This is a genomic window from Sandaracinaceae bacterium, assembly GCA_020633055.1.
GTDB lineage: Bacteria > Myxococcota_A > Polyangia > Polyangiales > Houyiibacteriaceae > JADJJE01.
In genome coordinates, this window is the sequence record JACKEJ010000005.1 from 346,029 (window position 1) to 461,371 (window position 115,343).

General features: G+C 70.6%; 90 protein-coding genes and 1 pseudogene (2 of these 91 cut by a window edge). 51 read left to right on the forward strand and 40 right to left on the reverse strand.

Annotation, left to right across the window (positions count from 1 at the left end; translation table 11 throughout):
* Both H6726_06310 and H6726_06315 read right to left on the reverse strand, forming a co-directional pair.
* On the reverse strand, positions 1-294 hold the 5' end (the start) of the coding sequence (locus tag H6726_06310; protein MCB9657249.1) for a sel1 repeat family protein. It extends 1,506 nt beyond the left edge of the window; 294 of the gene's 1,800 nt are visible here — the first part of the coding sequence; it begins with the start codon at positions 292-294; the stop codon falls past the left edge of the window.
* Between the two features lie 13 nt (positions 295-307).
* Positions 308-1,813: a DUF2083 domain-containing protein gene (locus H6726_06315; protein MCB9657250.1), complete on the reverse strand. Its 1,506-nt coding sequence runs from the start codon at positions 1,811-1,813 to the stop codon at positions 308-310.
* Between the two features lie 238 nt (positions 1,814-2,051).
* Between H6726_06315 and ccrA the strand changes: the two genes are divergently transcribed.
* Positions 2,052-3,272 (forward strand): crotonyl-CoA carboxylase/reductase, encoded by a 1,221-nt coding sequence (gene ccrA / locus H6726_06320; GenBank protein ID MCB9657251.1) that lies wholly within the window; start codon positions 2,052-2,054, stop codon positions 3,270-3,272.
* A 7-nt stretch (positions 3,273-3,279) separates the two neighbouring features.
* Complete coding sequence (locus tag H6726_06325; protein MCB9657252.1) at positions 3,280-4,893, forward strand: acyl-CoA/acyl-ACP dehydrogenase; 1,614 nt, start codon at positions 3,280-3,282, stop codon at positions 4,891-4,893.
* A 381-nt stretch (positions 4,894-5,274) separates the two neighbouring features.
* Here the strand turns inward: H6726_06325 and purE are convergent, their stop codons facing one another.
* Complete coding sequence (gene purE / locus H6726_06330; GenBank protein ID MCB9657253.1) at positions 5,275-5,781, reverse strand: 5-(carboxyamino)imidazole ribonucleotide mutase; 507 nt, start codon at positions 5,779-5,781, stop codon at positions 5,275-5,277.
* A 162-nt stretch (positions 5,782-5,943) separates the two neighbouring features.
* Positions 5,944-6,267: a LysR family transcriptional regulator gene (locus tag H6726_06335; protein MCB9657254.1), complete on the reverse strand. Its 324-nt coding sequence runs from the start codon at positions 6,265-6,267 to the stop codon at positions 5,944-5,946.
* A gap of 48 nt (positions 6,268-6,315) precedes the next feature.
* Between H6726_06335 and map the strand changes: the two genes are divergently transcribed.
* Positions 6,316-7,095 carry a type I methionyl aminopeptidase gene (gene map, locus H6726_06340; GenBank protein ID MCB9657255.1) on the forward strand — a complete coding sequence of 260 codons (780 nt, stop codon included), beginning with the start codon at positions 6,316-6,318 and terminating at the stop codon, positions 7,093-7,095.
* Between the two features lie 86 nt (positions 7,096-7,181).
* Complete coding sequence (locus H6726_06345; GenBank protein MCB9657256.1) at positions 7,182-9,764, forward strand: sulfatase; 2,583 nt, start codon at positions 7,182-7,184, stop codon at positions 9,762-9,764.
* 70 nt (positions 9,765-9,834) lie between these two features.
* Here the strand turns inward: H6726_06345 and H6726_06350 are convergent, their stop codons facing one another.
* Genes H6726_06350 through lnt form a run of 3 tightly spaced genes read right to left on the reverse strand, consistent with a single transcriptional unit; the run spans position 9,835 to position 19,616 of the window.
* Positions 9,835-12,279, reverse strand: a complete 2,445-nt coding sequence (locus H6726_06350; protein ID MCB9657257.1) for a transglycosylase domain-containing protein — start codon at positions 12,277-12,279, stop codon at positions 9,835-9,837.
* Positions 12,276-17,930: a hypothetical protein gene (locus H6726_06355; protein MCB9657258.1), complete on the reverse strand. Its 5,655-nt coding sequence runs from the start codon at positions 17,928-17,930 to the stop codon at positions 12,276-12,278. Before H6726_06355 ends, H6726_06350 begins: the two co-directional genes overlap by 4 nt.
* Positions 17,931-17,972: 42 nt before the next feature.
* Positions 17,973-19,616, reverse strand: a complete 1,644-nt coding sequence (gene lnt / locus H6726_06360) for an apolipoprotein N-acyltransferase (protein MCB9657259.1) — start codon at positions 19,614-19,616, stop codon at positions 17,973-17,975.
* Between the two features lie 132 nt (positions 19,617-19,748).
* On the opposite strand from lnt, the gene H6726_06365 reads away from it, so the two are divergent.
* From H6726_06365 to radC, 4 genes are all read left to right on the forward strand, one after another.
* On the forward strand, positions 19,749-20,453 hold the full coding sequence (locus H6726_06365) for a hypothetical protein (GenBank protein MCB9657260.1): 705 nt from the start codon (positions 19,749-19,751) through the stop codon (positions 20,451-20,453).
* Positions 20,450-21,379, forward strand: coding sequence for an ABC transporter permease (locus H6726_06370; GenBank protein ID MCB9657261.1), 930 nt, complete (start codon positions 20,450-20,452; stop codon positions 21,377-21,379). The genes H6726_06365 and H6726_06370 overlap by 4 nt, the downstream gene beginning before the upstream one ends.
* On the forward strand, positions 21,379-22,047 hold the full coding sequence (locus H6726_06375) for a hypothetical protein (protein MCB9657262.1): 669 nt from the start codon (positions 21,379-21,381) through the stop codon (positions 22,045-22,047). The genes H6726_06370 and H6726_06375 overlap by 1 nt, the downstream gene beginning before the upstream one ends.
* Before the next feature lie 108 nt (positions 22,048-22,155).
* A complete protein-coding gene (radC, locus tag H6726_06380; GenBank protein MCB9657263.1) occupies positions 22,156-22,899 on the forward strand; it encodes a DNA repair protein RadC in 744 nt (247 codons plus the stop codon).
* 33 nt (positions 22,900-22,932) lie between these two features.
* Here radC and H6726_06385 read toward each other — a convergent pair whose 3' ends face one another.
* Entirely contained in the window at positions 22,933-24,399 is a 1,467-nt protein-coding gene (locus H6726_06385; GenBank protein ID MCB9657264.1) for a VWA domain-containing protein, read from the reverse strand.
* Between the two features lie 107 nt (positions 24,400-24,506).
* Between H6726_06385 and H6726_06390 the strand changes: the two genes are divergently transcribed.
* The 3 genes from H6726_06390 (at position 24,507) to H6726_06400 (ending at position 27,316) form a co-directional block, all read left to right on the forward strand.
* On the forward strand, positions 24,507-26,195 hold the full coding sequence (locus H6726_06390; GenBank protein ID MCB9657265.1) for a cation:proton antiporter: 1,689 nt from the start codon (positions 24,507-24,509) through the stop codon (positions 26,193-26,195).
* Between the two features lie 159 nt (positions 26,196-26,354).
* Positions 26,355-26,909, forward strand: coding sequence for an OmpA family protein (locus H6726_06395; GenBank protein ID MCB9657266.1), 555 nt, complete (start codon positions 26,355-26,357; stop codon positions 26,907-26,909).
* The gene (locus tag H6726_06400; protein MCB9657267.1) at positions 26,906-27,316 is read left to right on the forward strand and encodes an AgmX/PglI C-terminal domain-containing protein; all 411 of its coding nucleotides are present in this window, start codon (positions 26,906-26,908) and stop codon (positions 27,314-27,316) included. Before H6726_06395 ends, H6726_06400 begins: the two co-directional genes overlap by 4 nt.
* Before the next feature lie 18 nt (positions 27,317-27,334).
* Here the strand turns inward: H6726_06400 and H6726_06405 are convergent, their stop codons facing one another.
* Entirely contained in the window at positions 27,335-28,111 is a 777-nt protein-coding gene (locus H6726_06405; GenBank protein ID MCB9657268.1) for a hypothetical protein, read from the reverse strand.
* A gap of 729 nt (positions 28,112-28,840) precedes the next feature.
* Between H6726_06405 and rpmH the strand changes: the two genes are divergently transcribed.
* From rpmH to H6726_06430, 5 genes are read left to right on the forward strand one after another with little or no spacing between them, the layout of a single operon-like run.
* Positions 28,841-28,990 (forward strand): 50S ribosomal protein L34, encoded by a 150-nt coding sequence (rpmH, locus tag H6726_06410; GenBank protein ID MCB9657269.1) that lies wholly within the window; start codon positions 28,841-28,843, stop codon positions 28,988-28,990.
* Between the two features lie 43 nt (positions 28,991-29,033).
* Positions 29,034-29,438: a ribonuclease P protein component gene (gene rnpA / locus H6726_06415; GenBank protein MCB9657270.1), complete on the forward strand. Its 405-nt coding sequence runs from the start codon at positions 29,034-29,036 to the stop codon at positions 29,436-29,438.
* Complete coding sequence (yidD, locus tag H6726_06420; GenBank protein MCB9657271.1) at positions 29,435-29,707, forward strand: membrane protein insertion efficiency factor YidD; 273 nt, start codon at positions 29,435-29,437, stop codon at positions 29,705-29,707. The genes rnpA and yidD overlap by 4 nt, the downstream gene beginning before the upstream one ends.
* The gene (gene yidC / locus H6726_06425) at positions 29,700-31,370 is read left to right on the forward strand and encodes a membrane protein insertase YidC (GenBank protein MCB9657272.1); all 1,671 of its coding nucleotides are present in this window, start codon (positions 29,700-29,702) and stop codon (positions 31,368-31,370) included. Before yidD ends, yidC begins: the two co-directional genes overlap by 8 nt.
* Positions 31,371-31,425: 55 nt before the next feature.
* Positions 31,426-31,968, forward strand: a complete 543-nt coding sequence (locus H6726_06430) for a KH domain-containing protein (protein MCB9657273.1) — start codon at positions 31,426-31,428, stop codon at positions 31,966-31,968.
* A gap of 48 nt (positions 31,969-32,016) precedes the next feature.
* Here H6726_06430 and H6726_06435 read toward each other — a convergent pair whose 3' ends face one another.
* The 3 genes from H6726_06435 to H6726_06445 all read right to left on the reverse strand — a co-directional run bounded on the left by H6726_06435 (position 32,017) and on the right by H6726_06445 (position 34,776).
* Positions 32,017-32,628: a class I SAM-dependent methyltransferase gene (locus H6726_06435; protein ID MCB9657274.1), complete on the reverse strand. Its 612-nt coding sequence runs from the start codon at positions 32,626-32,628 to the stop codon at positions 32,017-32,019.
* A 17-nt stretch (positions 32,629-32,645) separates the two neighbouring features.
* On the reverse strand, positions 32,646-34,451 hold the full coding sequence (gene lepA / locus H6726_06440; protein MCB9657275.1) for an elongation factor 4: 1,806 nt from the start codon (positions 34,449-34,451) through the stop codon (positions 32,646-32,648).
* Positions 34,452-34,590: 139 nt separating this feature from the next.
* Complete coding sequence (locus H6726_06445) at positions 34,591-34,776, reverse strand: ribbon-helix-helix domain-containing protein (GenBank protein ID MCB9657276.1); 186 nt, start codon at positions 34,774-34,776, stop codon at positions 34,591-34,593.
* A 196-nt stretch (positions 34,777-34,972) separates the two neighbouring features.
* On the opposite strand from H6726_06445, the gene H6726_06450 reads away from it, so the two are divergent.
* The 11 genes from H6726_06450 (at position 34,973) to H6726_06500 (ending at position 47,773) form a co-directional block, all read left to right on the forward strand.
* Positions 34,973-35,905, forward strand: coding sequence for a hypothetical protein (locus H6726_06450; GenBank protein MCB9657277.1), 933 nt, complete (start codon positions 34,973-34,975; stop codon positions 35,903-35,905).
* A 26-nt stretch (positions 35,906-35,931) separates the two neighbouring features.
* A complete protein-coding gene (locus H6726_06455) occupies positions 35,932-36,579 on the forward strand; it encodes a hypothetical protein (protein ID MCB9657278.1) in 648 nt (215 codons plus the stop codon).
* Between the two features lie 9 nt (positions 36,580-36,588).
* The gene (locus H6726_06460; GenBank protein MCB9657279.1) at positions 36,589-37,413 is read left to right on the forward strand and encodes an rRNA pseudouridine synthase; all 825 of its coding nucleotides are present in this window, start codon (positions 36,589-36,591) and stop codon (positions 37,411-37,413) included.
* Between the two features lie 10 nt (positions 37,414-37,423).
* Positions 37,424-39,214, forward strand: coding sequence for a hypothetical protein (locus H6726_06465; GenBank protein ID MCB9657280.1), 1,791 nt, complete (start codon positions 37,424-37,426; stop codon positions 39,212-39,214).
* Between the two features lie 163 nt (positions 39,215-39,377).
* Entirely contained in the window at positions 39,378-40,724 is a 1,347-nt protein-coding gene (locus H6726_06470) for a hypothetical protein (protein MCB9657281.1), read from the forward strand.
* Positions 40,721-42,829: a hypothetical protein gene (locus H6726_06475; GenBank protein MCB9657282.1), complete on the forward strand. Its 2,109-nt coding sequence runs from the start codon at positions 40,721-40,723 to the stop codon at positions 42,827-42,829. The genes H6726_06470 and H6726_06475 overlap by 4 nt, the downstream gene beginning before the upstream one ends.
* Positions 42,830-42,834: 5 nt before the next feature.
* Positions 42,835-44,025: a pentapeptide repeat-containing protein gene (locus H6726_06480; GenBank protein MCB9657283.1), complete on the forward strand. Its 1,191-nt coding sequence runs from the start codon at positions 42,835-42,837 to the stop codon at positions 44,023-44,025.
* Complete coding sequence (locus tag H6726_06485) at positions 44,022-44,780, forward strand: hypothetical protein (protein ID MCB9657284.1); 759 nt, start codon at positions 44,022-44,024, stop codon at positions 44,778-44,780. Before H6726_06480 ends, H6726_06485 begins: the two co-directional genes overlap by 4 nt.
* Before the next feature lie 155 nt (positions 44,781-44,935).
* The gene (locus H6726_06490) at positions 44,936-46,348 is read left to right on the forward strand and encodes a sigma-54-dependent Fis family transcriptional regulator (protein MCB9657285.1); all 1,413 of its coding nucleotides are present in this window, start codon (positions 44,936-44,938) and stop codon (positions 46,346-46,348) included.
* Between the two features lie 37 nt (positions 46,349-46,385).
* The gene (locus H6726_06495; protein ID MCB9657286.1) at positions 46,386-46,832 is read left to right on the forward strand and encodes a hypothetical protein; all 447 of its coding nucleotides are present in this window, start codon (positions 46,386-46,388) and stop codon (positions 46,830-46,832) included.
* A 38-nt stretch (positions 46,833-46,870) separates the two neighbouring features.
* Complete coding sequence (locus H6726_06500; protein MCB9657287.1) at positions 46,871-47,773, forward strand: hypothetical protein; 903 nt, start codon at positions 46,871-46,873, stop codon at positions 47,771-47,773.
* A gap of 18 nt (positions 47,774-47,791) precedes the next feature.
* Here H6726_06500 and H6726_06505 read toward each other — a convergent pair whose 3' ends face one another.
* The gene (locus H6726_06505; protein ID MCB9657288.1) at positions 47,792-49,060 is read right to left on the reverse strand and encodes a hypothetical protein; all 1,269 of its coding nucleotides are present in this window, start codon (positions 49,058-49,060) and stop codon (positions 47,792-47,794) included.
* Positions 49,061-49,163: 103 nt separating this feature from the next.
* On the opposite strand from H6726_06505, the gene H6726_06510 reads away from it, so the two are divergent.
* Positions 49,164-50,642 carry a sigma 54-interacting transcriptional regulator gene (locus H6726_06510; protein MCB9657289.1) on the forward strand — a complete coding sequence of 493 codons (1,479 nt, stop codon included), beginning with the start codon at positions 49,164-49,166 and terminating at the stop codon, positions 50,640-50,642.
* 30 nt (positions 50,643-50,672) lie between these two features.
* Here the strand turns inward: H6726_06510 and H6726_06515 are convergent, their stop codons facing one another.
* Positions 50,673-51,746, reverse strand: a complete 1,074-nt coding sequence (locus tag H6726_06515) for an MBL fold metallo-hydrolase (GenBank protein MCB9657290.1) — start codon at positions 51,744-51,746, stop codon at positions 50,673-50,675.
* 227 nt (positions 51,747-51,973) lie between these two features.
* Between H6726_06515 and H6726_06520 the strand changes: the two genes are divergently transcribed.
* From H6726_06520 to H6726_06535, 4 genes and pseudogenes are all read left to right on the forward strand, one after another.
* Positions 51,974-52,414, forward strand: coding sequence for a YeeE/YedE family protein (locus tag H6726_06520; GenBank protein ID MCB9657291.1), 441 nt, complete (start codon positions 51,974-51,976; stop codon positions 52,412-52,414).
* Positions 52,411-52,788 (forward strand): annotated as a pseudogene (locus tag H6726_06525) (YeeE/YedE family protein). Before H6726_06520 ends, H6726_06525 begins: the two are co-directional and overlap by 4 nt.
* Before the next feature lie 70 nt (positions 52,789-52,858).
* On the forward strand, positions 52,859-54,694 hold the full coding sequence (sulP, locus tag H6726_06530) for a sulfate permease (GenBank protein ID MCB9657292.1): 1,836 nt from the start codon (positions 52,859-52,861) through the stop codon (positions 54,692-54,694).
* 374 nt (positions 54,695-55,068) lie between these two features.
* Positions 55,069-59,103 carry a hypothetical protein gene (locus H6726_06535; GenBank protein ID MCB9657293.1) on the forward strand — a complete coding sequence of 1,345 codons (4,035 nt, stop codon included), beginning with the start codon at positions 55,069-55,071 and terminating at the stop codon, positions 59,101-59,103.
* Between the two features lie 89 nt (positions 59,104-59,192).
* Here the strand turns inward: H6726_06535 and H6726_06540 are convergent, their stop codons facing one another.
* From H6726_06540 to H6726_06555, 4 genes are read right to left on the reverse strand one after another with little or no spacing between them, the layout of a single operon-like run.
* The gene (locus H6726_06540; GenBank protein ID MCB9657294.1) at positions 59,193-60,959 is read right to left on the reverse strand and encodes a HAMP domain-containing protein; all 1,767 of its coding nucleotides are present in this window, start codon (positions 60,957-60,959) and stop codon (positions 59,193-59,195) included.
* Positions 60,956-62,398 (reverse strand): hypothetical protein, encoded by a 1,443-nt coding sequence (locus H6726_06545; GenBank protein ID MCB9657295.1) that lies wholly within the window; start codon positions 62,396-62,398, stop codon positions 60,956-60,958. The genes H6726_06540 and H6726_06545 overlap by 4 nt, the downstream gene beginning before the upstream one ends.
* Positions 62,398-63,945 (reverse strand): VCBS repeat-containing protein, encoded by a 1,548-nt coding sequence (locus tag H6726_06550; GenBank protein MCB9657296.1) that lies wholly within the window; start codon positions 63,943-63,945, stop codon positions 62,398-62,400. The genes H6726_06545 and H6726_06550 overlap by 1 nt, the downstream gene beginning before the upstream one ends.
* A complete protein-coding gene (locus H6726_06555; protein MCB9657297.1) occupies positions 63,942-66,347 on the reverse strand; it encodes a PBP1A family penicillin-binding protein in 2,406 nt (801 codons plus the stop codon). The genes H6726_06550 and H6726_06555 overlap by 4 nt, the downstream gene beginning before the upstream one ends.
* A 109-nt stretch (positions 66,348-66,456) precedes the next feature.
* Here H6726_06555 and H6726_06560 point away from each other — a divergent pair, with 109 nt between their 5' ends.
* Positions 66,457-67,824, forward strand: coding sequence for a serine/threonine protein kinase (locus tag H6726_06560; GenBank protein MCB9657298.1), 1,368 nt, complete (start codon positions 66,457-66,459; stop codon positions 67,822-67,824).
* Positions 67,825-67,868: 44 nt separating this feature from the next.
* Complete coding sequence (locus tag H6726_06565; GenBank protein ID MCB9657299.1) at positions 67,869-68,573, forward strand: RNA methyltransferase; 705 nt, start codon at positions 67,869-67,871, stop codon at positions 68,571-68,573.
* 173 nt (positions 68,574-68,746) lie between these two features.
* Here the strand turns inward: H6726_06565 and H6726_06570 are convergent, their stop codons facing one another.
* Positions 68,747-70,819: a thioredoxin domain-containing protein gene (locus H6726_06570; GenBank protein MCB9657300.1), complete on the reverse strand. Its 2,073-nt coding sequence runs from the start codon at positions 70,817-70,819 to the stop codon at positions 68,747-68,749.
* 1,015 nt (positions 70,820-71,834) lie between these two features.
* On the opposite strand from H6726_06570, the gene H6726_06575 reads away from it, so the two are divergent.
* Positions 71,835-72,701, forward strand: coding sequence for a serine/threonine protein kinase (locus H6726_06575; GenBank protein MCB9657301.1), 867 nt, complete (start codon positions 71,835-71,837; stop codon positions 72,699-72,701).
* Between the two features lie 81 nt (positions 72,702-72,782).
* On the opposite strand, the gene H6726_06580 is transcribed toward H6726_06575, so the two are convergent.
* From H6726_06580 to H6726_06590, 3 genes are all read right to left on the reverse strand, one after another.
* Entirely contained in the window at positions 72,783-73,214 is a 432-nt protein-coding gene (locus H6726_06580; protein MCB9657302.1) for a VanZ family protein, read from the reverse strand.
* Complete coding sequence (gene miaB / locus H6726_06585; protein MCB9657303.1) at positions 73,211-74,629, reverse strand: tRNA (N6-isopentenyl adenosine(37)-C2)-methylthiotransferase MiaB; 1,419 nt, start codon at positions 74,627-74,629, stop codon at positions 73,211-73,213. Before miaB ends, H6726_06580 begins: the two co-directional genes overlap by 4 nt.
* Before the next feature lie 183 nt (positions 74,630-74,812).
* A complete protein-coding gene (locus H6726_06590) occupies positions 74,813-75,571 on the reverse strand; it encodes a hypothetical protein (GenBank protein MCB9657304.1) in 759 nt (252 codons plus the stop codon).
* A gap of 82 nt (positions 75,572-75,653) precedes the next feature.
* Here H6726_06590 and H6726_06595 point away from each other — a divergent pair, with 82 nt between their 5' ends.
* A complete protein-coding gene (locus H6726_06595; GenBank protein MCB9657305.1) occupies positions 75,654-76,508 on the forward strand; it encodes a class II glutamine amidotransferase in 855 nt (284 codons plus the stop codon).
* A 201-nt stretch (positions 76,509-76,709) separates the two neighbouring features.
* Here the strand turns inward: H6726_06595 and H6726_06600 are convergent, their stop codons facing one another.
* From H6726_06600 to H6726_06610, 3 genes are all read right to left on the reverse strand, one after another.
* A complete protein-coding gene (locus H6726_06600; protein MCB9657306.1) occupies positions 76,710-77,756 on the reverse strand; it encodes an FHA domain-containing protein in 1,047 nt (348 codons plus the stop codon).
* Positions 77,757-77,885: 129 nt separating this feature from the next.
* Complete coding sequence (locus H6726_06605; GenBank protein ID MCB9657307.1) at positions 77,886-78,671, reverse strand: FHA domain-containing protein; 786 nt, start codon at positions 78,669-78,671, stop codon at positions 77,886-77,888.
* A gap of 212 nt (positions 78,672-78,883) precedes the next feature.
* Entirely contained in the window at positions 78,884-82,906 is a 4,023-nt protein-coding gene (locus H6726_06610) for a HEAT repeat domain-containing protein (GenBank protein ID MCB9657308.1), read from the reverse strand.
* Between the two features lie 350 nt (positions 82,907-83,256).
* On the opposite strand from H6726_06610, the gene H6726_06615 reads away from it, so the two are divergent.
* Together H6726_06615 and H6726_06620 are read left to right on the forward strand one after the other, a co-directional pair.
* Positions 83,257-83,916 carry a hypothetical protein gene (locus H6726_06615; GenBank protein MCB9657309.1) on the forward strand — a complete coding sequence of 220 codons (660 nt, stop codon included), beginning with the start codon at positions 83,257-83,259 and terminating at the stop codon, positions 83,914-83,916.
* Positions 83,913-85,316: a DUF814 domain-containing protein gene (locus tag H6726_06620; GenBank protein ID MCB9657310.1), complete on the forward strand. Its 1,404-nt coding sequence runs from the start codon at positions 83,913-83,915 to the stop codon at positions 85,314-85,316. The genes H6726_06615 and H6726_06620 overlap by 4 nt, the downstream gene beginning before the upstream one ends.
* Before the next feature lie 226 nt (positions 85,317-85,542).
* On the opposite strand, the gene H6726_06625 is transcribed toward H6726_06620, so the two are convergent.
* The gene (locus tag H6726_06625) at positions 85,543-85,854 is read right to left on the reverse strand and encodes a hypothetical protein (GenBank protein ID MCB9657311.1); all 312 of its coding nucleotides are present in this window, start codon (positions 85,852-85,854) and stop codon (positions 85,543-85,545) included.
* A gap of 333 nt (positions 85,855-86,187) precedes the next feature.
* Between H6726_06625 and H6726_06630 the strand changes: the two genes are divergently transcribed.
* From H6726_06630 to H6726_06655, 6 genes are all read left to right on the forward strand, one after another.
* Entirely contained in the window at positions 86,188-87,003 is an 816-nt protein-coding gene (locus H6726_06630) for an OmpA family protein (protein MCB9657312.1), read from the forward strand.
* A 222-nt stretch (positions 87,004-87,225) separates the two neighbouring features.
* The gene (locus H6726_06635) at positions 87,226-87,750 is read left to right on the forward strand and encodes a CarD family transcriptional regulator (GenBank protein MCB9657313.1); all 525 of its coding nucleotides are present in this window, start codon (positions 87,226-87,228) and stop codon (positions 87,748-87,750) included.
* Between the two features lie 342 nt (positions 87,751-88,092).
* Positions 88,093-89,661, forward strand: a complete 1,569-nt coding sequence (locus H6726_06640) for an Rne/Rng family ribonuclease (protein ID MCB9657314.1) — start codon at positions 88,093-88,095, stop codon at positions 89,659-89,661.
* A gap of 60 nt (positions 89,662-89,721) precedes the next feature.
* The gene (locus tag H6726_06645) at positions 89,722-90,147 is read left to right on the forward strand and encodes a PilZ domain-containing protein (GenBank protein MCB9657315.1); all 426 of its coding nucleotides are present in this window, start codon (positions 89,722-89,724) and stop codon (positions 90,145-90,147) included.
* Positions 90,144-90,569 carry a hypothetical protein gene (locus H6726_06650; protein ID MCB9657316.1) on the forward strand — a complete coding sequence of 142 codons (426 nt, stop codon included), beginning with the start codon at positions 90,144-90,146 and terminating at the stop codon, positions 90,567-90,569. Before H6726_06645 ends, H6726_06650 begins: the two co-directional genes overlap by 4 nt.
* A gap of 131 nt (positions 90,570-90,700) precedes the next feature.
* Entirely contained in the window at positions 90,701-91,705 is a 1,005-nt protein-coding gene (locus H6726_06655; GenBank protein MCB9657317.1) for a serine/threonine protein kinase, read from the forward strand.
* Here the strand turns inward: H6726_06655 and H6726_06660 are convergent.
* Both H6726_06660 and H6726_06665 read right to left on the reverse strand, forming a co-directional pair.
* Positions 91,695-92,123: a hypothetical protein gene (locus H6726_06660; protein ID MCB9657318.1), complete on the reverse strand. Its 429-nt coding sequence runs from the start codon at positions 92,121-92,123 to the stop codon at positions 91,695-91,697. The two genes, H6726_06655 and H6726_06660, sit on opposite strands and share 11 nt — an antisense overlap.
* 61 nt (positions 92,124-92,184) lie before the next feature.
* On the reverse strand, positions 92,185-92,907 hold the full coding sequence (locus tag H6726_06665; protein MCB9657319.1) for a 4'-phosphopantetheinyl transferase superfamily protein: 723 nt from the start codon (positions 92,905-92,907) through the stop codon (positions 92,185-92,187).
* Between the two features lie 172 nt (positions 92,908-93,079).
* Here H6726_06665 and H6726_06670 point away from each other — a divergent pair, with 172 nt between their 5' ends.
* Positions 93,080-93,754, forward strand: a complete 675-nt coding sequence (locus H6726_06670) for a hypothetical protein (protein MCB9657320.1) — start codon at positions 93,080-93,082, stop codon at positions 93,752-93,754.
* A 25-nt stretch (positions 93,755-93,779) separates the two neighbouring features.
* Here H6726_06670 and H6726_06675 read toward each other — a convergent pair whose 3' ends face one another.
* Entirely contained in the window at positions 93,780-94,487 is a 708-nt protein-coding gene (locus tag H6726_06675; protein MCB9657321.1) for a YdcF family protein, read from the reverse strand.
* A gap of 95 nt (positions 94,488-94,582) precedes the next feature.
* Here H6726_06675 and H6726_06680 point away from each other — a divergent pair, with 95 nt between their 5' ends.
* Positions 94,583-95,266 carry a lytic transglycosylase domain-containing protein gene (locus tag H6726_06680; GenBank protein MCB9657322.1) on the forward strand — a complete coding sequence of 228 codons (684 nt, stop codon included), beginning with the start codon at positions 94,583-94,585 and terminating at the stop codon, positions 95,264-95,266.
* Between the two features lie 22 nt (positions 95,267-95,288).
* On the opposite strand, the gene H6726_06685 is transcribed toward H6726_06680, so the two are convergent.
* Positions 95,289-98,276 carry an AMP-binding protein gene (locus H6726_06685; protein MCB9657323.1) on the reverse strand — a complete coding sequence of 996 codons (2,988 nt, stop codon included), beginning with the start codon at positions 98,274-98,276 and terminating at the stop codon, positions 95,289-95,291.
* Positions 98,277-98,378: 102 nt separating this feature from the next.
* Here H6726_06685 and H6726_06690 point away from each other — a divergent pair, with 102 nt between their 5' ends.
* Complete coding sequence (locus H6726_06690; GenBank protein MCB9657324.1) at positions 98,379-100,538, forward strand: hypothetical protein; 2,160 nt, start codon at positions 98,379-98,381, stop codon at positions 100,536-100,538.
* Here H6726_06690 and H6726_06695 read toward each other — a convergent pair.
* The gene (locus H6726_06695) at positions 100,525-101,043 is read right to left on the reverse strand and encodes an ACT domain-containing protein (GenBank protein MCB9657325.1); all 519 of its coding nucleotides are present in this window, start codon (positions 101,041-101,043) and stop codon (positions 100,525-100,527) included. The two genes, H6726_06690 and H6726_06695, sit on opposite strands and share 14 nt — an antisense overlap.
* A 65-nt stretch (positions 101,044-101,108) precedes the next feature.
* Positions 101,109-101,924, reverse strand: a complete 816-nt coding sequence (locus H6726_06700) for a hypothetical protein (GenBank protein MCB9657326.1) — start codon at positions 101,922-101,924, stop codon at positions 101,109-101,111.
* Between the two features lie 106 nt (positions 101,925-102,030).
* On the opposite strand from H6726_06700, the gene H6726_06705 reads away from it, so the two are divergent.
* Both H6726_06705 and H6726_06710 read left to right on the forward strand, forming a co-directional pair.
* Positions 102,031-103,428, forward strand: a complete 1,398-nt coding sequence (locus tag H6726_06705) for a protein kinase (protein MCB9657327.1) — start codon at positions 102,031-102,033, stop codon at positions 103,426-103,428.
* A gap of 78 nt (positions 103,429-103,506) precedes the next feature.
* Positions 103,507-104,652 (forward strand): site-2 protease family protein, encoded by a 1,146-nt coding sequence (locus H6726_06710; GenBank protein MCB9657328.1) that lies wholly within the window; start codon positions 103,507-103,509, stop codon positions 104,650-104,652.
* Positions 104,653-104,665: 13 nt separating this feature from the next.
* On the opposite strand, the gene H6726_06715 is transcribed toward H6726_06710, so the two are convergent.
* The 7 genes from H6726_06715 to H6726_06745 form a co-directional block, all read right to left on the reverse strand.
* Positions 104,666-105,811, reverse strand: a complete 1,146-nt coding sequence (locus H6726_06715; protein MCB9657329.1) for an acyl-CoA dehydrogenase family protein — start codon at positions 105,809-105,811, stop codon at positions 104,666-104,668.
* Between the two features lie 72 nt (positions 105,812-105,883).
* Positions 105,884-106,357: a hypothetical protein gene (locus H6726_06720; GenBank protein ID MCB9657330.1), complete on the reverse strand. Its 474-nt coding sequence runs from the start codon at positions 106,355-106,357 to the stop codon at positions 105,884-105,886.
* Positions 106,358-106,423: 66 nt separating this feature from the next.
* Positions 106,424-107,116 (reverse strand): DUF4230 domain-containing protein, encoded by a 693-nt coding sequence (locus H6726_06725; GenBank protein ID MCB9657331.1) that lies wholly within the window; start codon positions 107,114-107,116, stop codon positions 106,424-106,426.
* Between the two features lie 161 nt (positions 107,117-107,277).
* A complete protein-coding gene (locus H6726_06730) occupies positions 107,278-108,798 on the reverse strand; it encodes a GMC family oxidoreductase (protein ID MCB9657332.1) in 1,521 nt (506 codons plus the stop codon).
* Positions 108,795-109,187: a hypothetical protein gene (locus H6726_06735; protein ID MCB9657333.1), complete on the reverse strand. Its 393-nt coding sequence runs from the start codon at positions 109,185-109,187 to the stop codon at positions 108,795-108,797. Before H6726_06735 ends, H6726_06730 begins: the two co-directional genes overlap by 4 nt.
* A gap of 103 nt (positions 109,188-109,290) precedes the next feature.
* On the reverse strand, positions 109,291-110,085 hold the full coding sequence (locus H6726_06740; GenBank protein MCB9657334.1) for a crotonase/enoyl-CoA hydratase family protein: 795 nt from the start codon (positions 110,083-110,085) through the stop codon (positions 109,291-109,293).
* Positions 110,086-110,188: 103 nt separating this feature from the next.
* Positions 110,189-111,514: a hypothetical protein gene (locus tag H6726_06745; protein MCB9657335.1), complete on the reverse strand. Its 1,326-nt coding sequence runs from the start codon at positions 111,512-111,514 to the stop codon at positions 110,189-110,191.
* 118 nt (positions 111,515-111,632) lie between these two features.
* Between H6726_06745 and H6726_06750 the strand changes: the two genes are divergently transcribed.
* Together H6726_06750 and H6726_06755 are read left to right on the forward strand one after the other, a co-directional pair.
* Positions 111,633-112,190, forward strand: a complete 558-nt coding sequence (locus H6726_06750; protein ID MCB9657336.1) for a hypothetical protein — start codon at positions 111,633-111,635, stop codon at positions 112,188-112,190.
* Between the two features lie 58 nt (positions 112,191-112,248).
* On the forward strand, positions 112,249-114,648 hold the full coding sequence (locus H6726_06755; GenBank protein MCB9657337.1) for a hypothetical protein: 2,400 nt from the start codon (positions 112,249-112,251) through the stop codon (positions 114,646-114,648).
* Between the two features lie 115 nt (positions 114,649-114,763).
* Here H6726_06755 and H6726_06760 read toward each other — a convergent pair whose 3' ends face one another.
* A protein-coding gene (locus H6726_06760; protein MCB9657338.1) for a propionyl-CoA synthetase crosses the window boundary here: on the reverse strand, positions 114,764-115,343 show its 3' portion. It continues 1,310 nt past the right edge of the window; the window shows 580 of its 1,890 coding nt (coding positions 1,311-1,890); its start codon lies off the right edge, out of view — the gene reads right to left on this strand; it ends in the stop codon at positions 114,764-114,766.

A 115,343-nucleotide genomic window follows, 5' to 3' on the forward strand; every position in this document is an offset into this window, starting at 1 on the left:
CTGGAACGCGTCGCGCGCCTGGCGGAGGTTGTAAGGGCGGCCCTGCGCGCGCAGGTGACGCTGCCCCTCCAGCAACAGGGCATCGCCGTCTTCGACGCTCGTCCCCGCCCCCGCCGGGGACGCACCGCCGCAGCCCGTGAACGTGAGGACGCACAGCACGCCGACGGCGGTGAGCCACGAGCCCGACTCGACCCCGGAGCGGGCCGGACGGATGGTGCGTGCGGGACGTAGCGAGCACGAGGCGCGCACCGGACACAGGCGACGCGTCGACGACTGGGGAGGGACCGAGAGCATGCGCCCCGCGATGCTACCGCGACGTGCGCTTCGCCGCGAGACGGGAGGCGGGCACGGTCGCGTCACCGCTCACCAGCGGCGAGAAGAAGTTGTCTTTCTTCATGTGCTCGTCCACGCGGAACGCGAACTTGTAGCTGGGCGCGGAGCGCATGCTGCAGTCGGTGCGCTCGCAGAAGCGGCAGGTGGTGCCCACGCGCACGGCCAGCTTGCGGTCCACGAGGGGCATGTCGTCCGCGTAGGCCAGGTGCTTGGCGGCGTCGGCGTGCGTGCCGAGGCCGATGCTGTAGGCCGTGCCGCGCGCCATGCTCCCCCGCGACGGCTCGGCCACCACTTTGGCGAAGCAGAAGAAGGTGCTCAGGTCCGGGTACTCGCTGTACTGACGCGTGATCACGCTCGGGTTCAGGAACGCGAGGTGCACCGCCATCTTCGGGCAGCTGCCCGCGTGCTGCGCGAAGCGGATGCCGTCGCCCGAGTAGCGCTTGCTGATGTTGCCCGCCACGTCGACGCGCAGGAAGTGCATCGGCAGGCCGCGGCGCTTGGGGTCGGCCAGGTTGCACATGCGGTGCGCGACAGTCTCGTACGACGACTCGAACATCTGCGTGAGCAGGTCCACGTCGTAGCGCGTGCGCGTCACCGCCTCGAAGAACTCGGCGTAGGGCAAGAGCAGCGCACCCGCGAAGTAGTTCGCGAGGTGGATCTTGATCAGCCGCGCCGTCTCGCTGTGGCGCACGGGAAAGCGGGAGATGACCTCTTGATGCAGGCCCTCGCGGTCGAACAGGCGCAGCGCGATGGTGCTCGCCAGCTGGAAGCGCAGGCGCTGCTCGAAGAGCTCGTCGCTGACGGTGAGCACCTGCGCGGCCGCGTCCCAGCGCCGGATGACCGAGCTGTCTTGATCGGCGCTCGCGGTACGCACCGTCACGTCGAAGTGCTCGCGCAGGACGCGAACGAGATCGGCGCTGCGTGTCCCCTTCGTGAGCCCCGTGTCGCGCCGCAGCTCCTCCGCGCGCTCTTCCAGGTGCGCGAACCAGTTCTCGTGCCGCTCGAGGAAGTCCGTGACCTCGTCGAAGGGGCTGTAGTCGAAGCGCAGCGAGTCCTCTTCGTCGTCATCGGCCTCGCGCCGGGCCAGGCTGGCGAGCACGTTGTCCAGCTGCGTGCGGGTGTTCTTGTAGAGGTTGAAGAGCGCCGTGATGGTGGTCACCACCTTGGGCTCGGCGCCGATGCCCGCCAGGTCGTCCTCGGTGAGGTTGAGCGAGCGCATCAGCGGCTCGTCCAGCAGGCGGGCCAGGCCGTCGTCCACGCGCGGCTCCCCGAGCGACGCCATGAACTCCTCCATGCTGACCTCGAACAGCTCGAGCGCCTTGAACAGCAGGGGCAGCTGCATGGCGCGCTTGCCCTTCTCGATGAGGCTCAGGTAGGCCGGAGAGATGTCGAGACGGCGCGCCACCTCGCCCTGCTGGAGGCCGCGCTGGACCCGCAGCTCGCGCACGCGCGCGCCCATGGTGGCGTGATTGGTCTTCATCCGTGCTCGTTCCGGTAGCCGCTGCTTTACAAGAGCGCCGCCACAGGCGCACTATTTACGTCATCTTTACAACCGCCGCCAGGCTGTCCCGCACTCCGGCTTGACCGAAGGGACACGTATGTTACGCCGTTCGGCAAGGTCTGTCGTCGTGTGAAGCTGTAAAGCACCGCAACGTACGCCATACCAACCCATGACCACCCCGGCCGCTCCCGCGCGGTCTTTGAAGAGGTATCGACCCATGAGCGAGCGCCCCGAGATCGTCCCCGTTGGCAAGGTCCCCGAGCTGGGCACCGTGCCGCAGAAGATGCACGCGTACGTCATCCGCCCCGAGCGCTTCGGCGAGCCGAAGAAGTCCTTCGTGCACGAGGAGATCGAGACGTGGAAGGCCGGCCCGGGCGAGGTCCTGGTGCAGGTCATGGCCGCGGGCGTGAACTTCAACGGCATCTGGGCGGGCCTGGCCGAGCCGGTGAACATCCTCAAGGCGCACGGCCTGGACTTCCACATCGCCGGCTCGGACGCCTCGGGTGTCATCTGGTCCGTCGGTGAGGGCGTGCACAACTGGAAGGTGGGCGACGAGGTGGTGCTGCACTGCAACCACCTGGTGGAGCCGGGCGCCTCCGACCTGCAGACCATCTGGGGCTACGAGACCCCCGACGGGTCGTTCGCGCAGTTCACGAAGGTGCAGGCGCAGCAGGTGCTGAAGAAGCCGCCCCAGCTCACCTGGGAAGAGTCGGCCAGCTACGGCCTCACGTACTACACGGCGCACCGCATGCTGGTGGACCGCGCCAAGCTGCAGCCGGGCGAGACCTGCCTCATCTGGGGCGCGGGTGGTGGCCTCGGCGTGTTTGCGGTGCAGCTCGCCGCCATCATGGGCGCGCGCCCCATCGCGGTCGTGTCGAGCGACGACAAGGCCGAGCTGTGCATGAAGCTGGGCGCCGTGGGCGTGATCAACCGCAAGGAGTTCCCGGCCCTCCAGTACAAGGACAACATGACCCCGGCCGAGGAGGCCGAGCACCAGAAGGCCATGAAGGCCTTCGGCAAGCGCATCTGGGAGATCCTCGGTGAGCGCACGGGCCTCGACGTGGTCTTCGAGCACGTCGGCAAGACCACCTTCCCGGCCAGCGTCTTCTTGGCCAACAAGTACGGCCGCATCGTCATCTGCGGCGCCACCACGGGCTACAACCTCACGTTCGACGTGCGCCACCTGTGGATGCGCCAGAAGCAGATCATCGGCTCGCACTTCGCGGACGCGGACTCGTGCCGCCGCGCGAACGACCTGATGCTGCAGGACAAGATCAAGCCCGTCATGACGCGCCTCTTCACGTGGGACGAGATCCCGCAGGCGCACCAGCTCATGTACGAGAACAAGCTGCACGGCACGGTCTCGTGCCTCGTCGGCGCCCCCCGCCCGGGTCTCAAGAACTACGCCGAGACCCTGGCCGTCATGAACGAAGGCTGAGCAGACCATGCAGAACGTCATCGAAGCGGTCAGCGCCGTCTACAAGAAGGCGCACGACAACCTGAAGGCCAAGGTCGTGGTCGGCGGTCGCCTCAAGGGCAACCTCCTGAACGACGAGCAGCTCGCGGCGCACGCGCTGGCCTACCTGGCCACCGAGCTCGAGGCGTGCCGCCAGCTCTCCGCCTGGGCGGAGACGGTGGGCGGCGAGTTCGAGGGCAAGGTCGCCCGCGCCTACATCGGGGAGCTGGCCCGCAACCTGCGCGGCGGCGTGGACCTGGGTGCCTGCGAGAACATCGCGCTCGCGGACCTGGGCATCACCGACGCGGACCTCGCGGACTCGCTGCTGCACCCCGACGTGCAGGCCTTCAGCGCCCAGCACGCGACCGGCGCCATCTACCTCGAGATCGCGAAGCACGCGCGCGACAACGGCTTCGGCGACCCCGGCCTCGGCGACGAGATGCTGGAGGAGATCCGCGCGCAGTTCGCCAAGTTCACGGACCAGAAGGTGATCCCCATCGCCCAGGACGTGCACCGGCAGGACAAGCTCATCCCGATGGGGATCCTCGAGCAGCTCGCCGAGCTGGGCGTGTTCGGGCTCACCATCCCGGAGGAGTACGGCGGGCTCGGGCTGAGCAAGGTGGCCATGTGCGTGGTCACCGAGGAGCTCTCGCGCGGCTACATCGGCGTTGGCTCGCTCGGCACGCGCAGCGAGATCGCGGCCGAGCTCATCATCGGCGGCGGCACGGAAGCGCAGAAGCAGGAGTGGCTGCCCAAGCTCGCGTCCGGTGAGGTGCTCTCGACGGCCGTCTTCACCGAGCCGAACAACGGCAGCGACCTCGCCAACCTGACCACCCGCGCGGTGAAGCAGGAAGACGGGAGCTACGTGGTGAGCGGCGCCAAGACGTGGATCACGCACGCCGTGCGCGCCGACGTCATGACGCTGCTGGCGCGCACGAACCCAGACGCGCCCGGCTACCAGGGCCTGTCCATGTTCCTGGCGAAGAAGACGCGCCTGAGTGGCGAGCCCGGCGAGCCCGAGTTCGTGGACAAGGGCCTCACCGGCACCGAGATCAAGGTGCTGGGCTACCGCGGCATGAAGGAGTACGAGCTCAGCTTCGACGGCTTCACCGTGCCCGGCGCGAACCTGCTGGGCGGCGAGGAGGGCGCGGGCTTCAAGCAGCTGATGCGCACCTTCGAGAGCGCGCGCATCCAGACGGCCGCGCGCGGCGTGGGCGTGGCGCAGGCGGCGTTGAACGACGCCATCCTGTACGCCACCGAGCGCGAGCAGTTCGGCGGGCCCATCTTCCAGTTCCCGCGCGTGGCGCGGAAGATCGGGCGGATGGTCACGCGCATCCAGGCGGCGCGTCAGCTGACGTACTTCAGCGCCCGCGAGAAGGACCAGGAGAAGCGCTGCGACCTCGAGGCCGGCATGGCCAAGCTGCTCGCCACGCGCGCGGCGTGGGAGTCGGCGGACGCCAATGTGCAGATCCACGGCGGCAACGGCTTCGCGGAGGAGTACACCGCGTCCCGCCTGCTGGTGGACTCGCGCGTGCTCAGCATCTTCGAGGGCGCGAACGAGATCCAGGCGCACGTCGTCGCGCGGCGCCTGCTCGAGGACTGAGCGCCGCGACGGGGGCACGGACCGAGGAGACCGAGCTAGACGCACCCCGGACTGAAGAGGCTGGCTCAGAACGGCAAACCGTCGCGGATTTGGGCACCCCGGACTGAAAGTCCGGGGCAGCGATCTCAGGTGATCGCCAGCTCGAAGTCCGCCCCCTGCGGAGGCGGACTGCGTCTCGTGAACTGCTGTCGGGTGTTGGGCGGGACGGCTGCGTTCTTGGATTTTCGGTGGCGCCGAGCAAGACAGTCCTCCCCCTTGTGGGGAGGACTTTGGAGAGCGCCCGGCGGTAGCCGGGTGCTCGGAAGGATGCTGCCCCGGACTTTAGTCCGGGGTGCCCCCACAGCCCCCAGCTCGCCCAAGTTGCCCCCGAGCTATCGACGACTACTTCTTGGACTTGGCGGCGCGCTTGCCCATGGAGTCGGCCTGCGCGGGGGCGCCCACGACGGGCAGGTCGTAGCGGGTCTTGCCGGCCTCGAGCTGCTTCACCAGCTGAGCGCGGACCTCGGGGCGCGTGCCGGCCACGATGCGGGCCGCGAGGAAGGCGGCGTTCTTGGCGCCGTCGATGGCCACGGTGGCCACGGGGATGCCGGGCGGCATCATCACGGTGGAGAGCAGCGCGTCCATGCCGTCGAGCGCGTTGGACTTGAGGGGCACGCCGATGACCGGGCGCGTGGTGTGCGCGGCCACTACGCCGGCGAGATGCGCGGCCATGCCGGCGCAGGCGATGAAGACCTCCACGCCCGCCTCTTCGGCGGCCTGCACGTAGGCCACGGCCTCGTGCGGCGTGCGGTGGGCGGAGAGCACGCGCGTGTCGCTCGGCACGCCGAGCTCGTCGAGCACGTCACGCGCCTGCACGACCACGGGCAGGTCGCTCGGGCTACCGGTCATGATGGCGACGAGGGGGGCGGGAGCGGCGGCGGCGGACTTGAGGGGCTTCTTCTTGGGCACCAGGGACTCCTTGTGGGGTGGGCGCGCAGCTTAGAGCACGATCCAGAAGCCGCGCAAACCCCACCCGAAACGCCGCGGAGCCCGCGACGGCGGACGGCGCGCTCAGCCCACGCGTGGTGCAGGCCCCGGTGCCACCACGCGCCGCGCGTCCTCCACGGAGGCCAAGATGGCGCGCGCCCGCTCGACGAACAGCCGCCCCGCGGGCGTGGGGGTCATGCCGCTCGCGCGACGTTCGAAGAGCTCTGTGCCCAGCTCTTCTTCGAGCGCGCGCAGCTTGCGGGTGAGCGGCGGCTGGCTGATGTGCAGGCGCCGCGCCGCACGCACGAGCGCGCCCTCTTCCGCGATGGCCACGACGGTCTCGAGCTGCTCCAGCGACACGTCCCGAGTGTAGCCCGTTTCCGACGGCCACGACACGCGCAGCCCCATACCCAGACGGTATGAGGCGACGCGCGGCGTCCGGGCTACGGTCGTCACATGCGTGAGCGCATCCCCCTCCTGAACGAGAAACAGCAGGCCGCCATGCGCCGTGCAGGCCGCGCCGCAGCGCAGACGCTCGCACGGGCCGCCGCGAGCGTCCGCGCCGGCCTGACCACGGGCGAGATCGACGCGCTGGTGGCGCGCGACACCAAGGAGCGCGGCGGGCGCTGCGCCCAGTACCACTACCGCGTGGGCCGCCAGGTCTTCCCCGCCCATGTGTGCACCTCGGTGAACGAGGTCGTGTGCCACGGCATCCCAGGCCCACGTGCTCTACGCGACGGAGACATCGTGAACGTCGACGTGACCACCGAGCTGCGCGGCTGGCACGGGGACACGTCGCGGACGCTCCGCGTGGGCACGCCAGGCCCCGACGCAGCGCACGTGGTGGACGTCGCGGAGCGCGCGCTCGCCGTGGGCATCGCGGCCGTGCGCCCCGGCGCAACGCTGCACGAGCTGGGCGCCGCGATCGAGGCGTTCGTGCAGCGCGAGGGCTGCAGCGTGGTGCGCGACTTCGGCGGGCACGGCATCGGGCGCCAGATGCACATGGCGCCGCACGTGCCACACCACGCGTGCAGCACCCCGGGCCCGCAGCTGGTCCCTGGGATGTGCTTCACGGTGGAGCCCATGGTGTGCCTGGGCGCGCCTCACGTGCGGGTGCTCGCAGACGGCTGGACGGTCGTGACCGCAGACGGGCGCCTCTCGGCTCAGGCGGAGCACACGCTGCTGGTCACCGAGGACGGCGTCGAGGTGCTGACACGTGCGCCAGACGACGCCTGAGCGCACCCGCGGGCACACGGAATACGGCACGCGCCGGTGCGGGTTGTTGGCCGCGTCAATTCGTACGTGGTAGCCGCAGAGTCGTGATGAAGCAGAGCCCCCGCTGGTCCCACCCTTCCAAGAAGCGTGGCGCGCGCGCCGCGCGTGTGCTGACGCCGTCCGTCGCGACCGCGCTGGCGGTACTGCTCGCATGTGGTGGCGAGCCCGACCCCGCGCCTCAGACGACCCCCTCGGGAGGGGCAGGCGAAGGCCCGGAGGCAGGCGAAGGCCCGGGAACGCCACCGCAGGCAGCGCCGCCAACCGCCGGCCCTTCGAGCACGCCCCGCAGGCCGCCACCCGAGCGCGCCCCTGCGCCCGACGGGACCCGCACGTACATGGACCTGATGACGCTCTCGCACCTGGCCGACGTGGACGTCGACGGGCTGTTCATCGACTTCGGCACCGCGGCACGACTCAAGTACACGTCGGGCAACTGGGGCAGCGGCTTCACCGGCGACCACGAGACGGCGGGGGTCACATGGAGCGGTTTCGGCACGGTCGGGCGCGTATGGTTTCCCGCCGAGGACGCGAGCGCGCGGCGCATCCACCTGCGCCTCAAGGCCGTCGGTGGCACGCGGCTGATCGCGTTCGTGAACGGCACGGAGGTGGGCGGTGGGCCCATCGAGGCCGGCGACTACCGCGACGTGCGCCTCGACGTGCCGGCGTCCGCCATGCGCACGGGGGAGAACACGCTCCTGCTGCGCGGGGACGCCACCAGCTCGGTGATGGGCGAGGACGTGTCCTTCGCGCTGGACACCATGAGCATCACGCGCGCCGACCGGGACACGGCGGAGCCTCTCCCCGCGCTCCTGACCTCCGTGAACGCCGCCGTGTCCCGCCGCGCGCTGAGGCTCCCCGGGGCGGGTAGCCTGTCGTATCATCTGCCCATCCCGCGCGACGCCACGTTGGTGGTGGGCGCCGCGCACGCCCCACACGAGGCCGAGGTGGCGTCCCGCGCCCAGGCGGCCGACAGCGCGCCCAGCCCGCGACCGGCCGGCAGCTCTACGCCCCAAGGGGCGAGCGCTGAAGACGCAGCGGGGGAAGCGCGCGCCGAGGTCGTGGTGACGCGGGATGGGGCCGAGCCGCAGACGCTCGCGACCATCCCGCTCGGGGACCGCTTCGAAGACCGCGCCCTCGACCTCGGCGCGTTCGCGGACCAGCACGTGCGCATCACGCTGCGCGGCATCGGCGGGGCGGTCGCGTTCAGTGACGTGCGCCTGGTCGTGCCCGCGCCCGTGGTCGAGCCCATCGCCGAGAGCGCGCACAACGTCATCGTCCTGACCATCGACACGCTGCGCGCCAGCAAGCTGCGCGCCTACAACCGGCGCTCGCGCGTACGCACGCCCGCGCTGGACGGCTTCGCCGAGAGCGCGACGCTGTTCGAGCGGGCGCAGAGCGCGGAGAACTGGACCAAGCCCTCGGTGGCCAGCATCTTGACCTCGCTCTACCCGGCCACCCACAACGCCAAGTACGACAACTCCTCGCTGCCCACGGAGGCGCTGCTGGTGTCGGAGGTGCTCGAGGGCGCGGGCTTCGCGACGGCCCAATTCTCGGCCAACGGCTACGTGTCGGACCGCTTCGGCTTCACGCAGGGCTTCAACCACGCGGTCAACTACATCCGCGAGACGCGCAGCACGGAGGCCGAGACAGTGTTCCGCGAGGCAGGCGACTGGATCGAAGCGCAGGTGGAGCGGCAGCGGACCGCGCGCGAAGCCGGTGAGTCCGCGCCGCGCTTCTTCACGTACATCCAGACCATCGACCCGCACGTGCCCTACGACCCGCCGGGCAACTTCCTCGAGATGTACTTCGAGGGGCCGTACACGGGGCAGATCCGCAACCGCAGCACCGGGGACCTCTTGGGCCGCGCCAAGCAGAACCCGCCGCGCGTGGTGTTCACGGAAGAGGACAAGCTCCGCCTCGCGGCGCTGCACGACGCCGAGATCAGCTACCACGACCACCACCTGGCGCGCTTCCTCGCGCGCATCGAGCGGCTCGGGCTGAACGAGAACACCCTCTTCGTCATCACCTCGGACCACGGCGAGGAGTTCGAAGAGCACGGCAGCTGGGGTCACGGCCACTCCGTGTACCAAGAGCTGCTGCACGTCCCGCTCATGATCCGCTGGCCAGGGGTGGCGCCCGCGGGCACGCGCATCCCCGACGTCGTGACCACGATGGACATCGCGCCGACCATGCTCGAGGCGCTCGGCATGCCTTCGCCGCCGGACTTCGAGGGGCGCTCGCTGCTGGGCTACCTGCGCGGCACGCCCCCCCCGGGGCCGCACGTGGCGTTCAGCGACTACCAGGAGACGCGACGCGTGATCCGCAGCCTCGACTCCAAGCTGATCCTGCGCAACAGCGGAACCTTCGTGCTGTTCGACCTGGCGGCCGATCCGGGCGAACGACGTGAGCTCGACGGCCGCGCGACGCCGATCACGCTGCGCACGCTGCGCACGCTCTCGGGCGTGTTCCTCGGCGCCGCCGACCGCCGCGGCTGGATCCTCGGTCGCCCGGGGCGCGCGCGTTCGCTCCGCGCCAACACGCAGATGACGCGTGAGCTGTGTGAGCAGCTGGCCGCGCTCGGCTACATCGTGGGCGACTGCAGCACCTTCCCGAGCGAGCGCCGCCGCTGAACGCACCCGACCCAGCACGCGCGCCAGCTACGGCCGGTCCGACGCTCGGACAGGCCGTAGACCACGCCGTTCAGTGACGCTCGAGGGCGTGCACCGTCAGCGTGACCTCGGCGCGCTCGGCCCCGCGCAGCGCCACGATGCGATGAGCACCGGCGACCGGCAACCAGCTGGCGGTCCCTTCGGGGAGCGCGCGGCCGTCCACCTCCCAGCGCACCTCGCCGTTGGGCACGTTCGCGCGCAGCTCGGTCGGGATGGGGCGCAGCGGGTCGACCCACCACTCGGCCGCGTCGCTCGGGTGCACCACACGGAGGGGCTCCGCCGAGCGTGTCGCGTCGCCCACCAGCCAGCCCTCGCTCAGCGCCCAGCCCGTGTAGCGCTCGTCGAAGTGTACGTCGCCGCTCGGGCCATGCACCGCGCACGTGGTGTCGGGCACGTGCCCCGGGACGAAGCGCTCGGCCAGGGTGGTCGGACAGCCGGTGTGCGGCAGCTCGCCTGAGAGCGCGCACACCGGCACCGTCTCGGTCAGCAGGGAAGGCGCGAAGGGCTCGAGGGGCGCGCCCGCCGACCGTCGCTGACGCGCCACCGAGAGGATGCGGGCCGCCACGGGAGCCGCGCCCTCGAAGCCGCTGACACGCTCGAGCGGCCCTCCGGCGGGGTCCCCCAGCCAGACCACCACCACCGCGTGGGCGTCGAACGCCACCGCCCACGCGTCGTGATAGCCGCTGGACGTGCCGGTCTTGAGCCCGAACGGCAGCCCCCCGGCTTCGGCCTCGAGGTCCCGCCCGAACGCCAGGCGCCGCGCGTCGCCGTCCGCGAGGATGTCGACGGTGACCGCCACCGCCGCAGGCGCGAACACGCGCGCGACGGGCGTCGGTTCATCGACGACAGCTTCGTCGTCGTGCTGTTCGTCGGCTGGCCCATGCGGTGCCTGCGGTGGCGCGTCAGGCGCGTCGTCGGCGCGGGGGGACGCGTCGTCACTGGCGTCCGTGTCATCGCCCGCCGCGCGTTCCTGTACGGCGTCGCCCTGCGGCTCATGCGCGCGGGACGCCTCCACCGGGTAGCGCTCGAGGGTCACGACGCGGCCGTCGTTGACGAGCGCCGTGTAGGCGCGACCGAGCTCCAGAGGGGAAACGCCCAGCCCGCCGAGCACCACCGCCGCGCCCACCTCCGCCGCGGAGGGCACCTCGTCGAACTGCAGGTCGCGCAGCCGGCTCACCAGCGCGGGCGTCCCGACCCGGCGCACCACGTCCAGCGCCGCGAGGTTCAAGCTGCCCGAGAGCGCCGCACGCGCGCGCACCGGACCGTGCTCGCGGCCGTCGTAGTTCTCCGCCTCGAAGTGCGTGCCCCCCGCGCCCGTCATGCCGCGCGCCGTGTCGTCGAGCAGCGTGGCCGCGTGCCCCCCGGACTCGAACAGCATGCTGTACGCGAAGGGCTTGAGAGTGGAGCCCGGCTGCCGGCGCGCCCGCAGCAGGTCCAGCTGCCCACCCGCGTGCTCGGCCCCTTCGCGCGCGGCGCCCACGTAGGCCAGCAGCTCCCCCGTGTGCGCGTCGATGACCACGCCAGCCGCGTTGCGCACGCCGCGTGGCTCGAGGCGCGTGACCGCCGCACGCAGCAGCTCCTCGCTCTCCTCCTGCAGCGTCGCATCGAGCGAGGTATGAATGACGCGCCCCCGCGAACGCGCCCCCGCCGGGACGTGGTCGTCGCGGTGGTCGGCCATCACGCGGTCCACGAAGCGCGCGGCACGGTAGGCACGCACGTGCTCCGTGAGGATGCGCGGCTGGCTCGCGAGCGCCTCCTCGAGCTCGGCCTCCGTGATGAAGCCACGCCGGTGCATGCGCCGCAGCACCTCGTCGCGTCGGACCAGCGCCGCCGCCAAGTGCCGACGCGGCTCGGTCGCGCTGGGCGCCCTTGGGATACCGGCGATGAGCGCGGCCTCCGCCACGCCGAGGTCGCGGGCCGGCACGCCGAAGTAGGCCTCGCTCGCGCGGGCCACGCCTACGATCTGGTCGCCGTAGGGGAGCCTGTTGACGTACTGCTCCAGGATCTCGTCCTTGCTGAGCATCCTCTCGAGCGCCAGGGCGCGCAGCACCTCGAGCGGCTTGCTCCACAGCCCGTGGGGACGCCCGTGCGTGAGCTTGATGGTCTGCTGCGTGATGGTGCTCGCCCCGCTGCGGTGCCCGACGGGCACCACGGCTTGCCCGAGCGCGCGGACCGTGGCCAGCAGATCGACCCCGACGTGATCACGGAAGCGTCCGTCCTCGGCGGCGATGATCGCATCGAGCAGCCGAGGGGACACGTCGCTCAGGGCCACCCAGCGCCGGTCGACGCCGTCAACGCGGGCCTGACGCAGCGGTACACCTTCACGGTCGAGTACGGTGAGGGCGTCGGGCGGCTGCACCAGGCGACGCTCATCGACGCTCACGAAGAACGACGCGAGGTAGCCGAGCGTCAGCGCGCCCAACGTGAGCCCGAAGGCCCACAGCGCCCCACGCGCGAGGCGGGAGCGCAGGCTCACTCGCGGACCACCTCCAGCACGAAGGCCGCCGAGTCGCCGCCCACGCTGGGGTCGTCCTCGGCCTCGAGCTGCGCGGGAGGCGCCACGAAGCGGCCCACGGACGTGGCGCGTACCGCATACGTGTACTCGCGCAGCCCACGGCCCAGACGCGACAGGCGGAAGTGCGCCCCGTTCGCCTCGAGCGAGCGGTCGTGTACGTCGCCCACCGAGCGCATGGCGTGGTGCCCGCTCGGGCCGACGACGTCGTCCTCGGGTCCCATCCCCAGCAGCGCGCGCAGCGCCGAACGGGGGCTGTCGTCGTTGAGGGTCTCGATGGCCTCCACGCCTGCTGGGAACGGGTCGTAGAGATAGACGCGCCCGTCGGCCTCGCCGTAGGCGAAGAGGCGCACGCGGATCATCTCGCCCAGGGCCACGCGCCCACCGGACTCGATGGTGCGTCCGTCCTCGCGCTCGTAGCGGCGGTGCAGCGTGATGGCGCCGCGCGGCTCCGCGAACTGCCCGTCCTCTACACGGTCCCCGAGGGGCTCGGCCCACTCCGCGTCCACCGCGAAGAAGACGGCCTGCCGCGCAGGCGACACCACGGTGAGCGAGTGCCCCGTGCCGCTCAGCTGCTGGGTGGCGACGCGGTAGCGCGCCCGCCCGCCCTCGGTCGAGCGCGGACGGATGGGCTGCCCATCGACGAGCACCGTCGGGGGCTCGGCGAACTCCGTGCCGAGCAGCGCCGCGTAAGCCGAGAGGGCACGCTGCGCGTCGGCCGCGGCCGCGAGGCTGTACCACCCGTAGCGGGAGCGGGGCTCCACGCGCCGCAGGAGCGACGCGACCGCCTCACCGATGACGGCGTCATCCGGACGAACGCGCAGCGCGAACTCCAGCACCGACGAGAGCGCGTCGATGGCCACCGCGTCGATCTGCTCTGGCAGCGCGGACTTGATCTCGTCCAGCAGCGTCGCGCGCACGTTGTGGTCGTCGGGCAGGGCCAGGCCGATGGACGCACGTCCGCCCACGCTGAGCGTGTCGCGCAGCTCGAGCAGCGCGTCGCGCATGGGGGCGGCCACGGTGGCGCCCGAGAGCACCAACACCCGCAGCGCGTAGGTCAGCTCGTCCGCCGAGCGCCGGCCCTGCGTGGGGCGCTCGAGGGCACGCGTGAGCGCGGTGAGCGCCGAGGCCCGCTGCGCAGCCGGCACCGTGGCGCCAGCCTGCTCGGCCAGCACGAGGGCGTGCAGCACGCGCGTGTGGTCGGCGAGCGAGGGCCGGTAGCCGCCGCCGCGCAGCGCGTCCACCAGGTCTTCGACGCCCTGCTGCAGGCGCGCTGCGCGCACGTCGGGTGCGGCGTCCGACGTGCTGACGCCGGCCGCGAACAGCATCACGCGCGCCGCCTGGTGGGCGAGCCCACCGTACTGCGCGCGCTCGGCCACGCCCATCAGCGCCTCCACGCCGACCATGGGGTGCGGGGCCAGCTCGAGGTCCATCCGCCCACGCAGGTTGGTCGGGAGGTCGAGGGTCACCTGCGAGCGGGCCTCGGCGTCTTCGGTGCCGCGCACGAATCCGCGCGCGTGGCTGCGGCGGTAGACCGCGCGGGGCGCGATGGGCAGGTTGCTGACCGCCTCGGCGCTGGCTCCGCCGCTGACCGTGAAGCGCAGCGCGAGGGTGCCCTCGCCGGCCGGCACGCGGTGCATGTGCGCCACGCGCTCCGAGCGCCCCGGCGCCAGCGACAGGTGCTGACGGGCGAGCTCGGTGTCACCCGCGCGGAGCACCACGTCCAGCTCCTGCGCACGCTCGCCCGTGTTGTGCACGAAGCCCGCCACCTCGAAGCTGTCGCCCTCGGTCACGAAGCGCGGCAGCGTGGGCTGCACCTGCACATCCGTCTTGGTGCGGATGGTGGCCTCGGCCCCCGTCGTACCGAGGCCGGTGTCGATGACCACGGCCATGACCCGATACTCGGTGGCGCGCGCCGGCAGCGTGAGCGTGGCGCGCGCGCGTCCCTGCGCGTCGGTCGTGAGGGTCGGCGCCCACAGCGGGGTCGGGTCGAGGATCTCGTCCTCGGGACGCAGGGTGCGCAGCGCCCCCTCTTCCTCCGCGCCGTCGCCGCCGTCGCGGACCACGTTGGTGGTCACGCGCGACGCGAGGCTGCGGCGCAGGTCCTCCCAAGCGAAGTCGCCGTCCACGGCGCTCGCGAAGTGGAAGTCCAGCTCGGGGCGCTCGTAGTTCGTGAGCCGCAAGCTGCCCTCGTCCACGGCCCACAGCGCCAGCGACACCTGCGCGGGCTGACCGTCGCGCGTGACCGCCACCTCGATGGTGGCCTGCTCGCCGGGGCGTGCGTTCTCGGGCGCGGTCACGTTCACTGCGAAGGCCGAGAGCGCCGGACGCACCTTCAGCTCGATGGCGCCCAGGCGCAGGTCGGGCCCCAGCAGGTCGTGGGTCGCCGTGGGCGCGCCGACACGTCCGCGCACCAGCGTCACCGTCACGAGCGCGCTGGGCACCATCTGACTGCGCAGCGGGACGCTCAGCTCTTGTGCACCGCGCGTGATGTCGCGCACGGCGACCACCTCGGGCACACCGTGCACGTCCACGGTCACCAGCGCGCGGGCCCGCTCGAACGGTGACTCGAACGCGATCTCGGCGTTCTGACCCACCGCGTACTCGCGCTCACGCGACGTGAGGGTGACCGCCGTGCCGGGCGGGTCGCGATCGGGCACCTCGTCCGCCGCCGCCACGTAGGTGCGAACGGCCGACAGGGTACGGCGGCCGGCCTCGTCGGTGACCTCCGCCTCGAGCACGTAGGTGCCACCGCGCGCGGGTCGGTGCTCACACGAAGCGGCCTCGGCGGCCGAGCGGATGCTGCACTCGTGGACGACCTCGCGGCGTAGCTCACGGCGCTCACGTACCTGTCCGCCCGAGCGGTCCCAGAACGTGTGGTAGCCCTCGCGCACGAAGCGTCCGCGTACGGTCTGGCCCGCGACGGCAGCGCCCGTACGGTCGATCACGATGGCGGAGAGGGTCAGTGGCTGCGCGTGCGGTGTCCACCCGGGCACGCGCCGCACACCCACCTCGACCGCGGCGGGGTACAACGTGACCACCTTGTCGGCGCCCACGGTCTGTCCGGCCTGGTCGGTCACGCTGGCCTCGAAGACCACGCGTGTGCGCTGCGACGACTGCGCGTCGCCCGCGATGGTCACCACCGTGCTGCCGTCTTCGCGCAGCACCTCGACACCCTCCTCGAGTGTCCCGCGGCCCGAGGGCGCGTCGCCCACGCCGAACTGGAACCCGTTGTACGCGCGCGGGTAGCTGGCCGTGCCGTGCCGCGCGAGGCTGTAGCGCAGCTCGCCGCCCGTCAGGCGCCCGCCGAACAGGTAGTTCGCGTCCACCTCGAAGCGCAACGCGTCCCCCGCGAACGCGTGCTCCGGCGCCCGCACGTCCACGCGGAACGAGGGCTGCCGGAACGAGGACACGTCGAACGTGACGCTCCCCACCCGCACGTCACGCGCCCCGTCACCCGAGCCACGCGTCACGAACACGTCCACGCGGTGCTCGCCGAGGGCGGCGTCGCGGGGAATGCGGAAGTCCGCCGCGGCAGCCCCATAGCTGTCCAGTTGCGCGTCGCTCGTCTCGATCGGGTGGCTGTCGGTCGGGTCCATGAAGCGCAGCGACACGGCGCCACGGGCTGGCACCGCCTGACCCCCGTCGATGCGCCGCAGCGTGGCGCGCACACGCACGCGCTCTCCGGGTCGGTAGGCGCCGCGGTCGGCGAACACATGCGCGCTGGGCAGGTCTGCCGCGCCGCCGCCCCCACCGAGGTGGAACTGGCCTGCACCGATCGCGCGCCCGCGCTCGACCACGACCACCGCGCGCCCGCCTTCCGTGCGCGCCACGATGGCCACGCGTTGCTCGGCCAGACCCGAAGCCCGCAGGAACGCCACGCCGTTGGCGTCCGTGCGCGCACGCTCGGCCGCGTTGCCCACCGCGTCGGGCGAGGTCGCGTTGCGGGCGACGCGGTAAAGCTCCACCTGCGCGTTGGCCACGGGCGACCCATCCGAGAGCTTGGTGACCCACACCAGCGCGCCCTGGCTGGTGACGCGCACCGTCGGCGACAGATCCGTCTGCTGCACGAAGAGCGCGTGCGACGGGGCGCGTGCGCCCGCAGCGGCGCGGAAGTCGAGCGCGGCCATGTCCCCCCGGCGCCCCGAGCCGTCACGCCAGCGCACGCTTCCATCGCCCCAGCGGTTGGGCCGCGCCTCGGGCGCGAGCGGCTGCAGCGGGATGGAGCTCCCGCCCGACCCCGCCGACGTCTGCGTCGGGAAGAGGGCCGCGCGCGCCTCGCCACCGTTCGAGACGGGCACATAGCGCGCGACAGCCGTGTCCGCGTGCACGACCGAGAAGCGCACGTCCGCGTCGGCGTCCGCCTCCATCGCGACGAGCTGACCCGCCGCGTGGACGCGCACGGCCGGCGCCAGCCCGCGGCTGCGGATGGCGTAGGGCGGCGTTCGCTCCAGCCGCACGCCGTTGGCGGTGTCGACGTCGCCCACACGCACCTCGTAGACCTGGTCGGGCTCCCAGTCGGCCACGATGCCAAAGCGCCGTGGCTGCTCCGGGTCGAAGCGCAGGCTGAGGTTCGGCACCGTCGGCCGCACGCGCACGTCCGTGAGCGCGGGTGCGCGCATGGGCTCCGACGCACGGACGCTGAACTCCTGCTCGATGTCGAGCACCTCACCCGGCTCGCGATCGGCCGAGCAGCGCAGCCCCGAGGTGCGGCAGTTCACGCCGTCGATGCGCGGGCGTGGCAGCACGGAGTACGCGACCATCTGCGGGTAGGAGCTGGTCCCGCCGGCCCAGCGCGGCGTGAGCGCCATGTGGATGCGCGCACCGAGCTGCAGCGGGCGGGTCGGCACCACGTCCACCTGGAAGCCGCGCTCCTGGACGCCCCGCGCGCGCACGGTGACCGGCAGCGTGCGGTGGCCGCCGTCCGCCTCGAACACCAGCAGCTCGCGCGCGAGGTCGTTGGCGGACACGCTCGCGTCGAAGAACAGCGGCATGGGCTCGCCCGCCGTGATGCTCTGGGTGCCGCTGGTGCGCAGGCGCGGGGTTCCATCGAACACCACCAGCCGCTCATCCCCATCCTCGACCAGCACGCCGTCGAGCGAGGCCAACGCGGCGTCCAGAGTCAGCGTGGACTCGGCGACGCTCGAGGCCGGCCAGGCGCGCGCGTCGGGCGTGAACACCAGCGTGCTGCGGTTGGTCCAGGAGGCCGTACCGGCCACGGCCGGGCGGAAGACGAGCGGGATGGCCTCGAGGCGGTCGCCCACGGTGGCGCGCGACACCATCGGGCGGTTGAAACGCAGCGAGATGCTCTGCCCGCGACGTAGGTGAATGGAGTTGCCCCGCGGCGACAGCAGCACCAGCGCGTCGGGGCGGTCCGCCGCGAGCAGGGGCTCGAGGGGCGCCGCTGGGCGCGTGGTCCCCGGTGCGCCCGGGAAGCTCTCGAGCGCCTGCAGGCCCGTGGGGAGCGGCACTGCGTGGGTCGGCTCGGTCGTCGTCGGACCGGTGATGCCGCCACACGAGCTGGCGAACAGCACGCCCAGCGGCGCGAGCACGAGCGAACCGAACCAGAGAGCGCGCGCCCGCAGGCGCCGCGGCGAGTGACTTTCCTGACCCATGCCGACGGGGGTAGCACAGACTGGGCCGGATCCGTGAGCGCCCTAAACGCCCTTGGCTACGGCTTCTTCCGTGGCCCGTCCGCTGTCACTGGACCCGGTCTGTGGGCTCTCCGACACACCCTTGTTGGGCTCGGGACGCGATCGCCGCGCCCAGACCACCAGGCCCAGCAACAGCGCGAGGCACAGCCACTCGAACGCACGCCCGATCCGGACGTACACGGTGCGCCCGATGGTCCCCTCCGCGGCACCCAGCTTGGCGACGGTGGTCACGAAGGTGGCCGGCACGAAGGTCTCGGTCAGCACCAGGTTCTCACCCGTGGCCGCGATGTGCCCGCTGACCCCCGTGTTGACGGCCCGCACCAGATCGCGGCGCGTCTCGATGCTGCGCATGCGCGCCACCATGTGGTGCAACACCGGCTCGCTGCTGTCGCCGAACCACGCGTCGTTGGTGACGTTCACCAGGTAGTCGGGGTGCTCCTGCACCACCGCGCGTCCGTAGTGGTCCAGCACGTCCTCGTAGCAGTTCAGGACGCCGATGTCGGCGCCGCCGAGGTTCAGGACCCCAGGAGCTTCGCCCGGATACACGCCCGGACACTCGAACGCCCACTGCAGCGGGGGCAGGACCTCCCAGAGCGGAACGCGCTCCCCGAAGTAGAGCAGCTCCACCTTGTCGCTCTGCCCCGTGACGCGCCCATCGGCCTGCAGCGCCAGCACCGAGTTCCAGGTCTCGCATCCGTCGCCGTACGTCGCGGTGCCGACCAACACCGGTCCACGCACCCCGTCTCGCAACACGGCGAAGGGTCCGTTGCGGTCGGTGCTCGCCCCGCGCGCGAAGCCGTACGGGTACGCGGTCTCGGGCCAGATCACCACCTCCGCGCCGGCTGCCTCCACCTCCCGCGTCTGACGGCGCAGCACGTCGATCTGCATGCGGAAGTAGCGGCGGTCGTGCTTCTCGAAGATGCCCACGTTGGGCTGCACCACCCCCACTTGCACGGTTGGGGCGGCTGCCCGGGCGGCGCGCACCTCGGGCAGCCGGATCGCTCCGTAGACGGCCGGGAGCCCGAGGCACAGGGCCGCGCCGAGCACCATGCCCATGCGCGCGCGGCGTGTACGGGGGGCCCGCCCCAAGGGAGTGTCGAACACGGCGCACAGCAGCGTCCCGCCCGCGAAGAGCAGCGCATCGAGGAGCGACTGCCCGGCGAGGTCCGCCGCCTGCACCCACGGCAGGAACGGCAACATACCCACGGCCGGGTGCCACGGGAACAGCTGCCACACGAACGCGAAGCCCACTGTGAGAGCCACGGGCACCCCCACGGCGAGCGGCACACCGCGCGCCCGCAACCCGCCCGCGACCGCACCGGCGAACATCATGGGACCGGCCTGCCCGGCCCACAGCAGGACGCCCACCAGCAGCGCCGCGATCCATGGAAAGCGCGCGAAGTCCTGCATGAGACCGACGACCCAGTAGAGCACCAGGGCGTTGCACGCCGCGCCTGCGGCGAGGCCCACGAGCAGCCCGTGACGGACGCCCTGCTTCACCGTGTCGAGCGAGGGCGCGAGGCCCAGCGCCACCCCGAACAGCGGGGCGAAGAGCACCGGGCCAAAGGGGACCTCGTGCGGCGCCGCGGAGAGGCCCAAGAAGATTCCGGCAAAGGCGGCGAGGAGCGTCGAGCGGAGGAGGGGCACCTGCGCGCCACCCTGCGCCGACTGCGCCCGGTGAGCAAGCCTCGGGTGCGCTCGTGCGACCCGTGCGAGGCCCGCGCCGCGCCGCCCGGTTGACGCTCGACACGGCGCCCCGAGATCGCCCACCATGCGCGCGTGGTACACGACCCGAGTCACCGCGCGCTGACGCGGTTGAACGCCGCCACGGGCGCGCCCGCCTTGGTTCTGGGTTGGCTCGTCGCGCTCGCGGCGGGGCTGCGGCTCTCGCCCAGCGCAGCGCCTCCGCTGGACTGGTTGGGCCACCGCCCCGCCCTGCTCGCGTGGTGGGCGCTCGTGGTCCTCGCGTGGGTTGCGCGCGTGACGACCAGCGCGCTGCTCGCCCGCCGTCCCGGAGCCGTTGCCGCGGGTCCCCGACCGAGCGCGGAAGGTGGCCCCTCTGCTGGAGACGTGGGTCCTCCAGGGACCCTGACAGAGGCACGGCGCGATCCCGACCCAGACGACGAAGGCCGCACGTTGCGTGTCGGCGCCGGCGTGCTCTGCTCGGTCGCCACGATCGCCCTGTTGACCGTGGTCGCGCCGGCGGTCTTCGGCGGGGCGAGCGGCGCAGACGTGTACCAGAGGCTGGACGCGTTCCTCGCCGCGCTCCCCGGTGTGGGCGCGGCCTGTGTCCTCGGCGCCGCGAGCGCGCTCTACGTCGCGGAGGAACTTCCTCGGGCCCTCCTCGCCCTGGGCCTGCGCCCGGGCGGGAGCGCCGCGCGTGCAGCGCAGGTGACGTCCATGGCGCTGGGCGCTACCCTCTTCGTCCTCACCATGAGCATCGTGAGCCACTTCTCCTCTGCGGCTGGGCTGGTGTCCCCGTGAGCCGGGTCTATGCCATTGCCTTGAACACGTTCCGCGAGGCGGTCCGTGACCGCGTGCTGTACGGCATGTTGGGCATCGCCATCCTCATGCTCCTGTTCAGCCTCGCGCTGGGCGAGCTGTCGCTGAACCAGAACGATCGTGTCGTCGCGGACGTCGGGATGGCCTCCATCTCGTTCTTCTCGGTCATCATGGCGGTCTTCCTCGGGTCGTCGCTTCTCTACAAGGAGATCGAACGCAAGACGCTGTACGTGATTCTGCCGAAGCCCATCGCGAGGTACGAGTTCCTGCTGGGCAAGTACTTCGGCATCGTCGCGACCGCAGGGGTGTTCGTCCTCATCATGGGCGGCGTGCACCTGTGGGTCACCGCCATCCAGCAGGGCGCTTCTCTCTCCGTAGGCCTCGCCGTGGCTGGCGGCGCGCTGCTCACGCTCGGCGCGTTCACGTTTCGCGCATCGGATCGCACCGCCGTGGTCCTGCCGTGGTCGGCCGCGTTCTTGTCCCTCATGGCGTGGTTCGCCGCGCACCACGGCGCGGACGTCACCTACCTGCTCGCCGCCTTCGCCCTCAACCTCGGGGAGCTGGCCCTGGTCGCCGCCGTGGCGCTGATGTTCTCGTCGTTCTCGACCCCCTTCTTGACTGGGGCGTTCGCGCTGGGCGTGTGGGTCATGGGTCGTTCGGCCGACACGATGGAGTCCATGCGCGGCACGCGGGTCCCCGAAGAGGTGCAAGCCCTGTTGCACACCGTGGTCCAGGTCGTGCCCAACTTTCACCTGTTTGTGCCAGGGCGGCGCGCGTTGACGGTCGGCCTCGTCGCAGGGGGGGGGCTCTGGCCATACGTCGCGCAGACGCTCGCCTACGGGGTCGCGTACGCCGCCCTGCTGCTGATCGCCGCATCGCTCATCTTCCAGCGCCGAGACTTTCTGTAGTGGGCTCCCTGGGCGGCTTCGGGGTGCGGACGCCCGCGCTGTGGCGCGCCCTCGCCGCCGCGCTGGTGCTCTTGGCACTCGTCGCCGCGCGCGTGCATCTCGAGTGCGCGCGTGAGCTCGCGGCCGCAGACGAGGCCGCCGCAGCCTCCGATCTGCGGGAGACTCTGGTGCACCTGAGGCGCGCGGCCCGCTGGAACGCGCCGTTCGATCCGGGCAGCACCGACGCGCTGGAGCGCCTGCGCATGATCGGGGAGCGCGCCGAAGGGGAGGGAGACACCGCAACGGCCTTGTACGCCTTCCGTGCCATCCGGGCAGGGACGGTCGCGTCCGAGAGCCTCTTCTCTCCGCACGCGGCAGAGGGGGCCGCCGCCGAGCAACGCATCGCGGCGCTGATGGCGCGGGTGGATCCCCCGCAGCTGCACGCCGAGGACACCGAGGCGGAGCGTGGGGCGCGCTACCTCGCGGCGCTGCGCGAGCACGGGCGCCCCAACCGGCTCACCCTGGCGGCCGTATGGCTCGGCTTCGCGCTCTTCCTGCTGGGACTCGCGGGCGTGGCCGTCAAGGGCTTCGACTCCGAAGACCGACCGAACAGGGGGGTGCTCGGTCGCGCCGTGGGGCTCAGCGCGCTGGGCTTCGCGCTGCTGACGGCAGGTCTCGCGCTCGCGTGAGCTCCCGGCGGCCGCCGGCGGGCCGAGGTGGGCGTGCGCCGTCTTCCGCCCCTTCGACACGCGTTTCCACACAGGGATGGAGGTGCAGCTCCTGCAACACGCGGGGGCATGACGCTTGACGACCGCACACCCTCGCCATCCACGGGCATCGACGACCCGGAACCACGCGCGACGACCCCGGACGCCCGTCGCGGACCGCGCGAGCGGCTCGTCGAGCTGGGCGCCGAGGTCCTCTCGGCAGAGGAGCTCGTGGCTGTCCTGTTGGGCACGGGCAGCACACGCGAGCCCGTCGCGCTGCTGGCCGCGCGCGTGCTCCACGAACTCGGCGGTCTCGACGGCCTCGAGAGGACCGGCCCACGAGAGCTGCTGCGCATCCGGGGGCTGGGACCCAGCAAGGCGGCGAGGCTAGGCGCAGCCCTCGAGCTCGGACGCCGGGCGGCCACGCGGCGCATCCCGCGAGGCGGTCAGCTCCTCTCCAGCGTCGACGTGGACGCGGCGCTCCGGCCGCGCCTCGCGGCATCCCGGGTGGAGGAGTTCCTCGCGCTACCCCTGGACGCCAAGAACCGGCCGACCGGCGAGCTCCGCATCGCCCTCGGCGGCCGGTCGAGCTGCCCGGTCGACCCCGCCGAGGTGTTCCGACGGCTGCTGCGCGAGGCCGCGTCCGGCGTGATCTTCGTCCACAACCACCCCAGCGGCGAGCCCTCCCCCAGCCCGGAGGACATGGCGCTCACCGCGCGACTCGTGGACGCCGGCGAACTCCTCGGCATCCGCGTCCTCGACCACATCATCATCGCGGCCGAGGGTTACTTCAGCTTCTTGGACAGCGGGCTGATGCCGCGTCCGGGGCAGTGACGCGGCGTCCGCCCGCCGCGTCAACGAGCCTGGTCACCCGAAGATGATCGTGTCGCAGGGGAAGCTCGCGTCCAGCGTCGCGTTGCTTGCCGCCTTCAACGTGAGACACGCCGCGCCCATGATCTCGACGGTGCTCGGACCCACCAGCTGCCAGCCATTGCCCGGAGCGCACTCGAGCATCGTGCGAGAGGCGCCCTCGACGATCTCGATCGTCCCGCCAGAGCAGGGGTCCGTCGACCAGTTGGGCACCATGCCCGCCAACTCCACGGTGCACGAGATCTCGTTGCCGATGATGCCCGTCAACGCCGTGGTGAGCTCCTCGGGGTTGAACACGCGCCAGCTGGTCGCGGCGGGCGTGGTGTCGGGCGCCTGACCGAGTCCGGCGTTCGCGAGATCGTCCACGTGGTCTTGCTGGATCTCGGTCTCGTCGGCGACCGTGAGCACGAAGGTGCGGATGCCAGCCGTGAACGCGCGCTGCACCGCGCTGACGGCCCAGTCACGCGCGTTCGACTCGAAGTTGTCGAGCCCGTTGCAGTCGTTGCTGGACGTCGGCTCACCGTCCGTCGCCAGGATGAGGATGGTCGGGTCGCCGGACGAGAGGATCGCCGGGTCGAGGTTCTGCAACAGGAAGTCGATCGCGGGGCCAGTGGGCGTACCCCCCGTCGGGTCGAGGTCCAGGTAGCGGTTGTCCGTGCCGTCGCCCGCGATGACATCACGCGCCGACGGAGTCGCGCCCGCCTCCACCACGCCGACACGGTTCATCCCGCTCACGTTCACGGGGCTCATGTTGTTGAGCGAGACGCAGGCGTTGTTCGGACCTCGGTAGGTCACGGCGCCGAAGCGCACTTGATCCTGCAGGTCCCCGATCAGGCCTTCCACGGCAGAAGACGTGCTGGTGCCGACCAGCGCAGAACGCAATCCGCGCCATCGGCTGCGGTTGCGCGTCGCGTTGCTGTTGCTGTCGTAGCAGTCGAAGTTGCCGTCGTTGTCCTCAGGACACTGCGCGCCGTCCGACAGGTCCAGCTCCCAGCCCATCGAGCCGGAGCGGTCGATGAGGAAGATGACGTTCGGCGTGACGCGCGTCGCCTCTACCGACACGCGCGCGCAGACACCGTCGCCCTGGTCGGTGGTGCCCATGTCCACTGGCGGCCCGAGATCCACGACCCGCCCCATGTCGACGGTGCCCTGGTCCGCCGTGTCCGGCCCCACGCACACGCCGTCGGTCGAGCACGTGCCATCGCCACACAGTCGGTCGCCGGCGCCAGCGCAGTCCGCGGTACACGTGTCGTCGGCGCCGCAGTAGTAGCCCGTCGGGCAGCCTGCGTTCGAGCAGTCGAGCCCACACGCCGCAGGTGGAGTGTCGCCATCACAGAGCTGTCCGCACGAGTAGCCGCGGCTGCCACATGGGGCGCCGAGACCTCCGTCCGAGCCACACCCGGAGATGATGAGAGACACGAGCATCAGGCCGAGGCCAGCCGAGTTGAGGTTTGCGCGCTGCATCGTTCGAGACTCCACTGCGAGGGGATTCACTCTCACTGTAACAGACTCGAGGCGCTCTTGGCTAGGAACCTTGACGCTCGCGTGAGCCCTGAGCAGGCTGCGCACCCTTGGGTATCGCGACCGACATCATTCTCCTGATCGTTTTCGGATTCGGATGCGGCCTGGTGCTGCACCGGCTCGGCCAGCCACTGGTGCTCGGCTACATCCTGGCGGGCGTCCTCCTGGGCCCCAACACGGCGGGCCTCACCGTCTCGCACACGCACGAGATCGAGCTCCTCGCCGAGATCGGCGTCGCGCTGCTGCTGTTTGCGCTCGGTCTCGAGTTCTCGCTCAAGGACCTGAAGCCCGTGCGCCACGTGGCGCTGATCGGGACACCCATCCAGATGCTGCTCACCATCGGCGTCGGCGTCCTGATCGGACCCTGGCTGGGACTAGACTGGAGGGCGTCCGTCTGGCTCGGCTCGCTCATCTCGCTCTCGAGCACGATGGTCATCCTCAAGACGCTCATGGCCCAGGGGTTGCTCGGGACCTTGTCCAGCAAGGTCATCATCGGGACCCTCATCGTACAAGACCTCGCCGTCATCCCCTTGATGGTGGTCCTGCCTCAGCTGAGCAGCCCTGACGGGGGCCTGCTCCCAATCGCCTTCGCGGCGCTCAAGGCGGCGGTCTTCATCGGGGGCATGGTCCTGCTCGGCACCCGCATCCTGCCCGGCCTGATACGCCACATCGCCAAGCTCGGCTCGCGCGAGCTCTTCCTGCTCGCCATCACGGCCATCGGCCTCGGCATCGGCTACGCCACCCACCTCGTGGGCCTGTCCTTCGCCTTCGGCGCGTTCGTCGCGGGGCTGGTGCTGAGCGAGTCCGACTACGGTCACCAAGCCCTCAGCGACATCATCCCGCTGCGTGACCTGTTCGGGCTGCTGTTCTTCGCCTCGGTCGGGATGCTGCTCGACCTCGAGTTCCTCATGGCACACCTGCGCGAGGTGGCCCTGCTGGTCGTGAGCGTCAGCGTCTCGAAGGGCATCATCTTCGCCCTGCTCGCGCGCGTCTTCCGCTATGGCAATGTGGTCCCCATCGCGATGGGCCTCGGCCTGTTCCAGATCGGCGAGTTCTCCTTCGTGCTGGCGCGGGTGGGCGTCTCGACCGGCTCCATCGACCACAGCCTCTACTCGCTGGTGCTCACGACGGCCATCATCACGATGGCCCTCACGCCGCTGATCTCGGGTCAGACGGCGCGCGTCTATGCGTGGCTCCGCAAGCGCGCTCCCGTCCGTCAGTTCGAGACGAAGAACCTGCCGGACGACGGCCTCCACGACCACGTCGTGCTCGCAGGGGGGGGCCGCGTGGGGTTGCAGGTGGCCCAGGTGCTGCACCGGCTCGGCTTCTCCATCGTCATCGTCGAGCTCGACCATCGGCGGGTGGAGCAGGCGCAAGAGGCGGGCATGCCGGTCATCTACGGGGACGCCAGCCACGAGGTGGTGCTCGACGCCGCGCACATCTCCGCGGCGCGCTTGTTGGTGGTGAGCACGCCCGAGATGGTCGTCACGCGCTCGATCGTCGTCCACGCGCGGGCCCGCAACCCCGCGCTGAAGGTCGTGGCGCGCACCTCGGACCCGCACTTCATGGCCGTGTTCCGCGAGCTCGAGGTGCGCGACGTGGTCCTACCCGAGGTCGAGACCGGGCTCGAGATGACCCGCCAGGCGCTGGCCCACCTCGACGTCCCGCACGCTCGCATCGAGGACGAGGTGGATACGGTGCGCGACACGGTGTTCGCCGGCCTCCGCGGCCGAGCCTGAGCGCCGTCGTGCGGGAGGGGCTCGCCTCCTGCGTGGGGATGGGAGGTCGTCCGACCGGGTACCAAGGGTTGAATCCTGGGCGGTGACGTTGTACCCCAGTGTCTCAACACAGGGGCAGGTGTGCGCAACTCGCGCACATGAACCACAGAAGGAGTTCCCATGAAGTACCGTCAGCCCACGTGCCTGGCCACAGCCGCGATTTTGTCGCTCGCTGCGGTCGGCTGTGGTGGTGTCACACCCTTGGTCGAGACGGACCCGATCCGGGTCACCGCGGCGAGACCAGCGCCGCCACCACCCCCGCCTCCTCCGCCTCCCCCGCCCGTCGTCGAAGTGACCGAGACCGCGATCGAGGTACGCGAGACGATCAACTTCGCGTTCGACAGCGACGTCATCGACGCCAGCTCCTTCGGGCTCATGGACAACATCGTGAGCGTGATCCAGGAGCACCCCGAGATCCTGCGCCTACGCATCGAGGGCCACACCGACAACGTGGGCACCGCGCGCTACAACCTGGAGCTGTCCACGCGCCGCGCCGCGTCCGTGATGCGCTACCTCACGGAGCACGGCGTCGATGCCGCGCGGCTCACGAGCGAGGGCTATGGCCTGACGCGGCCGCGGGCCACCAACGACACGGACGCGGGCCGGGCCGAGAACCGCCGCGTGGAGTTCAACATCGTCGAGCGCGCCCCGCAGGGCGGGGAGGCTACCCCGTGAGCAAGATGCAGCACACCATCACGAACCGCCGACTGGGCGCCACCCACCTCCTCGTGCTCGTGGGGGCCCTCGCGCTCGCGGCGGTCGCCGCAGGCTGCGGCGGCGTGGGCACGGCGCAGGCCGACCTACGCAGCGCCATCGACGCGCGCCAGACCACGCTGAACGAGTGCTACCGCGAGGCCCTCACGCGCGACGAGACCCTCGGGGGCGACCTGAGCCTGCGCGTGAGCCTCGCCAAGAGCGAGACCACCATCAGCGGCGTGGAGGTCACGCACTCGAACGTCGACGACGAAGAACTGGTGGCGTGCATCCAGCACGCGCTCGACGGGCTGAGCATCGACGAGGCCCCCAAGAGCTCGCTCACCGTGGACTACAACGTCCGCTTCACGGCCACCGACGCGCCCTGACGCGCCGCACGGCGACCACTACGGCAACGTCGCGCCGGGGTCTTCGGGCCTCGGCGCGACGCCGTTCAGGCACCAGGCGAACACGAAGAACGGCGCCACCACCCACAGCGCGTTCGCCAACCCGAACTTGATGTAGACGGCGATGAACCCGTCCCCCACGTTCGGCAGGCCCGTCAGCAGCTCGCTCGCGTAGTAGAGGGAAGCCGAGTAGAGGTGCACCACCGCGGTGCCGCCCATGACGAGGCGCGCCCGCGTGGCCGTGCGACCCGAGCGCAGGTAGCGGACCAGCGCCGTCGCCCCCACCAGCCCATTGCAGACCGAGAGGGTCTCCATCGCGATCAACAACGGGTCACCCACCGCATAGCGCGCGTCCCCGCCATCGATGTAAGCCCACCACACGTAGGCCCACGGGGCGTCTGGGCTCGCGGCGATCGCGTCGCGCAGCACGAGCCAGCCGAGCTCCCAGCTGAGGTGTGTGACGTAGGACATCCCAAGGAAGGCCAGCACCAACGACTCGACCCGCTGCGCGCGCGTCCACGTCCGCAAGCTGGGCAGCGGAAAGAAGCTGGCGAACACGGCCGACACCAAGCCCACGCCGTAGACGACCGACAGCCCGTCCGCCGCCGCATGCCGGTCCACCCCCAGCCCGAAGACCAAGCCCGCCGAGACGGGAAACGCCAGCGCGACACTGCCGAACAGGATCCCGCGCAAGATCAGGAGCCCACGGGACACCGGAGCCCCCGCAGTCGGGGACTCGGTCGGCGCAGAGCCAGAGGAGACAGCAACGCTGGACACCCCGACACTCTAGACCAGCGGACTCCCCCCAGTCTCGGTAGCGTTCGCCCCACCCGTCGCGCGCGTGTTCGTCCGCGTACGCATGCGTGTCCACGTATTCGTGTTCGTGCGCGTGTTCGTGTTCGTGCGCGTGACTGTGTTCGTGCCCGTGACTGTGTTCGTGCGCGTGCTCGTGCGCGAGATCGTGTTCGTGCGCGTGATCGTGATCGTGTTCCTGCGCGTGCGCGTGCGCGTCCTCGTGATGGTCCATCGTCCTCGCCCGTCGTCCTCGCCATCGTGTTCGTCGGGTCCGCCCCACGCAGACGCATGTCATTCCCGCCCCCCCCCAACCCACCCCCCATCCCGACTCCCCCGCGCACAGTCGAGCCCTCCAGCGCCCCAGCGGATCCCACGCGCCCGTCCCGACTCAGCCGCGCCCCACAAGCCCAGACGTCGCCGAGGGAGAGGGGAGCCCCGGGCCCGGGTGTCGGGGGGGCCCCATTTCGCGCGCTGCTCCGCAGCGCGCTCAAATGGGGGAGGCACCGCAGGGAGCGCCAGCGCGACCGAGCCCGGGCCCGGGGCTCCCCTCTCCCGCTCACGACCGCTTCGCTCCGCGAGGACCGCCCTCCAGCCGGACTCGTGAGACCCGCGCCCCACGGCGCACGCTTGACACGACCCATGCCGCATGCTTGATTGCGCGGCCCCGAAGCCGCCCGACGGCATCGGTCCATAATTTTCGGAGAATGTGCCGTGAAGCGGACTTATCAGCCCAGCAAGACCAGCCGTAAGCGCACCCACGGTTTCCGTGCGCGCATGAAGACCGCGGGAGGCCGCAAGGTGCTCTCCGCCCGTCGCCGCAAGGGCCGCACGCGCCTGGTGGTCACCACCTTCGAGAAGTGAGCCCGGACGGGGGCCCATCGCGCGCCCCCGCCCCAGCGGCAACATGACGGAGGCGTACCCGCCGAGCGCCCGCGTGCGACGGCGGGCCGACTATCGCCGCATCCAGTCGAGCCGCGGGCGTGTCCACACACGCCAATTCTTGATCGTCCTGGCCAGCAGCCCGGTGGAAGCGCCGCGGCTGGGCGTGACGGTCACCAAGAAGGTCGGCAACGCGGTCACGCGAAATCGCATCAAGCGCGTCGTCCGCGAGGTGTTTCGGCGCAACCTGACGCTGTTCCCGCGCCACACCGACCTAGTCTTCATCGCCAAGCAGGGCGCCGAGCGCGTCCGCTATGGCGAGCTCCTGCGCGACCTCGAGGGCGTCCGCGAGGCCCTGGTGCGACAGCGCGATCGCCTGCCCGCGCCGACGCCGACCGGCGGAGCTGCTAGATCAGGGTCCTCCACATGAGCGCCCCTCGAAAGAACCCGCTGCAGTGGCTGTTCCTGGTCCTGATCCGGATCTACTGGTGGACCTTGTCTCCCCTGATCGGTAGCGTCTGCCGCTTCGAGCCCTCTTGCTCGCGCTACACCGCCACGTGCATCGAGCGCTTCGGCGCCTTGCGCGGGGGCTGGTTGGGGGCCAAACGCATCTGCCGCTGTCACCCGTTCAACCCGGGTGGCTACGACCCCCCGCCGGCTCTCCCCGCGCCCCCCGAAGACCGACCTCACGATGTCTGACGATCCCAAGACGCAACTGCTCCCGCTCCTCGCCCTCACGCTCGTGCTGGGTGGCGCCTACGCCGCGCTCAAGCTCTTCGGCGCGGACGAGGCCCCACCCGAGGCCGCGATCGCCGCCGGCGAGGGAGCAGGCCCGGCGGACGCCACGGAGACGCGCGGAGTGGGCGCCGAGGCGATGGAGGCTCGCGCCGCGAACGCCCAAGAGGCGCGCATCGAGACCGAGCACTTCATCGCCACGTTCACCAACCTGAACACGGCCGTGCGCAGCATGCGCATCAAGGGCGAGCGCTTCGCGAGCGAGAGCGGCGAGCTGCACGAGATGGTCAGCACCGACCAGGAGCGCTACTACCCGCTGCGCCTGGACCTCGGCGGCATCGACATCCCGGAGGACGCGGTCTGGACCATGAGCCAGCCCGAGCCCAACAAGGTGCGCTTCGAGCTGGTGGCCGACGGCTTCACCGTCACGCGCCAGTGGGAAGCCGGCAGCTCGCCCTACCAGCTGTGGTCGACGGTGCGCATCCAGAACGACGGGCGCGTCTCCCGCCCGGTGCGCGTCAACGTGCGCACGGCCCACTACGTCTCGCGCGAGGCCGAAGGCAGCACGTTCCTCGGGCGCCCCTCCCCGTTCGCGTCCTTCGGGCAGTGCTCCTACGACGAGAACAGCGAGCAGGAGCGCTTCGACCGCAACAAGCTCGATGACGACAATCCGTCGAGCATGAGCTTCGGCTTCGGCCCCGACGTGGGCTGGGCCGCCATCAGCAACCAATACTTCGCGACCCTCATCGCAGCCGAAGACGACTCCGCGGAGCGCTGCCAGATCTTCATGGACAACCGCGGGCGCCCCACCGCCGTGGGAACGCTCTTCGAGGCCGCGCTGCGCTACCCGCGCGTCACGCTCGCGGCGGGCGCCGACACGGTCGTGCGCACCCCCATCTACATGGGGCCCAAGGACCTCGACCTGATGCACGCGTTCGGCCACCGGGCCAGCGCGGCGGTCGACCTGGGCTGGTTCACGTTCATCGCCGAGGGGCTCGTCTGGCTCCTACGCTCGATCTTCGCGCTCGTCGGCAACTGGGGCCTCGCCATCATCCTGCTGACGTTCCTCGTCAAGCTCGTGCTCTATCCGCTCACCGCCGCCAGCTTCAAGAACATGGCGAAGATGAACGAGCTGAAGCCTCACATGGAGGCGCTCAACGAGAAGTACGGGGACGATCGCGAGGCCAAGGGGCAGGCCACGATGAACCTGTACCGCGAGCACAAGGTCAACCCGTTCGCGGGCTGCTTGCCGATGCTGCTGCAGATGCCCATCTGGTTTGCGCTCTACCAGAGCCTCTCCACCAACCTCGAGCTGTATCACGCGCCGTTCGCGCTGTTCTGGACCGATCTCTCGGCGCGCGACCCCTACTTCGTCCTGCCCCTCCTCCTGGGTGGCCTGATGTTCGTGCAGCAGAAGCTCACCCCCACCGCCTCCATGGACCCCACGCAGGCGAAGATCATGCTCTACATGATGCCCATCATGATCACGGGCTTCATGCTGTTCCTGCCTGCCGGCCTGTGCCTCTACATGGTCACCAACTCCGTGCTGAGCATCGCGCAGCAGCACTACATCCGCGTCCAGCTGGCCGCCAGCACCGCCAAGAAGGCGGCCGAGAAGCCAGCCTGAGCGCCACCAAGTTCATCGCCGATTCCCACGGCCTGTTGTAGGATCCGTCAAGCCCATGAGCGACCGAGACCCCAAGCTCCACGACGGCGCCCTCCTCCTCGAGGATGGCCCGGCCCCCGCCGCCACCCCGCGCCCCGAGAACGACAAGAAGGCCGAGCTCGCCGCCGACGCCCTCGAGGACATCCTGGACCTGATGGACTTCGACGTGGACGTGGACATCCGCGAGGACGACGAGCGCATCGTGCTCGACTTGGTGGGGCCGGACGCGGGCATGGTCATCGGCAAGAAGGGCCAGACCCTGGACGCCCTGCAGTTCATCCTGAACAAGGTGGTCAACCGCGACCCCGAGGGTCGGCGTCACATCGTGCTGGACTCGGGCGACTACCGCGATCGCCACGACAAGGGCTTGGTGAGCATGGCCCGTCGCGAGGCCAAGCGCGCCGTCACGCAGGGCAAGGTCGTCACGCTGCGCCCCATGAGCGCGCGCGACCGGCGCGTCATCCACCTGTCGCTGGCCAAGCTGGAGGGCGTCACCACGTCGTCGTCTGGCGAGGGGATGCGCCGGCGCATCCAGATCATCCCGGCGCGCACGCGCTGATCGGCGCGTCTCAGCCCGAAGACACCGAGCGACACGCTCGCGCCCGCGTCACCCCGACGCGTAGGCGCTGACCACCCGCTTGGCCCCGTTGCTGGGCACCGCGTAGCTCACGGCGGTGAGCGCCCCTTCGGGCGGAGCCTCCTGCGCGGTCAACACCAGCGTGCGGGGAGCGAGCTGCCGGCCCAGCCCCAGCCACACGGGCGGCGAGAACGTGGCCCGCGCGAGCGCGACGTCCACCGACCCGTGCGCGTCGGTCAGCGCCGTCGGGTGCGCGAGGTCCAGCTTGGCCTCGACCACCTGCACGCGCGACGCGAGCCCGAGGCTCCCGACCGCCGTGCGCAAGAACGCCACCCGCTTTCGGCGCGGCTCCACCAGCAGCGCGCGCAGGTCGTCGCGCAGCAGCAGCATGGGGAGCGTGGGCGCACCGACGCCGGCGCCAACGTCCAACACACGAGCGCCGCGTGGGACCAGCGTTTCGGACACCATGTGCAGCGCGTCGACGAACAAGATCTCGGCCAGCGCGGCGTCGTCGCGCGCGCTGGTCAGGTCGATGCGCTTGCCCCACAGCGAGGTCAGCGCCAGGAACGCGGAGAGGCGCTCGCCAGCGGCGTCGGTCAGGGGAATGTCGAGGCGCTCGGCGAGCGCGCGCACCTGGTCCATGGGGGCCTCGGGGACGACTAGTCGTTGACCTTCAGGATGGCATGGAACGCCGCCTGCGGGATGTCCACGCGCCCCACCGACTTCATGCGCTTCTTGCCCTCCTTCTGCTTCTCGAGGAGCTTGCGCTTGCGGCTGATGTCGCCGCCGTAGCACTTGGCCGTCACGTCCTTGCGCAGCGCGCGCACGGTCTCGCGCGCGATCACCTTGGTGCCGATGGCCGCTTGGATGGCGACCTCGAACTGCTGCTGCGGCACGATGCCCTTGAGCTTGCTCGCCAGCGCACGCCCGATGTGCTGCGCGTTGTCCATGTGGACGATGGCGCTGAGCGCGTCGAGCTTCTCGCCGTTGATCAGCATGTCCAGGCGCACCAGCTTGTTCTCGCGGTAGCCCGCCAGCTCGTAGTCCATCGAGGCATAGCCGCGTGTCGCGTTCTTGAGCTGATCGAAGAAGTCGAACAGCACCTCACCGAGCGGCAGCTCGTAGGTGATGATCACGCGGTCGGTCGAGGCGTACTGGATGTTCTTCTGCTCGCCGCGCCGGTTCTGGCAGAGCTTGATGACCGCGCCGACGTAGGCCTCGGGCACGTGGATGGAGACCGTGAAGTACGGCTCTTCGATCTTCACGCGCCCGTCGGGCAGGCGCGACGGGTTCTCGACCTCGAAGGTCTCGCCCTTCTCGTTGGTCACGCGGTACACCACGCTCGGGGCCGTGGTGATCAAGTCCAGGTTGTACTCGCGCTCCAAGCGCTCCTGCACGATCTCCATGTGCAGCAGGCCGAGGAAGCCGCAGCGGAAGCCGAACCCGAGGGCGTCCGAGTTCTCCGGCTCGAACTGGAAGGCGCTGTCGTTCAGGTGCAGCTTGTCGAGCGCGTCCCGCAGCTCGGGGTACTGCTCGCCGTCCGTCGGGAACACGCCGCAGAACACCATCGGCTTCACCTCTTGGAAGCCGGCCAGCGCGTCGGTCGCCTGGTTGTGCAGCTGGGTGATGGTGTCGCCCACCTTCGTGTCGCGGATGGTCTTGATGCTCGCGCCGAAGAAGCCGACCTCGCCTGGGCCGAGGTGATCGACGGCAACCGGGAACGGGGAGTAGACGCCCAGCTCCGTGGCCTCGTAGACGGCCCCCGTCGCCATCATCTTGATCTTCTCGCCCTTGCGCAGCGTCCCGTCCACCACGCGCACCATGCCCATCGCGCCGCGGTAGGTGTCGTACCAGCTGTCGAACATGAGCGCGCGCAGCGGCGCGTTCTCCGCGGTGTTGAACTTCGGCGGCGGCACGCGGCGGCAGATGGCCTCGAGGATCTCGCGCACCCCCTCGCCCGTCTTGCCGCTGCAGGGCAGCACCTCGGAGCAGTCGAGGCCGATCACGTCCTCCACCTCGCGCCGCACGCGATCCACGTCGGCGCTGGGCAGGTCCACCTTGTTGAACACCGGGATGATCTCGAGGTTGTTCTCGAGCGCGAGGTACACGTTGGCCAGCGTCTGCGCCTCGACCCCCTGCGTGGCGTCCACCACCAGCAGCGCGCCCTCGCACGCCGCCAGCGAGCGGCTGACCTCGTAGGAGAAGTCCACGTGGCCCGGCGTGTCGATCAGGTTGAGCTGGTACTCGGTGCCGTCGAGCGCGATGTACGGCAGCCGCACGCCCTGCGCCTTGATGGTGATGCCGCGCTCCTGCTCGAGCTCCATGCGGTCGAGCAGCTGCGCCTTCTTCTCACGCGCGGTGATGGCGCCCGTGACCTCGAGGATGCGATCGGCGAGCGTGCTCTTCCCGTGATCGATGTGCGCGATGATGCTGAAGTTGCGGATGCGTGCGGGGTCGTAGCTCATGAAGGCGCCCTTGAGGGCAACGGCTCACGCTGCGATGCGACGTCGCGTCGGGCGGCCGGGCGGCCGGGACCTTGGCGCGCAGCCGGCCCTCTTGCAACCGCAAGACCCAGGAGACACGACCGGCGCGACAGGGAGCGCGTCAGTCGTCGGCGGCGGTCAACGACAGCTGACCCGGTAGCTCGTCCGCGTGACGTCGCAGGACCAGATCGATGCCTTCGCGGATGTACACCGCGATGGGCACCTTGGTGCGGTCGTGCAGGAGCTTCAGCTGCTCGTTCTGCTCGGGGGTGATGTACACGGTCGTGGAGATCTTCTTGCGCGCCATCTGCACCGTTGTCCGCGTTGGTGCCCGCGATCTGCGAGCGAAGTGAACATACATGGCATGACGTGTACTGTCAACCGTGTGCGTAGGCTCCTTCGCGGCGGCTTGCCGATGGGGTCCCGTTGGTCGTATGCTGCGCTGCGGCTGGGGCCTCTTCGCTCGCACAGCGGGCGGCCGTCCGGCATCCTGAGAACCACTCATGATTCACCTCTTCCCATCGCACGCCTCCGTCGCGCCCGTCGTCGGCGGCGCCAGCCTCCGCGCCGCCTGGCCTTCCCGCCTGACGCTGACCCTCGCCGTCATCGCCCTGATGATGGGCGGGGTGGGCTGCAAGGGCCGTGGCTCGGACGCCGGCGAGGGCACCACTCCCGACGGCGAAGAGGAGGACGTGCTCACCAGCATGGAAGACCGCGTGCGTTGCGAGAGCGTCGCGCCCGTCACGCGTGGCATCGACGTCAACAACGATGGTCGCGCCGACATCCAGGAGCACGCCAACGGTGGGCGCCTGGTGTGCGTCGAGATCGACATGAACTTCGACGGCCGTGTGGACGTCACGCGCTTCTTCGAAGCGGATGGAACGACCGTGGCGCGTGAAGAGCACGACTACGACTTCGACGGTCGCCTAGACGAGATCGCGTACTACAGCGGCGGCGTGATGCGCCGCAAGGAGCTCGACACCACCTTCGACAACCGCGTGGACACGTGGATGTGGTGCGAGAACGGCCTGGTGTCGCGGGCCCAGCGCGACCGGCGCAACCGGGGCCGCCCGGACGTGTGGGAGATCTACGCGGACGGCATGCTCGTCGAGGCGCGCTACGACGACAACAACGATGGGCAGGTCGAGAAGTGGGAGATGTTCCGCAACGGCAGCCTGATCGAGGTGCGCTACGACCTCGACAACAACGGCGAGGTGGACCGCACCGACACGGTCCACCCCGACGACGCCGGACCGCCCGAGGAACGCTTGCGTTGCGACATGTCCGCAGCCCCGGCCACGCCCACCTCCGAGACGCCGGAGCCCCCGGCCGCCGACGACTCCACCTCGGGTGGAGAGGACACCCGCGGCGACGACACCAACGGTGAGGACGAGCTGTTCGTGCCTGACCCCGAAGACGCCAAGGGAGGCCTTTGATCATGCATTCGAGATCGTCGCGCGCGATGCGCCCGTTGCTCCGCTCCGTGTGCTGTTCGTTGGTCTGCCTGCTCTCGCTGGCTGGTGTGAGCGGCTGCAAGCGGGGTGGCACGGAGACCACCCCCCAGCAGGCCACACGCCTCACCGATCGCCCCGACGACCAAGGCCGCTGTCAGGCAGACGGTCCGCAGTACGAGGTCAGCGAGTACGACACCTCCGGCGACGACATCCCCGACGTGCGGAAGGTGTTCCTCACGGTTGGCAGCGGTAGGCTCTCCCGTCTCGTGCTCGTGTGCCGCGAGGCGGACCTCAACGGTGACGGGGTCAAGGACGTCGTCCGCTTCTACACGGACGAGGGGCGTCCCCGCTCCGAAGAGTCGGACCGCGACTTCGACGGCCGCATGGACCAGGTGACCTACTTCGAGCACGGGCGCGTGGCGCGCCTCGAGCAGGACACCAACGGTGATGGCCGCGTGGACACCAAGATCTTTTACGAGGGCGGCGAAGCCGTACGCACCGAGCGTGACCTCGCGGGACGCAGCACGGCCGAGACCTGGCAGCCCGATCGCTGGGAATACTTCGAGGACGGCCGCCTCATCCGGATGGGCACGGACCTCGACGGCGATGGCCGCGTGGACGTCTGGGACCGCGACGACGGTCGGCGCGGCGCGTAAGCAGCTCTCATGGCGCAGCAACGACTCCAGAAGGTCCTCGCCCAGGCGGGGATCGCCTCGCGGCGCGGCGCCGAGAAGTACATCACCGACGGGCGCGTGCGGGTCAACGGCAAGATCGTGACCGAGCTGGGCGTGAAGGTGGACGATCACCTCGACCGCGTGGAGGTGGATGGCCGGCGCCTCGTGCGAGACGCCCCGGTCTACTACGTGCTGAACAAGCCGCGCGAGGTCGTGAGCACCCTGCACGACCCGGAGGGGCGCGAGTCGCTCGCCGACATCATCGAGAAGCTCCCCGAGCGCGTGTTCCCCGTGGGGCGCCTCGACTACCACACCAGCGGCGCGCTCTTGCTCACCAACGACGGCGAGCTGGCCGAGGCGCTGCTGCGGCCCAGCGTCGGTGTCCCCAAGGTCTACGCTGCGAAGCTGCAGGGGCACGTGGACGTGCCGCAGCTGGACGCGCTGCGTAACGGCGTGAAGCTCGACGACGGCTATGTCACCAAGAAGGCCGAGGTGTTCGTGCTGCGTACCGAAGACCGCTCCACCTGGGTCCAGATCACGCTGCGCGAGGGCAAGAACCGGCAGATCCACCGCATGGGCGACGCCATCGGCCACCGCGTCCAGCGCCTGACGCGTCTGTCCTTCGCCGGCGTGTCCACGGAGGGCCTGCGCCCGGGGCAGCAGCGCCTGCTCACCAAGAAGGAGCTGGACGCCATCCACAAGTCGTTCGTGACGCCCTTCAAGCGGCGCAAGCGCGAGGGCGCGCCGGGCACGGGTCAGCAAGCCCCCGAGGCGTTCGACGGGGACGACGAGCAGCTCCTGGACGACGACTACTAGGGGGCGGACCGTGTCCCAGCGAGCCCCTGACCGCGCCTCCTCGCCCCTCTTCGGAGAGCCGCACGCGCCTGGGGACTTCACCACCGAGCGGCTGCGCTGGCTGATCGACCTGCGCTTTCTGGCCATGCTGGGGGTGCTCATCGCCGCCGCGTTCGCGTTCGCGGGGAAGTACCCGGGCATCAACTGGCCGGTGATGCTGGGCGTGGTGGTGCTCGGGTCTTCGTACAACGCGGTGCTGCGTCGACGCCTGCAGCGCCGCTCCGTGCGCGCAGGCACGGTCGCCGCCGTGTCGCAGGCGCTGATCGACATGCTGATGCTGACCATCGTGCTGTGGTCGGCGGGCGGCATCGACAACCCGTTCATGGGCTTCTACATCTTCCACGTCGCCCTCATCGCGATCCTGGGCGGCCCGCGCGCCACGTTCGTCGCGGCCGCTGCAGCGTTCGCCATGGCGGGCTTCCTGGGGCTCACGTCGTTCGTGCCCGCGCTTCAGCTGGGTGTGTGGACCCCCCTGCCCGGGTGGGACACCTTTGCGCACGTCGCGGCCTTCGTGGTCACGCTGGCTGCGGCCTCGTACGTGGTCAGCCACGCGGCCGGAGAGGTGCGCGACCGCGAAGAGGCCCTCAAGGCCGCCCGTGACCGCGCCGCCCTCGAGTACCAGGTGATGTCCAACACGCTCGACGAGCTGGCCGCCGGCCTCGAGGTCGTAGACCCCGACGGCAGCCTGGCCTGGCGCAACCGCCGCGCCGAAGAGCTCAACGCCGACCTCGCGGTCGGAGGCCCGTGGACCTGCCCCAGCAGCCGCGCCTGCGAGCGCGTGAACGACACAGGCGAGGAAGCACACGAGTGCCCCGTGGTGCGGGCCCTCGACGCGGGCGAGAGCGGACGCTGTCGCTTCTCGCTGTCCGTGGACCGCGGCGAGCGCGCGTTCGAGATGATGACCTTCCCGCTCGCAGGCCGCGCCGGGCACCAGCGCGTCATGAACCTGTACGTGGACCGCAGCGCCGCGATGGTGCAGGAGCGGCAGCTGCTGCTGGCCGAGCGCCTCGCGAGCCTGGGGCGCATCGCACAGGGCGTGGCGCACGAGCTCAACACGCCGCTCGCCACCATCCGCACGCTCGCGACGGACATGCGCGACGCGATCGGCGTGTACCGCAGCGCAGCGGCCGAGAGCGACGAGCGCGCCCGCCTCGCGAACGAGGTCACCGCCGACGTCGAGGAGTCCGCCGCGCTGATCCGCAGCGAGACGAAGCGCCTGGCGAAGATCACCCACGCGCTGCTCGCGGGCGGCGACCTGGTGCGGCCCAAGCTGGAGCAAGGCGTGTCCATGGGCGCCGTGGTCGAGCGCGCGCGCGCGCTCGTCTGGGCAGGTCTACGCGAGGGGCCCACGCTGGAAGTGCACCCCGGTGTCTACGCGCTACACGTGGCCGCCGACGCCGACCGCCTCATGCAGGTGCTCGTGAACGCACTACAGAACGCCGTGGACGCCATGCGCGCGCACCCCGGCAGCGGACGCACCATCCGCGTGCACGGCCACGGTGACGCCCGCGAGGTGCACCTCTACGTGGACGACGAGGGCCCCGGCGTGGACGCGGCCATCATCGAGCGCCTGTTCGAGCCCTTTGCCACCACCAAGCCCCCCGGCGAAGGCACCGGGCTCGGCCTCTACACCTCGTACATGCTCGTCCAGGCCATGGACGGCGACCTGTCCCTCGAGTCCCGCCCCGAAGGCGGCGCCCGTGCCACGCTCCGCCTCCCGGCCGCGGACCCACCGGAGACGGCGGTGACCACCTACTTCTGATGGGAGCGTCCGCGCCGCGACGCGCCCGCCGTCCGTGGCGCGAACGATCGGCATCGGGTTTGCCTCGAGGTTGACATCCGGCGCAGCGTCCGGGATGGTACCGCCCGATGGGCGTCAGGGACCGCGCGCGGAATCGAATGGCTCGCACCGGGGGGCGATAGGGATGTACGTCCCATTCATCCGTGGAGGGCGCGTCTACGTGTTGGGTAGGTGTGACGATCATGGTCGCGACTGGACTGGCTACACGCAAGTCAGCGGGCATGAAGCTCGCCTCATCGTCCAAGACGAGCGTCGCCGGGGGTTGGGGGCCTTCAACGGTCTGGAACGAGAGGTTGGCGGTGGGCGCTCGATTGATGCCCTACTCGATGAGCAAGACGCCTTCCATCATCGGCTCGTTCTTTGGGTCCGGGAGATCGCGCTGCCGGCGCCAGTGCCGGTCCTCCAGGAGGAGCAGCCCGAGAACCTCCCCGTCACAACGAGCTTTGACCTAACCGTCTTCGACGCGCGTTCGGGGGCGCCCATCTCTGGCGTGGTGCTGCAAGTTCGCGATGCAGGGGGCACTACCCACGACCTGACCACCGACAGCGGCGGGCGAGTCGAGATCTCCAGTATCCCGATGGGACCATGCCACGTGAGCAGTTCGATCGCCGAGTCCCTCTCGCTGGAGCATACGGTGGTTCAGGCGGCTCACGCTCAAGGAACGGCGGTGTCGGACACCGCCGAGTGGGAGAATGCACCTGACGGCAAGTCGTGGAGCTTGGCTGCGGTAACCCCGCACCGCATACGCGCGGGGGACTCCCTTGCGAGTATCGCGACGATCCATGGGTTGAGCGAAGACGCCCTGCTCACGTTCAACTTTGGAGGCACCTCGGCGGACCTCGTGGATGAAGGGCTCGTATGGAGCGTTGGGTGTGTGCAGCGTGACCCGGATACCGATCGACCGAGTCTGACGGCGGATGCAGACCCTGGAGTCATCTACGTCCCCGCTCCATTTGCCCGAGATGTCGCGGGTGCGCCAGGTCAGCTGCTCCCCGTGCGCTGGGCCAAACCATTGGTGCATCGGCTCCACGCCGACGGGTGGCCGATTCCCGACACCCCTTTTCGGATCGAGTTGGCGGGGGGTGAGATTCGGGCGGGTCGCACCTCGCGCGCAGGCATCGTCGCCCTCGCGGAGTACTCCCGTGGTCCATACGCCGTGTCGTTCCCCGACACCGAAGACGTGCTGGCGAAAACACTGGCAACGGAAGCTCGTGCGGGGTTCGATGGTGAACTCCTGCACCCAGCGCTCCGTCTTCTCATGATGGGGTCAACGCTGGCAGCCGCGGCGATCGACGCGTACGATCACTACTTCAACACGTTCACGGGAAACGGTTTCGTGGAGGACGTGTATCACCTCGTCCAAGATGACGATCAGCGCAGCCTGTTCGAAAGTCTCATGGGTTTGGCGAATGCGGGACCTAGGCGGCGTGTCGGGTTCGTCACACCCGACACGTCGGGGAACGAGCCATGATGGTGCCCTACACACTCGTGAGGACACCCGATGTCTCCGTGATTACGGAAGGCGCAGTCGTTTCATATCACGCGGAGCCCATCGGCACGCCACGAACCACCGTGACCGCGCAAGGAGAAGTCGGGAGCGACTGGTTCATGTGGGTGAAGTGGCGGCTCACGGGTGCGGAGCACGAGGTGCTTCAGGTGCGACCGCCGTCGGGTCACCAGCGCTTCGACGTCACCTGGGACGAGGACGATGGCACGTACGTCGTCCTGTGCGGTGTGATTCTCAACGCGGCGGGTTCGTCCAATCGCACCGTGGATCAGTGGCTGGCGGTTTCGCAGATCATCAACACACAGCAAGTGATCTTGCAGACGGGTCGGCAGATGCGCCGCCTGGCCATCGTCGATCCCTCGGCGGCCTTGCCGCGCACGGAGATGATGCTGTCGGTGGTGGAGGAGCTAGCGTCGAGGACGCCCCCACGTGGCCGTAAGCTGCGTCAGCACAACGATGAGGTGGCCGAGATGCGACGCTACAAGTCGGCGCTCGCCAACCAGCTCCAATCGACGGACGGCAAGATTCGCCACGGTGTTCGGGCCCTATACTTTGCGACGGAGACGCAGGAAGCCAGACCTCTCAACGTCTTCGTATGTCGCACCAACTCTGGGGACGGTGATCAGGACTGGACGCTCTGTGACTATACATCCCCCCACACGCAGCTCCACTCCACTCATGAAGTGTCGGCCCCGAACGCACACGCTGCGATGCGGGAGCTGGTAGCGGACTGGCGCTCAGGGTTCGTCTCTGGGAACAAGTACCCGCCCGGTCGGATTCAGTTGGAGATCCCAGCTGCAGCCATCGGCGGCGCCCGGTTCACCCATCGTATGACCACGACGGGCGGCACGGGCTTGGACGCGCTGATCGAGTGGCTGACGTGGATTAGCACGGGAGCGTTCGGCGTCGCGCTGCTCCTCGCGCCTTTCCCAGGCACGACAGCCGCTGCAGTGGCGTTGGGGACCGCCATGTTCTCGAGCACGGCGGCGGGGACACTCAGCATCGCAGAGCGCCGGCATCGCGGTCTCGAGTGGTCTCTGGTCGACAGCGTGGATCTGCTCGGGTTGATGTCGGATCTGCTGACAATTGGCCGAGCGCGCCAGTTCCGCCGCGGCGCCGAGGTGCATTTCCTGAGGCCCGGCAGACGGACGCTAGAACGCTACGTGTTCTGGGGGCACGCGTCGGTGGACGTCGCCACCGCGGGGGCCACGGGGTATTTGATCGCGACCCAGGCCTACGAGGAGCTCGATCGACTCGCGAACGACCCGGATCTAACGGGAGCCGAGCGATTGCACCGCATGCAACAAGCCATGCGACGCATGGGGTTGCAGACGGTCGCCATCGGGCTGACGCTGCGCGACCCCGGAGGCGGCTCGTCTCACACCACGACACCGTCCCACCTGCCGAACGAAGGTGCGCACCAGTCGATCAGCGACAAGCTCACGGCGCTTGGAGATGAAGCGTCGCCGCCCATTCGTATCGGCGAGGGCGCGCCGCTGGAAGGGACGACGCAGCGAACTGCGGGGGGCCGTGCCGAGGTCACCGGGCGGCCCGCGGCGACCGCGGCGAGACCGCTCCGGGCGACGTGGGGCACTCAATCCTACCCGCCCGACCGGCGTGGCGGATTGTATCACGGCACGCATGGTCGCGACTTCCCGGACACCCGCGAAGGGCAGATCGCAGCTGCGCACCGGATGCTAGAGCAAGGACTTCCTGGTGGGAGCGACAACCTAGATCTGCAGCGCCACACAGCCACCAGTCTGGGCGACGCGAGCGGGTTCCGCGGTGCAGTGGAGGATCGCATGGCCGCGGGGCTGTGGGCGGTACACGACCGGGCGCGGGACTACGGCGTTGTTGTGATGCTGAGAGAGCGTGACGCGTGGAACGTTCGTGACGTCAGCCGTGACGCTGAACATCACGGGGCGCCGCCCTATGCAGGGAGAGCTGAGAACGAGTGGGCTATCCTGCGCAGGGTGGAGCCAGAGGACATCATCGGGGTGTGGGTCGCGTATTGCAACGCCCGTGGTGTCGTCACTTTGGAACAGATTTCACTAAGGGCTGGTAGGTGAGTGAGATGGAGGCGTTGAGAGCTCGCTGGTCCACACCCGACGGTCGCGAGATCGCGGGGCGTCTGCGGCGGATGATCGACGAGCGCATCGGCGCTCGCGCGTTCGATGGCTGCTTGGAGATCAACGGTCTAGTGACCGGGTTTCCCGACCCCCACGCCGAGCACCCCGAGTACGCCGACCTGCGCGGCTTCGACTTCAGCGGCTGGCGCATCGACCACAGCTTCTGGGATGCCGACCTGTCTGGTGCGTCGTTCGACGGAGCGATGCTGACCCGAGCGTCCATACAACACTGTGGGATGCAGGGCACCACGTTCCGTGAAGCCGTCTTGGAACAAAGTCAGATCTTCCACCCCAGCCCCGGTCCCGTGGACCTCGCACGAGCACGTCTCACGCAGTGCGACCTTTCCGGTGATTGGGGGGGCGCCAACTTTCGTGACGCTCATCTCGAGGACGTGAGCATCGACCAAGCCGATGTAGCGAGGGCGTCGTTCGCAGGGACCACCTGGCGCGGTACGACGAGAGTCGGCTTCAGAGACGCGCCGCTGGGCGTCGTGCACTGGAAGGACCGTGAAGCGGTCCAGAACGCGGCGCGTCACGCCCGCGCGGGTTGGTTCATGGCGTACGCCGACCCGTCGGGCGCGAGCGAACGAGTGCTACAAGACCCGCACGTACGCCCGAAGCCGACGGGGTTTCGCGCGGTGACCTTGCGGGAAGGAGCGTTCAGCGGCCTGCTCGCCGCACCTCCCGACGACCCTCGCCTGCGCGAGGCGCTCGGCGTGTTCACGTACGACCAGTACGTCAAGGATCTGGCGGAGCTCCAGGTTCGCGTCGACGGCGCCGAGGGGCACTTCGTCCTGCGGGACGCAGAGGGGCGTGCCTTCCACCCGACCTACGACCGCACCTGTCACTTCACCGAGAAGCGGGACGCTCCCTGGACGGTCGCGGACGAGCAGCTCTTCTTGGGGCGCGCCAACCGCTACCTGGCCGCCGCGCTCTTTCCTGCACCACCCATGGCGTGGCAGGCACGCGAGCAGGTGCTGCGGCCGCGGATGCTCCCCGGAGGCTTGTTCCCCATGATCATCTCGCACATGCCCAACGACATCACGTTCGTCCCGGACCGCGCCACCCTCGAGCAACTGTGTGCGGCCCGCGGTTGGGACCCCGAGTGGATGCTCGGCACGAAGGAGGCCCCATGAGCCGCTACGAACGAGCGTTCTCGAGCCGCACCCTGGCCACCCACCTGGCCGAGGCAGACGCCGAGCGTGCGCGCTGGGGGTCCCCGGTCAACGCTGGAGAGTGGCGCTGGGCGCACAACTTGGCCGACGAGGCCCTCGAGGCCTACACCAAGGCTCTGGGCTGGACGCGCGTGGCACTCTGCCCGCACTGCCACAAGCCGACGCTGCTCGCGCTCGATCTCGATGCGCTCGACCGCCCCGCGTGGCGAGCGTTCTTCCAGGGACCCGCGCCGCGTGCGTGCGCGCACTACATCGGCACCACCGGCGCCGTGGACCTCCTCGGCCTCGACCCCGGCGAGCTCTCCTTCGAGCTGCACTTGGGTCCCAGCCGCCCCTACGTGCTCCCAGACCTGCTCGAGCGCGAAGAAGACATTCGAGGCGTGCTCGCGCGCGCGAGCGTCGAGCCTGGGCACGCCGTCTACACCGTGTCCTACTATGCCGCTCCCCTCCCGCCGCGATCGCTGAGACCTCCCCCCTGGCCCGCGGGGGCCCTACCCTACGAGACCCTCTCGGGTCCTGGATGGCACCTGCCGTCTCGTGTACGCGACTTCGACGTGGCGCGCTGGCTCCACGGAGACCGTGTGCAGTGGTTTGATGCCGAAGGAGGACGTCTGCTGCGCGGCGAATGCCCGCTCCTCCCCGAAGAGGCCATCACCGCGGCTCACATCATGGACCAGGTCCTCATGCCCACTCGGCCACGGACGCTCTCGTCCTGAGAAGCAAGCGCTACCTAGCCCCGTGCCCCAAGACTCCCTCTCCCGCGCGCGATCACCTCGCCCACCCCTCGCAACCCGCAACGCCAGTCGGACTCATGAGATCCGCGACGCACGTGTCTTGCGTTTGCAACGCCCACAGCGCACGGTGTGTCCCAATGAGCCCTGGTACCGTCCTGCTCATCGACGATGACGCCGCCTTTCGCTTCGCGATGCAGAAGGCCCTGCGCCGCGCCGGGTTCGAGGTGAGCGAGGCGGCCGACGGCGAGAGCGCGCTCGAGACGCTGCGAGGCCCCGACGTGCCCGACGTCGCGCTGCTGGACCTGCGCATGCGCGGGCTCGACGGGCTCGAGGTGCTGCGCCGCCGCTCGGCGGTGCGCACGCGGGTGATCGTGCTGACCGGGCACGGCACGGTGCAGGCCGCCGTCGAGGCCATGCGGCTCGGGGCGTTCTCGTTCCTCGAGAAGCCGGTGGACGCCGAGCTCCTACGCCCACTCATCAAGCAGGCCGTGGCCGAGAGCCGGCGCGCCGAGGTCCCGACCGACGGCGAGCAGGTGCCGCTAGTGGGCGCGAGCGCCGCGACGAACGAGGTGCGCCAGTTCATCGCGACCGTGGCCCCGACCGACGAGACGGTCACCATCTTCGGCGAGACGGGCACGGGCAAGGAGGTGGTCGCGCAGCACATCCACCACGCCAGCGCCCGGCGACGCGCGCCGTTCGTCGCCATGAACGCGGCGTGCGTGCCGCGCGAGCTGTTCGAGAGCGAGCTCTTCGGGCACAAGCGCGGCGCGTTCACGGGGGCCACGGCGGACCGCCTGGGGCTCTTCCGCGAGGCGCACGGCGGCACGCTGTTCATCGACGAGCTGGCCGAGCTGCCCATCGAGAGCCAGGCCAAGCTGCTGCGCGCGCTCGAGACACGCCTGGTGCGTCCCGTGGGCGACAACAAGGAGCACGCCGTGGACGTGCGCATCGTCGCCGCCACCAACTGCGATCTGTGGGCCGAGGTGCAGGCGGGGAACTTCCGCGAGGACCTCTACTTCCGCCTGCAGGTGTTCCCCGTGCTGCTCATGCCGCTGCGCGAGCGCGTCGACGACATCCTGCCGCTCGCCTCGCACCTGCTGGCGCGCCTGGGCTACCAGAAGGTCACGCTCAGCGCGGACGCGCAGCGGGCGCTGGTGGAGTACCACTGGCCCGGCAACGTCCGCGAGCTGCTGAACGTGCTGCGGCGCGCCGCCTTGTTCGCCGAGCACGACGAGATCAAGGGTGACCTGATGCGCCGCATGGTGTCTGCGAGCGTGTTCGGGCACGCCGCGCCGAGGGCCATGCACGTGCCCATCAGTGTCAGCGGTGCACAGGCGACCGTCCCGCCCGTGCCCGTCAACGGCGCGCCGGGCCCCGAGCTGGAGAGCGGCGAGCGCACGAGCCTGGCGGACGTCGAGCGCGCGCACATCGAGCGCGTGCTCCGCCAGATGGACGGCAACGTCACGCGCACCGCGACCGCCCTCGGCATCGACCGCCGCACGCTGCAACGGAAGCTCAAGGCCTATGGGCTCAGCGCGGAGACGGACTGAGCGCGCGTCGCCGCGTCTCCACAAGCTGGCCGCGAGCGTGTGCTTCGCCAGCTGCCTGGGGTGCGCGCACGCCGCGGCACCGCCGCCGGAGAGCGCGCCGGTCGAGCCCAGCACCCCGCCCGCCTACGTGGTGACCTTCCGGCTGCAGGACGCGGGCGACGACGCCGACGGAGTTCCACGGACACGCATCGACTTCGTGATGCACAGCCCCGGCGCGCCCTCGCACGTGGAAGCGCTCGGCACCGAGCCGGGCGGCTGCGTCGACCGCCCCGCGCGCGAAGGCGAGCTGCTGCGCATCGGCTGCTGGTGGGGGCCGAGCGAGTGCCAGTGGGTGGCGCGGCGGGACGCGACCGGCATCCAGTTGCTGCGCGCCGAGGGCCCCCGCGAGGGGCTCCCCCCCGCCACCGTGGACAACGCCGCCTGGGAGGCGCGCGCACACCTCGAGCTTCCGGCCGGCACGGTGGTGACACGACTTTCGGACTGAAGTCGCAGGGGCGAGAACGGACTGCTACCGTGGTCCGCATGTGGCTCGCCCGAAGGAGGACGCAGCAGACGCCGGGTGCCGCCGCGGGCCGTTCCACGTGCATGGTGCTCCTGCGCTGCGCCCTGGCGAGCCTGGCGGCTCTGGCGAGCGGCTGCGGCGCGTCGCTCAGCGGCGTCCAGCCCGCCCGGCTGACGCCCGAGTCGCACCTGAGCATGAGCACGTCCATCTCGGTCAACGCGCCCGTGGGGTCTGCCGGGGATACCCTCGAGACCCTACGCGACCTCTCGACGGTCGAGGGAGTGCTGGACCCGCCGGAGATCGAGCTGCTCTCGGCGGCCGTCAATGGCGGGGCCCTCAACCCCCCGATGGTGGACCCCTCCGTCAGCCTCGCGTACGGCGCCCACCGCCTGGTCGAGCTGGGCGCGCGCATCGGCGGATCGCACATCGGCATCCAGGGACGCGTGCAGGTGCTGCGCGTGGCGCCGGGCATCTACGGCGTGATCGGCATCCAGCTCACCAGCTCGCTCTCCACGCTGCCCGTCAACCGCTTCAACGACCGCGTGTTCGTGGAGCGCTACCGGCGCCTGGACGTCGGCTTCCCCCTGCTGCTGGGGTACAGCTCCTCGCGCGTGCATCTGTGGGCGGGGCCCAAGCTGCTGGTCAGCCGCGTACGCACGCGCGGGCACCTGTGCGTGCGAGAGAACGACGCCTGCGCCGACCAGGTCACGTTCCGGGGCACGGGCAGCCTACGCTACGTCGCCGGCCAGCTCGGGATCGCGCTCGGCAAGCGCCGCTTCTGGATCGCGCTCGAGCTCACCATCGCGCGGCTGCGCGGCGACGGCATGCTGAGGGGCGAGCGCGGCAGCACCGTCATGGAGTTCGCGTACGACCCGGACGGGCGTGTGGTGCAGCCCGCCATCGGGCTCATCGCCTGGTTCTGACGCCGCTCGGGGCGCCGCTCAGGGCGCCTCGAACGCACCGCTCGCGACCTGTACGCGGACCCGCGCGACGCGCTTCACGGCCAACCCCGCGGCGGCCGCGCTCGGGGCGGGATACGCCTCCTCGGACACCCGCACGTGGATGTGATTGTCGTGGTTCGGCCAGTGCTGCAGGTGCACCCCGTCGGAGTAGAGCGGCCGCAGCGCCGCATCCACCGAGCCGTCCAAAACGGCGTCGTCCGCGCCGTCACGCGTCGGGTAGATCAGCTCGCGGTCGAGGAAGGCGCGCGTGACGCGACCGCTCTGGTAGAAGGTCGCGAACATGCGCGCGTTCGCGTACGCACCGTAGCCCGTGACGGTGCCCGGCACGCACTCGCGACCGTCCACGTACATGACCTGGCAGTAGCTGCGCCAGGGCGCGAGGCCGTCGCTGCCGTAGAGCGAGATGTCCACGTCCTTGCCGCGCTGGTGCGACGCATGGCGCGGGTAGCCCGTGTCGGTGCCGGGGGTCTCGCCGTCCCACTGCGAGAAGTCCTCTGGATAGAACGGCGCGTACCCCGCGGCAGCCATGGACCGACCTGCGAAGCGCACCAGCATCACGAGGTCTCGCCGTCCGAACTGGTAGCGCATCACCGTCCCCGCGGTCCAGTCGTAGCCGTCCACCGCGGGGTCGATCGGCAGCGGCAGCTGCAGCAGCCGCGCGCAGTCGGCCTCGCACACCTCGCCGTCCTCGAAGGGCGTGCGGGTCACGCTGAGGGTCCCGTCGATGGCCTCCGCGGCCGTGAGGCGCAGCCAGTGTGTGCGCGCACTCGTGGGCTCGAACACGGCGAGCGTCCGAATCCCGCGGCCCCCGTCGGTCAGGCCGAGCAGCGCCGGGCCCGTGCCATCGAAGCGCTCCACCGTCATGACCACGGCCGCGCGCGTGGGCGTGAAGTCGAAGCGGAAGGCCACGTGCTCCGAGGGCGGTACCTCGATGCGGTAGACGCGCTCTTCGTGCGCAGCGAGCGTCACCGCCGTCACCCCGTCGCCGAGCACCGCCTCCCCCGTCACCAGGTCGGGTGGCGCGACGCCAGGGTCCGTCTGCTGCGCGTCGGGCGCACCCGCGTCGGGCGCCCCGTCGCCGAGGTCGACGTCATCCGTCGGACCCGCGTCCTCGAGCCCCGCGTCACCACGCGGGACCAGCCCACCGTCGTGTGTGGGCGGCGGGCCATCTCCTACCCGCACGTCGCAGCCGACCTGCAGCAAGGAAACCACGAGCGCGAGCACCGACCCGATCCGCAACGTCGCCATGTCGACGTTGATAATATGACTATTCAGTCACGTCAAGAGTGAACGTGTCATCCGCGCGTGATGCCCGGCGGTGACGCCCGCGGAGGGGCTGGTAGAGTCCCGCATGGCCAGCCGCCGCAAGCCCGAGCGCCCCCCTGCTCCCGCCCCCGAGCCTCGGCGTGAGGGACGCGGGAGCGCAGTCCCGCCGCGGCCCAGCCCTACGAGCGTCACGCTGCTGGCGCTCGAGGACATCGCCGGCGCCGCTATCGTGCTCGACCGCGAGCTGCGCGTGCTCGACTTCACCCCCCTGGCCGAGCAGCTCATGGCAGCACCGCTCGCTCGCGGGGTGTTCGCGGCCAAGGCGCTGTGCGGCGAGGGCGACCAGCGCCCCGTCGCGGAGGCGCTCGCCGCGGGCCAGCCGGTCGCTGCCGAGGTGCCACGGGTCCATCCGGAGGGCGGCACCCGCGTGCTCTACGTGCGCGGGACGCCCATCCGCCGCGCCGGCGTGATCGAGGGCTTCGTGCTGCTGCTCGAAGAGAGCGGCTGGGAGCAGGAGGCCCCCGACGCGCCGGTGGAGCGCTTCTCGCTGCTCACGGCGGACCGCGCGATGAAGCGCCTCCTGCGGGACATCGAGCGCGTCGCGCGGCGCAGCGCGACGGTGCTGGTGCGGGGCGAGACCGGCACCGGCAAGGAGCTCGTCGCGCGCGGTATCCACGCGGCTTCCGACCGGCGCGACGGGCCTTTCCGCGCGATCAACTGCGCGGCCCTGCCGCCGCACCTGCTCGAGAGCGAGTTGTTCGGACACGTGCGGGGCGCGTTCACGGGCGCCGTGCGCGACGCGCCGGGTCACTTCCGGCTCGCCACGGGCGGCACGCTCTTCCTCGACGAGGTCGCGGAGCTCTCGCTCGAGCTCCAGGCCAAGCTCTTGCGCGTGCTGCAAGAGCGCGTGGTGGTGCCCGTCGGTGGCCGCGACTCGATCCCCATCGACGTCCGCGTGGTCTCGGCCACGCACCGTTCGCTGCAGGCCTCCGTGGCGGAGGGCTCGTTCCGCGCGGACCTCATGTATCGCCTTCGCGTGGTGCCGCTCTTCATCCCGCCCCTGCGCGAGCGGGGCGACGACGTGCTGCACATCGCGCGACGCTTCATCGAAGAGCAGAACGCCCAGGGGGAACGGCAGGTGCTGAGCCTCTCGAGCGGCGCGCGCGCACGCCTCCTCGCGCACCCGTTTCCGGGCAACGTGCGTGAGCTGCAGAACGTCATCGAGTACGCGTTCACGATGGGCGACGGCCCGGTGCTGATGGAGTCCGATCTGCCCCCCGAGCTGCGCGAGGCGCAGGCGGCCGACGCCCAGCACGACGGCGCACCGCACGACGACGGCCGCGCGCACGTCAACGTCCCGCGACCACCGCGGGACCCCGGCGGGAGTCCCGCGCCGAGCGACGGTCGGGCCGCGTACGGGGCCGCAGCACAGCGCGACGAGGCCGCACGCATCCGCTATGCCCTCGAGCGCGCGTCCGGCCATCGCGGTCGCGCCGCGCAGAGCCTGGGGGTCAGCCGGGCGACGCTCTGGCGCCGCATGCGCGCGCTCGGACTGCACGAGTGAGCGTCAGCGCGACTGGCGCGGCGCCCCGGCCTACCCCGCGCAGGTCCCTCCCGCAGCAGCCTGCTCGTGGTACGCGCTCATGCCTCCGCGCATCGACGCCACCCGCTTGAACCCCATCGCCTCGAGCGTGCGCGCCGCACCCGCCGAGCGCCGCCCGCTGCGACAGATGACCACGACGGGCTGCTCGCGCGGCGCGTCGGCCATGCGCGTCTCGAGCTCACCCAGCACCACCGACTCGGCGTGCGCGATCTTGGGCAGCTCGCCGACCAGCTCGTCGGGCTCGCGCACGTCCACCAGCCGCACCTCGGCCTCGGCCTCGCGCACCCACTGCGCGCTGACCTCCGGTGTTCCGTCGCTGAGCCGCTCCACCGGCGCCCAGCCACGCTCCGCAGGCAGGGCCGTGTCCCCCTGAGGCGCGAGCCCGCAGGCGAGGTTGGCGGGCACCGCCACGTCGATCTTGGACGGTAGCGCGAGGTTGAGCTCGCTCATGATGCCGACGAACTGCTCCTTGGTGCGGCCCCCGCCCAGGCGCGGGTTCCAACGCTTCTCCTCGCCCACGGTGCTCATGGTGCGCCCGCGGTAGTCGTGGCCGGGCCAGATGCGGGTGTCGTCGGGCAACGAGAAGACCTGCTGTTGTACCGAGTCGTAGAGGGTCCCGGCGTCGCCTTGCTGGAAATCCGTGCGCCCGCAGCCCCGGATGAGCAACGCATCGCCCGTGAACACGTGCTGATGATCCGCCGTGACGTAGCTGACGCAGCCGTTGGTGTGACCCGGCGTGGCGCGCACCTCCAGCGTGATGCCGCCCACTTGCACGCGATCGCCGTGCCCGACCTTCACGTCGGCGCACGCGGCGCCAGCGCTCTCGCTGACCACGGAGCGGCTCCCGAGCCGTTGGCGCAGCAGCCCGGAGCCCGTGATGTGATCCGCGTGGGCGTGCGTCTCGAGCGTGTGCACGAGCTCGAGACCGAGCTCCTGGAGGAGCTGCGCGTCGCGCTCGACCTGGTCGATGACCGGGTCGATCAGCGCGGCCTTACGCGTCTCGGGGTCGGCCACGAGGTAGGTGTAGGTGCTGGATTCCGGATCGAAGAGCTGTCGAAAGAGCATGATGACCTCCGAGCGCTGACTACAGCACGACCCGTGCCAGCTGCGCGACGGCTGTTTCGCGTGCTTCTGCAACACGTTGCAACAACGTGAGACGTGGCTGCAACACCTGCGATCAGCCCGTGCAACATGCGGCAAGGCTCCAGGCGCAAGACGCGCGTGGAAAACGCCTGGCACGCGCCTCCTGCGCCGCGCTCCACGTTGGCACACGCCGTGCTTATCCGGTCCGCATGGTCTCTCCTTTCTTCTCGAGCGCCAGCCTGCACGGACTGCTCGGCGGGCTGCTCATCGGCCTCGCGGGTGCGTTGCTCTGGTTCTTCAACGGGCGTATCGCTGGCATCAGCGGCATCACGGCCGGGCTCTTTGCGGGCCCCTTGCGCGACGCCTCGTGGCGAGCGGCCTTCTTGGTCGGGCTCGCGCTGACCTCCGTCGTCGGCGCCCTCGTGGCGCCCCACGTCTTCGGCACCGCTGCGCCCGTCGACGGGAGCCGCATGGTCGTCGCGGGGCTCTTGGTGGGCGTGGGCACGGGCCTGGGTGGCGGCTGCACCAGCGGACACGGCGTGTGCGGCCTCGGCCGCTTCTCGCGTCGTTCGCTGGTCGCCACGCTCACGTTCATCGGAGCGGGCATGCTCACGGTCGCGTGCCTGCGGCTCGCGGGGGGGCTCTCGTGAGGAACCTCGTCGCGTTGCTCGCAGGCGTGCTGTTCAGCGCGGGCCTGATGCTGTCGGGCATGACCGACCCCGCGCGTGTCATCGGGTTCTTGGACCTCGCGGCGTGGGACCCGACGCTCATGTTCGTCATGGGTGGCGCGCTGCTGGTCACCACACCCACCTTCCTGCTCTCGCGGCGCCGCGCGCGGCCCGTGTTGGACGCCACCTTCCACCCCCCGACGAAGACCGCCATCGAGCCGCGCCTCGTCGGAGGAGCGGCGCTGTTCGGCGTGGGCTGGGGTCTCGTGGGGCTCTGCCCTGGACCGGCGCTCACGTCGCTTGCGACCGGGCGCGTCGACGTCCTGCTGTTCGTTGTCGCGATGATCGCGAGCCTGTGGGCGGTGAGGCGCTGGGACCTCTCACGTGAGGCGCCGAGTGACACCGCGCGAGGAGCAGCAACCAGCGATGTCTGAGCGTGCCGCACGTGCCCCGGGTCCGAGGCTGCCGCTGCCCGAGTGGGCGCGGGGCTACGACCGGGACACGTTGCGCGCCGACGCCATCGCGGGCGCCATCGTCGCTGCGGTGCTCATCCCGCAGGCCATGGCGTACGCCACCCTCGCCAACCTTCCGCCCATCGTGGGGCTCTACGCCGCGGCGGTGGCCCCCCTGTTCTATCCGCTGCTGGCGAGCTCACGGCGACTGGCCGTGGGCCCCGTAGCGCTCGACTCCATGTTGGTCGCCGGCACGCTCGCGAGCATCGGCGCCGTGGCCGTCGGCGAGCGCGTCGCGTATGGCGCACTGCTGGCGTTGATGGTGGGAGCCGTGCTGTTCGTGCTGGGCACGCTGCGCTTCGGCTTCGTGGCCAACTTCCTCTCGCGTCCGGTCGTGCTGGGCTTCACCGCGGGCGCCGCGCTGCTGATCGCCTCGGGGCAGCTCGGACCCCTGCTGGGTGTGCGCGTGCCTTCGGGTGGAGGCCTGCCCGGGGTCGTGCGCTCCGTGATCGAGGCCGCGCCGCGCACGCACCTGCCCACCCTGATCGTCGGAGCGAGCAGCGTCGCTCTCCTGCTCGTGCTCCGGAAGCCCCTCCCCCGCGCCTCCGCCCCCTTGGTCCTCGGCGCCGCACTCGGCGCGTCCCAACTGCTGGATCTCGCGTCGCTGGGGGTGCGTGTGGTGGGCGAGCTCCCGCGCGGTCTGCCCATGCCGCGCCTGCCCGACGCCGCGTTCGTCCGAGACGCACCGTTCGACCTCCTGCTGCCTGCCGCGCTGACCATCGCGCTGGTGGCGTTCACCGAGGGCATCGCCACTGCGCGCGCGATGACGGACGCGGGCCAAGTGGTGCGCCCGAGCCGTGAGCTGGCCGCCTTGGGCGTCGCCAACCTGGCGGCTGGGCTGTGTGGGGGCTACCCGGTCACGGGTGGCCTGTCGCGCTCCGCCATCAACCGCGGCGCCGGCGCGCGCACCCCGGTCGCCGGGATGGTGAGCGCGGCGCTGGTGGCTGCGGCGCTCGTGTGGGCCACCGGTGCGCTGTACGCGCTGCCCATGGCGAGCCTGGCGGCGTTGGTGATCGTGGCCGTGCTGAAGCTCATCGAGGTGTCCGCGGCGCGCCGCATCGCACGCACGAAGCGCCGCGACGCCGTCGTGCTCGGGCTCACCCTCGTCGCGACCGCGCTGCTCGGCGCGCAGACCGGCCTGTTGGTGGGGGTCGCGCTGTCGGTGGGGGCGTTCTTGGTGAGCACGTCGCGCCCACACTTCGCGCTGCTCGGGCGCATCCCCGGCACGCAGAGCTACCTCAACGTCGACCGGCATCCGCACGCCGTACCGACCGACGGGGTCGCCGTGCTGCGCATCGACGCGCAGCTGTACTTCGGCAACGTGACGTTCCTGCAGGACTGCGTGCGCGACCTGGTCCGCGATCACCGCGAGCGCGGCGAAGCGCTGCACACGCTGGTGTTGGAGGCCGCGGGGGTGAACGACCTCGACAGCGCGGCGGCGGAGACGCTCGACGCGCTCGACCTCGAGCTCGAGCAGGCGGGCGTGCGGCTGTTCATGTCGCGCGTGAAGGGCCCCGTGCGCGAGGTGCTGGCGCGCACGACCATGCTGCAGCGGTTGGCCCGCACGGGGCGCATCTTCCTCGGTACGCACGAGGCGGTGGTGCGCGCGACCAGCCACGAACCGCTCGTCGGTCGAGACCCGGAGCTGGACCCGGACCCCCGCGCGCTGCCCGACCGGCTCGGCTGTGGCGAGACCGCACGGCGCTTGATCGCCACTCCGGCCAAGTTCGAAGCAGGCCATGGGATCTGAGCGCAATTTTCGTACACCACGCGCGACAACATGCAGCCCGCAGCGCTCGATAGCGCAATCCCATCGCAAAAATACACGCTCCGACCCTGTTTCAATACGGAAACAAGCGTCCGAAGCGACAGCTCATCCGGCCACATCCCTGGTTGATCACCGCGCATCGTGCTAACCACAAGGCCTCGGGTCCGGAAATCACGCGGGGATGAATGTTCCCGCGGCCGCGCGCTACCAAGCCCGGGGTCCTTACGGAGGCAGCGATGAGAGCCAATAGACTGGGATTGTTCTGTGCAGTGTGGGGGGCGCTCGCCCTCGGGAGCGCGAGTGTCACATCGGCGCAGTGTCCAGTCGGACCGGCCGGAGCCGACATCACCGCCCTCGTGAACGAATGCACGATGAACGGCTACATGGTCTTCATTGGCACGCCCAGTGCGGAGATGCTGATGGGGACCGCCGGAGACGACTGCATCTTCGGGCTCGGTGGCACGAACTTCATCAACGCACTCGGAGGCGCGGACTGCATCTACGGCGGCCCCGACCAAGACATCATCAACGGCGGAGGCGGCGCCGATACCATCTGGGCCGGGAGCGGCAACGACGTCGTCAACGGAAATGGCGGCGACGACGTCATCTTCGGCGGCGACGGCAGCGATACCCTGATCGGAGATAGGGGGAACGACACCATCAATGGCGAAGGTGACGCGGACACGATACTTGGCGTCGGTGGTGCGGACGTACTCTCCGGCGGCGATGGTGACGACACGATCGACGGCGGAGGCGGCAACGACCAGATTTCGGGCAACGCGGGGAATGACACGGTCGTGGGCGGGACAGGCGTGGACACCATCTTCGGCAACGACGGCGCGGACGAACTCCGCGGTGGGAACGGAAACGACATCATCGATGGCGGAGCTGACGACGACCAGATTTTTGGGGAAGGCAACATGGACACGCTCGTGGGCGGGCCCGGGGCAGACACTATCGATGGCGGAGCGGGAGGCGACACGATCAACGGTGGTGATGGTGACGACACGTTGCTGGGCGGAACGGGTACGGGCGTCGACATCATCAACGGCGACGACGGTGACGATCAGATCCAGGGCGGCGAGGGTTCCGACGTGCTTACGGGAGGTCTCGGCGCCGACACGATTGATGGCGAGTCTGGCGACGACGTGATCTTCGGCGGAGATGGCGGTGACACGCTAAACGGGGGCACCGGCGCCGACACGATCAACGGCGGCGACGGGAACGACACGATCAACGGCGACGACGACATGGACACGTTGAACGGAGATGCGGGCGACGACATCATCAACGGCGGCGCCAACTCGGACATCATCAACGGTGGCGACGGGAACGATCAGCTCTCCGGCGGCACGGGTCCCGACACGATCCACGGCGACGCGGGCGAGGACCGCATCTTCGGTGACGGTGGTGCCGACACGCTCTTCGGCGACGCAGGGCGCGACCTGATCTTTGGTGGCGGCGCCGCCGACGTCATCCGCGGTGGGGCCGACAACGACACGTTGCACGGCGGCACCGGAAACGACGACCTCTTCGGCGAGGCGGGCCGCGACAACCTCTTCGGCGGGGTGGGCCAGGACGACCTCGACGGCGGCACCGAGGACGACTTCTGCAACAGCGGCGATCAGGTCGACACCATGATGAACACGTCCGTGGGCTCGGGCACCGGCCCTCCGGGTCCCGCCGCGGACGGCGACACGTTCACGAGCTGCGACGCGCTCCTGACGTACGCCACGCTCGGCGACGTGGAGGCGGTCACGGTGCACGGCCGCGCCGCGCTGCGCTTCACCACGCAGAGCGAAGCGGGCACACAGGGCTTCGAGGTGTTCCGACGCGAGGGTGAGGCGCTCGTGCCCGTGGGGCCTGCGCTGGTGCCGGGTCTGATCAGCGCGCCGCAGGGCGGGACGTACTACGTCGCCGACGCCGGTCTGCGCGCGGGGGCCACCTACAGCTTCGTCGAGGTCACGGTGGACGGACAGCGCCACGGGCTGGGCGAGCGCACGGTGGCCCAGGGTGGGGTCGCCGACGTGACGCTGACGGACGGGCTCTTCGCGGCTCCGCACACGCCCGTAGCGGTGCTCGCGGCGACGCCGAAGGCCGGTGACGAGCCGGACACGGCTCCGGTCGCGCTCTACCTGGGTGTCGGGGCGACCGGGGTGTATCGGGTCGACGCCACGCAGATCGCGGCGGCGCTCCAGCTGTCTCTCGTAGACGCCGAGGCACACCTCGCGGCGCACACGCTCGCGCTCACCGTGGCTGGCGAACCCGTCGCGTGGTGGAGCGAGCCAGGGGCGAGCAGCCTGCTGTTCTACGGCGAAGCCCGCGACAGCATGTACCTGGCGGACAACCTGTACCGCCTCTCCGTCGGCGCGGGCTCGGATGTCTCCGTGCGCGACGCGGGGGCCGCGAGCGGCGGCGAGGGCAGCACGTCCGAGCAGCTGGTGCGCGCCGAGGTGGACGTCACGGCTGCAACCGTGATGAACCCCGACGCCGAGCAGGACTTCTGGTTCTGGCAGTACCTGGCTCCGCGACGCAACGCCGACTTCCCCATCACCCTGCCGTCCCCCACGGGTGCAGGCGATGCGCAGCTGGTGTTCGAAGTCCACGGCGCCACCACGCGACCCGACGCCATCGGGGAACACAGCGCCACCGTGCTCGTCAACGGCACGAACGTCGGCACGATCTCGTTCGAGGGCATGGTCCGTCGCGAGCTCGTGCTCGACATCGACGCGGCTCTCCTGCGCGACGGGCCCAACACGGTGCGGCTCACGGGCGGCGGCGCGTCGCACAGCATCGTCTGGGTCGACGCGGTGAGCGCGCGCTACACGCGTTCACTGGCGAGCGTCGGCTCGGGTGCCGGCTTCACGGCCGAAGCCGACGGGACCGTGCGCCTCGGCGGCCTGACCGGCGCCGACATCCTGGTGCTGGACGTCAGCGACCCCGCGGCGCCCGTGCGGCTGCAGGGCCTCACGGAAGAGGTCGACGGTGCTGGCGTGGCGGTACGGCTCGCTGCAGACGCCGGAGCGCGCTACGTGGCCGCGACGAGCGAAGGTGTGCGGACGCCGCGCCTGACGGTCGACTACGCCTCGGACCTGCGCCATGCGCCCGGCGCCGAGTACGTCGTGATCGCGCCCCGCGCGGTGTTCTCGGGCGCGCGTGCGCTCGTGGCGCACCGTGAGGCGCAGGGCTTGTCCACGGCCCTCGTGGACCTCGCAGACGTCTACGACGAGTTCGCCTTCGGGACGCCCGATCCGCACGCGATCCGAGCGTTCCTGCAGCACGCCAGCGAGCAGTGGACCACCCCCCCACGCTACGTGGTGCTCGCGGGCACGGGTTCGTTCGACTACAAGAACGTGCTCGGCCTGAACGGAAACCTCGTTCCCGCCCTGATGGTGAACACCGACAACGGGCTCTACGCGAGCGACACGGCGTTCGCGGACTTCAACGACGACGGTCGGCCGGAGCTCCTGCTGGGACGCTTGCCGGTGGTCAGCGACGACGAACTACAGGCCTTCGTCACGCGCATCGCCGCGTACGAGGCCAACCTCGACGCGCAGACGGACCGGACGCTGTTCCTCTCGGACGGCTCGGACTCGCGCTTCGACGTCGCGACCGACGCGCTGACCGCGCTCGTCAACGTCCTCTCGGACGCCGCGGCGGTCGAGCAGCTCTACCGCTCGAACCTCAGCCTCGATCTGACGCGCACGCGGCTCTTCGAGGCCCTCGACGAGGGCGTCTTCTGGGTCAACTACACGGGCCACGGAGCGCTCAACGCGCTGGCCAGCGACGGGCTCCTGACGGCCGCGGACGTCCCGACCCTCAGCGCTGCCGAGCTGCCCTTCTTCACGACGATGACGTGCACGACGTCGCGCTTCGAGCTGCCCGGCTTCACGAGCTTCGGCGAGGCGATGAGCAACTCCGAGACGTCCATCGGTGTGTGGGGCGCCTCCGGGCTCAGCGCCGAGGAGCAGGCCCAGCCCATGCTGCAGGGCTTCACGCGCGCCCTCTACGGAGACGCGCGGACGGTGGGTGAGGCCATCGAAGGGGCCTACGGCGCGCTCGCGGACAACCACGGCAGCGCGCGCGACATGTACGCCATCTACAACCTGCTGGGCGACCCCGCGACCCAGCTGAAGGACCGCAGCCCAGAGTTCATCATCCCGCCCAGCGAGGACGCCGGAACGCCGGGCGCAGACGCAGGGTCGGGACGCCCCCTCCCGACGGGCGACGCCAGCGTGGCCGTGGACCTCGGCGGCGGTACGACGACGCCCCCGCCCGGTGGCGACATGAGCGGCGGAGCGTGCAGCGCGGGTAGCGGAACCGATGGTCGCACCGTGTGGCTGCTGGCGCTCGCGGTGGTCGCGGCGGGCGTCCGCCGGCGGCGGCGCTGAACACGCGGGGGCGCGGTCGCGTCCCCGAGGTGCACCCTCACGCGCGGCGCTCAGCTGCGTGTGAGCTCGGCGAGCGTGGCGCGCGGCGCTCAGCTGCGTGTGAGCTCGGAGAGCGTCGCGTCCCCTTGCGACTCGCCGGGGTCCGGGGTCGGCCCCGCGCACGGCACGTAGACGCGGAAGCCCGCACCCCCCGTGAGGCCAGCGCCGAGGTCGATGCTCCCCCCGTGGTCCTCGACGATGCGCTGCACGATGGCAAGGCCGAGCCCAGTGCCGGTGGCCTTCGTCGTGTAGTAGGGCTCGAACACGGCGTCGCGTTGGTCGAGCGGCACACCCGGGCCGTTGTCCAGCACCGACACCAGCACCCCCTCGCGCTCCGCGCGCAGCACCACGCGCACGACACCGCCGCGCGCACCGTGACGCGCGAGCGCCGCGTCGCGCCCGTTCTGCACCAGGTTGACCAGCACCTGCGCCAGCTGCTCGCGGTCCGCCCGGACGCTGGGGATGGCCCCCTCGACGCGCAGCTCGGGGGCGAGGTCGTCGTGCGCGTGGAGGGTGGTGACCTGCTCGGCCACTCGCACCAGGTCCACGTCCGAGAGCCTCGGGCGCGGCATGCGGGCGAACTCGCTGAACTCGCTCACGATGCGCTTCATCCGCTCGACCTCTTCGAGGATGGTCAACGTGGACTCCTCGAAGATCTCGTCGAAGTCGGGGTGCCGCTTGGCGTACGTCTTGCGCATGGTCTCGATGGAGACCTGGATGGGCGACAGCGGGTTCTTGATCTCGTGGGCGATCCGCCGCGCGATGTCGCGCCAGGCCGCGATGCGCTCGGCGCGTCGCAGCTTCTGGCGGGCCGACTTGAGCTCGCGTGTCATGTGGTTGAACGCGCTGAACGTCCGGCCCACCTCGCCGCCCGCCCGTTCGTCGATGGCCTGCTCCAGGTCGCCCTCGCCGATGCGGGTGGCGGCGTCCTCGAGCGCGCGCAGCGGACGCGAGAGGCGCATGGCGACGAGCGTGGCGAAGAGCAGCGCGAGCAGCGCGGCGACGGCCGCCGCGACGAGCCCCTCGCGGAACAGTCCGTCCAGCTGCGCTTCGAGGTCCGCGTCGTCGATGGCGGCCAGCAGCTCGTAGCGGTCTTCGCCCGAGGCCGAGCGGAAGGTGTAGACGTGCGCCCGCCCGCCGCCGACGCGCACCTCGGCAGGCAGCGCGTCCCCCGGCCGGACGAGCGCCGTGCGGACCGCGCTGTCGGCGCCGAACCAGCGCTCGGCGCGGGCGGCGTCCAGGAACGATCCGCCGAGCAACGCCACGCGCACGCCGTCGCGCTCCACCGCACAGCCCGTGACCCACACACGCTCGTCGCGCGCAGGCGCCGCCGAGTCCCGCACGCGCATGGTGGTGACGAACGGCTGATCACCGCTGCGCTCCAGCTCCTGGAGCAGCTCGAGCTCCCGCGCGCCGGCCAACGATGGATAGTGGCCCGCACCGAGCACACGCCCGCGATCCGCGCCCCGCGCGTCGAGCAGCAGCAGCGCATCGAACCCGACCGACTGCATCAGCGGCGGCAGGGAGCGCTCCAGCTCCGCCTGCTCGGGCCCCTGGAAGTGCGCGCGCGCCAGGTCGAGCATGACGCGGTCGACGAGCAGGTCGTGTTCGCACAGGCGCACCAGCGTGGCGCTCATGTCCGCCGCGTGGCGCGCGAGCAACCTCCGCCCCGCCTCGGTGCGCGTGTCCAGCTGCCGTGCGTACGCTTCGCGCGTGCGTGCCTCGATGCCGCGCTGCGCCAACAGCCCGACCACCGCCATGGGGAGCCACGCGACCAGCACGAAGGCCAGCGAGAGACGCACGCGCAGGCTCTTCACGGCCGGGCCCTCCTCGGCGTCGGTGCGCGCGCGGCGTCCTGCTCGCGGGTACGTGCCCGGCCCTTCGAGGGCGCTCCGGCGCCGAGCACCTCGCGCGGCCGGTGCAGCGCGTCGAGCCGCAAGCGGCCCAGCGCGTCGAAGCTCGCGCCGTGCAGCGTGGCACGGTGATACAGCACCTGCTGCCGCCCGCCGAGGACCCACGCCGCCACGTCCACCGAACGCGCGTCGGTGTCGCCGCGCAGCGTGCGCTCCGCCAGGGCCCGCGCGCGCTCGTTCTGGCCGGTCGCGGCGAACGCAGCCGCGACCAGCGGTCGATCGCCGGACAACGGGGGGAACAGTGTGGCGAGGCGCAGTTCCCACACGCCGCCGCGCACGCGCTCGGCGAGCTCGCGGCGCCCGACGCCCACGACCTGCACGGTGAACCCACGCGCGTCCAGCTGAGCTGCCAGCGCGTCGGCGACGCGCCGCTCGAACGGGTCCTCGGCGGCGACCAGGATGCGCAGCGGCCCGCCCGCCCGCGCCGAAGCGGCCCCAGGGTGCTGCCACGCGGGCAGGGAGACACCCAACTGCGCGCCGGGGACCACGCCGACGCGCTCGAGCCGCGCGCGGTCGAGCGCGCCCTCCACTGCCGCGCGCACGGCCGCGCTGGCCAAGGCGCCGCGCGAGCGGTTCGGGATCAGCAACACGGGCGAGAGCGTGCGCGCCTGCACTTCGGGGCTGCCGCGCGTCCCGACGAACGCTGCGTGCAGCTCCCCCAGCTCGAACGCGCGCAGCTCGTCCGCGCTGCTGCGAGCCGCCACCACCTGCAGCTCGCGGAGGTACGGGGCGCCGCGCGCCGCAAAGCGCGTGCCGCGCAGTCGCAGATGACCGTTCGGTTGCACGTCGACCACGAAGGGCCCCGTGCCGCGCGGCACGCCCTGCTGCACGACGATGGCGAGGGGGCTCGCGCTCAAGCGATGCGCCACCTCCCGCGCCGAGAGCTGCGTGCGTAGGCCAAGCTCCAGCGGGCCACGCGCGCGCACCACGGGGATGCCAGCCAGCAGCCACTCGTGCCGACCGCGACGAGCTGCGTCCAGCGACTCGACGACGTGCGCAGCGGTCAGCGAGGCCCCGCCGTGGACACGCAAGCCCTCGCGCAGGGTGATGCGCAGCTCGCCGCCCGCGCGCGTGGGCATCTCCGCCGCAAGCAGCGGCACCAGGCGACCGTTGCCGTCCGTGGTGTAGAGCGTGTCGTACACGGCGCTCTCGAGCGCTGCCGCGAGGGGCGTGAGAGCGTCGCCCGGCAGGGGTCGCACGAGCGCCCCATCCGCGGGCAAGACAGCCGTGCCCCCATAGGCGGGCGGCAACGCACCGTGGGCGTCCGGCAGGCGTGCGCCTAGCGCCCCGAGCCCCAAGGACGCGGCGAGCCACAGCACGGGGAGCGCAGGTCGCGTCGCCATCAGTCCACCACCCACAGACGCGACGGGCCGCCTGCGCGCGCCTCGAACGCGACGAACACGGGTCTGCCGGTCCCCAGAAGATCGCCGGCGGCGGCATGGAGGATCGTGCCGCGGGCGGGTGCCCCCTCCCAGACGAGCGTGATGCGCCCATCGGCGCCAAGCCGGAACCAACGCAGCCGGTCTTCCTGCCCGTCCCGGGTGTAGTCGCTCGTGAGCAGGTCGAGGGATCCGTCGGCGTCGATGTCCGCGCCCGCCAGGGCGGCCCCCTGCCCCCCGATGGAGGCCCGCTGTCCCGCGACCTGCCCCACCAGCGCTCCGTGCGGCGTGACGAGCGCCTCGAAGGTGCGCAGCGCACCGTCCGCCTGCCGCAGCGTGTGCAGCGTCCGCGTGTAGAAGCGAGGTGCCCGCGCGCGGGAGTCGTCCGCGTCGGTCTCGTCGTCCACGTCGTCCGATGCTGCCGCGGCGGATGCCGTGCCGGAGCGCCGCGCGGAGAGCATCCCGTCGAAGTAGTCGCGCCCCGCGACCCAGTGCGCGCAGCCGTCCGCGAACGCGAGACCCCCTGGGCAGTCCGACACGAGAGGCTCGAAGCGCAGCACGTCGCCTTGCAGGGAGAGCGCATGCTCGCCTTGGCGGTCGGAGCGGGACACCAGCACGCGCCCGCCTTGCACGGAGAACCACGCCTCCGCCCGCCGCGCGAACGGCACACGGCGGGCCGCCGCGGGCCACCCCGCCCGACCGCGCCGCACCAGACGCAGCCGCGACCCCTCCTGCACCACCGAGTACACCGTGACGTGGGGCTCGCGAGCCACCGCCAGCTCGTCGCGACCATCTCCGTCGACGTCGATGGCCGCGAGGCCGAGGAGGGCCGCGGCCTGGAAGCGCAGGTGCCTCGCGCGCACGGCGCTACCACGCACGGCGGGTGGACCACCGACCACACGCGCGAAGAACGCGTCGAGCGGCCCCGTGAAGCGACTCTCGTGCTCCGTCGCGGGCGTCGCGCGGAGGTCCACCAGCACCACCTCGACGCGCACGCGCTGCGCCTCGAGCGAGAGGCTGACGCCCAGCACGGCGTCGTGGCCCGCCTGGCGCGCCGCGGCCGCGAGGCTGACTGGCGACACATCGGCCGACGCGCCCACGCGGATGCGCCCCGCGGGCACGCCGGGCACCAGCGCGCGCTGCAGGAGCGCCGCGAGGGGTGCGGCGGCGCGCGCCTCCCGTGGCGCCGTGTGCACGAGCATCAGCGTCCCGCCCTGGTCGAGCCACGCGGGCACGTCGATGGGCGTGAGCCACGTCGGGGACGCCTGCGCTGCACCGGCTCCTCCCGGCGGCGGCGGTCCAGACGCGGCAGTCGCAGCTCCCGCCCGCGGCGCTCCAGTCGCTGCCGGCGTCGTCGCGGCCTGTGTCGTCCTCGGGCCCCGCGCCGTCGTCGTGGTCTGTGTCGTCGTCGGGCCCTGTGCCGTCGCCGGCCGCTGCGCCGTGCCGCGAGGCATCCCGAGCCCCACGGCCGAGAGCGCGAGCACGAGCGCCCACGCTCCGCGCACGTTCATGGGCTCCCACCGAACTGCTCGAGCAGGTAGGCGTCGGGGGCCGCGACCTCGGGGCGCCGCGCCTCTTCGGTGGGCACCGTCCCGTCGACGAAGACCTCGCTGCGCGCTCCCTCCATGCCCGAGTAGGCCAAGAGGCCGCTGGCAGGGTCGATGGAGGCCGTGACCACCCCACTCGGCATGGGGAAGTCCACCGCCGGTCCGTGGTGCGCCGCCTGCATGATCTCGAGCCAGATCGGCAACGCCGCGCGCCCGCCCGTCTCGTTGCGCCCGATGGGTCGGCGGTCGTCGAAGCCGACCCACACGCCCGTCACGACGCTCGGCGTGTACCCGATGAACCACGCGTCACACGCGTCGTTGCTGGTGCCGGTCTTGCCGGCGGCCGGGCGTCGCAGCGCGCGCGCCCGCTGGGCCGTGCCACTCTCCACCACGCTGGTCAGCATGCTGGTCAGCACGTAGGCCTCGGCCGGTGTCATGACGTCACGCGCTGGCTCGGGCGCAGGCAGCGCGATGTCACCCGCAGGCCCCTCGATGCGGGTCACGATGCGCGTGGGCGCCCAGCGTCCGCCCGCCGCGAAGGTGGCGTATGCATTGGTCATCTCGATCGGGCGCGCCCCGCTCGCCCCGAGGGCCAGCGCGATGGACGGGTCCAGCTCGGTCGTGATCCCCAGGCGCGCCGCGAACGCCGCCACGGCGCTCGGCTCGAGGTCCTCGATCACGCGCACGGCGACCACGTTGACGGACCCGGCGAGGGCGTCGCGCAGGCGGATGGGGCCCCGGTGCCGCCAGGTCTCGAAGTTCTGTGGCTGCCACTGGTCGTAGACGGCAGGGGCGTCGATGACGAGCGTGGCGGGCGTGTAGCGTCGGGACTGGATACCGAGACCGTACACGAAGGGCTTGAACGTGCTGCCCGGCTGACGCACGGCCTGCAGCGCGCGGTTGAAGCCAGCGCCGTCGTCGTAGCCCCCGACGATGGCGAGCACGTCCCGGGTGCGTGGGTCGATCACCACGGCGGCCGCCTCCGGCCCTAGCTCGAAGCGCGCCGGCGCGAGCCCCTCGTCATCCTCGCCGGGGAGCTGCAGCAGCGACACGTGCACGCTGGCCCCCTCCTCCGCGAACGCCTCGGCCGAGAGTCCGCTCGGGTTGTAGCGCGCCGCGTCCTCGAGCGACACCGCGACGCGTGTCTCGCCGATGGCGACGATCAGCTGCGCGCCCTGGTTGTCACGCTCGACCACGCGTCCCACGTAGGTGCGCCCCAAGCGCAGGTCACCGGCGGCCTCGCCGCGACCCCGCGAGGCGCGCAGCGGCCCACGGTATGCGTGACGCCCGTCGATGGCCTCGAGCCCGCCACGCACCGCAGCGCGGGTCGCCTGCTGGAGCTCGAGGTCCACGCTGGTGTGCACCGTGAACCCCCCGCGACGGTAGGCCTCGGCGTCGACGTGCTCACGCAGCGCCTGGCGCGCGATGGCCATCACCTCGGGCGCCCCAGCGCCCGACTCGGGGAGGTCGACCAGGGCAACCTCGGTCTCGCGCGCGGCGGTGATGTCCTCGAGCGAGAGGTCCGGCCAGTAGTCTTCGCGCTTCGCCTCGAGCTGCCCCAGCACGTAGAGCTGTCGCCGACGTGCCGCTTCGGGGTGACGCCGCGGGTTCAGGCGCGTGGGCGACTGAGGGATGCCCGCCAGCAAGGACGCCTCGGCCAGCGTCAGCTCCTCGGCGTTCTTGCCGAAGTAGAACTGGGCGGCCTCCTGGACGCCGTAGCGCCCCTGCCCGAAGTTGATGTGGTTCAGGTAGAGGTGGAGGATCTCGTCCTTGGTGAGCTCGGCCTCCACCCTGTACGCCAGGATCAGCTCGCGAACCTTGCGCGAGAACGTGCGCTCGGGCGAGAGCAGCAGCAGCTTGACCACCTGCTGTGTGATGGTGGACGCGCCCTGGGCCGCGCGCCCGCTGCTCAGGTCGCGCAGGATCGCGCGCAGGATGCCGACGTAGTCCACGCCCGGGTGCCGATAGAAGTCCGCGTCCTCGCTGGCGAGGATGGCCAGCACCATGACGCGCGGGATGCGCTCGATGGGGATGACCGTGCGGCGCTCGTCGTACAGCTCGCCGATCACGGCGCCGTGCCGGTCGACGACACGGGTGATCTGGGGCGGATCGTAAGCGCGCAACGTGGCCACGTCGGGCAGGTCGCGGCTGTAGTAGGCGACCACGGAGACCACGGCGACGAGCCCCAACACGAACAGCACGGCCCCGACCTTCAGCGACGCCGAGAGCACCCTGCGGGCGCGGCTCGGGCGGGGAGGCGGCGGCGGGCGGCGACGAACGGTGCGCTCGGCGCCCCGGGTGGTCGGGAGCTTGTCTGCGGCACGGGGCCGGGCGGGTACGGTCTTGCGCTTGCTGGGTGCGGGCATCGTGTGCAGTCGCCGGGCGGTCTCTCGACAGGACATATAGCAGCTCTCGCCAGAAAGCCCCCGCTGCGCGGCACCCACACGCCCTCGGTTCGTGGTAGCGTTATCGCCGATGCAGAACCGCTTCATCCGCTGCCCTCACTGCGGCGTCCCGCATGACGCGGCGGAGGAGCTTTGCCCAGTGACGGGGAAGCCCGTGGCACGCGGGGGCAAGCGCAGCGCGTCGGACCCGGCCCCCAGCGGCGCGGCACCGAGCGCGCCTGCGCCCGCCCCGACCGGGCGCCCTCCGTCTGCGCAGCCCGAGAGCGAGCCCGTGGTGTTGGGTGGCCGCTATCGCCTGACACACGTGCTGGGCGAGGGGGGCATGGGCACCGTGTGGGCTGCGGAGCACCAGCTGCTGAAGAAGGTCGTGGCCGTGAAGCTCCTGCTGCCGCAACAGCTGCACGGCGCGGCGCGCAAGCGCTTCGAGCGCGAGGCGCGCATGGCTGGGTCCATCGGTCACCCCAGCATCGTGAAGGTCTTCGACACGGGGCACCGCGAGGACGGCGCGCCCTACCTGGTGATGGAGTACCTGAAGGGCGAGTCGCTGGCGGACCGCGTCGAGACCTTCGGTGCGCTCGACGTGGCCGAGTGCGTGACCATCATGACGCAGGTGCTGGGGGGCCTCGCCGCCGCGCACGACAAGGGCATCATCCACCGCGACCTCAAGCCCGACAACATCTTCCTCGCGCGCCAAGACGACGGAAGCACGCGGGCCAAGCTGTTGGACTTCGGGGTGAGCAAGAGCCTCGACGAGAACACGCTCGCGCTGACGCGCACGGGCGCGGTGATCGGCACCCCCTACTACCTCTCGCCCGAGCAGGCGCGCGGCGACCAGGGCATCGACCACCGCGTGGACATCTGGGCGGCCGGCGTCGTGCTGTACGAGATGCTGACGGGGAGCCTGCCCTTCACGGCCGACAACTACAACGCGCTGCTGGTGAAGATCCTCATGAACACGCCGATCCCCCCGTCGCGCGTGCGCCCGAGCATCCCCCTCGAGATGGAGAACGTGGTGCTGCGCGCCATGGAGCGGGACCGCGACCAGCGCTTTCCCTCGGCGCAGGCGATGCTGGAGGCGATCAGCCGCATCCCCCCGCGCGAAGAGCGCGCCTCTCGCGTGGCGCCCGCCGCAGCGCGCACACGGGCAGGGCGCGACCACGTCACCGAGGACGACGACGGCACGCTGGTCTCCACGGACGTGCACCTCGGCGACGCGGAGCTGAGCGTCACGACCGACCTGGACGAGCCCACCGAGGTGAGCGACAGCTTCGTGTTCGACGCGCTGCGCCGTTCGCGCGTCGCGCGCGATGCGGGCACCGGCGAGCTGGAGCTCGACATCGAGGTGTCGCTCCCGATGGAGGACGGCGAGCCCGACGAGACGCTGGTGAGCGACAGCTTCGTGCTGGGCGTGCCGGGGACGCAGGGTCGCAAGCCCTGACGGCGGGCGTGCCCGCTCGCGATGGGGCTGCTAGACCGGGCCCCATGCGGCACGACTCCGACGACGTCTTCGAGCTCGCGGGCCCGCCCGCGCTGACGCGTCCCCCCGAGGACGTCATTCGTGTGCTCGCCCCGATGGTCACGCCGGCCCGTCTCGTGCGCATCGAAGCAGCCGCGCGGGGTCGCACCCTGAGCGTCATCCCCGTGCTCGACGGCCTCAGCGACCCACACAACGCGTCCGCCATCCTCCGCAGCGCCGAAGCGTTCGGCGTCCAGGCGGTACACTTGGTCCCTGGTCCCTATGGCTTCCGCGCCGCCCGCTCGGTGGAGAAGGGCAGCAGCCGCTGGCTCGATCTGCACCTGCACGTGGACGCGGCGAGCTGCGCGGACGCCGTGCGGGCGGCGGGCTACAGCCTGTTCGTCGCGGTCATGGACGGCGCAGAGACCCCCGAGGCGCTGGGCGAGCGCGTCGCTCGTGGCGAGCGCATCGCGGTCGTGATGGGCAACGAGCGCGAGGGAGTCTCGGAGGCCATGCGGACGCGCGCGACGGGCACCTACCGAGTCCCCATGGACGGCTTCGTGGAGAGCCTGAACGTGTCGGTCGCCGCCGCCACCACGCTCTACACGGTCACCCGTCGCGCGCAGCGGACGGTGGACGAGGCGGACGTCCGCGCGCTCATGGCGCGCTACCTGATGCACTCGGTCAACGACGCCGAGGGCGTGCTGGACGTGCACCTCGGCGCGCACTGAGCGGGCTCCCTCACAGCCCTCACCGCACCACGCACGTTCGCCGCGGCGACCCCGTGGACACCCCGACGCCGCACCGTCCTCCCCCGAGCGCGCCGTCGCCGCCTACGGAGCCCTCGAACGCAAACGGGCCGGCTCCGAAGAGCCAGCCCGCGTGCGTGGGTCTGCGTCGTCGCTCAGCGCGCGGCGGCGAGGGCGCGGTCGACCGCCGCCTGGAACGCCTCGTAGGGCTGGGCGCCCGAGAGGATCTCGCCGTTGATCACGAAGCCCGGCGTGCCGTTGATGCCGGCCGCTTGCGCCGCCGCCATGTCGGCGTCCACGGCCGCCTTGTGCCGCTCGGTGTCGAGGGCCTGGCGGAACTGCGCCATGTTGATGCCACCGACCTGCTGCGCGAGGCGCTCCAGGGTCTCGCGGGTGAGGTCACGCTGGTTCTCGAAGAGCAGCGCGTTGTAGGCCCAGAACTTCTCGTTGCCGCCCTGACGGAAGACCTCGCGCGCGGCCTGCGCGGCGGGGTTGGCGTTGGGGTGGAAGGGCAGCGGGAGGTCACGCCACACGATGCGCACGCGGCCGTTGTAGGTCTCGAGCAGGCGCTCGATGGTGGGCAGGACGCGCGAGCAGAAGGGGCACTGGAAGTCGCTGATCTCCTGGATCACGACTGGGGCGTTGGCCGCGCCGCGGGTGGGCGCGTTGTCGGGGATGGCGAGGTTGGTGCGCGTGGGCGCGGCTGGGGCGGCCGGAGCCGAAGGCGCTGCGCCGGCGGGCGCCGCGAGCATCTGCTGCGAGGTCGCGCCGTTGCGGATGGTCTCCTCGTAGACGCGAGCGCGCGGGGTGCCACGCTCGACCAGGGCGCGCGCCTTGGCGAGCTCCTCGTCGATGACGCTCTTGAACGCCTCGAAGGGCACGGCGCCGCGCACGTTGCGGCCGTTGATGAAGAACGAGGGCGTGCCAGTGGCGCCGAGGCCCTGGGCCAGCTGCTGCTGGGCTGTGATGGCGGCCTGGTGCTCGTTGTTGTCCAGCGCGGCGCGCAGCTGCGCCATGTTGAGGCCGACCTGCTGACCGTAGGACTCGATGTTCTCGCGGGAGAGCTCCGTCTGGTGCTCGAAGAGCAGCGCGTGCAGCGCCCAGAACTTCGCGTTGCCGCCCTGCTCGAAGGCCTCCATCGCCGCGATGGCCGCGGGCATCGCGTTCGGGTGGAACCCGAGGGGGTTGTTCATCCACACCACGCGCACGTCACGACCGTACTCCTGCACGATCTGGGACACGGTGGGCTCGACGCGCTTGCAGAACGGGCACTGGAACTCGCTGAACTGGACGATGGTCACGAGGGCGTCGTCCGGACCCTGCTGCGGCTGACGGCCCTGGATGGGCACGCGGTACACGGCGTTCGGGTCGGGCTGCGGGCGCGCCTGCTGCGGAGCCGCGTTGGGAGCCGCCGCGGGGGGGGCAGCGCGGGTCAGGCCGTCGCGGGTGATCGCGGCGTAGACCTGAGCGGCCGGGGTGCCAGAACGCACCAAGCGCTGCGCGTTCGCGATCTCGGCGTCGATGACGGTCTTGAACGCCTCGAAGGGCTGGGCGCCCGTGACCTGGATGCCATTCACGAACGAGTTGGGCGTGCCGTTGGCGCCGATCTGACCCGCGAGGGCCGCGTCGGCCTCGATGGCGCGCTGGTGCGTGTGGTTGTCCATGGCCGCGGTGTAGCGGGCCATGTTGAGACCGACCTGCTGGGCGAAGCGATCGAGGTTCTCACGCGTGAGCTCGCGCTGGTTCTGGAACAGCACGTCGTGGAGCTGCCAGAACTTCTCGCTGCCGCCCTGCGCGAACGCCTCCATGGCGGCCTCGGCGGCCGGCATGGCGTTGGGGTGGAAGCCGAGCGGAAGGTTGCGCCACACGACGCGGACCTGGCTGGGGTACTCGCGCAGGATCTGCTCCATGGTGGGCAGCACGCGGGAGCAGAACGGGCACTGGAACTCGCTGAAGACCACGATGGTCACGAGCGCGTCGGCCGGACCCTTGGCGGGCTGCTGGGCCGTGACCGGGATGTTGTAGCGGGGGGTGCCGCCCGGGTCCGCCGCGGCACCGCCACGCGCTGCCCCGACGCCCGGCGCCTCACCACCCTCGCTGGGCGGCGCGACGACCACTTCGGCCCCGTCGGCCGAGCCGCCAGCGCTGCGCTGGCCGACCATGTTGCCAACACTGAAGCTGGCGATGGACGCGATCAAGATCGCGATGATTGCTGAACCTCTACTCATTGGTATGTACCTCTCGGCGCCCGCCGATAGAAAGACGGGGCGCATGAACTCGTTGTCGTGGGATGGTGAACTGGACGGGAGAGCACGACGCGAGAGTCCGAGACGCACCTCGAGCGGGCCTCTCCGCGCAGAGACCTGCGTGGGTTCCACTCGAGGAACCACATCGTCGCCTCTGCGCACGGCACCATGGACGCGCGCTCAGTGGGTCGTGCTCGAGGTCAGCGCGGCGGACGCTCGAGGGCCCGACGCGTACCGAGCGCGCCTCCCCCAACGTTGATTGGGGGATGGGCGCAGACGCGCCGCCACACGACCGCAGCGCCAGACTGCGTGGTGGTGAAGAGCGCTAGGCCCGCGCCCGACGTCGAGCCCTGCTCCTGCTGTACCGGAGCCTGATGCCCGGGATCGCACTGCGCGCCGTCCTCCGCATCACACCACGCGGGGTTCGAGCGACCCGCAGGCAGACGCAGGCCAAGCGCCACGCCCGTCAGGGGCCTACCGGACACCCAAGCCGCCCGGTCCGCGTCCAACGCCAGGGGGGCGAGGGTGGGCGCGCTCGTTGCGCTCTGCTCGACACAGGCTCCCCGCGCATCAGCGCGTGCGTCCGCCGAGACGACGAGTACCCCGAGGAGCGCGAGCCCTGCGCACCACGTCACCGAACGCGGCGTCCTCACACGAGCAACGCAGACCGCGCCGGAGGGCGAGTCCGCTGAATGCTTGTACGTGGAGGTGGCTCGCATTGGGGCGTCAGGATACGCAAATGCCTGTGAACCGCAAGACCGCTGCCCAGGCGAGCAGCGCGGACGGCTCGTTGGTAGATGGGAGTGCCGGGGAACGAGGGAACGAAGCCGAGGGTGTGTGTGGGAGTGTGGAGTGGAGTAGGACGGTGAGGAGGCTTCGTTGCGGGGCTCGTTCCCCGGCATCCGTGGGTACAACGCGGGGGTCCGGGACCTATTCCGTCGCCTCCAAGGTTTTTTCTCGCGCCGACCACGTACGGACGCTCATGTACCCTCGCGGGGTGCACGCTCTGTCCACGGGCTCCCGCTTCGCCGACCGCTACGTCATCGACGAGACCCTGGGTGTGGGCGCAGCGGGTGCCGTGCTCGCGGCGCACGACCCGCACCACGCTGCGCCCGAACGTGCCCGCGTCGCGATCAAGGTCTTGCGGCCCGAGCTGGCCGCAGACTTGGCTCTCCGCGCCCGCTTCCGCCGCGAGGCGACCATACTGCAGGGCATCGAGCATCCAGCCATCGTGCGCGTGTGGGCGCATGGCGCAGCGGCGCTCGTCCCGGGTGGCCCTTCCGTCCCGTACCTGGTCATGGAGCGCCTGGCAGGCGTCACGCTGAGGAGCGCTCTCCAGCGCGGTGCCCAGACGCCGACAGCGGCGCTCTCTTGGCTCCGCCCGGTGGCCGCGGCGCTCGACCGTGTGCACGCGGACGGCGTCCTGCATGGCGACCTCAAGCCCGACAACCTGTTCCTCACCCCGACGGGGCCGCGTCTGGTGGACTTCGGCAGCGCCAAAGTACACGGCTTTCCCCGCCTCACCGCGACAGGAGAGGTGGCGGGCACACCACGCTACATGGCGCCCGAGGTCATCGCGGGCGAGCGAGCGCTCGACCATCGCTCGGACGTGTATGCGTTGGCTGTGACCGCGTACGAGTGCCTGGCAGGCCACCCCCCGTTCCGCGCACGGCACCCCGGGCGCTTGCTCGCTGAGATCATGGGTAGTGCAGCGCCACCCCTCGAGCGGTGGCCGACCCTGGCCCCGGTGCTCGCGCGTGGAATGCGGCGAGAGCCGGAACATCGCTTCGACACGGCGGGCAGTCTCGTGCAGGCGCTCTCCGCGGCCATCGCCGAGGCCGAGTCGTCATCCGTGTCATCGTAGGCGGCGGGGGGCTGCGTCGTCGCGAGGGTCGCGCCGACTACGGTGTTCGCGTGCGCCACACCTTGGGTCCCCCTCAGCCGTTCACCGCGTGTGGCGGCGTTCCCAATACGCCGCAACCAGCACGCCCAGAGACGCGCCGAGCACGTCCGCGAGGATGTCGTTCACGTCGGCGTTGCGTCCAGGAACGAAGCTCTGATGGATCTCGTCGCTCACGCCGAACGCCACAGCCAAGAAGGCTCCCAGCAGCGACGTGCGAAGCGCCGCGTGCAGCGGCCAGGTCCGCCGTGTGGCATAGGCGCAGAGCCCACCGAGCACGGCATACTCGATGGTGTGCACGAGCTTGTCGCGGAAAGGCAGCTGCTCGATGATCTGCGCTTGGAGGTGCATGGACGAGAGCCCGAAGATCAGCCCCATGTACGCGACCGCAGGGGCCCACGCGCGGAGGACGTCACGCCGACTCGGCGGCCCATGGCCCCTCTCGCCCCCGCCGCCCAACGGCGCGTGCTCGCTCACGCGACCACCGGCAGCGCGAGCCTCCCCCTCGCTGCGGCCCCCGCGCGTGGCGTACGTGGGACATCGCCGACCGGGTCTCCGAGGAGGCTGTGCTTGTAGGCCTGGGTGACCGCCAGCTCCACCACGTGTCCGGTGGGGTCGTGACCGTCGGGTGCGTCGAAGTGGGCTATCTCGTGGCGCTCCGTGCGGCCGCTGTAGCGCCCGGTCTCGCCGCGGCTGCGTCCCTCGACGAGCACGTGCGCGCGGCTTCCCACCAGCCTCTCGAGGTGCGCGCTCTGCTGCTCCGCCACCAACTCGAAGAGGCGCGTCAGGCGCTCTCCCTTGACCTCCTCGGGCACGTCGTCGGCGAGGTTGAGGGCTGGCGTGTACGGCCGCGGCGAGTACTTGAATCCGAACGCTGCGACGAACCCCACCTGCCGCACGAGGTCGAGCGTGTCCTCGAAGTCGGCGTCGGTCTCACCCGGAAACCCCACGATGATGTCGGTGGACAGCGTCAGGCCTGGGCGGGCCTGCATCAGCACGTGCGCTCGCTCGATGTACTCCTCGCGGGTGTAGCGGCGCGCCATGCGGCGCAGCTGTTCGTTGGAGCCGGACTGGACGGGCAGGTGGACGTGCGCGGGGAGGATGGGCAGCTCGGCGTGCGCCGCGATGAGCGCGTCGGTCAGGTGCCGCGGGTGCGGCGAGGTGTAGCGTAGCCGCGCCAAGTCCGGCACCTCGGCTGCGATGCGCCGCAGCAGGTCCGCGAACTGCGAACGGCTCTGGGCACGCCGGCTGGAGGGCGCCACGCCGTCTTCGTACCAGGAGTTGACCGTCTGCCCCAGCAGCGTGATCTCGCGCACGCCCCCATCCACGAGCCGCGCGATCTCTTCGACGATGGTGTCGCCCGAGCGGTAGCGCTCGCTGCCGCGCGTGTACGGGACGATGCAATAGGTGCAGCGCTCGTCACAGCCTTTCATGACCGTCACGAACGACGTGACCTCACGCAGCCCGGCGCGTGGCTTGGCGTGCAGGAACTGCGGCTCCTCCATGTCGAACACGGTCCGCGCGCGCGGCGGCGCACCGCCCTCCGCCTCCCGCAGGAGGCTCGGCAGCTCGGGGATGTTGTCGGGTCCCAGCACCAGGTCCACGAAGGGCGCCTTGGCGAGCAGGCGCTCGCCCTCTTGCTGCGCCACGCAGCCCGCGACGGCGAGCATCACGCCACGCCGCTGTTCCTTCAGCGGTCGCAGCGTGCCCAGCAGGCTCATGAGCTTGTGCTCGGCCTTCTCGCGGACGCTGCAAGTGTTGATCACCACCAGGTCAGCCAGGGTCGCGTCGTCGGTCGGCACGAATCCGTCCGCGTGCAAGACCTCCTCGATGCGCCGGGAGTCGTGCACGTTCATCTGACAACCGAAGGTCTGGACGATGTAGCGCTTCATGGGACCGCCCCCCCTTGTCGCGCGGCGTGACGCTCCGCGCAAGTCAAGCGCGCCGGCCCGCACCCAGCCGAGCCCATGTGGGAGCGTCGCGGGAGGGAACGGACCTCAGCCCGTCCCGACGGTAGCCGTGCGCCGCCACGCTCGAGTGTGTCCTGTGTTCCACGAACAGCAGAATCACCCGGCTCAACAGAGCGCCGCGATGCGGTCGAGCTGCGGGGTCTCGAGCCCATGCTCACGCGCGTGATGCTGAAGCCGGTCGAGGCGGCTCGCCGAGGTGCGTCCGCGGCAGCCGTGCTCGGGGTCGCACGCGACGGACTCCTCGAAGTGCGCCCACAGCGCGTCGAAGTCGAGCGCGTGCCCCGCCAGGGCGGACTGCACCGCGACCACCTCGCGCGCGACGCTCTCGGCCAGGGCACGGTGCTCGCTCAGGAGCTGCCCCACGCTCCCCCCCACGAGCAGCCCCGCAACGTTCGCGGTGAGGATGTAGACGTTCTTCGCAGCGAGCTCGAACAGCAGCGCGTCGTCCGACACGGCGTGCGCCGGGACGCCAATGCCCTCGAGCGCAGTGAGCCACAGCTGCTGCTCGGGGCCCGCGATGGGCGTGCTGCGGATGGGTCGGATGCCCGTGTTCGCCTTCTTCTCGAACCACACCACCGCGACGGTCGGCCGCTCGAGCGCCTGCGTCTCCCACACGTAGGGAAGCAGCTCGTTCTGGAGCAGCAGCGCACGGCCCCGATACTCGGGGGGCAACTGGGCCAGCACGTCGGGCAGCTCGCCCTCCCCCACGGCCACCACCACGGAGCGCGGCGCTGGGGTAGTCGCGAGCACGTCGGCCGCAGCTTGCCCCCGCACCCATGGGGTGACCCGCGCCCCCATCCGGAGCGCCCCGTGGGCGAACACGGCGCCCATCTGACCGAGACCCAAGACGACGACGTCTTCCATGGCGTCCCCCCTACCACACGACTGTCGGGTGGGACCACTCGGATGGCGCCGTGGGCGCCCCACGTGCCATGCTCCACGGCACATGTGCAGGCTCTTCGCGTTCCGTAGTGTCATCCCCAGCCAGGTGCACCGCTCGCTGATGGCGGCCGACAACGCCCTCGCCGTGCAGAGCGACAGGCACCCCGACGGCTGGGGCGTCGCGTTCTACGTGAACGACGCGCCGCACATCACGCGCAGCCCGGCCACCGCCATCGACGACCACCTGTTCCACCGCGTGAGCGGCATCGTCGCTTCCGAGACCGTGCTCGCGCACGTGCGCAAGGCCACCGTCGGCTCCAACTCGGTGCTCAACTGCCACCCCTTCCAGTACGGGCGCTGGACCATGGCGCACAACGGCGAGATCCGAGACTTCGAGCGGCACCGCACGGCGTTCCGCGAGTTGGTCGACCCTGGCCTACGACGCTACATCCTCGGCGACACGGACAGCGAGGTGATCTTCTTCCTGTTCCTCAGCGCGCTGCGCCGACGCGCGCCCTTGTACGCGCGCTTCGCGCTGGAAGACGTCTTTGCCGCGCTGCGCCAGACCGTCGCGCTCGTCCGTGAGAGGTGCGACACGGGGGCCCCCGAAGAGGACGCGCTGCTGACCATGATCGTCACGGACGGAACGCTGATGGCCGCCACACAAGGCGGCAAGGAGCTGTTCGTGTCCACGTACAAGACGCGCTGCTCCGACCGCGACGAGTGCCGCTCGCTGTCTCCGGAGTGCGAAGCCCCCACCACGTCGGGTTTCGTGAATCACTTGGTGCTGAGCAGCGAGCGCATGGGCGGGGAGAACGTCTGGATCCCCCTCGAGCCCGGCGAGTACGTGGGCGTGGACGCGCAGATGCGGCTGCATCGTGAACGCTCCGGACAGAAGCGTCTGCCGGTGGTGGCCTGACGTCCATCGAGCTGGGCTAGGGCGTTTGCTTCGCCTACGCGCCGCGGTCGGGTCGACGACGGGCCCTTCCATGTCGCGGGGACATCCGCGCCTACATGGAAGCGTGTCGCGAGCAGAAGCAAGCACGCGACGACCGGAAACGACGAAGCCCCCGGGTGCGGGGGCAACCGAGGGCTTCGTGCGGGGAGCGGGGGCGTCGGCTCAGTACTCGACGCGGAACAGCTGCTGACCCATGAGGAGCAGCGAGCCACGGGGCACGGGACCCGAGCCGCGCACGCGAACGAACGTGCCGTTGGAGCTGCCCACGTCCGTGAGGAACATGCGTCCTCCCTCCCCGTGAACGCGGCAGTGCAGGCCCGACACGTAGCCGTCATCCGGGAAGATGACGTCGCCGCGCTCGCGGCCGAGGTGCAAGCCAGTGGACGGGATGGGGTAGCAATTGCCGACCGTGTCGCGGCCGATGATGAGGCAGATGCGCCCCAGGAAGCCCGGGTTGGCGCTACCCATGATCTCCGCCCCATCCGCACCGCGCCGCGGCGCGGGCATGGCGTCGAACCGGATGATCTCCTGACCGATGCGGAAGACGCTTCCGGGCACGAGCTCGGTGGGCACGTCATGCGCGATGCGGATGTAGACGCCGTTGAGGCTGTTGAGGTCGGTGACGACCACGCCGCCGGCCTGGAACTCGAACGCCGCGTGCTGCGGGCTGAGGTACGAGTCCCCGGCGAACGGCCCGCTCGAGTCACGGCCCACCGTGGTGGTGCCCGACAGCGGGAAGCGGTCGCCCTCGGTTCCGTCCGGCCGGATGAGGACGAGCTGTCCATTGCCCTGGCTGGGTGCGGGCGCCGCGACGGGCGCCGGCGCCGCTGCAGGGGCAGCGGCTGGAGCCTTGGTCATGTCGAAGCCGCAGCTGCCGCAGAACTTGAAGTTCGCGGGCACCGGGTTGGTGCACTGCGGACAGGGCACCTTTCCGTCCGCAGCAGCGGCCGCAGGGGCCGGCGCGGCGGCGGGTGCCGGAGCGGGGGCGGGCTGCGGCGCCGGCTGAGGAGCGGGCGCGGGGCGGGCAACGGGAGCCGCCGGGGTGGGCGCCATCGCCGGAGCCCCACCACCCACCGGGATCCCGGCGGGAGGCGTCGGCGCCGTGAAGCTCTTGGGCTGCGCGTTGTCACGCGGCAGCTCAGCACCACAGCCAAGACAGAACTTGTAATGGGGCTGATTATTCTTGCCACAGCGGGGGCACTCGATCACGGAAGTCTCCTCAATCGGATGGGTCCTGCGAAGACCCGAAAGTGGGTGCGAGCATAGTCAGGCTCACGAGAAAGGGTCAAGGGAGTGTTGGAGCGCCGCGCACTGCGGTGGAGGCCGCGTGCGCCTCGATCAGGCCGTGACCTCGACGCGCAGCAGCTGCTTGCCGAGGAAGAGATAGTCGCCGTGCTGCAGCTCGGCCTGGCCCTTGATGCGCGCATAGGTGCCGTTGCGTGAGCCCGTGTCGGTGAGCATGAAGCGGCCGCCCGCGTTGTCGATGCGCGCGTGGTTGCCGGACATGTAGATGTCCTCGGGGAAGTTCAAGTCGCAGTCCTCACGCCCCACCACGGCCGAGGCCTCGCGTGCGCAAAAGACGATGCCGTCCACGCCGCCGACCAACACCTGGGTGACGCGGAAGGGGCTCGGCCGACGTGGCGACGAGTAGAAGTACGTCTGGTCGTCTGCCGGGCTCGACGCATCGGGCGGGCTGGCGTCCAGCCGGAAGACCTGATCGCCGCACAGGAAGGTGTCGCCGGGCGCGATCTCCACCGGCTGCTTGATGCGCAGGTAGATGCCGTTGGTGCTGTTCTCGTCGCGCGCGACGAGCTTCTCGCCCTCGTACAGGAAGTTTGCGTGACGCGGGCTGAGCCACGCGTCCTCGGGGAAGAGGATCTGGTCCTCCTCGCGGCCCGCGATGTGCTCACTGCCCTGGAGCACGTAGCTCAGTCCGTCGACACCCTGGTCACCGCGGATGAGGATGAGGCGGGCCTTGCCCGGCGTCTGCATCGCTCCGAAGAAGTCCACCTGTCCGGTCTGGACCTGAATGGGCACCTCGGCACCGCACCCGCCACAGAACTTGTGACCGGCCGGGACCGGGCTCGCGCACTCTTTGCAAACGTAGTTACGGGCTTGCTCCATCGGTTCCTCCGCCCCCGCCTGGGGACTCAACGCTGCCGCAGCACCGAGCGCGACCCCGCAGTTGACGCAACGAGGCGCGCCCATGGGGCAAAACGCGTCGCACTGTCCACATACGATGCCAACGTACTCATCCATGCCAACGGCTAATCCTAGGTGCTCGTCGCAGAGCGCGACCGACGCAGCGCAGTAGTACGTTATTGTGCGTACTCACGTCAACGTTGGAGGGCGACGGTCGCTGCGCGCCGCACCCGCTCGTCGGCGTCGTGATCTCGGGCTCGCTCGAGGGCGGCGTGAGCGCTGGGCGAGTCCGCCCCTCCGAGCCCCTGGGCGGCGGCCTCGCGCACGAACGCGTAGCGGTCATTCGTCAGCAGCTCGGCCAGCTGCGACACGACCTGCGCGCGCTGTGCGGCCGTGAGCGCTGGCCCCGGCGCTGCGCCCGAGGCGTAGCTCGCGAGTGTATGGGCCGCCTCGAGCCGCGTCGGCCAGTGCGCGTGCTCGTTGGCCAGCTGCGTGACCTGGGCGACCGTCTGCGCGGTCGGGGGACGATCGCGCAGGACGCGCAGCGCCGCCCCCACCACGGTGGGCTCGTCGTCCCCCAACGCAGCGACGAGGGCCTGCTCGGCCAGGTCTCCCGTGAGCCTCGCGAGCACGGCCAGGGCGCCTTCGCGTACGGTACGGTCCGGGTGCCGCGACACGGCGGCGATGTCCTCGACCAAGGCCGCCCCCAGCGCCTCGAGCGCCGTGGACGCACGCGCGCGTGTGCCCGACTCCCAGCGACCGAGATCTCGAGTGAGCATCCCGAGACCGATGGTGGGACGGGCGTCGGACGCGGCGACCTGAGGGCTGGCCGCCAACAGGGCCAGCGCGCCACGGACCGACTCCACCGGCCCATGCAAGGCGTCCTGCGCCGCACCGACCAGGGCGTCGCGCAGGGGCTCGAGCTCCACCGCCTCTCCAGCCGCCGCGATGTCGAGCAGCAACGGCAGGTACTCGGACGCAGCTGCGACCCCCTGCGGCACCGGGAACGGTCCGAGGGCGCTCAGCGCGGCGGGATCGTGGGGCGCACGCAGGGCCTGAGCCGCGGCCTGGTGCTGCCCCTCGGCGGTGTCGAACAACGCGTAAGCCAGAGCATCCCGCGCGTCCGGCGAGCCGACCTGTCCGAGCGCGTGGGCCGAGGCGCGCGCCAGCAGCGCCTCCCCGGCGTTGCGGAGCGATGTCACCAAGGCGGGCACGTCGTCCGTTTGACCCAAGCGACCGAGCGCCCAGGCGGCGCACGCCCGTACGCTCGGGTCTGGATCGTCGACGAGCAGCGTGCGCAGTGCGGCCGCCGCGCCCAGCTCGCGAACGCGCCCGAGACCCAGCGCCGCGAAGGCGCGCACGCTGCGGTCTCCCTCTCCCAGCAGGGAACGCAGCACCGGGGCCGCGCGACGCCCGCCCATGCGCGCGAGAGACCACGCCGCCGTCGCCCGCAGGCGGCTCTCGGGGCCGGTGGCGAGCGCCGCGAAGCGCGGCGCCAGGCTCTCGGGGGCGACGGCGCCGGCACCCGTGAGCGCGCGCATGCGCAGGTCTCCATCCCGCTCCGCGTTCTCCGCCAGCGCCAGCAACGGTCCGGCCGCGTTGGGGTTGCCAAGGTGGCCGAGGATCTCGACGGCGATACGCTGCTGCCGTGGGTCATCGTCCGCGAGAGCTTCGAGCAAGGGCTTGATGGCGCGCGCCCCCAAGCGATGCAGGTCCGCTTCGGCGCGCTCGCGGGACGGGCCCGAGCTGCTCGCCAGCTGGATCCACGGCGACGTCATCTGGTCGTAGAGGTCCACGACCAGCTTGCGAAACACGGGCCGCTGGACGTGCGCCAGCGCCATCGGCAGCAGCTCTTGTTCGAGCACCTCGAGTGTCCCCTCGCCGAGGTTGATTTGCATGGACACGCGCGCGGCCTGCGACACCAGCTCGTCGTCGGGGGAGGAGCGCACCACGCGCCTCAGCAGCGCGTCGGCGGCGCGGCTGTCGCCCTCCGCCAAGTGGAGCTCTGCCAGCTGGAAGTACGTCGTGAACAGACGCTCGTTCAGCTCGATGGCGCGACGATAGCTCTCGATGGCGTGCGCGGTGTCCTGACGCGACCGATAGAGATCGCCGAGCCGTCGATGCCCCTCTGCGTCGTCGGGCGAGCGCTGGACGGCCTCCGCGGCATAGGCGACGGCGTCTTCGTCGCGGTAGAGCGCGTGGGCGTGCTCGGCCATCTGTTGCAGGTAGCGTGGCGCACGCCGTGCGTCCGCCTCGACCAAGCGGCGGAGCACCGAAATCGCTGCGGCGCGGTCTCCCTCGACCACATGCACGCGCTCGAGCGCGATGAGGCTCTCCACGTCTCCGGGGGCGAGCTCGATGAGACGTGCCAGGGTGGCGCGCGCGGCGGGCAGGTCGCGTGGGCGCCGCTGCAGGTGCGCCTCGGACAGGTAGCGACCGGCCTCGAGGTCGGGAGGATTCGCCTCGAAGGCTGCCCCCCAGGCCGTGAGCTGCGCGGGCAGGAGTCGTCGTCGTGCATAGATGGCGACGACGCGTCGACGGGCCTCGCGGCGCGCCGCGCGTTCCACGCCATCCAGGCCGATCACACGCTGCCAGACCTCGATGGCCTCCATGTCACGTGCCGCGCGCTGCTGGGACGACTCTCCCTCGAGGGGTCGCTCGAGCACGGTCGCGAGCCCGCGCGCGTTGTCGACGTCGGTCGGCGCGAGCCGCAGCGCCTCGCGGTACGCCTCCTCCGCGCGCGAGTCCATCGCGTGGTCGGCGTAGACGCCCGCGAGCGTCGCGTAGGCGCGTGCGCGGTCTGGCTCGGCCGAGAGGATACGCTGCCAGGTGCGCACGGCACCGGCCTCGTCCCCCTGATCCAGCTGCTGCTCACCGAGCGCAATCAGGTGCGCAGGATCGCTCGGGTCGATGCGCACCAGCTGCTCCACTTCCCGCTGTGCCAGCTCCACCTCGCCCCAGCGCGTGTAGAGCTCCGCCAGCGCCTCGTGAACGGCGGGGTCGCTCCCGAACTGTCGGCTCGAGCGCGCCGCGAGCTGCAGCGCTTCGTCGCGCTGCCCCGTCTGCATCAGCAGCTGTGCCAGTTCGACCACGAAGCGAGGCTCGCGGGGCGCGCTGCGGATGAGCTGCCGATACTCGGCGATGACCTCGGTGAGCCGCCCGGAGCGCGCCAGCAGCTGCGCCAACCGCACCCGGGTATCGATGTGGCGTGGGTTGCTCCCGAGCGCCCTGCGGTACGCTGCGAGCGCCTCCTCTTCGTGGCCCAGTTCGTCATGCAGACGCGCGATGAGCTCGAGCGCCTCGAAGCCCCCCTGCCCGCTCCCCTCGAGCTCGGAGATGAGGTCTGCGAGGCGATCGGAGCGCCGGTAGGCATCCACCATCCCGTCATAGATCTCGGCGCGCACGCCCGACTCGCGCCCTGCCACGCGCAGCGCACGCTGGAAGGTGGCGATCGCCTCGTCGACCTGACCCGCTGCGAGCTGCGCCTGGCCCAGCTCCCGCAGCACGGGCGCCAACACGCGGTTGTCGCCGCGCAGCGCGGCGACCACCCGCTCGTACTCGGCGATGGCCCGTTCGTGATGCCCCGCCGAGAGCAGGGCGCGCGCGTACGCGGTGCGCTGATAGATGCCAGCGTCGGCGCCGCGCGCCAGCTCGCCATAGTGGGCGGCCGCCTCGTCGAAGTCGCTCGCGGAGAGCGCGAGCTGCGCCAGCTCCTCGTGAAGCTCACGCCGCGCTTGGTCCTCGCGGGTGAGCGTCAGGGCGCGCGCCAGGGCCGTACGGGCCGCGGGGACGTCGCCCCCCGCGGCGGCGAGTCGCCCCTCGGCGCCGTGCGGCGCCGGGTCGTTGGGACGCAGCACGGCCGCTTCGCGGTACATGCGGAGCGCCTCCGCGCGCCGCTGCTGCGCCTTGTAGAGGTGCCCGAGCAGCATGCGGGCCGGGTACTCCCGTTCGTCGGCCGCGACCTCGGCGAGCAGGTCCGCCTGGAAGCGGTCGACGCTCCCATCCCGCTCCCGATAGAGGTCCATCAGGCGTTGGAACGCGAAGGTCTCGCGCGGGTCGCTCTCGAGGATGGCGCGATAGCGCGCGATGAGGGTCTCCGTGCGCTCGGCGTCCGGCGCCCCCCCGCTCGGTTGTCCCGCGGGACCGGGGCGTCCCGTGCCCGTCGGTGCTGGGTCGTCCGTGCCGCCCATGTTCGCGTGTCCTCCGCTGGGGCGCATGCCCCCGGGCCGCGATCCGCCTGGTCGCATTCCCGGGCGCATGACGCCGGGCTGCATCCCCGTGGGTCCGGGTCGCATCGTCAGCCCCCAGTCTTGGGCGGCGACCGAGGACGCGCCGAGCCCACTGGCCCACGCGAGCGCTGCGACTGAAGCGTGGACGAGAAAGCGGGAGGAGCGCGCGAGGTCGGACACGCGGCCAGGATAGCTGGGATTTCCGCCCCCCGCAGGGGATCGCGCGCCGTGCCTGAGTTGCCCGAGCGAGGTCCGTGCACTAACTAGAGGCACGTCGGATGCCCCGCCGCGTGGTTCGAGCGGACGCAGAAGCCCCTCGTCGGAGTCGGAGAGCTCGCATGTCACGCCTCGCTGGCGCTCAAGTCGAGCGCCCCCCCGGAAAGAAGTACGCCAGCGCCCTGCGCTTTGCCGAGATCCGCCCGCCGCTGCCTGTTCCACGCGCTGGTACGCTCGCGCGGTGGCGCGAGGATCTGGCGGACGACTTCGAGCTGGCCCTCGAGGCCCCCCTCGGGACCTTCCGTAGCGCCGCCGGCGAGCTGCGGATCGACGACGGTGTGCACGAGCGGGTCGTGTGGCTGAGGGACGCCGTGTCGGCGCTGCGCGCGTTCGCGCTGGTCGTGCGCACGTCGGCCGAGGTGACGCCCAGCAAGCGCGACCGCGACCGCCTCGCGGCCTGCCTCGACCTGCTGCGCGTGGACGGAGTGCAGCTCGTGTGGGAGGCGCGCGGCATGTGGGAGCCCGAGGAGCTCAGCGCACGCGCGGTGGAGCTCGGCGTGGTGCCCGCCTTCGACCCGCTGGTGGCGCCCGCGCCTCGCGTGGGAGCGTTCGACTACGCTCGCGTGCGTACGGTGGGTCAGCGCGCCCGCATCAGCGAGGGGCTCCTGTACGAGATCGACCAGGCGCTCGCGACGTCCGAGCGCGCCTACGTAGCCATCGAGTCGTCGCAGTCGTTTCGGCGAGCGACCGAGCTCCAGGCGCTGTTCGACGCCGCGCGATGAGCTCGCTGGGGCGCGTGGTGCGCGTCGACCGGCCGAGCCCCGGCCTGATCGCATTGAGCCTGCACGCTGCGCACGGCGACGAGGTGCTGGTGTTGGGTCCCCGCGCCACGGCGTTCGGGGTCGGGCTCGTCCCGCGTCGACCGCGCGGCGCAGCCGCAGACGCATTCACCCAGGGGCTGCGCAGGCGACTGACCGGCGCCTCCGTGTCCCGCGTCGATGCCCTCGGAGGCGTGCTGTGTGTCACCCTGGTGGGCTCGACGGTGCCCGACGCGAGCGCCCCCGTGCGAACGCGGGCGTTCTTGATGGCAGAACGCCGCAGCGGCGGCCTCTGGCTCGTGGTCGACGAGCGCGTCGTGCTCACCACACATCCCGCCGCCCCTTGCCCGGCGGGACCGCACGAGGACGACGACTCGCGGGTGTCACGGGCGGAGCTCGTCACGCAGGGGGACACCCTGGTGCGCGCCGTGACGGGCGAGCTGATCGAGGGCGCCCGGCGCACGCTCGCGCAGTCGCTGCAAAAGAGCCTCAAGCGACTGACTCGCAAGCGCGACGCCATCCTCGCGGACGCTGAGCGTGGTGCTCGCGCGGGCGCGCTCCGGGCAGAGGCCGATCTCTGGCTCGCGCACGGGGCGCAGCTGAAGCGCGATCCCCACGGAGGCGGCGCGATCGACGTGCTGGACTTCCACGCCGATCCGCCCCGGCCGCGGCGGCTCACGCTACGACACGACGAGACTCCGGCGAGCCGTGCCGCGCAACTGTACAAGCAAGCTCGACGCATGCAGCGCGGTGCGCAGGTCGCGGAGGAGCGTTGGGCCATGACCGAGGCGCAGCTCGACCGCGTCCGCGAGCTGTACGCGATGGCGGGGTCCGCCGAGACGCACGACGAGGTGGAGCGCGTGGCGGGGGAGGCGATCGCGCTCGGTGTGCGGGAGCTGGACGACGCGCTCGACGATCGCACGAGGGGACACCGCCGCCAGGCCGAAGCGTCGCGCCGTGGTGGCGGACGACTCCCGTACCGCCGCTTCGAGTCGACCACAGGGCAGCCGATTTGGGTTGGCCGCTCCGCTCGGGACAACGACGAGCTCACGCTCCGACACGCGAAGCCACACTACCTCTGGCTGCACGTGGAAGGTCGCTCCGGCTCCCACGTGGTCGTGCCGCTCGGGCGGGGCGCGGTGGCATCGAGCGAGCTGTTGATCGACGCCGCCACGCTGGCCGCGCACTTCAGTGGAGCGACGGATGAACGTGTCGTGGAGGTCATGCACGCCGAGCGGCGGTACGTCGTGAAGCCGCGTGGCTACGCCCCGGGCGCGGTGCGCGTGGATCGGCACAAGACCTTGGTCCTGCGTCGAGAGCCGGCACGCTTGGCCGCGCTCCTGGCGCGCGAGGCCCGCATCTGATCGTCGGATCGCGCGGCGCACAACGATCAAGAGCGCCCCGACGGTCTGTTTCCGTCGAGGCGCTCTTTGTTCTACCTCCCACCGGGCGGCCCCGCGCCGCCGCCAAGCGACACTGCCAGGCGACGAGACGGGGCTGGGCTACGGCGGCGGCTCCACAGATTGGGTGGTGACGCGCGGAAAGCCCGCGACGCGGACACCCATCTCATGGGGCGCCCGCCGGGAACGCTCAGGCCGCCGGAGCAGCCGGAGGAGCCTTCTTGGTCGCCGGCTTCTTGGCAGCCTTCTTGGCGGCCTTCTTCGGAGCAGCCTTCTTGGCGGCCTTCTTCGGAGCAGCCTTCTTGGCGGCCTTCTTCGGAGCAGCCTTCTTGGCGGCCTTCTTGGCGGCCTTCTTCGGGGCGGCCTTCTTGGCGGCCTTCTTGGCGGCCTTCTTCGGAGCAGCCTTCTTGGCGGCCTTCTTCGGGGCAGCCTTCTTGGCGGCCTTCTTCGGGGCAGCCTTCTTGGCGGCCTTCTTGGGAGCGGTTGTCTTCTTGGTAGCCATAGTGGACCTCCTCCAGATGGGGTCAGCAGAACGAACGTACCGTATTGTCACGTCACGTCACGTGTCAAGCACAAGCGAACATAATTTATACATAACTTCGTGTCTTTTGACCCAGAAAGGAGCCATATATCGCAACAAGCGATTGAAATTGCTCACTTTTGAGAAAACGTCGAAAAAGAGAAAATTCGACGTGTCGAGGGCGATCCATGGGGCTGTCCCCCGATCCGGGCCTCGCTCGGACGCGACGAGACCGAGAGCTCGTGCGACGAGCCCGGCCGTGCGTTGACACCTCCGATCTCGGCTCGTACCGTGCGCGCAACCTGGAGATCGACCATGTCCGCACTTCCCTATCGATACGCCCGCGCCCTACCCCTCGTCGCCGCGCTCACCATCACCGCGTGTGGCCCATCTCAAGAGGAGCTGGACGCCGAGCGCGCCCGTGTTCAGGAGCTGCAGGCCGAGCTGGAGACGGCCAACGCCCAGCGGGCCGAGGTCGATGCCCGCCTGGCGCAGCTCACCGAGCAGAACGCGGATCTCTCCCAGCGCCTGCGGGCTCTCGGCCAGAACGTCGAGGAGCTGGAGGGGGAGCGCACCGATCTGGCCGCCAACCTGGCCCAGACGCGTCGGGCCCTGGAGGAGCTACGCGAGCGTGAGCGCCAGGCCCAGGCGCGCGTGGCAACCTTCCGCAGCTTGATCGAGCGCTTCCGGTCCATGATCGAGAGCGGCCGGCTGCGTGTGCGCATCGTTCGCAACCGAATGGTCGTCGAGCTGCCCACGGGCATCCTGTTCGACTCGGCCCGCTCGGAGCTCAAGCCCGAGGGCCTCTCGACGCTCGACGAGGTCACGGCCGTCCTCACGGAGATCGACAACCGCGAGTTCCAGATCGCCGGCCACACAGACAACCTCCCCATCCACAACCGCAACTTCCGCGACAACTGGGAGCTGTCCACCGAACGCGCCGTGGTCGTCGCTCGCTACATGATCTCCCAGGGGGTGCCCGCCAACCGCATCTCTGCGGCTGGTCACGCGGACACCCAGCCCATGGCGTCGAACGAAACGGAAGAGGGTCGAGCCCTGAACCGGCGCATCGAGATCGTTCTGCTGCCGAACCTGGACGAGCTGCCCGACCTGACCTCCCTCGAGCAGTGACGCACAAAGCTGAACTGGCGTTCAGCTTTGTTTGACGAAACCTCCGTCATCCGGTAACATAGACCGGCTTCAGGTGCCCCTCAGGGTCCCTGAGGCTTTGGTATTCGGCGCGATCGTCTTCACCCCACGAGCCGCCCCGAGGCACGACGCGTGGCCCTTCCGAAGCCCCCGCTCGGACGTAAACCATAGCGATTACATACGTTTTATCTTGAGGGAGCCCTCATGCAGACGCAGCACCAGTTCAAGGTGGGCGACAAGGCCGTATACCCCGCCCGCGGCGTGGCCGAGATCGTGGCCATCGAAGAGCGCGACATCGGTGGGAACAAGATGCAGTTCTACATCCTGCAGGTGCTGGGGCACGATCCGAGCGGTCCGACCGGCGCGGACAAGATCATGGTGCCCGTGAGCAACGCCAAGAACGTCGGCCTGCGCTCGCTCCTGTCCGAAGAGGACATCTCCGACATCTTCGAGATCTTGAACGAAGAGCCCGTGGCCTTCGACAACCAGACCTGGAACCGCCGCTATCGGGGGTTCATGGACAAGATCAAGACGGGCTCTCCTTTCGACGCAGCCGAAGTCATGCGCGATCTGTACCGCTTGCGTTGCGAGAAGAACCTCTCGTTCGGCGAGCGCCGCATGCTGGAGACCGCCCGAAACCTCATCGTCAAAGAGATCTCGGTCGCCCGCGGCCGCGACGAAGAAAAGATCCAGGCCGAGATCGAGTCGATCTTCGACGAAGCGGTCTGACCTGCCATCCGCCTCCAGCGCCAGCCGCACAGTGACGAATAATGTTCGTCCGTCTACATCTGCGCGGCGGCATCGTATATCCTGCGGTCGCGAGATGGTTGTTCCTCATTCCAGCGTCGATGTGACGGAACGCGTATGCGTCTCCGGTCGCGCCACGGGCGACACGCACGACCGCCGGAGGGTGCGGATGGTTATCGCGACTGTGTGGTCGCGATACACCCGACACGCCACAACCTCGCGTACGTTCCACTCCTCGTGCCGGCGGATCCGCTCCCTCGAGCCCCTGGCGCGCTCACCACGACGCTCACTGCCTCTTCCCGAGCGTCCCCCAAAGGTCTCTGCATGGCGAACAACAGTCTGCTCATCAACGTGGACATCGGTGAAACGCGGGTCGCGCTCATCGAAGACGGGCTCCTGGGGGAGCTGTATGTAGAGCGCAAACGCGACCGCTCGCCGGTCGGCAACATCTACCTGGGCAAGGTCACGCGCGTGCTGCCAGGGATGCAGGCCGCGTTCGTGGACGTGGGGTTGGACCGCGCCGCGTTCTTGCACGTCGAAGACCTCCTCCCGGCCACGGACCCCAGCGCCCGGACGTCCACGGACGAGGACGCGAGCGACCTGCTGGACGCCGACGACGTGGAGGACAAGGGTGCCCAAGGAGCGGCGAAGAACCGCTCCACAAACAGCCAGCGCGTCTCCCGCAGCACGCCCATCCGCGAGGTGGTCCGCGAAGGGCAGAACATCCTGGTGCAGGTCTCCAAGGGGCCCATCAGCACCAAGGGCGCGCGCGTCACGGCGCACGTCGCGCTGCCCGGGCGCTATGCGGTCTACATGCCCACCATCGACCACGTGGGCGTGTCCAAGCGCATCGGCAAAGACCAGGAGCGCAAGCGCCTCAAAGAGGTCATCGACGCCATCAAGCCTCCCGAGGGAGGCGTCGTGGTGCGGACGCTCGCGGCGGGGCTCACCAAGAAGAAGCTCAAGTCGGACATCGGCTACCTCGTCAAGGTCTGGGAGAAGACCACCGAGAAGCAGAAGACCGTCAAGCGCGCGCCCACGCTGCTCTACGAAGAGCCGGACATCATCCTGCGCACCGCGCGTGACATGTTCACCGAAGAGATCGGCGAGATCATCATCGACGATCCCAAGGAGTATCAGCGGCTCAAGGAGTTCCTCGAGCTGTTCCTCCCCGAGCGCGCCGGCGATGTGAAGCTCTACGAGGGGGACGACCCGCTGTTCGACGAGTTCGGCGTGGAAGAAGAGATCACGCGCGCGCTGTCGCGCAAGGTGCCGCTGCCCTCGGGCGGGTACTTGATCATCGACCAGGCCGAGGCGTTGACCGCGATCGACGTGAACACAGGGCGCTTCACCGGCAAGGGCAAGGATGTCGCGGAGACCATCTTCCAGACCAACCTGGAGGCGGTGAACGAGATCGCCTACCAGCTGCGCTTCCGCAACATCGGCGGGATCATCGTGCTGGACTTCATCGACATGGAGAAGGCCGCGCACCGCGACAAGGTCTACAAGGCGTTCCTGAAGGCGCTCAAGAAGGACAAGGCCAAGACCACCGCCGTGCGCATCAGCGAGCTGGGCTTGGTGGAGATGACGCGCAAGCGCACCCGCGAGTCGCTGGGGCGCACGCTCTACGAGCCGTGCTTCTTCTGCGATGGGACTGGTCAGCTCATGAGCAAGACCACCATCTGCCACGAGATCTTCCGGCAGATGCGGCGCGAGAAAGACGCGCTCCCGGGCTACAAGATCACCATCAGCGCGCACCCGGCCGTCTGTGACCTGCTCGAGCGTGAAGAGAAGAAGGCCCTCGAAGAGGCTGCCAAGCGCCTGCAGCGCCGCATCGTGCTCCGGCCGCGTCGCGACTATCACCTCGAGCAGTTCGACCTCGCGGCAGACTGACGCTGCGCGCTGACGGACGAGCCAATTGACGATGCGCGTGAGATCTCCGAGCCTACCGACGTGAGCCAGACCAGCCCTCCCCCTCCCCCGGCCGGGGCCGATGAAGACGACGCCGCCAGGCGCGCGCAGCGCGTCACCATCAACAAGGAGTTCGAGTCGTTCGACGCGTTCGTGCACGAGTACGTGACCAACATCTCGCGCACGGGCGCGTTCGTGAAGTCTCACAACCCGCTGGCGATCGGCACGCTGGTGGACCTGCGCTTCACGGTGTTCATGGACGACGTGGAGACCATTCATGGCGTCGGCGAGGTGGTGCGCGTGCAAGACGACCCGCCGGGCATGGGCGTCGTCTTTCGAGAGCTCAGCCAATACTCGCAGCAGCTGATCGGCCGCCTCCTCACGCTGCCGCGTGCCATGCCCGAGGCCCCGCCCAGCGCATCGTCCCGCAGCACGCCTCCCCCTGCCAGCGGCGGGTCCGAGACATGAGCGACAAGGGAACCGGGGCAGGCCCATCGCTGACGGTCGGCGGTCGACGGGTCGCCCAGCTCAGCGACGCCGAGCTGGAGGCCGAGGCCACGCTTCGACGGAACGCCCGCGCGCGCGCCCCCCAGCTGCAGGCTGGGCGTACGCCCGCGCCATTGACGCAACCGCGACCAGCCGACCGCCCCGCACCGGTCGGCAAGCTGCTGGTACGTCGAGAGCTGGAACAGTACCTCGCGAACCTCGAGCTCCAGCCTGGCGCCACGCTCGACGCCATCCGCGAGCAGTACTTTCGGCTGCGCGAGCGCTACGACCCCAGGAAGCAGGCCAGTGACGACAAGCGACAGGTCGCCCAGGCGCTGGTGGACCGCCTCATGAGTGCGTACGAGGCGCTCAGCGCGCACTACGAAGCCAAGGGCGAGATCTGACGAGCGCCAGCGGCCAGTGGGAGTCCACGGACGAGACCCTTTCCGCCCGAGGTGGATGGAGGGCCCGCCGCTGCGAGGCGTGAGGAGCAAGTTCGACACGCGCCGGTCACGTCTGGCAGTATGTCAGCGAGATGGTCGGGGTCGACGACGACGATGACGTGCACGATGTGCCGGAGAGCGACGATGTGCCCGCGTGGGGCATGCGGCGCCCCACTCCAGCGCTCGGGCTCGCGTTCGGCAACCTCGAGGGGCACTCGTCGCCAGCCTACCGCCAAGCCGCCGGGCGCTTGGGCGAGGTGCTGGGCCAACGCTACGAGTTGGTGAGCGTGCTGGGCACGGGCACCGCAGGCTCGGTGTTCCAAGCGCGTGACCGGCGCACGGGCGCCGCCGTCGCCCTCAAGGTCATGCACGAGAAGCTGAAGGCGTCCGCCCACGACCGCCTCCGCTTCGAGCGCGAGGTCACAGCCGCTTCGACCGTCCACCACCCCAACATCGTGCGCATGCTCGACCGAGGGCTCGAACCCGACGGGACTCCCTACCAGGTGCTGGAGCTGCTCGAGGGGCGCGCCCTCGACGCCGTCGGAGAGAAGGGCCCCATGGCGTTCGCTCCGGCGGTGGACATCACCCGGCAGCTGCTCGCAGCCCTCTCCGCGGTCCACCTGCACGGCTACGTGCACAGAGACGTGAAGCCCGACAACATCTTCCTGACGAAGGGTCACGACGGCTGCTTGCAGGTGAAGCTGATCGACTTCGGCATCGCGCGGCTGCTCGAAGACGGGAAGGCTGGCAACATCACGGACGACGACATGGTGCTCGGGTCGCCGTCGTTCATGAGCCCCGAGCAGATCCACAGCGACCACCCCGTGTCCCCGGCGACCGACGTGTGGCAGACGGGCGCGGTCCTGTTCTACATGCTCACGGGCCGCCCTCCGTTTCAGGACACCAACCTCAGCACGTTGCTGGTGCGCATCGCGCGCGAGCCGGCGCCGCCGATCACCACGTTCCGACCGGACTGCCCCTACCCGCTGAGCGTCGTGGTGACTGGCGCGCTGCGCCGCAACCCAGAGCACCGCTACCCCGACGCGCACCACATGTCCGTCGCGCTGCACAAGGCCGCGAAGGACCTCAACGTGTGAGGGGAGCTGCGGGCTCGGGGAGTCGCTCGAAGCCGAGAAAGCCCGTCGCCCCCCGCTCCCCACGTAGACGGTCTCGCACCCGCTTCACCACGCCGTAGAAGCGGAAGAAGGCCACCAACGCGCGCTCCTGCGCCACGCTCACGGGCGCAGCGGAGCACACCCACTTGTCGTCGGGCACCCCCTCGTCGACGAAGCGCACGTTGGCGCGCACGGGGCGCTCGTGGACCGTCCCTCGTGGACCGCCACGCCCGAGGAGGAGAGCGTCCTGAGCGTCGCCGTCCAGGCCCTGGACATCGACCACGGAGCCGTAGTGGAAGGGGCACGGGAGTGGGCTGACGAACTCGATGCGGCCGTCCGCCGCGCGCTTGGTGAACGACCCGCGCGGCACTTCGATGCGGACGCGGACGACTCGCGGCATGGGGTCGCTCGCTCGGCCGCAGCCCGGACCGCCCCGGCCGCTCGCGCCGCGCCCGGTGCGCTCAGCGCCCACGGGAGTCCCGCAGGAGCTCGGCGCCCGTCATGACGTACCCGGCCGCGCGCACGAAGCGCCCTTCGATGGCGTCGCCCGTCCTGAACTCACCCGCGTCGCGCAAGAAGATGGCGCGAAACGTGCCGTCCTCGGGGAGCTCCGAGAGGCCCGGGGGGAGCTCGATGCGCATCCCGTGAAACCCGTAGAAGGTTCGGGAGACCGTGTACTGGCACTTGTACGCGCACTCCTTCGCGCTGAAAATGAGCTTCCCGAACAGCCCGCGGAGCGGCTCGGGATGGAGCTCCAGCTCCCGCTGTTCATCAGGCGTGAGGACGCTGCTGAAGAGCTGTGCCTTGAGGGGCGTGTCGGGCTCCACGTCGATGCCGAGGGCTGCGTGGGTCTCGGCGCGTGCGAGGGCCGCCGCGCCCCACCACTGGGTGTGCGTGATGGTCCCCACGAGGCCATCCGGGAACGTTGGCGCGCGGTCCTCCCCCGCCAACACGGGCCCCAGCGGCTCGCCGAGCGCGCGCATCGCGTCTCGCGCACACACACGACCGGCAGTGTACTGGAGTCGGCGGCTCTCGATCGCGCGCGCGATGGCCGTACGCTCCTCTGCGAGCAGCCCGCGGTCGGGGTCGACGGTGCGGGGGTCCAGCTCGCACACCGCCACGCCATCTCCGAAGAGCCGTGTCGCCAGACCGCGGGGCACGAAGGTGGGGTCGGACGGGAGCACGCGGAGTGGGCTACCCCGAGCCGGGAGTGTCGGCAACACGAGCGAGACGATGCGCCAGAGCGGCAATCCGTGCTTGACGCACGTCCCGTTGAATCAGAGCCTCCCGGCTGCGTCCAAGACCGCACCGCGCGCTGGGCCCGCGCGCGCAGTAGACCCCTCGGAGATCTCGCTCATGACCTTTCGTCGCGCTCCCCTCGCCCTGTCTCTGTTGCTTGCGGCCACCAGCGCCCTGCTGGGCGGGTGCTTTCGCCACGCCGAGGTGATCACCACCATCGGCAACCCGTTCGTCGCGGGAGGCGTGATGCCGAACGACGTGCAGCACCTGCACGCGTCCACCGAGAACCAACGGCGCATTCCTGCGGGGTCGCTCACGGACCAGGCCTCGCTGACACGCATGGACGAGAGCGCGGCCTGCTTCCACGTCGAGCTGCGCGCGATCGACGAGGGTAACGGACAGACCTGGACCGACCTCCGCAACTGGAACGTCAGCCTCCTGGTGGACAACGTCGAGATGGTGGACCCCAACATCGAGCTCCACCCGCCCCAGCATGCACAGTACCAGGGTGTGTCGCTGCAGACGGTCGTGGTCGGAGAGCGCCGGGTGTGCGTGGACGAGCGCGGCCGCGAGCGACCCGCGAACACGGTGACGCAGGCCAATCCCTGCGGACGCTGGGAGTCGCGCCCCATCACCGAGTCGCGCTGGCTGCCCGCCATCGTGACGGTCACGACGGCCGCGGGCGAGGTGTGCTTCCAGAACCAGGGCTACCTGACGGCCAACAGCACGCAGGTCACGCTGAAGATGGAGCGCGCGCGCCGACGCCTGGACTTCACGTGGGAGTTCCGCTGAGCGCGGTGCCCGCGGCGATCGGCGCTCAGAGGTCGCCGCGGAGCCCATAGATGAGCACCGCGAACAGTTCGCGGGGGACGGCCCTGGCCAGCGCTTCCTCGGCGAGCGGCACGCCGGCGGCCTCGACCCGCGCGAAGCTCCGGGCGAACACGCGCCGTGCGCGGAAGACATGGTAGGCGTCGGTCACGACCAGCACGCGCGCATCACGCCCCAGGATACGTGCAGCCTGCTCCGCGTTCTCCCGAGTGGACGTGGAGCGCTCTTCGAGGAGGACCGCCCCCGCCGGCAATCCGTGGGCGACCGCGTACGCCGCCGCCACCGACGCCTCGCTCTCGCCGTGCTGCCCCACGCCGCCGGTGAACAGCACGCGCGGGGCCAGCCCTTGCCCGTGGAGGTCCGTCGCCAGCGCCGCTCGTCGAGCGAGCGCGCGGCTGGGTTGGCCGCTGGGGAGCACGCGACAGCCGGCCACGACGATGGCGTCATAGGGCCCTGCGGGCGGCGGCTCGAGACCGCGGCCGATCAGCCAGGTCGTGAGGGCGCTCAGGACGAACATGGCTGTGAGAGTACGCGCGAGCGCGTGTCGGGCCAACGGAAGCTCCGAGAGACGCGCCCAGGCGACCACGTAGACGCTCTCGGCGAGGATGACCGCAAAGAAGCAGGCGCGGGCAGCGCGGCGGGCGAGGTTGGTGGCGAGGGACACCAGACGAGCCTCGCCCACGCACATCGCGGGCATGGGACGGCGATGAGGAGAAACGCGGGCGCGCTCGTGGCGATTTCGTGGCGTGCCGGTTTTTGTCAGCGTGACGATCTCCCGATAAGCTTGCGCTGATGTCCACCGCTCGTCTGACGTTGGCGACCTTGGCGGCGCTGTGCCTGCCGGCTCTCGTGGCCCCGGGCGACGCGCGCGCGGACATCTACGAGTGTCGACGGGCGGATGGTACGACCCACTACACCAACTCGCCTGGGGGCGAGCGCAACTGCCGCGTGGTGGTGCGGGGAAGTGATCGCCCACGCGCGACGGCGCCCGACCGACCCGCGATGGACGGCGCTGCCGCGTTCCAGCGCCCCGCGAACGCCAACGAACGCTCCAGCGATCCTGCCCGCTACACGCGCTACGACGCGCACATCCGAGAAGCCAGTCAGCTGTACCAGCTGCCCGAGGCGTTCGTGCGCGCGGTCGTTCGTGTGGAGTCGGACTTCAACCCCAACGTGGTCTCGAACGCGGGGGCGATGGGCCTGATGCAGCTCATGCCGAGTACGGCGCGCAGCATGGGGGTGCGGGACCCGTTCGACCCCAGACAGAACATCCTGGGTGGCACCCGCTACCTGCGCGTGCTGGCGAACTCGTTCAACGGGGACCTGGTGCTGACCGTCGCTGCGTACAACGCAGGGGGCGGCGCCGTGACGCGCTACCGCGGGGTGCCCCCCTATGCCGAGACGCGCCGCTACGTGCAGCGTGTGCTCCGCCACTACTACGCGTACCGTTCGGGTCGCGTCGAAGCGCGGCGCTGACCCGTGAACGCGCTCTCCGTGGTCAGACGTATCGCTGCTGCGCGGAGTCCCAGGTCAACGTGGGGCCATCTCCTTCGGCGGCCGCGCGCCGCAGCGGCGACTTCAAAGGGCGATAGCCGTCCGTGAGGGCGATGCGGTCCACCACGCGCACGCGCTGAGGCCGCTCCAGCTCTGGGAGACGCGCGACGAACGCGCTGAGCGCCGCGAGATCGAAGCGTGCCGGGTCGCGGGGCACGATCAGCGCCAGCGCCTCGTCGTACTTGCCCTCCCGGCTCGAGATCACCACGACGCGACGGATCGTGTCGAGCTCGTAGAGCGCATCCTCGATGGCCCGCGACGCGACGTCGCCTGCCGCGCTGTGCAGCACGTCGACAGCGCGGTCGACGAACCAATAGTCGCCGTCCGCGTCGCGCCGCATGATGTCGCGCGTCACGAACCAGGTGTCACCCTGCTCGAAGACGCCCTTGCGCAGGCGCCGCTCGCTCTCTCCCTTCTCGACGTAGCCGTCGAACGCGCTCATGGGCTGGTCCCCATCGACGCGCGAGAGCAACGCCCCCAGCTGCCCGACACCGGCTGGAACGAGGAACCCCCGCTCGTCCTCGAGGGGCTCGTCTGCGTCGAAGTCGTAGCGCACCAGCGCGATCTCGGCGCTGCCGGGCAAGGGGCGACCGACGGATCCCACCTTGCGACCGAGGGTGTTCGCGAGCACGCAGTTGCCTTCCGTGGAGGCATAGAACTCGAGCACATGCACGTCGCCGAAGCGGTCGCGCAGGCGGCGCCAGTGGTGGGAGCGCATGCCGCTGCCTGCGAACAGCCGCACTGGGATGTTGTTGTCCGACGCCGATGGCGGGGCGTCGAGCAGCGCGCTCACCATCTCGCCCGCGTAGAACACCACGCTCGCGCCGTACCGACGCACCTCGGGCCAGAAGCTGTCGGCGGAGAAGGGAGACCCCAGCGCGAGGCGCGCGCCTCCCACCAGCGCGCCGCCGACGGTGACGAGCATGCCCGCCGCGTGGTGGAGCGGAAGACACGAGTACACGGTGTCCTTGGGCGTGAGTGACGCGGCCGCAGCTGCGCCATAGGCCGAGAACGCCCAGCGGCGGTTCGTGATGCGGGCGGCCCGGGGCTCCTCCCCGGCACCCGCCGTGAAGATGATCATCGCCAGGTCCGAGGCGCGGCCCGGGTTGGGGCGATACCACTCGGGCACCGCCACCGCGACGGGGTCGATGGCCTCCATGTCGGTGATGTCGGGATCGAGCGCGCGCTGCTCTCCGCCGCCGCCGAGCACCAGCACGCGCCTCGAGCGGCGTGCACCGGGCAGCGCCTCCTTGGCGCGCGCGACGTTCTCGGGGTCGCACACGATGTACTGCACCTCGACGCGCGCGAGGGCGCGGGCCACGCTGACGCGGCGTTCGTCGGGGGAAAGGAGCACGGCCACCGCGCCCAGGCGTGACAGCGCAGTCACCGCGGACAAGTAGCTGGGTCGCCCCGCCATGAGGACCGCGACGCGCTCCCCAGGCCGCACGCCGCAGGCGATCAGTCCGCGCACCACGTTGTCCACGCGACGGTCGGCGTCGACGTAGGAGAACGCGCGTCCCTCCCACAAGAAGAACGTAGCGTCGGGCACCTCACGCCGCTGCTCCGCGAGCGTCCGGCCGAGGCTCACCAGGGAGTCCGCTTCGATGGCCCGCAGCGTCTGGATGCGCGGGACCTGATAGCGCAGCGTGTTGACCCAGCGGGTGACGTTCTCGGCAGAGTCGCCCGCGCGAGATACCGCTTGGCCGACGCGTCGCGCCAGCGCCTCGTAGAATAGCTCGAAGTCGAATTGCATGTCCTCGAACGCGGCGTCGTCCCCCTCGAGGCGCTCCTCGCGCAGCGCGAGGCGCTGCGGCCGTCCGCCCTTGCCCTCTTGCCAGAACATCCAGTCGACGACGGTGGTCCACGTCTGACTGAGGGCGCGAGAGCCCACCACGATGCCGAAGTGCCCTGCCTTCACGCTGACCTCGTGCACCTCGGCGTCCGGCGCGGCTCGGCGGATGGCGCGTACGGCCGGGGGCTGCGCGATGGCGTCACGCGTCCCGATGAAAGCCAAGATGGGAACGGTGATGTCCGCGAGCGACACCGTCCGGCCATCGACGATGAAGCCGCCCGAGGTCATGCGGTTGTGGACGATGAACTGCTCGATGACGTCCCGCAGCGCCGGGCCTGGCCACGCCACGAACCCCTCCCCCCCCAGGAACCGCCGCCGGCTCTCGCGCTTCTCGAGGGCGGCGCGGTCGTGCAGCTTCTGGACGAAGTCGACCGCCTGCGAGAGCTCTTTGCGCACGCTGAGCAGCTTGAACCCCGTGCTCGTGAGGAACCCGGGGAGGCCGGCGATACGGTCGAGGGGCTCCCGCACGGCCGCCGCGGCGGCCTGGATGAGCGGACCAGCCACGGTGTCGTTCAGGCCCGGGACGTTGCGGTAGAGGTCGACGGGGCTACCGAACGTGATGAGCGACTTGATCCCCTCGCTGCGACGCAGCGCCGCCGTCTGATAGCAGAACATGCCCCCCTGGGAGTATCCCGCCAGATGCACCGACTGCCCCGTCGTCGCGACCACACGCTCGATGGCGTCGTCGACGGCCCCGATGTGGTCGTCGAGCGTGCGGTCCATGCCGCCCTCCTCGCGCTCCGGTGCCCCGAAGTCGACCAGCCAAACGTCGAGCCCGCCGCGCAGCAGCGCGTGGACGGCGCTGATGTCGGGCGCGATGTCGTAGACCTCGCTGGTCACCATGAGCGGCGGCACCAGCACGATCGGGGCGGCCAGGCGCGGCTGGTGTTGGTCGTCGCCGTAGCGGCGCAGCTTGTACACACGGTCGCTGTGGACCACTCGGAAGGGCGCGTGCTCGGGGTCGGCAAAGCGCCCCACCCGCAGCAGCTCGAGGGCGTTCTGGGCGCCCATGCCGAAGCGGTCGCTGAGCGACATGGGGGACGTGCCTGGGGCGGCGGACTCATGGCTGGGCTTCGGCATGCAGGGGTTCCGTCGGCGTTGGAGGTCGCGTGCCCGCGTTCGGCGTGCGCGCGCGAGCCGGCAGACTACCATGCATCGACCCCCTGCTCGGGGGTTCGACCCATGACGCTCAGTGCGCTCCCAGAATGGCTGGTCGCCACCCGCGAGTCCCTCCGCGACGACCTCGCCGCGTTGCGCGAGGACGAGGCGCTGCTGTTCGCGCAGTCCACGGAGGCGCTGCGTGACGCGCCCTACCGGGTCTATCCCCTGGGCGAGCGCGCAGACGAGGCCCCGCTGCTGACGGGGCTGCTCAGCCTGCGCCTGCACGTGATGCACGAGTCGCTCAACCCCTTGGTCACCAGCGAGCACACCGTGGACAGCGCGCGCAGGCTGGCGGTGTTCCTGTTCGAACGCGAGCAGCGCGAGCGGGAGGCGCACCGTGAGCGAGCGGGACACGGAAGACGGCGTCTCCTCGACGTCGTCGGCCTCCGCTACGATACGCTGGCTGCCCTGAACCCGCTGCCGCTCGCCCTGCTCCGCACCGACGAGAAGACGCCCAGCGACCGGATGGAACCTGCAGCCATCGCCCCGCAGCAGGACGTCGCGGACCCGAGCGCGGTCACGACGTTGGTGGCACCACAGGACGCGCTTCGCCCCGGCCCCGTGGCCGCGCTGGTCGCCCGCTGGGAGGAGGCGCGTGCGTCCGAGACGTTCGGGACGTACGTCCGCAAGAAGCTGGCCCAGAACGCAGACTTCTTCCGGCACGGCTTCAGCCTCCCCGCCTACTGGTGGCGCCGCAGGCGGATCCGCAGCGCGCTGACCAACGCGCTGCGGAGCAACCCCGTGGTGATGGAGACCTACTTTGCCATCGAGCAGGTGGGGCCCATCATCGACGGCTTCGTGTTCCGCGCGCGCGGAACCAAGCTGGGGCGCGCGGTGGGCGTCGCGGACTTCGCGTTTCTCTACATGCAGATGGCCGACGAGCTGGTGGACAACTTGGTGCACCATCTGGGCGCCGAGGGCGTGCTGCGGCTGGTAGCGGAGTACTACCCGCGCTCACTGCGCTCCTCGCTCCTGATCCCTTTCGAGAACCTGGATGACACCGCGCTCGAGGCCGCCGGGATCCCGCCCGAGACACCCATCCCGAAGTACCGCGTGAGCTTCTCCGGCATGCTCGCGCTGCTGAGCGACCTTCGCGCCCTGCTGCTCGTCGAGACCCAGCGGGCCGAGGCCGACGGCTTCCCAGGTGTCGCGAGCGAACTGCAGGACTTCTTCCACCACTGCTTCGGCACGTACCTGGACGAGCTCTACCTGCCCACCGTCGCGAGGGGGTCGGCCACGCTCGACCAGCTCCCCCTGTCCGACGTGCAGTGGCACTTCTTCCGGAAGAACAACGTGGTGATGATGCGCTACATGGCGCTCCGCGCGCGACTGACGGGGCTCGACCCGGCGGCCCACGCGCTCTCCCTCCAGCGCTGGGGCTACCTGCTGGCCACGTTTCAAGTCTTCGACGACATGAAGGACGTGTGGGTGGACTTCGGCTTCCAGCCCAACTATGCGCTTCAGACGGCTGCGTCGCTGTTCCCTGGTGAGTACGCCTGGTTGGGCGAGCACTTGGCGCTCGCGTCGGGCGGCAGAGACACCCCGGCGAACGTCACGCGCGACGAAGTGACGTGGCTGAACGCGCGGGTGCCGAACACCATCCTGCATTGCATCCGGCTCAGTCGCCTGATGGCCCTCTTTTGCTTCGACTATCTCGCGCTCTACGCGTGGGACCACCGCTGGCGCAAGAACTGGATGGGGCGCTTCCGCGCGTTCAACCCGGAGGGCGCTGCGGGCTCGACCGCGCTCTCCTGGCTCGAGGGTGCGCGCGGCGCCCTGCGCACCGGTGACGACGCGGTCGACACGTGCTTCGCGCTGGCCCACGCGCTCGCCGCGAGCGGCGAACCTCCGGCGAGCGACGAGACGCTCGCGTATCTCTTGGACGCCGTGGCCTACGAGCACGCGGGCAGCGTCTACCGAGCCACCCTACCCAGCCTGCGAGCTCTCTACCGTTACGCCACGCTGCGGATGATGCTGCCTTCCCGCGAGAAGGTGCGGCTGCTGCGTCGCTGGCTTCGCCGGCACGCCGAGGCCGCCCGCGCAGGGATCGCGTCCCTGCGACGCTTGGACGCGGCGGCGGCTCCGCAGGCGCGCGCGCTTGCGCTGACGCTCGAGGGCTTGCTGGAGCGGGGCCCCGCGCCGAGCGCCAGCTCGGAGGACGAAGCGATCAGTCGCCTTTGAGGACGATGTCGACCATCAGGTCGGCAGCGACTGCCTCGATGGCCGCGCGCACGTTTCGCAACGGGAGATCGCCGGGCAGGTGGAGGGTCGCGGCGGCCTTGAACAACTGCCCGCCCGACATGGGCGCGCCCTCGCACGCCGTCTCGAGCGACTCCACGTTGACACCGAGCTCTGCCAACGCCCGCGAGACCGCCTGCACGATGCCCGGGCGGTCACCACCGACGAGATCGAGCTCGACCGTCTTGCGCGGGGTGTCATCGGCGGGGGCGCTGCCGCGCTGGACCACGACGCGCAGGGAGTCGGTCGTGAGGCCCGTGAGCGCGCTCTCGAGCGCGGCGCTGGACTCGTCCTCCACGGTGGCGCGTACCACACCCGCGAACTGCCCCGCCAAGTGGGAGAGACTGCTCTCCACCCAGCTTCCGCCGTGGTTCGCGATGGTGCGGGCGAGGGTCTCAACGAGACCGGGTCGATCCGGTCCGACGATAGTGATCACCAGGGACTGCATGTTGGCTCCGAGTTCGTGGCGCCGCGGCGCCGAGCGTGGCTGTGTAGCATACGCGCTTCCTCCGCTCAGCGAAGCCCGAACGCGCGCTGGAGGAGCGCCGGATCCGCCTCGTGGAGTCGACGCACGGTGGTCGCATCGGCCGCGCGCACGTCTCCGTCGAGGCGGACGCGGTGGCGCAACACCAGGTCGCCACGCCCCGTGATGCCCACCGGACGCGTCTGCACCTCGACGCGTTGGTCGGGCCCCACACCGCCGCGGAACACGACCTGCTCGGCGACCGGCTGGAGCATGAGCGGGTCGAGCCCGGCGCGCACCATGACACGCGATGTCGCCTCGTCGCACCAGTCGACGTAGGCCGGGTGGTTGGCGTGGCCGAGCGGGTCCATCGACGTGTAGAACGGCCGCAGCTCGAACACGTCCGTGGGCCCCTCGACCGCATCGAAGGGCGGCAGCGACACGCCCTCGCCCTCGTCGTGCTCGGGGAACGCGAGCGTGACCGCCTCGGGCGCGCGCACGGGGGTCCGGGCGGCCAGATCGATGTGTACCCACTCCTGCGTGGCGGCCACGACGAGGGCCCCGTGGTCGTCCAGGATGCGTACCTCGCGGCTGCTGATCATCTCCCGCCGGAAGCGACACACCCAGGTGCGCGCGTGCAGCGGCTCTCCGTAGTAGGTCTCGCGCTGGTGGGAGACGGTCATCGTGCGGACCACGAACGCGGTGCCCGCCTCGCGAAAGCGCCGCGCCGACCAGCCCGCCCTGCTGCTCGCCCCGACCGCCGCCTCCTGGAACGCGCGCCACAGATCGCCGGCGCGCGCCGCGTCACGCATGCTGAACGCGTGGCGCGGGAGCTCGATCGGGAACTCCCATACGGGTTGGGTCATGCACTCGTGCGTAGCCCAACCCGCGCGCCTCCACCACCCACGGCCCCACTCGAGGTCTGCGTTGGGCCACACGAGAGGACAACCCTGCTAGAGTCCGACTGTCCGCATGGCCACGTCCACGCCACCGCCCAAGACCCCCGCGGCCACCATCCGCGAGGCGCGCCCCAGCATCCCCGACACCAACACGTTCGGACGTGTGGCCGTGCCGCGCCAGCCCGAGGAGCTGGACGGCCTGATCTCGACCGTGACGAGCCCCCCGGCCTCGCGCCTCGTGTATCGGCGACATCTGGCGTCGGGTGGCATGGGCGAGGTGGCGGAGGTGCGCGACACGGGTCTCGAGCGCCTGGTCGCGCGCAAGACCATCCACAAGGGGATGGTAGACTCGCGTTCTCTGCTCTCGTTCGTGCGGGAAGCGCGCGTGACCGGACAGCTCGAGCACCCGCACATCGTGCCGGTGCACGAGATCGGCCTCGGCGAGGACGGCCGCCTGTTCTTCACGATGAAGCGCGTGGACGGCGCGAACCTGCGCGCCATGATCCGGACGCTGCCCGAGAAGCGCCTGTCGCACCACACGCTGATCGACCTGGTGGACATCGTCATCAAGGTCTGCCAAGCGCTGGCCTTCGCGCACAGCCGCGGCGTGATTCACCTAGACGTCAAAGCCTCCAACGTGATGGTCGGAGACTTCGGTGAGGTCTACCTGATGGACTGGGGCGTGGCCCGCATCCTCAACGAGCGGACCCATGGCGCCCCGCCGGCGGACGCGCCGCGGGTCAGCTCCACCGAACCGCTGGTGGAGTACGGCCCCGCCATCGTGGGCACGCCCAGCTACATGGCGCCCGAGCAGGCCCTCGGCGAAGACCCGCGCATCGACGGGCGCGCCGACGTGTTCGCGGTCGGCTCGATGCTCTACGAGATCCTGACGCGCCGCCCGCCCTACCAGGCGGACACCGTCCTGGCGACGTTGGTCATGGCCGCGTCCGCGCGCCACCCTCCGCTCGAGTCGCTGCTCGGCCCCACCGACGTGCCGCCGGAGCTCGCGCGCATCGTGAAGCGAGCGATGCACCCCGACCTGACCGAGCGCTACCGCAGCGTCGAGGAGCTGCGCGAGGACTTGGTGCGCTTTTCACGCGGCGGCGGCGAGTTCCCGACGCGGGTGTATCCGGCAGACAGCGTCATCACGGAGGAGGGGGCTCCAGGCGACGAGGCGTTCTTCATCGTGTCAGGCACCTGCGAGGTGCACATCCAGGGGCGCCGTATCCGCGAGATGGGCCCTGGCGACGCTTTCGGCGAGATGGCCATCCTCAGCCCGGGTCCGCGCACGGCCACGGTGCGCGCCGTCACGGAGGTGACGGTGGAGGTCGTGAACGGCGCGGCGTTGGCTCAGGAGCTGAGCACCATGAAGCCATGGATGAGCATGTTCGTGCGCACCTTGGCGGACCGCTTCCGCGAACGCGATGCGCGCGCGCTGCCTCCCAGCAGCTGGCCGCCTGGCGACGCGTAGGCCCAGAGAAGCCCGGCGCGCCAAGACCGCGAAGGGGCGAGGCTTGACGAACCCCGGGGGGATGCGCACTCGTGTCCCATGTCCAACTCCACCCCTTCGGTCCCCAGTCCGTCCTCGCGCGGCCACGGCTCGAACGCACGTGGGCGCTGGACGTACCGCCTCGGCCGCTGGCTCGGCATCGACGTGTATGTGCACGCGACCTTCTTGGGTTTGCTCGCATTCTTCGGGCTGAGCACGGGGCTCGGCCAGGGGCTCGCCGCCGGCGTCAGCGAAGTGCTGTGGACGGTCGCGCTCTTCGGCAGCGTCGTCCTGCACGAGTACGGCCACGCGCTGGCCGCGCGCTACTTCGGCATCGGCACGCGCGACATCACGCTCTACCCCATCGGCGGCGTCGCGCGCCTCGAGGGGATGCCGCGCTCGCCGGCCGCAGAGCTGATCGTCGCAGGCGCCGGCCCGGCCGTGAACTTCGCCCTCGCCTTTGCGTTCGCGCTGTTCCACACCCTGCGCCCAGAGGCCGCGCTGGGCGCCTTCACCGCGAGCGGTGAGCTGGCGTGGCCGCTGAAGTTCGCCGCGATGAACCTCATTCTGGGCGCGTTCAACTTGGTGCCTGCCTTCCCCATGGACGGCGGACGCATCCTCCGCGCGCTGCTCGCCACATCGGGAAATCGCGTCCGCGCCACGGTCTGGGCCGCGCGCGTCGGGCGCCTCATCGCGGCAGGCTTCGTCGTGGCGGGCCTGTTCGGCAACCCGATGCTCATGCTGTTGGGAGCCTTCGTGTGGTTCGGAGCGGGCGCCGAGGCGGGCTCCACCGTGCGCGAGGAGCAGCTGCAGGGCGCCTCCGTACAGCAAGCGATGTCGCGGCAGTTCCTCTCGCTCTCCCCCTGGACCACGCTGGGTGACCTCGCGCAGCAAGACTTCGACCTGCACCTCCTCGAGGACGGTGTGTTCCCGGTCTCGAGCGGCGGCGCGGTGGTGGGGCTCGTCACGACCCACGCCCTGCGCGACGGGCTCCACGCGCTGGGCCCCCGCGCCTACGTAGCGGACGTCATGACCCGCGAGGTGCTGTGCGTGCGCCCGACCGACGAGCTGCTCACGGCGTTGCGCGCCATCCAGGCCCGGGCGCTCGGCGCTGCGCCCGTCGTGATGGCCGGGCGCGTCGTGGGCATGCTCACCCCGCGCGGCGTGCAGGCGTTCATGGCGACGCCCTCGCTGCGCACCGCGTGAGCCTAGCCTTCGCTCAGTAGCGCCGCGTCTTGGCGATGATCTCGTTCATGATCTCGCGCGTCCCGCCCCCCAGCGGATAGAGGCGCGCGTCCCTATAGAGACGCTCGACCGGATACTCGCGCATGTAGCCATAGCCCCCATGCAGCTGCACGGCCTGGTCGCACACGTAGGTGCACATGTCCGTCGCCGTGTTCTTGGCCATGGCCGCGAGCGCGGGGTCCCCGTCCCCAGCCAAGAAGCGCTGCACGGCTTCGTGGGTGAGCGCGCGCGCCGCAGCGAGGCGCGTCTCCATCTCGGCGAGCTTGTGACGCGTGACCTGGAAGCCGTTCAGCGTCTTGCCGAACGCCTGCCGCTCCCGCGTGTACGCGAGGGTCTCGCGCAGCGCGAGCTCGGCGATGGCGACACACTGACCCGCCAGCAGCAGCCGCTCGCTCACGAAGTTCATCATGATCATGAGAAAGCCGGCGTTCTCCGCGCCGATCAGGTTCTCCTTGGGCACGCGACAGTCCTCGAAGGCGAGCTCGGCCGTATCGCTGGCCCACCAGCCCATCTTGTCGAGCTTACGCGCCACGCTGAAGCCCTCGGTGTCCGCGTCGATGATGAGCAGCGAGATGCCGCCGTGGCCCTCCCCCCCCGTACGCACCGCCGTGGTGACAAAGTCCGCGCGGGTTCCGCTGGTGATGAACGTCTTGCTGCCGTTCACCACGTAGTGGTCGCCATCCAGCACGGCCCGCGTGCGAACGGCCGCCACGTCGCTCCCGCCCCCGGCCTCGGTGATACCGAGCGCGGACACCTTCTCGCCGCGCAGCACGGGACGCACGTAGCGCTCCTTCTGCGCCGCGGTGCCGAACTTCACGATGGGCGGCAGCGCGATGCCGTGGCTGCCGAGCCCGACGCAGGTGCCAACGGACTTGCCGGCGAGCACCAGCTCTTCGGCGGCGACGAGCACATGCCCGAGATCACCGCCCTGCCCGCCCAGCTCTTCGGGATATCCGACGCCCAAGAGACCGGCCGACGCCATGGTGCCGTAGAGCTCGCGCGGGAAGATGCCAGCCTCCTCCCACGCGTGCGCGTGGGGCAGCACCTCGGCTGCGGCGAACTTACGCGCCTGGGCGCGCAGCGTCTTGTGCTCTTCGGTCTCGAACAGGTACGTGGCCATCGGCAGCTCCGCGAGGGGGCGGGCCGTGCCCGCCGCGTGGTGCGGAGGATGATATTTCGCGTACGAAATAAATCAAGCAGCGCCGCGGCCGGCGCGCGTCTCCGCAGCGTACCAGGCGTCGACGTTGCCGGGGCGTGGCATGCCCGCCGCGTCGAGCGTGCCGAGGCCCCACTCGACCGCCTCACGCAAGGTGCCGTGCGAGGTCTGGGCCGTGGGTGCCTTCTGCACCCAATAGAGCGCCGTGAGCGCACCGCGCACGACCGCGCTGCGGATGACGGTGGAGTTTCCGAGCGCCCACTTGCCAACGTAGTCCGCGTGGCGCCCCATCCACTCGGCCAGCTGCTTGCGGTCGTGCGCGTTCGGGACGCCGTCCATCATGCTCAGGTTCGTGATGGAGACGTAGCGCTCGTGGCGCGTGAACACCTCGCGCTCGTAGCGCTGGAACAGGTGATTGAAGTCGGCTTCGCGTGCGCCCTCCCGCACGGTGAGGATGACGATGGGCCAGAGGGCGAGGTCGAGATTCGTACGGACGGTGTCACCACCCATAGACACATGGAATCATGACCGAGACGCCGCAGCAAGGGTGTTCACAGCGGATTTTACAGATGAGGCTCAGCGGGCGAACTCCACTTGCACGTCCGTGTATCCCAAGCTCCGGACAAGGGACTCGATGGTGCGCGCAGCGTTCTGCTCCGCTCGGCGTAGCACCCCGCTCTCCACGGCGGCGCGCTGGAGCGTGCGTTCCGCCTCCTGCCGCGCCCGCGTCTCGAGCGTCTGGGAGCGCGTGGCCAGCACATCCGTCTCGCGGGTGTGGACGTACGTGCGCTGGTTGTCCAATCGCGCGGAGAAGACCTCGGCGGGGGGTAGCCGGATACGGACGCGACCCATCGTGGGGTCGGCCTCGACCGACTCGGGCGTGAGCCGCCCCAGATCGACACCGGCCACGACGTCCGCCGCCGCGATCAGCAGGATGGCGTCGTCCGCGTCGACCAGCCCGAACATGACGGACTGCCGGTCGCGGAGGTCGACCACGCGCTCGACGTGCGCCTCGGCCGACTCGAGGCGCGCGAGGTCGCGCAGCGAAGTGACGACGCTGGCCGTCGGGCGCAGGACCTCGACCGTGGTCGGCGGCTCGGGGGTGGGCTCGGTGACCCGCAGCACACGGTGGGTGCACAGCGCGGCGCTCCCGGCCACCGTCAGCGAGCAGCCTACGAGCACGAAGCGCAGCCACGACGGTGAGCGGCGGTTCCGGGCGCGCGCCGGGTGGGTGTCGCGTGGGTCTGCGACAGCGTCCGGCGAGGGCACGCCTGCTCCCGGCGCGTCGCGCGCAGGCGCGTGCGTCGCCGAGGGTGTGCCAGGTGCCCCTTGGTCCCCGCGCGCGGGCACATCGTTCTCGGTCGCCGGCAGAGGCGCGCCGTGGGCCTCCGTCGGATCCCGGGGAGGACCGCTCGGCGTGCTCGGGTCCGTCAGCGCCCCTCCAGCGCACGCTCGGCCGCGTTCATGGCCAGGGCCATGATGGTGTGCTGCGGGTTCACGCCCAGGTTGGTGGGGATGGCGCTGGCGTCCGCGATGTAGAGCCCGTCGTAGCCGTGCACGCGACCGTTCTCGTCGCACACGGACTCCCGTGGGTTCTGGCCCATCACGGCGCCGCCAAACAGATGGCTGAGGATGGCCACGTAGGCGCGCGGGTCCAGGGGCGCGTCGTCCATCAGGTGCAGCTGATCCGGCGTGAGCGAGTACGGCATGCCCGAGATGCCGGGGATGATCTCCTTCGCGCCCGCCTCGAAGTGCATGCGGGCCACCGTCTTCATGCCCTCGCGGAAGCGCTCCATGTCGGCGCGGTTGAGGCCGTAGCGGATCATGGGCTTGCTGCTGAGCCCGAACGCCGTGGGACGCACGGTGCCCACCGACTCGGCGCGGCAGGCGTGCACCCACATCGCGAGGTGGCGGTACTTGGTGAGCCGCTCGATGAGCTGATGACCGCCCCCGGACAGGCGGCTGGCCACGAGCTCCAGCGGGATGGCGAGGGTCTCGAGCTTCATGCCCGGGTCCGTCCGGAACTTGGTGGAGGCCCAGCCCTGGGTGGCCCCGACGTTCATGTCGACCGGCTCGTCGTAGACGCCGAAGATGCCTGTGCCCGGGTGGGCGCGGAAGAAGTCGCCCAGGCGGCGGCTCTTCACGCCCGAGCGCATGAGCAGCACCGGCGTGTGGGTGACCGAGCAGGCCACGAAGACCCCGCGGCGGGCCTTGATGGTGAAGCGTGCGCCCTTGCTCTTGGTGGTGGGGTGCTGGAAGTGGCCCGTGACGCCGATGGCCCGCTGCCCGTCCAGGAGCACCTTGTCGACGGGCGCGCACGAGAGCACCACGCCGCCGCGCGTCATGGTCTCGGGCACGTAGTTCAGGTTGGTGCTCTGCTTCTTGAGCCCCTTGCAGCCCTGCAGGCACTGACCCGAGCCCTCGCAGCCCTTCACGTAGCGGCGCATGACGTGGCCGCCCAGGCCCGCCCGCTCGTCGCCCAGGAGCGCGAGCTTGTTGCTGCGGCCGAGGGCGCGCTCAGGCACCTCCTCCACGCACAGCTCCTTCTCGATCAGGTCCTGGTACTTCCACATGCGCTCGGCGTACGCGTCGCCGCCGACGCCGTAGGAGTCACGCCACTGGCGGAAAATGTCCCCCGGCGTGCGCACGCAGATGGCGGAGTTGACCACGGTGGTTCCGCCGACCAAGCGCGCCTGCACGATGGGCCAGAGGGCCTCGCCCATGGCCATGGAGTTGCCCCAGTCGTCCATCATGTCGCGCATCGCGCCATAGGCCGTCACGGGGTAGTCGTCCGGGTCCCGCCACGGGCCCGCCTCGACGATGGCTACCTGGGCGCCGCCACGGGCGAGCGCCACCGCGGCTGCTGCACCGCCGGCGCCACTGCCGACGACCACGTAGTCCACGTCGCGGGCGACGTCCTGCCCGACCTCACGAAAAGCGATGTGAGTCACTCGGACCTCCAGGTGCCCGGGTCACCCTCGTACGGAGCCAGGTTCATCTTGCGGCGCACGCGCTCGTCCTTGCCCCAGCACATGCCGGCCACCATCTTCACCAGGAAGATGCTCTGCCGCAGGGGGTAGTTGGAGGTCGCCGTGATCTTCTGGGCGTGCTCCTCACGCAGCTCGTCGCTGAGCAGCATGGCGGGGCCGGGCTTCCCGACCGTCAGCATGGTGCTGAACTGGTAGAGGGTGGAGCCCGCTACGAGCCCCGTGTACATGATCGCGGGGGCCTCGGCCTTGAACTGATCGAGGTAGGCGTCGAGACCCATGTCCACGATCCCGGGGAAGTCCCCCGAGGCGGGATACAGGTCCTGCATAGTCTTGACGATGAGCCACTTCACGGTGCGCGGATGGTAGCAGCCCTCACCCCTCGCATTGTCAAAGTTCTGTGCGCGCTCGGTCTCGAAGACGTCCGCGCGCGACTTCGCGATGTCCGCGCCGTCGTCAGTCGGAGAAGACCGGATCGCGCTTCTGCATGTTGGCCATGACGGCCTCCATCTGGTTCGCGCTGCCGAGCAGGGCCAGCTGCTCGTCCGTCTCGAGGCGGAAGCGCGCCGGGATGTCCAGATCCAACGCCTGGTTGAGCATGCGCTTGCCCGCGCGGATGGCGTGCGGGTTCTTGGTGGCGATGGTGCCTGCGAGCTCGAGCGCCGTCGCGACGGGGTCATCCGCGAGGCGCGTGACCAAGCGCAGGCCGAGCGCCTCTTCGCCGCCCACGACACGACCGGTGAACATGAGATCCTTGATGACGTCGAGGGGCACAGAGCGCAGCGTGGTCGCGGTGATGCTCATGTCCGGGACGAGGCCCCACTTGATCTCCATGATGGAGAGCTGGGTCTGGGGATGAGCGACGCGGATGTCCGCGCCTGCCGCGATCTGGAAGCCTCCACCGAACGCCACACCGTGCAGCGCCGCGATGACGGGCACCTCGAGCTCCTGCCAGATCCAGCCGACGCGCTGGGCGAGGTTGGCCGGACTCACCGCCGCGTCACGCGCGAGCAGACTGCTCCCGCCGCCGCTCGCGAACGCGCTGAACGCGCTGAAGTCGAGCCCGGCCGAGAAGGCCTGGCCCACGCCCGAGAGCACCACGGCGCGGACCGAGCGGTCGGTCCGGAGCTGCTCGCCGGCGGCGACGATGCCTTCGAACATGGCGACGTCGAGGGCGTTGCGCTTGTCGGCGCGGTTGAGCTGCACGTGCGCGACGGCCCCGTGGCGCTCGATGAGGACGCGGTCGGTCATGGGGCGGTTGTACCACGGTGTCGAAGGCGACGTCGCCGGCGCGGCGCGTGACCGCGGGACCGAGCGACGCGAGGGGGGACCCGCGGATCGCCAACCCGGCGGGCTACTCGGCCGGGGCCGCCGGGGCACCATGGCCGCAGCGACGCATGACGCGGCCCTCCGCGAAGTAGAAGAGGCAGCGCTCCAGCGTCGCAGGTGCCTGGTCGAGACAGCCGCTCACGTGACCGAACGCCCGGTGGTCGGGGCTGACCACGAACGTGGCGAGCGGCTCCACGCCCTCGGCGCACGTGGGGGCTGCGAGCTCGACCACCTCGACCAGCCGGACGGCGTCGGGCGCCACGAGCTCCGCCACGTAGAGGGTGTGACGCACCTCGTCGCGGCTGGACACGGCGACCACCAGGTACGTGTGGTCCTCGCTCGGCGTCCATGCCGCGTGCCGCGTGAGGGCCGAGAGGCCGAGCGCCGTGAGCGCCTGCCGGCCCGCGTCGGACACGCGCTCGCTGAAGAAGTGAAAGCGGCGGCGGTCGGACTCCAGGGCCAGCACGAACGCCTGGAACGCGGCCGCGTCCAGCACGCCGCTCTGCCACACGCGCTCGCCCGCCACGACGTCCGCGTCGCGCATCTCGGCCGACGGCTGGTCGTCGTACGCGAGCGCGCGGTCGCCCGAGGCGGGCAGCGCCTCCACGGCCGCTGGCAGGCCGCGCACCAGGGCGGCGAGGCGCGGGGTGCCGTGATACGCGGCAAAGTCTCGGTCGGTCTGCGCGCGAGCGGCGGAGGCGCGTCCCTCGGGCCCGGATCGGTCGAGCTCCTCGAGCTGCGCGATGGCCGAGTCGATGTCACCGAGCTGCGCGAGCGCACACGCGAGGTTGAAGCGCGGACCCAGCTGGCTCGGGTCGGCGACCAGCGCCTGACCGAAGTAGTGCTTGGACTGCACGTAGTCGCGCGTGCGATGTCGACGCAGGCCGCCTCGATTGAACGAGGCCGAGAGGTCGGCTGGGGCGTGCTCACAGGCCGAGTTCAGCGCCGCGGCCATGGGAAACGATGGAACTCCGCGGTCCATGTCGCGCATGCTGATGGGTGGGTCGGGCGCGAGCTCGGGGTGTGGCTCGCACGCGGGCGCTTCGGCCGCATAGGCGGGCACGTCGAACTCGGGCGCGACCACCTCGACACCACCGTCGACACCCGCATCCTCCGTCGTGGCTGCTTCGGGCTCGACGGGAGGCTCGGGCATGGGTGGCGCCTCGGCGACCTCTGGCGTCGGCGCCTGCGCCGTGGGCGTCTCTGCGGCTGTCGCCACCGGCGAGGCAGGCGCGCTCACTTCCGCGTCGTCGTCACCGCCCCCGCACGCGGCGAGCGCGAGCATCATGCCAACGGCCAAGGCCCGCCGCGTCGCGCGCGCTCGGACCACCTGTGTCTGTGTGCCACCCATGTCTCTGACTCCCCGAGTCGAATACGTGAACGCGCACGGGATGTCGAGCACCGCGACGGGACCGAGACGCGAGCGGTCGCACGCCCTACGGGAGCCGCTGTGGCACCATGGGCCCACCATGTCGCCATCGCCGCCCCATGAGCGCGCCATCCTCGTCGGGTCCAGCGCCCTCTTCGCCAGCGCGGTGGGGGTGCACACGTACATCGTGCTGAACGCGGGCGAGACGCCTCACGACGCGGCCAAGTCCCTGCTCCTCGCGCTCCTCGTAGCGCTGGGGTCGCTGGTGGTGGCCCTGCCGCTCGGCGCGCTACTCCGCGCCCTGCCGCGCAAGTACGGAGCTGGCGGGCGCGTGGTGGCGTGGCTGGCCGTCGGGCTGACCGTGGCGCTCGTGTTCGCGAGCGAGCAGGCGCTGCAATCGGCGCTGGGGGAGGACGAGCTGGTCGGCTTCGTCACCACCAAGTGGCTGTGGGAGCACGCCGGGTGGGGCGGGTCGGTCTTCTACCTCCTGACCGTCCCGATCGACCTCGTCCTCATGTTCTTCGTGGCGATCATGCGGGGCATCGCGGCGTTCGTGGTGCCCCCCGCCACGGGGTTGTGCTGCGGCGCGAGCTGGGTGGTGGTCGCCCTGCCGTTCCTGGTCCGGGGCGCGCGCCGACGTGCTCCCCCTGGCGCGTAGCGATCTCTCTACACGCTGTCGGGGGGTCCGTGAGGAAGCCCCCTCGTAGGCTCGAGGCATGACTCCTTGCGCGCGCCTCTCGGGCCTCCTCGTGCTCGCTCTGCTCCCGCTGGCCTGTACCCCGGCCGACGGCGGGCCCACGCCCAACCCCGACGGTGGCACGTGTACGGCGACCGGCCCGGGCGGGACGGCCTGCGACCCCAACACCCCGGACCAGGTGTTCAACGTGGACGCGTGTGGCAACGTCACGGGCGTGCGCGAGGCGTGCGACCCGGGACGCGTGTGCACACAGCGCACGCCGACGTCGCTGGCCACCTGCACGCTGCCGCCGGGCTGCACGCGGACGCTCGACAAGGCGTGCAACGAGGACGACCCCAGCGCCGTGTATTACGTCACCTCGTGCGGCGCGTACGATGGCATCTTCCGGGCCTGTGACCCGGGTGAGGTGTGCACCATCGACCCGACCAACACCAACCCGGTCTGCCGCCCGCCGGCAGGGTGCACGCAGACGCTCGACAAGGCGTGCAACGAGGACGACCTGAGCGCCGTGTACTACGTCGATTCGTGCGGCGCGTACGACGGCATCTTCCGGGCCTGTGATCCGGGTGAGGTGTGCACCATCGACCCCGCCAACACCAACCCGGTCTGTCGGCCCCCGTGCTTCCCACTACACAACACCATCGCTTGCTCCGCGGACGGGCGCGGCCGTGAGTGGATCAACGCGTGTGGTGTGCCGACGGGAGAGATCGTCAGCACGTGTGCCGCCAACCAGGTGTGCGAGTCCAACACCTGCCGCGACGTCGTGGACCCCTGCGGCACGGCGCACGCGACGCTCGGCTGCGACCCCGCCGACCTCTCGGCCACGCGCTGGTACAACAGCTGCGGCGAGCTGACCGACGACGTCGCGGTGGACTGCGCCGCGTCTGGCGAGACGTGCAACGGCGGCCAGTGTGTCGCGGTGTGCGCCGAGCCCATCGGGAGCGCCTGCAACAACGTGGACGCGCCGCGCTTCCTGAGCGGGGTCAGCCTGATCCAGGAGACCGACGCGTGTGGCGCGCGCACCAGCACCGTGCTCGAGACCTGCGCCGACGGCGAGCTGTGCACGGCGCGGGACGGGACGCCCACCTGCCTCAACTCCATGACCGACACCAGCAGCCCCTACTACCTCAAGGCGTGCAGCTTCGGCATGTTCACGGACGCGCAGACCGACCTGTACATGGACTGCCGCTGTCGCAAGGACATCCAGAGCGACCCGAACAGCCGGGAGGGCTCCATCCTGAACTGCTGGCCCGTGGGAGACGCCTGGAACCAGGGCTTCCGCTGGGCCGACGGGCCGCACCTGTACCCCATCGCGCCGACGGTGTACGGCGGCGTGCTCAGCGAGACGCAGGGTGAGCTGTTCTCCGCCATGCAGTACACCGACCCGAGCTACACGGGCGGGGGCCTGATCGTCGCGTACGACTACACGACGGGCGCGCGGCGCATCGTGAGCGGCATCTACGCGGACCCGAGCAGCGGGTACACGGAGTTCGGCTCGGGCTACAAGAGCCAGCGCATGGTGTCGGGCGTGCCGCGCGAGACCACCGCGCTGAACTACATCGAGGACGTCGAGCTGGGCGCCGACGGCATGCTCTACGCCTACGGCAACGGCACGCTGGAGAACGTCGAGATCGTGCGCGTGCACCCCACGACGGGCGCGAGGACCCTCGTGTGGCGCGTCGAGCAGCGCAACGGCGAGACCTCGCCGTTCGGGCAGTGCTACGGCTCGCGCACCATCAGCAGCACCGCGAGCGGACGCATCCCCGTGCAATACGAGCACCGCGCGTTCGCGATGGACCCGAGCACGGGCAAGTTCTACCTCGCCTTCCGCAACCCCTCGGACGGCATCGGTGTCGTGGAGATCGCGGCGGATGGATCGACCTGCACCATCCTCTCGCGCAGCTGGGCATCCGCCCTGCCGGACATCGGGACGGGCTTCAGCCCGCAGTACACGTCGCTCTCGGGCATGCACGTCCACGAAGGGAAGCTCTACGTGGTGCACATCCTCCAGGAGGCGCTGGTGGCGTACGACCTGAGCACGGGCAACCGCACAGCCGTGTCGGTCGCGGGTTCCGTCGGCGAGGGCGACCACGCCATGGGCGAGAACAACATCTTCTGGGACGGGTCGCGGAACCTCATGTGGGTGATGGGACAGGTCGCGCCCTACCTCGGGTTCGCCGTGGACCTGACCACGGGCGACCGTGAGTCTCCCTTCCGCGTCAGCCCGGGTGGCCTGCTGCCGGGCGAATACCCGGTGGACCAGGGCCACGCGGGCGCGCTGCGCAACGGCAACTACCTGGGCCACGGCACGGCGGCGCTGCACCCGAGCAACCCAGACCGCATGTTCCTGGTGGGAGGCTCGGGCGAGCTCTACGAGTTCGAGATCTCGACGGGCAACAGCTGGATCATGTCCCTCTGAGCTCGGAAGCGCGGGGCGCGTGGGCCCGAACTCGTTGCAGGGTGGGCCCGAACTCGTTGCACGGCGGGCTCGCGGGCTTCGTCAGCGCGCGCGCCCTCCGCGCAGGCCGGCTGGGCTAGCGCGCCTCGAGGGCGGCCCGGATCTCGTCGAGCACCGCAGGGTCCTCGATGGTGGCGGGCACCGGCGCGTCCTGCCCCTCGGCGATCTTCTTCATGGTGCCGCGCAGGATCTTGCCCGAGCGCGTCTTCGGCAGGCGCTGCACCACCACGGCGTGCTTGAAGGCCGCCACGGGGCCGATGTGCTCACGGACCGCCGCCACCACCTCGCGCACCACCTCGGTGTGGGTCTGGGTCACGCCCGCCTTGAGCACCAAGAGGCCCAGCGGTAGCTCGCCCTTGAGCTCGTCGGCCACCCCGATGACGGCGCACTCGGCCACCGCGGGGTGCTGCGCGAGCACCTCCTCCATCTGCCCGGTGGAGAGCCGATGGCCCGCGACGTTGATGATGTCGTCCGTGCGCGCCATGACGTACACGTACCCATCCTCGTCGACGTAGCCCGCGTCCGCGGTCTTGTAGAAGCCCGGGTAGTCGGTGAGGTACGCGTCCAGGAAGCGCTGGTCGGCGTTCCACAGCGTGGGCAGCGCGCCCGGCGGGAGAGGCAGCTTCACCACCAGCGCGCCGGTCGTGTTGGCGGGC

Excerpts from the sequence above, each read along its gene's own strand:
- H6726_06315 (MCB9657250.1), bottom strand. The coding sequence starts at position 1,813 with ATGAAGACCAATCACGCCACCATGGGCGCGCGCGTGCGCGAGCTGCGG.
- ccrA (MCB9657251.1), top strand. The coding sequence starts at position 2,052 with ATGAGCGAGCGCCCCGAGATCGTCCCCGTTGGCAAGGTCCCCGAGCTG.
- H6726_06325 (MCB9657252.1), top strand. The coding sequence starts at position 3,280 with ATGCAGAACGTCATCGAAGCGGTCAGCGCCGTCTACAAGAAGGCGCAC.
- purE (MCB9657253.1), bottom strand. The coding sequence starts at position 5,781 with ATGACCGGTAGCCCGAGCGACCTGCCCGTGGTCGTGCAGGCGCGTGAC.
- H6726_06335 (MCB9657254.1), bottom strand. The coding sequence starts at position 6,267 with ATGGGGCTGCGCGTGTCGTGGCCGTCGGAAACGGGCTACACTCGGGAC.
- map (MCB9657255.1), top strand. The coding sequence starts at position 6,316 with ATGCGTGAGCGCATCCCCCTCCTGAACGAGAAACAGCAGGCCGCCATG.
- H6726_06345 (MCB9657256.1), top strand. The coding sequence starts at position 7,182 with ATGAAGCAGAGCCCCCGCTGGTCCCACCCTTCCAAGAAGCGTGGCGCG.
- H6726_06355 (MCB9657258.1), bottom strand. The coding sequence starts at position 17,930 with ATGGGTCAGGAAAGTCACTCGCCGCGGCGCCTGCGGGCGCGCGCTCTC.
- radC (MCB9657263.1), top strand. The coding sequence starts at position 22,156 with ATGACGCTTGACGACCGCACACCCTCGCCATCCACGGGCATCGACGAC.
- H6726_06385 (MCB9657264.1), bottom strand. The coding sequence starts at position 24,399 with ATGCAGCGCGCAAACCTCAACTCGGCTGGCCTCGGCCTGATGCTCGTG.
- H6726_06395 (MCB9657266.1), top strand. The coding sequence starts at position 26,355 with ATGAAGTACCGTCAGCCCACGTGCCTGGCCACAGCCGCGATTTTGTCG.
- rnpA (MCB9657270.1), top strand. The coding sequence starts at position 29,034 with ATGACGGAGGCGTACCCGCCGAGCGCCCGCGTGCGACGGCGGGCCGAC.
- yidD (MCB9657271.1), top strand. The coding sequence starts at position 29,435 with ATGAGCGCCCCTCGAAAGAACCCGCTGCAGTGGCTGTTCCTGGTCCTG.
- yidC (MCB9657272.1), top strand. The coding sequence starts at position 29,700 with ATGTCTGACGATCCCAAGACGCAACTGCTCCCGCTCCTCGCCCTCACG.
- H6726_06430 (MCB9657273.1), top strand. The coding sequence starts at position 31,426 with ATGAGCGACCGAGACCCCAAGCTCCACGACGGCGCCCTCCTCCTCGAG.
- H6726_06435 (MCB9657274.1), bottom strand. The coding sequence starts at position 32,628 with ATGGACCAGGTGCGCGCGCTCGCCGAGCGCCTCGACATTCCCCTGACC.
- lepA (MCB9657275.1), bottom strand. The coding sequence starts at position 34,451 with ATGAGCTACGACCCCGCACGCATCCGCAACTTCAGCATCATCGCGCAC.
- H6726_06445 (MCB9657276.1), bottom strand. The coding sequence starts at position 34,776 with ATGGCGCGCAAGAAGATCTCCACGACCGTGTACATCACCCCCGAGCAG.
- H6726_06450 (MCB9657277.1), top strand. The coding sequence starts at position 34,973 with ATGATTCACCTCTTCCCATCGCACGCCTCCGTCGCGCCCGTCGTCGGC.
- H6726_06455 (MCB9657278.1), top strand. The coding sequence starts at position 35,932 with ATGCGCCCGTTGCTCCGCTCCGTGTGCTGTTCGTTGGTCTGCCTGCTC.
- H6726_06460 (MCB9657279.1), top strand. The coding sequence starts at position 36,589 with ATGGCGCAGCAACGACTCCAGAAGGTCCTCGCCCAGGCGGGGATCGCC.
- H6726_06470 (MCB9657281.1), top strand. The coding sequence starts at position 39,378 with ATGTACGTCCCATTCATCCGTGGAGGGCGCGTCTACGTGTTGGGTAGG.
- H6726_06475 (MCB9657282.1), top strand. The coding sequence starts at position 40,721 with ATGATGGTGCCCTACACACTCGTGAGGACACCCGATGTCTCCGTGATT.
- H6726_06480 (MCB9657283.1), top strand. The coding sequence starts at position 42,835 with ATGGAGGCGTTGAGAGCTCGCTGGTCCACACCCGACGGTCGCGAGATC.
- H6726_06485 (MCB9657284.1), top strand. The coding sequence starts at position 44,022 with ATGAGCCGCTACGAACGAGCGTTCTCGAGCCGCACCCTGGCCACCCAC.
- H6726_06490 (MCB9657285.1), top strand. The coding sequence starts at position 44,936 with ATGAGCCCTGGTACCGTCCTGCTCATCGACGATGACGCCGCCTTTCGC.
- H6726_06500 (MCB9657287.1), top strand. The coding sequence starts at position 46,871 with ATGTGGCTCGCCCGAAGGAGGACGCAGCAGACGCCGGGTGCCGCCGCG.
- H6726_06505 (MCB9657288.1), bottom strand. The coding sequence starts at position 49,060 with ATGGCGACGTTGCGGATCGGGTCGGTGCTCGCGCTCGTGGTTTCCTTG.
- H6726_06510 (MCB9657289.1), top strand. The coding sequence starts at position 49,164 with ATGGCCAGCCGCCGCAAGCCCGAGCGCCCCCCTGCTCCCGCCCCCGAG.
- H6726_06515 (MCB9657290.1), bottom strand. The coding sequence starts at position 51,746 with ATGCTCTTTCGACAGCTCTTCGATCCGGAATCCAGCACCTACACCTAC.
- H6726_06520 (MCB9657291.1), top strand. The coding sequence starts at position 51,974 with ATGGTCTCTCCTTTCTTCTCGAGCGCCAGCCTGCACGGACTGCTCGGC.
- sulP (MCB9657292.1), top strand. The coding sequence starts at position 52,859 with ATGTCTGAGCGTGCCGCACGTGCCCCGGGTCCGAGGCTGCCGCTGCCC.
- H6726_06545 (MCB9657295.1), bottom strand. The coding sequence starts at position 62,398 with ATGGCGACGCGACCTGCGCTCCCCGTGCTGTGGCTCGCCGCGTCCTTG.
- H6726_06550 (MCB9657296.1), bottom strand. The coding sequence starts at position 63,945 with ATGAACGTGCGCGGAGCGTGGGCGCTCGTGCTCGCGCTCTCGGCCGTG.
- H6726_06555 (MCB9657297.1), bottom strand. The coding sequence starts at position 66,347 with ATGCCCGCACCCAGCAAGCGCAAGACCGTACCCGCCCGGCCCCGTGCC.
- H6726_06560 (MCB9657298.1), top strand. The coding sequence starts at position 66,457 with ATGCAGAACCGCTTCATCCGCTGCCCTCACTGCGGCGTCCCGCATGAC.
- H6726_06565 (MCB9657299.1), top strand. The coding sequence starts at position 67,869 with ATGCGGCACGACTCCGACGACGTCTTCGAGCTCGCGGGCCCGCCCGCG.
- H6726_06570 (MCB9657300.1), bottom strand. The coding sequence starts at position 70,819 with ATGAGTAGAGGTTCAGCAATCATCGCGATCTTGATCGCGTCCATCGCC.
- miaB (MCB9657303.1), bottom strand. The coding sequence starts at position 74,629 with ATGAAGCGCTACATCGTCCAGACCTTCGGTTGTCAGATGAACGTGCAC.
- H6726_06590 (MCB9657304.1), bottom strand. The coding sequence starts at position 75,571 with ATGGAAGACGTCGTCGTCTTGGGTCTCGGTCAGATGGGCGCCGTGTTC.
- H6726_06595 (MCB9657305.1), top strand. The coding sequence starts at position 75,654 with ATGTGCAGGCTCTTCGCGTTCCGTAGTGTCATCCCCAGCCAGGTGCAC.
- H6726_06605 (MCB9657307.1), bottom strand. The coding sequence starts at position 78,671 with ATGGAGCAAGCCCGTAACTACGTTTGCAAAGAGTGCGCGAGCCCGGTC.
- H6726_06610 (MCB9657308.1), bottom strand. The coding sequence starts at position 82,906 with ATGCGCCCCAGCGGAGGACACGCGAACATGGGCGGCACGGACGACCCA.
- H6726_06615 (MCB9657309.1), top strand. The coding sequence starts at position 83,257 with ATGTCACGCCTCGCTGGCGCTCAAGTCGAGCGCCCCCCCGGAAAGAAG.
- H6726_06620 (MCB9657310.1), top strand. The coding sequence starts at position 83,913 with ATGAGCTCGCTGGGGCGCGTGGTGCGCGTCGACCGGCCGAGCCCCGGC.
- H6726_06625 (MCB9657311.1), bottom strand. The coding sequence starts at position 85,854 with ATGGCTACCAAGAAGACAACCGCTCCCAAGAAGGCCGCCAAGAAGGCT.
- H6726_06630 (MCB9657312.1), top strand. The coding sequence starts at position 86,188 with ATGTCCGCACTTCCCTATCGATACGCCCGCGCCCTACCCCTCGTCGCC.
- H6726_06635 (MCB9657313.1), top strand. The coding sequence starts at position 87,226 with ATGCAGACGCAGCACCAGTTCAAGGTGGGCGACAAGGCCGTATACCCC.
- H6726_06640 (MCB9657314.1), top strand. The coding sequence starts at position 88,093 with ATGGCGAACAACAGTCTGCTCATCAACGTGGACATCGGTGAAACGCGG.
- H6726_06650 (MCB9657316.1), top strand. The coding sequence starts at position 90,144 with ATGAGCGACAAGGGAACCGGGGCAGGCCCATCGCTGACGGTCGGCGGT.
- H6726_06655 (MCB9657317.1), top strand. The coding sequence starts at position 90,701 with ATGGTCGGGGTCGACGACGACGATGACGTGCACGATGTGCCGGAGAGC.
- H6726_06660 (MCB9657318.1), bottom strand. The coding sequence starts at position 92,123 with ATGCCGCGAGTCGTCCGCGTCCGCATCGAAGTGCCGCGCGGGTCGTTC.
- H6726_06670 (MCB9657320.1), top strand. The coding sequence starts at position 93,080 with ATGACCTTTCGTCGCGCTCCCCTCGCCCTGTCTCTGTTGCTTGCGGCC.
- H6726_06675 (MCB9657321.1), bottom strand. The coding sequence starts at position 94,487 with ATGCCCGCGATGTGCGTGGGCGAGGCTCGTCTGGTGTCCCTCGCCACC.
- H6726_06680 (MCB9657322.1), top strand. The coding sequence starts at position 94,583 with ATGTCCACCGCTCGTCTGACGTTGGCGACCTTGGCGGCGCTGTGCCTG.
- H6726_06685 (MCB9657323.1), bottom strand. The coding sequence starts at position 98,276 with ATGCCGAAGCCCAGCCATGAGTCCGCCGCCCCAGGCACGTCCCCCATG.
- H6726_06690 (MCB9657324.1), top strand. The coding sequence starts at position 98,379 with ATGACGCTCAGTGCGCTCCCAGAATGGCTGGTCGCCACCCGCGAGTCC.
- H6726_06695 (MCB9657325.1), bottom strand. The coding sequence starts at position 101,043 with ATGCAGTCCCTGGTGATCACTATCGTCGGACCGGATCGACCCGGTCTC.
- H6726_06700 (MCB9657326.1), bottom strand. The coding sequence starts at position 101,924 with ATGACCCAACCCGTATGGGAGTTCCCGATCGAGCTCCCGCGCCACGCG.
- H6726_06705 (MCB9657327.1), top strand. The coding sequence starts at position 102,031 with ATGGCCACGTCCACGCCACCGCCCAAGACCCCCGCGGCCACCATCCGC.
- H6726_06710 (MCB9657328.1), top strand. The coding sequence starts at position 103,507 with ATGTCCAACTCCACCCCTTCGGTCCCCAGTCCGTCCTCGCGCGGCCAC.
- H6726_06715 (MCB9657329.1), bottom strand. The coding sequence starts at position 105,811 with ATGGCCACGTACCTGTTCGAGACCGAAGAGCACAAGACGCTGCGCGCC.
- H6726_06720 (MCB9657330.1), bottom strand. The coding sequence starts at position 106,357 with ATGGGTGGTGACACCGTCCGTACGAATCTCGACCTCGCCCTCTGGCCC.
- H6726_06740 (MCB9657334.1), bottom strand. The coding sequence starts at position 110,085 with ATGACCGACCGCGTCCTCATCGAGCGCCACGGGGCCGTCGCGCACGTG.
- H6726_06745 (MCB9657335.1), bottom strand. The coding sequence starts at position 111,514 with ATGGGTGGCACACAGACACAGGTGGTCCGAGCGCGCGCGACGCGGCGG.
- H6726_06750 (MCB9657336.1), top strand. The coding sequence starts at position 111,633 with ATGTCGCCATCGCCGCCCCATGAGCGCGCCATCCTCGTCGGGTCCAGC.
- H6726_06755 (MCB9657337.1), top strand. The coding sequence starts at position 112,249 with ATGACTCCTTGCGCGCGCCTCTCGGGCCTCCTCGTGCTCGCTCTGCTC.